The sequence below is a fragment of the Streptomyces sp. A012304 genome, from assembly GCF_026008495.1.
Taxonomy (GTDB): domain Bacteria; phylum Actinomycetota; class Actinomycetes; order Streptomycetales; family Streptomycetaceae; genus Streptomyces.
In genome coordinates, this window is the sequence record NZ_BQUN01000098.1 from 114358 (window position 1) to 223540 (window position 109183).

Consider the following 109183-nt stretch of genomic DNA (forward strand, 5'->3'; position numbering starts at 1 on the left):
GCATCCTGATCGTGCTGCTGTCGTTCAAGGGCCTCGACCCGGACGGGACCGTCCACAAGGACTGAGCGCGCGTACGGGACCGTCTCACCCGTCCGGCATACTCGACGGGTGAGCACGATTCCCGAGATCCGTACCCTGCCCGTGCCCGACGGCCTGGAGGGCGAGCGCGTCGACGCCGCCATCTCCCGCATGTTCGGCTTCTCCCGCACCAAGGCGGCCGAGCTGGCCGCGGCGGGGAAGGTCACCGTCGACGGGTCGGTGGTCGGGAAGTCCGAGCGGGTGCACGGCGGGGCCTGGCTCGAGGTGGAGATGCCTCAGGCGCCCGCTCCGGTGCAGGTGGTCGCCGAGCCGGTCGAGGGCATGGAGATCGTGCACGACGACGAGGACGTGGTCGTCATCGTGAAGCCGGTCGGGGTGGCCGCCCACCCGTCGCCCGGCTGGAGCGGGCCCACCGTCATCGGCGGGCTGGCCGCCGCCGGGTACCGGGTCTCGACCTCCGGTGCCGCCGAGCGCCAGGGCATCGTGCACCGCCTCGACGTGGGCACCTCCGGGCTGATGGTGGTCGCCAAGTCGGAGCGCGCCTACACCTCGCTCAAGCGCCAGTTCAAGGAGCGCACGGTCGACAAGCGCTACCACACGCTCGTGCAGGGCCACCCCGACCCGACCAGCGGCACCATCGACGCGCCCATCGGCCGCCACCCCCACCACGACTACAAGTGGGCCGTGACCGCGGACGGCAAGCCGTCCGTCACGCACTACGACCTGATCGAGGCCTTCCGCGCCGCCTCCCTGCTGGACGTGAAGCTGGAGACCGGCCGCACCCACCAGATCCGCGTCCACATGTCCGCCCACCGCCACCCGTGCGTGGGCGACCTGACGTACGGCGCCGACCCGACGCTCGCCAAGCGGCTGCGCCTGACCCGCCAGTGGCTGCACGCCGTCCGCCTCGGTTTCGAGCACCCCGGCGACGGGCAGTGGGTGGAGTTCTCCTGCGACTACCCCGACGACCTGCGCGGGGCCCTCGACCAGGTCCGCGAGGAGACCTACGGATGAGCACGCGCGCGTACGCGGTGCGGGTCGCCGAGGGCCCCGGCGACCGCGAGGCGTGCTTCGCGGTACGCAAGGAGGTCTTCGTCGGCGAGCAGGGCATCCCCGAGGACCTCGAATACGACGCCCAGGACGCCGACGCCGTCCATGTGCTGGCGGTCCGCGAGGACGGCGTACCGCTCGGGACCGGGCGGCTGCTGTACGGCGAGGCGGCCGCGGCGAAGACCGGCGACGCGGCCGTGGGGTCGCTGGGGCGGCTCGCCGTGACCCCCGAGGCGCGCGGCCTCGGTGTCGGGGCCGCCCTGGTGCGGGCCATCGAGGAGGCGGCATCCGCGCGGGGCCTCACGGCGGTGGACCTGCACGCGCAGACGCGGGCGCTGGGCTTCTACGAGCGGCTGGGGTACGAGCCGTACGGACCGGAGTTCCCGGACGCCGGGATCCCGCACCGGGCGATGCGGCGGGTGCTGTAGCGGCTCGTGTCGCGGCGGCAGGTGCCACAGCGGCGGGTGTGGTGGCGCCGGGACGGGCAAGACGATGACACATGACAATCGGGGCGAGCGTGGCAGGCCGCGACCCGGGATGTTCTTGATCGTCTAGACCGCCGGAGCGCCGACCGTGGATCAGCTGGCCCTGCTGTTCGTCCTGTTGCTCGGGGCCGTGGTGAGCGTCCCGCTCGGAGACCGGTGGGCGCTGCCCGCCCCGGTGCTGATGACGCTGCTCGGGATCGTGCTCGCGGTCCTCGACTTCGTGCCCAACGTGAACGTCCCGCCCGATCTGATCCTGCCGCTGCTGCTGCCGCCCCTGCTGTACGCGGCGGTCCGGCGGACCTCCTGGCGTCAGTTCACGGCGAACAAACGGCCGATCTTCCTGCTCGCCGTGGCGCTGGTCTTCGTCACGATGGTGTGCGTGGCCGCCGTCGCCCACGCGATCGTGCCCGGGCTGCCGATCGCGGCGGCACTGGCGCTGGGCGCGCTCGTCGCGCCGCCCGACCCGGTGGCCGCCACCGCCGTCGCCGGACAGCTCGGGCTGCCCCGCCGACTGGTGTCCATCCTGGAGGGCGAGGGGCTGTTCAACGACGTCACGGCCATCGTGCTGTACCACGTGGCCATCACCGCGGCCGTGAGCGGCACCTTCTCGCCGTGGCGGGCGGGGCTGGACCTGGTGCTGTCGGCCGTGGTGGCGGTGGCCGTCGGACTGGCGCTGGGGTGGGGCGCCAACAAGCTGATGGACCTGCTCGGGGACGCGACCCTGCAGATCGGGCTGACCCTGCTGGTGCCGTACGCCTCCTACGTGCTGGCGGAGGAGCTGCACGGGTCAGGGGTGCTCGCCGTGCTCACCACGGCGCTGTTCCTCGCCGAGTTCGCCACCGACCCCGACGACGTGCTGACTCGGCTCGCCGGGCACACCTTCTGGGACATCGTCGACACGCTCGTCACGGGGGTCGCCTTCGGGCTGATCGGGCTGGAGCTGCACAACGCGATCCGGACCGCGTCCGGACGGTGGGCGGAGATGCTCGGGTGGGCGGCGGCGGTCGCCGGAGTGGTGGTGCTGGTGCGGCTGCTGTGGCTGCTGCCGGCGACCTGGCTCGCCCAGCGGCTGCACGCCCGGCGGGACCACGACGAGGACATCCCGATGAGCTGGCGGGAGACCGTCGTCATGTGGTGGTCGGGGATGCGCGGAGTGGCCTCGGTGGCGCTGGCGCTGGCGATTCCGCTGACCACGGACGAGGGAGCGGCCTTCCCGGACCGGGACGAGATCGTGTTCATCGCGTTCGGGGTGATCATGGCGACGCTGGTGGTGCAGGGGCTGAGCCTGCCGTGGCTGGTACGGCGGCTGCGGGTGCGGGCGGACACGGACCGGGAGAAGGACTTCGAGAAGGAACTGGCCGTGCGGGCGGCGAAGGCGGCCAAGCGCAGGCTGCGGGAGATCGAGGCCGAGGAGGACCTGCCGGAGGAGCTGTCCGAGCAGATGGCGCGGCGGGCCTTCGACATCGGTCTGCGGATCAGTCCGGACATCGGCGAGGACGAGCGCCGGGAGGCGCATGAGCACCGGGTGCGCAGGCTGAGGCGGGTGCGGCGGATCCAGGGGGAGATGCTGAGCGCGGCGCGGCACGAGGTGGTGGCGGCGCGCAGCGAGCCGGGCGCGGATCCGGAGATCGTCGACCGCGTGCTGCGACATCTCGATGTGCGTAGTTTGCGGTGAATCGGCGGGGTCCGTAAATCGCGGTGACGGAGCGCCTCGTCGTTCCTAAGGTCGAGCGCATGGCACGCAACATAGTGATCAGTGGAGGCGGAACGGGCATCGGGCTCGCCACGGCGCGGACCTTCGCCGCCGGCGGGGACCGGGTCCTGCTGCTCGGGCGACGGCCCGAGGTGCTGGAGAAGGCCGGGGTCGACGGGGCGCTCACCTACGCCGCCGACCTGAGCCGGCCGCAGGAGGTACGAGGTGTCGCGGAGTTCGTCGGGGAGTCGTTCGGACAGGTGGACGTGCTCGTCCACGGCGCCGGAGGCAACGGGCAACTGGAGCCGCAGGCCGACCTCGACGACCCGCTGGAACGCGTCGCGCACACCTGGGACATCAACTTCCGGCTGAACACCCTCACCGCGGCTCTGCTCACCGAAGCCCTCAAGGAACGGCTCGCCGCGCCCGGCGGGCGGGTGCTCTTCATCAGCTCGATCGCCGCCTACCGGGGGTCGGGCAGCGGGGCGTACGGCGGCGCCAAGGCCGCGCTGCACCCGTACGCGCACGATCTGGCGCGGGAGCTGGGGCCGCGTGGGATCACCGTGAACGTGGTCGCGCCCGGGTACGTCGAGGACACCGGGTTCTTCGGCGCGGCGATCGCGCCGGAGCGGCGGGAGAGGCTCGTGCGGGAGACGGCGAACGGTCGGGCGGGTACGCCCGCCGACATCGCCGAGACCCTGCACTGGCTGGCCTCTCCCGCCGCCGGGCACGTCACCTCGCAGGTGGTGCAGGTCAACGGGGGCGCCGAGCGCGGGCGCTGACCGTCAGCGGTCCGCCCGCGGCGCCTCGTGGGCACGGCGTTGGCGCGGCGGCGCGCCGTCGACGGACGGTCGTCCGTTCGTACGGTTCGGCGGCGTCGTCGCGTCGGCCGTGTTGACGCGGGGCAGCGCGTAGGGGTGCTCCTCGGTCAGCCAGCGGATCATCTGCTCGCGGACCGTCACCCGCGCCGTCCAGATGTCGTCGGCGTCCTTGGCGGTCACCAGGGCCCGCACCTGCATGGTGTTCGGGGTGGTGTCCGTGACGTCGAGGCCGTAGGCGCGGCCGTCCCAGGCCGGGCACTCACGCAGGATGTCGCGCAGCTTCTCGCGCATCGCGTCCAGCGGCGCCGAGTGGTCGACGTGCCAGTAGACGATGCCGGTCATCTGCGGCGTGCCGCGCGACCAGTTCTCGAACGGCTTGGACGTGAAGTACGAGACGGGCATGGTGATCCGGCGCTCGTCCCAGGTCCGCACGGTCAGGAAGGTCAGGGTGATCTCCTCGACCGTGCCCCACTCGCCGTCCACCACGACCGTGTCCCCGATGCGCACCATGTCGCCGAAGGCGATCTGGAGCCCGGCGAACATGTTGCTCAGTGTGGACTGTGCGGCGACACCGGCGACGATGCCGAGGATGCCGGCCGAGGCCAGCAGCGAGGCGCCCGCCGCGCGGAACGTCGGGAACGTCAGCAGCATCGCCGCCACGGCCACCACGCCGACGATCGCGGAGACCACCCGCATGATCAACGTCACCTGGGTGCGCACCCGGCGCACCCGGGCCGCGTCGCGGTGCACGCGCGCGTACCGGCTGTAGGAGGTCTCCACGACGGCGGCGGCGATCCGGATCACCAGCCAGGCGGCGGCCCCGATCAGCACCAGGGTGAGGGTCCTGCCGACCGCGGTCTTGTGCTCCTGCAACACCTCCACCTGGTCGTACGACCCTCTCAGCAGCGCCGCGCACAGCACCAGCTGGTAGGGGATGCGGCCACGGCGCAGCAGGCCCCACAGCGGCGTCTCGGGATGCCGCTGGTCGGCCTTGCACAGCAGGCGGTCGGTGGCCCAGCCGATGAACAACGTCAGTACGACCGAACCGCCGACCACGATCAATGGGCGGAGCAGGTTCTCCATGCCTTCGAACGTAACCGGCCGACCGGGGTCATGAACATGTGCCTTTTGTGAAGAGGCACACGTCCCATGGTGCCGGAGTCGGCTCGTGCGGCGTTGTCGGTACCGGCTGGCACCATGGCCTCATGAACATCATGCTCTTCCATTCGACCTATGGACTGCGTCCCGCGGTGCGCGCGGCGGCGGACCGGCTGCGGGCCGCCGGGCACGAGGTGTGGACGCCGGACCTCTTCGCGGGCCGTACGTTCGACTCGGTCGAGGAGGGCATGGCCCACAAGGAGGAGATCGGCAAGGACGAGCTGCTCAAGAGAGCCGTCCTGGCCGCCGCGCCCTACTCGGACAGAGGCCTGGTGTACGCCGGTTTCTCGCTGGGAGCGTCCGTCGCCCAGACCCTCGCCCTCGGTGACGACAAGGCACGCGGCCTGCTGCTCCTGCACGGCACCTCCGACCTCGCGCCGAACGTCTCGGTGGAGGAGCTGCCGGTCCAGCTGCACGTGGCCGAGCCGGACCCGTTCGAGACCGACGACTGGCTGAGCGCCTGGTACCTCCAGATGGGCCGGGCCGGCGCCGACGTGGAGATCTACCGCTACCCCGGGGCCGGCCACGTCTACACCGACCCCGACCTGCCCGACTACGACGAGGAGGCCGCCGAGGCCACCTGGCGGGTGGCGCTCGGCTTCCTCGACAGTCTGTAGCCGACCGCTACACGGGGTCGTAGGCGCGCTCGACCTTCTGCGTACCGCTGCGGGTGCGGTAGGAGCGGGCCCAGGAGGCGGTGGCGTCCGCCTTGGTGCGGTCGGACAGGACGTAGTAGTCCATCTGCGCGCGCTCGGCGGTGATGTCCAGGACGCCGTAGCCGTGCCGGTCGGTGTCGACCCAGTGGACATGGCGGTTGGCGGCCCTGATGATCGGCGCGGCGACCGCGGAGACCGTGCCCTCGGGGACCTTGACGAGGTCGTCGAGGTTGTCGGAGGTCACCGAGGTGACGACGAACTCCGTGGCGGCCGAGGCCGACAGCGGATAGGTCCCGGCGTCCACCGGCACGTCGTTGGCCCACGCCATGTGGATGTCGCCGGTGAGGAAGACGGTGTTGCGGATGGCGTTCGAACGCAGATGGGCGAGGAGTTCGCGGCGGTCGTCGGTGTAGCCGTCCCACTGGTCGGTGTTGAGGGCCAGGCCCTCCTGCGGCAGGCCGAGCAGCTTGGCGAGCGGTTTGAGCAGGTCCGCCGAGAGCGAGCCGATGGCGAACGGCGCGATCATCACCGAGTTGCCGACCAGCCGCCAGGTGGTGTCGGAGGCCTTCAGCCCGGCCTTCAGCCAGTCGAGTTGGGCGCGGCCGGTGAGGGTGCGCTCGGGGTCGTCGACCTCGCCGTCGCCGACGGAGACCTGCTGGGAGCGGAAGGAGCGCAGGTCCAGCAGGGAGAGGTCGGCGAGCTTGCCGAAGCGCAGCCGGCGGTAGGTGGTGCCGGCGAGCGCCGGGCGGACCGGCATCCACTCGAAGTAGGCCTGCTTGGCGGCTGCCTGACGGGCCGCCCAGGTGCCCTCGGCGCCTTCGGTGTGGTTCTCGGCGCCGCCGGACCAGGCGTCGTTGGCGATCTCGTGGTCGTCCCAGATCGCGATGACGGGCGCCTTGGCGTGCAACGCCTGAAGGTCGGGGTCCGTCTTGTACGTGCCGTGCCGGGCGCGGTAGTCGGCGAGCGTGAGGATCTCGTGCGTCGGCGTGTGCGGCCGCACGACGGTTCCACGGGTGCCGTACTCGCCGGTGCCGTACTCGTAGATGTAGTCGCCCAGGTGCAGCCAGGCATCCAGGTCGCCGCGGGCGGCGAGATGGCGGTAGGCGGAGAAACGGCCGGCCTCCCAGTTGGCGCAGGAGACCGCGCCGAAGCGCAGGTTCGCGACCGACGCGTCCGCCGCCGGCGCGGTGCGGGTGCGCGCCACCGGGGAGTCGGTGCCGCCGGCCGAGAAGCGGAACCAGTAGTCGGTGGCCGGCGCGAGGCCGCGCACGTCCGCCTTGACGGTGTGGTCCGAGGCGGCGGTCGCGGTGACCGACCCCTTGGCCACGATGGCCGTCAGGGCCTTGTCCGTGGCGACGACCCACTCGACCTCGGTGTCCGGGCCGAGCCCGGAGCCGGGTATCGCCCCGGCCGTGGGCGTCACCCGGGTCCACAGCAGGACGCCGTCGGGCAGCGGGTCGCCGGAGGCGACACCGTGCAGGAAGGCCGGGGCCTCCTCGGCGGCCCGGGCGGGCAGCGCGGCGGCGAGCGGTCCCGCCAGCGCGGCGGTGGCGGCCGCGGCCTTGACGACCGTACGGCGGCGCGGGGCGGGCGAGTTGACGCCGCGGGCGGGCGCGCCGGTGCTCTGTGTTGATCTGTATCGACTGGTCACGGGCGATCAGATTACTGATCAGTACGACAAAAGAGCGGGCGAACCGGCAAAGTTCGCCCGCTCTTCACCGAGGCGCGGCTCAGCCCTTGAGCGCCGCCTCGACCGCGGTGGTGAAGTCGGCCACCGTCATGGGCGCGTTCTGCGAGCCCGGGCTGGTCAGGGCCTTGCCGTCCATCTTCAGCGTCGGGGTGCCCTTCACGCCGCTGTCGTCGAAGGTCTTGGACATCTCCAGCGCCCACTTGTCGTAGGTGCCGTCCTTCACGGCGGTCTGGAACGTGGCGTTGCCCTTCAGCTCGGGCACCGTGTCCGCCACCTTGATCAGGTAGGAGTCGTCCTTGAACTTGTCGTCGGACTCCTCCGGGTGCCACTTCGCCGAATACAGCGCGGCCTTGTAGTCGAGGAACGCCTCCGGGCCGACGTTCAGCGCGGCGCCGAGGGCGCTGAGCGCGTTGCGGGAGCCCTCACCGGTCAGGCTGCGGTCGAGGAAGGTCGCGCCGACGAACTGGACCTTGTACTTGCCGGCCTCGTAGTCCTTCTTCACCGTCTCGCCGACGGTCTGCTCGAACTGGGCGCAGACCGGGCAGCGCGGGTCCTCGTACATCACGAGGGTCTTCTTCGCGGTGGCCTTGCCCATGACGACGGTCGTGCCGTTCTCACCGGTGGTGTTGGCCGGCTTGACCAGCTTGGCGTCCGCCGCCTTGTCCCAGTAGCTGGGCTGGTTGGCCTGGACGACGGCGTAACCTATGCCGCCCGCCACCGCCAGCACGCCGACGGCCGAGCAGGCGACGATGATCTGCCGCCTGACCTTGGCCCGCTTGGCCTCGCGCTCGCGTTCGAGGCGCAGCCGCTCCCGGGCCGCCGTCTTCGCCGCCTGGCTGTTCCGCTTGCTCATGTGGGTGTTCTCCTGTGGGACGCGCACCGGGCGTGCGCGGGATACGTGTGTGTCGGGACTGTCGTGCTCGGGTGCCGTTCGCCGGAACGGGCGTTGCTCAGGCCGAAACGGCCGAGCACGGCGGTCCACGCCGTCCCAGGGAGTGCACGAGGATCCGGTCACGGGCGGCGGCCGTACGGTGCGTGGGCCTCGGCAGGCGGCGGGCCGCCGGGGCGCGGCGTACGGTCACGGCGGCCACGGCGAGCAGCAGCGGCCGGAACGTGGTCGCGGCGGCCGCCCGCAGCAGCTGGGCCAGCGCCCGCTCGCCCCGGCGCAGCCAGGCCGCGGCGACCAGGCCGACGCAGACATGGGCGCCGAGCAGCAGCCAGGCGGTGGCCGGGTCGGCGTGCGCGAGGAGCCCGCCGAGCCTGTCGGGATCGGTGCCGGTGACCTGCGCGAGCGGCGCGCCGACGGAGGCGCCGTCGCCGCACAGGACGTCCCAGCCGACCGAGGCCAGCGGGCCGGCGACCGGCCCGCCCGCGCGGCCGTAGCAGACATGCTGCCCGGTGGTGAAGACGGTGTCGGCCGCCAGCTCCAGCGGGATCAGCAGGGCGGCGATCCGCCCGAAGCCGCGCTCGCGGCCCGCGAGGGCGTACGCGAGGACGAACACGGCGGCCGCGACGACGGCCACCGTGTTCAACGGCAGCGGGGCCCGGGACAGCAGCACGTGCGACGCGGTGCTGAGCGTCACGACGAAGGCCGTGAACAGCGCCGCGCGTACGGCTCTGAGTCGGGTCCCGGATATGTCCATAGCGCAGGAAGTGTGACACGCGCTCCGGTAAGAGACCCCTAAAGGGTCCCTGTGAGCGTCCCTATCGTTATCGATCCCGTCACAGACCGGGGATCCGGCCGTTGCGGAAGAGGTCCACGAAGATCTGGTGGTCCGCACGCGCGCGTGCGCCGTAGACGTGCGCGAAGTCCACCAGCAGGGGCGCGAAGCCGTCCTCGTCGGCGGCGATCGCCGCGTCGATGGCCCGCTCCGTGGAGAACGGCACCAGCGACTCGCCGGAGGTGTCGTCCGCCGCCGCGTGCATGGTGGCGGTGGCCCGGCCCAGGTCGGCGACGACACCGGCGATCTCCTCCGGGTCGTCGATGTCGCCCCAGTCGAGGTCCACGGCGTACGGCGAGACCTCGGCGACCAGCTGGCCCGCGCCGTCCAGCTCGGTCCAGCCCAGCCACGGGTCGGCGTGCGCCTGGAGGGCGCGCTGGGAGATCACCGTGCGGTGCCCCTCGTGCTGGAAGTAGTCACGGATCGCCTGATCGGTGATGTGCCGGGAGACGGCCGGGGTCTGGGCCTGCTTGATGTAGATCACGACGTCGTTCTCCAGGGCGTCGCTGTGGCCCTCCAGCAGGATGTTGTACGACGGCAGCCCGGCCGAGCCGATGCCGATCCCGCGCCGGCCCACGACGTCCTTCACCCGGTAGGAGTCGGGGCGGGCCAGGGAGGCGTCGGGCAGCGTCTCCAGATAGCCGTCGAAGGCGGCCAGCACCTTGTAGCGGGTGGCGGCGTCCAGCTCGATGGAGCCGCCGCCCGGCGCGAAGCGGCGCTCGAAGTCGCGGATCTCCGTCATGGACTCCAGCAGCCCGAAGCGGGTCAGGGAGCGGGCGTCGCGCAGCGCGTCCAGCAGCGGGCCCTGGGTGGTGTCCAGGGTGAAGGGCGGCACCTCGTCGCGCTTGGCGCCGGTGGCCAGCGCGTGGATCCGCTCGCGGTACGCGCCCGCGTACACCTCCACCAGCTCGGTGATCTGCTCGTCGCTGAGCGCCTTCGCGTACCCGATGAGGGCGAGGGAGGCGGACAGGCGCTTGAGGTCCCAGGTGAAGGGGCCGACGTACGCCTCGTCGAAGTCGTTGACGTTGAAGATCAGCCGGCCCTGGGAGTCCATGTAGGTGCCGAAGTTCTCCGCGTGCAGGTCGCCGTGGATCCACACGCGCGAGGTGCGCTCGTCCAGGAACGGGCCGCCGTCCTGCGGCCCGAAGCCGTTGTCCGCCGTCAGGTCGTGGTAGAAGAGGCACGCCGTGCCCCGGTAGAACGCGAACGCCGAGGCCGCCATCTTCCGGAACTTCACGCGGAACGCGGCCGGGTCGGCGGCCAGGAGCTCGCCGAAGGCGGTGTCGAAGACGGCGAGGATCTCCTCGCCGCGAGGCTCGTCGTTGAGCTGCGGTGCCGACATCGCGGGGTGCCTCCTGGTGCATGACGTGTACGACAGCGTTTCTGTCGTCTTCAACGGGCGGGCGGGCGCCGAAGTGCCCGCGACCCCCGCTGTGAAGGTACGCGGGGGAGCCCGCCGAGTGTCAGTGCCGGGGCATAGACTTCGACGCTGACCCCCGGACTGTCCCCCAGCCCGTCGTCGAGTGTTTCCCTTGGAGGCCACGCCGTGTCGAAGCCGCCGTTCACGCACCTGCACGTCCACACCCAGTACTCGCTGCTGGACGGTGCCGCGCGGCTGAAGGACATGTTCAACGCGTGCAACGAGATGGGCATGACGCACATCGCCATGTCCGACCACGGCAACCTCCACGGCGCGTACGACTTCTTCCACTCCGCGCAGAAGGCCGGAATCACCCCGATCATCGGGATCGAGGCGTACGTCGCCCCCGAGTCGCGCCGCAACAAGCGCAAGATCCAGTGGGGTCAGCCGCACCAGAAGAGGGACGACGTCTCGGGTTCCGGTGGTTACACCCACAAGACGATCTGGGCGGCGAACGCGACGGGTCTGCACAACCTCTTCCGCCTCTCCTCCGACGCCTACGCCGAGGGCTGGCTGCAGAAGTGGCCCCGGATGGACAAGGAGACCATCGCCCAGTGGTCGGAGGGCCTGATCGCCTCCACCGGCTGCCCCTCCGGCGAGCTCCAGACCCGGCTGCGCCTCGGCCAGTACGACGAGGCCCTCAAGGCGGCCGCCGACTACCAGGACATCTTCGGCAAGGACCGCTACTTCCTGGAGCTGATGGACCACGGCATCGAGATCGAGCGCCGCGTCCGCGACGGCCTCCTCGACATCGGCAAGAAGCTCGGCATCCCGCCCCTGGTCACCAACGACTCGCACTACACGTACGCGCACGAGGCGGGGGCGCACGACGCGCTGCTGTGCATCCAGACCGGCAAGAACCTCTCCGACCCCGACCGCTTCAAGTTCGACGGCACCGGCTACTACCTGAAGTCCACGGACGAGATGTACGCCATCGACTCCTCGGACGCCTGGCAGGAGGGCTGCCGCAACACGCTCCTGGTGGCCGAGCAGATCGACACCACGGGCATGTTCGAGAAGCGCGACCTCATGCCCAAGTTCGACATCCCCGAGGGCTACACCGAGGTCACCTGGTTCAAGGAGGAGGTCCGCCGCGGCATGGAGCGCCGCTTCCCCGGCGGCATCCCCGAGGACCGGCAGAAGCAGGTCGAGTACGAGATGGACGTCATCATCCAGATGGGGTTCCCGGGCTACTTCCTCGTCGTCGCCGACTTCATCATGTGGGCGAAGAACAACGGCATCGCCGTCGGCCCCGGCCGAGGCTCAGCGGCCGGCTCGATCGTCGCGTACGCCATGGGCATCACCGACCTCGACCCCATCCCGCACGGCCTGATCTTCGAGCGGTTCCTCAACCCCGAGCGCGTCTCCATGCCCGATGTCGACATCGACTTCGACGAGCGCCGGCGCGTCGAGGTGATCCGGTACGTGACCGAGAAGTACGGCGCCGACAAGGTCGCCATGATCGGCACCTACGGCACCATCAAGGCCAAGAACGCCATCAAGGACTCCGCGCGCGTGCTGGGCTACCCGTACGCGATGGGCGACCGCCTGACCAAGGCCATGCCCGCCGACGTCCTCGGCAAGGGCATCCCGCTCTCCGGCATCACCGACCCGCAGCACCCCCGCTACTCGGAGGCGGGCGAGATCCGGGCGATGTACGAGAACGAGCCGGACGTGAAGAAGGTCATCGACACCGCCAAGGGCGTCGAGGGCCTGGTCCGGCAGATGGGTGTGCACGCGGCCGGCGTGATCATGTCCAGCGAGACCATCACCGACCACGTCCCGGTCTGGGTCAGGCACACCGACGGCGTGACCATCACACAGTGGGACTACCCGAGCTGTGAGTCGCTCGGCCTGCTGAAGATGGACTTCCTGGGCCTGCGCAACCTCACGATCATGGACGACGCCGTCAAGATGGTGAAGGCCAACAAGGGGATCGACATCGATCTCCTCAGCCTCCCGCTGGACGACCCCACGACCTTCGAACTGCTCCAGCGCGGCGACACCCTCGGCGTCTTCCAGTTCGACGGCGGCCCCATGCGCTCCCTGCTGCGCCTGATGAAGCCGGACAACTTCGAAGACATCTCCGCCGTGTCGGCCCTGTACCGGCCGGGCCCGATGGGCATGAACTCCCACACGAACTACGCGCTGCGCAAGAACGGGCAGCAGGAGATCACGCCGATCCACCCCGAGCTGGAGGCGCCGCTCAAGGAGGTCCTGGACGTCACCTACGGCCTGATCGTCTACCAGGAGCAGGTGCAGAAGGCCGCCCAGATCATCGCCGGCTACTCGCTCGGCGAGGCCGACATCCTGCGCCGCGTGATGGGCAAGAAGAAGCCCGACGAGCTGGCCAAGAACTTCACCATCTTCCAGGCCGGCGCCCAGAAGAACGGCTACAGCGACGAGGCGATCCAGGCCCTGTGGGACGTTCTGGTCCCCTTCGCCGGCTACGCGTTCAACAAGGCCCACTCCGCCGCCTACGGACTGGTCTCGTACTGGACCGCGTACCTGAAGGCGAACCATCCCGCCGAGTACATGGCGGCGCTGCTGACGTCCGTCAAGGACGACAAGGACAAGTCGGCGATCTACCTCAACGAGTGCCGCCGCATGGGCATCCGGGTGCTCCCGCCGAACGTCAACGAGTCGGAGGCGAACTTCGCCGCCCAGGGCGACGACGTGATCCTCTTCGGCCTCTCCGCCGTCCGCAACGTCGGCACCAACGTCGTCGAGTCGATCATCAAGTGCCGCAAGGCGAAGGGGAAGTACAGCTCCTTCCCCGACTACCTCGACAAGGTCGACGCGGTGGTCTGCAACAAGCGGACCACGGAATCGCTGATCAAGGCCGGCGCCTTCGACTCCATGGGCCACACCCGCAAGGGGCTGACGGCCCAGTACGAGCCGATGATCGACAACGTGGTCGCGGTCAAGCGCAAGGAGGCCGAGGGCCAGTTCGACCTCTTCGGCGGCATGGGCGAGGAGACGGCCGGGGAGCCCGGGTTCGGCCTGGACGTCGAATTCACCACCGACGAGTGGGAGAAGACGTACCTGCTCGCCCAGGAGCGGGAGATGCTCGGCCTGTACGTCTCCGACCACCCGCTGTTCGGTCTGGAGCACGTCCTGTCCGACAAGGCCGACGCGGGCATCGCCCAGCTCACCGGGGGTGAGCACGCGGACGGCGCGGTCGTCACCATCGGCGGCATCATCTCCGGCCTCCAGCGCAAGATGACCAAGCAGGGCAACGCCTGGGCGATCGCCACGGTGGAGGACCTCGCGGGCTCCATCGAGTGCATGTTCTTCCCGGCGACCTACCAGCTGGTGTCCACCCAACTCGTCGAGGACGCCGTGGTGTTCGTCAAGGGCCGCCTGGACAAGCGGGAGGACGTGCCGCGGCTCGTCGCGATGGAGCTGATGGTCCCCGACCTGTCCACGGCGGGCACCAACGCCCCGGTGATCCTGACCATCCCGGCGGTCAAGGTCACCCCGCCGATGGTCAGCCGCCTCGGCGAGATCCTCACCCACCACAAGGGCGACAGCGAGGTCCGGATCAGGCTCCAGGGACCGACGAAGACGACCGTGCTGCGGCTGGACCGGCACCGGGTCAAGCCCGACCCGGCGTTGTTCGGCGATCTGAAGGTGCTGCTCGGCCCGTCCTGCCTGGCGGGCTGAGTCACCCGCGGTCCCCGGGAAAAGATGTGCGAGGGGCGCATCCGGCAGCGGATGCGCCCCTCGGTGTGCCTGGGCCTCAAAGCCCTTTACACAGGTGTCAGTTGTGGCCGAACCGCTTCTGCCGGCCCTTGCGGGCGACGTCCGCGGGCGTCACCGGGGCGAGTTGCTGCTCGCCCTGCGACTCCAGGGACGACTGCTGGGCCTGCCGCTGAGCGCGCTCGGGCTGCGGCTGCTTGCGGTCCTGCTTCTTGTTCTTGGCCATGGTGATCTGCCTCCTGTGGGGGATCTAGGGGCCAGGGCCGGGATCAGATTCACATAGGCTGACTCAAGCCGCATTTCGGATAATTACCGTGTGTGACAGGGGCGGTCGTCACGCACCGTCCGGCAAACGCCACGCCGAAGATCGAGTTCGGGCCGTTAACCCCCGCGCCGTCGGGCAGACTCGAAGCAGGCCCGAAGCAAACCTCCCGGAAAGAGGGTGAGTCGTGTGGACCGCTGCATCGTCCTGGTGGACGCCGGGTATCTGCTGGGGGCCGCCGCCAGCCTCCTCGCCGGGGAGCCGTCGCGTTCCCGCATCACCGTCGACCACGCCGCCCTCGTCCAGGGCCTGCGCGAACAGGCCGAGTCCGAGACGGAACGGCCCCTGCTGCGCATCTACTGGTTCGACGGCGCCCCCGACCGCGTGCCCCAGCCCGAGCACCGCAGGCTGCGCGTGATGCCCCGGGTGACGGTCCGCCTGGGCGCCCTCACCCGCAGCGACGGCCGCTGGGCGCAGAAGGGCGTCGACGCCGCCATGCACGCCGAGCTGACCGAGCTGGCCCGCAACCGGGCCTGCTCCGACGTCGTCCTCGTCACCGGCGACGGCGATCTGCTGCCCGGCATGATGGCCGCCAAGGAGCACGGGGTCGCCGTCCATCTGTGGGCCGTGCAGGCCGCCGACGGCGACTACAACCAGTCCGAGGACCTCGTCGCCGAGGCCGACGAACGGCGCGTGCTGGACCGGACCTGGATCACCAAGGCCGTCCGCGCCAAGGAGTTCGGCGGGATCTGCGCGCCGCCGCCCGCGCCCCGGCCGGAGATCGCCGCGATCCTCTCCGCGCCGCTGCCCGACGCCACGCTCGCCCCGGCCGCCGAGCGGGCCGCCGAGGAGGGCGGGCGCGCGAGCGCCGCCGCGGCAGCCGAAAACGGCACGCGGGAACGGGTCCCCGCGCCCAAGGGGGTGCCCACCCCGAAGGACCTCGCGGCCCTGCGCGCGCCGGGCGCGCAGGCCGTGCAGCATCCCCCGACCGCCACCCTGCGCTGGTCCTCCGACAAGGGCTGGGTCGACCGGCCCGGCGTCCCCGCCGAGCCGGCCGAGGCCGCCTCGATGCCGACCCTCGCGCAGCTCACCACGGCCGAGCAGCGGTGGGCCGACCGCGAGGAGGACATCACCACCGTCGGCGGCGACCCGTACGAGGTGGGGCAGGTCTTCGCCCGGCGGTGGATGGAGCGGCTGGGCGACCACGGCCATCTGCAGAAGCTGTCCGGGATGTACCCGCGCATCCCGCACCGCATCGACGGTGAGCTGCTGCGTTACGCGGCCCGCTTCGGTCTGCTGGCGCACAAGGACGACCAGATCGACGAGCACGACCGTTACGCCATCCGGGCGGGCTTCTGGCGTGAGGTCGACACCCGCACCTCCCCGGAACACCCGCCGGCCGACGACTGAACGCACCCGGAGCCGGGCACCGACGGGGGCGGAGGACGACCCGACGGCGAGCGGGGCGCCCGGACCCCGTAGGCTCGTCCCTTGTGAGTACGCGCGCGGCACCGGTCATTCGGCACAGGGACGAGGTCGTGTGTGCCGTGCGCGGGCTGACCAAGACCTATCCGGCGGTGCGCGGCCGGCGCGGCACCCCCGCGACCCCCGAGGTGCGGGCCACCGACGACGTGGGGCTGGACGTCCGGCGCGGGGAGATCTTCGGGCTGCTCGGGCCGAACGGGGCCGGCAAGTCCACCCTCGTGCGGCAGATCACCGGTCTGATGCGGCCCGACAGGGGCAGTGTGGAGATCCTCGGGCACGACATCGTGCGCCATCCCGAGCGGGCCGCGCGCATCCTCGCCTATCTGGGGCAGGAGTCCACCGCCCTGGACGACCTCACCGTCTCCCTCGCCGCCGAGACCACCGGACGCCTGCGCGGCCTCCACGTACGCCGGGCCCGCGAGGAGCGGGACGCCGTACTCGACGAACTGGGCCTCGCCCCGATCGCCGGGCGCCCACTGCGGAAGCTGTCCGGCGGGCAGCGGCGGCTGGCCTGCTTCGCGACCGCGCTGGTGGGGGAGCGGCCCCTGCTGGTGTTGGACGAGCCGACCACCGGGATGGATCCCGTGGCCCGGCGGGCCGTGTGGACGGCCGTGGACCGGCGGCGGGCCGAGCGCGGTACGACCGTGCTGCTCGTCACCCACAACGTCATCGAGGCCGAGAGCGTCCTCGACCGGGTCGCCGTCCTCGACAAGGGCCGGGTCATCGCCTGCGACACCCCCGCCGGGCTCAAGGAGCAGGTCGCCGGCGAGGTGCGGGTGGAGCTGGTGTGGCGGGAGCGGGCGCCGCTGGACGTGCCCGAGGTCGCCGCGTTGCGCGAGCGGGCCGTGGAGTCCGGGCGCCGCTGGACGCTGCGGCTGGCGCCCGAGGAGGCCCGCGCGGTCGTCGCCACCGTCACCGGCGGGGCCGCCTTCGCCGCCCTGGACGACTTCACGCTGGCCACGCCGAGCCTGGAGGACGTCTACCTGGCGCTGGGCGGTGCCGCGCGGCAGGGACTGGTGAGGGTTTGAGCAGGGCAGCCATCGCATCCGTACCGAACAGGACGACTGACGGAGTGAACTCCGAGAGGGAGAGCAGCGCGACGTGAGTGTCGTACCCGCAGAGGTTCTGCCGGGCAGCGTCCTGGCCGCAGATGAGCAGCCGGTCCGGGAGGCGGCCGAGCTGGGGCCGCGTGCGCGGCTGTGGCCGTCGCTGGTGGCCGTGTACCGGGCGCAGCTGTCCCGCGCGCGCGTGGCGCGTATCCCGCTGCTGTTCGTCGCGACCTTCCAGTCGGTCGGCATCCTGATCATGATGCGGGGCGTCGTGGACGGCGGCAGCGAGGCGGAGGCCGTGGTGGCCGGTTCGGCGGTCCTCGTCGTGGCCTTCGTCGCGCTGAACCTGCTCGCCCAATACTTCGGGCAGCTGCGGGCCAGCGGCGGGTTGGACCACTACGCGACGCTGCCCGTGCCGCCCGCCGCCGTGGTGCTGGGCGCGGCGGGCGCGTACGCGTCGTTCACCGTGCCGGGGACGCTGGTGACGGCCGTCTTCGGATGTGTGCTGTTCGGGCTGCCGCTGACCCACCTGTGGGTGCTGGCGCTCGTGATCCCGCTGGCGGGCGCCGCGCTGTCCGGGCTCGGCGCGGCCTTCGGGCTGCTCGCGCCCCGACCGGAGCTGGCCACCGTGCTGGGGCAGCTGGGCATGTCGGCGGCGCTGCTGCTGGGCGTGCTGCCGCCCGACCGGATGCCGGAGGCCGTGCGCTTCGCCCGCGACCTGCTGCCGTCGACGTACGGTGTCGAGGCCTTCGCGCGGACCTTCCGGGCGAGCCCCGACTGGGCGCTCGTCCTCGGTGACCTCGCGGTCTGCGCCGGGGTGGGCGTCGTCTCGCTGGCGGTCGCCACCTGGGCCTACCGTCGGGCCGCCGTCCGATGACGCGTCGCCGGGGCGCGCCTGGCACGATGTCAGAGTGACCGCACCGCTGACTCCCCCTCCGCCCCCGCACGAACCGTCCGCGCACCAGGCCTGGCCGCCGTCGCCGGGCGGGTACCCGGGTGTGGCCGCCGCCCCCCATGACGCCGTACACGGACAGGACGGTCCCGGGATGAAGACCGAGCTGCGGGAAGCCGCCGTGATCACGGGGGTGGTCGCGCTCGCCGGGGTGGCGCTGGGGCTGCTGTGGGTGTGGCTCGCGCCGCGGGTGCCGCTGGTCGGGGACGTGGTGGACGGCAACTGGGTCGTCTACTTCAGCGATACCGAGGGCGAGCAGGCCGTCGGCGTGGACGGAACGTTCACTCTGCTGGCGGTCGCCTGTGGCCTCGTGAGCGCGGTGGCGGTGTTCGCCTGGCGGCGGCGCGGTGGTGTGCCGCTGGTGGTGGCGCTGACCGTGGGCGGGCTGCTCGGCTCGGTCCTCGCCTGGCGGCTCGGCATGTGGTTCGGCCCCTCCTCGGACGTCCTCGCCCAGGCGAAGGCCGCCGGCAAGGGCGTGACCTTCGCCGCCCCGCTGAGGCTCGGCGCCAAGGGCGCCCTCCTCGCCTGGCCCCTGTCGGCCCTCCTGGTCCACCTGGGCCTCACCGCCCTCTTCGGCCCCCGGGACCCCGAACCGCACGCCTTCCCCGAGCCCCCCGTCCACCAGGACCCGAACGGCCTTCAGAAGTAGACGGGATCCGTCGCGGGGCAGGGCCGACCGGTCAGAGGCGTCCGATCGGTGCCAGTACCGCCGAGGTCAGCGCGGCGAGGTCGGCGGGGGACAGCTCGACCTCCAGGCCGCGCCGGCCCGCCGAGACGCAGATGGTGGCGTGGGCGCTCGCGGAGTCGTCGAGGACCGTGGGCAGCTTCTTGCGCTGGCCCAGCGGGGAGATGCCGCCGCGGACGTAGCCCGTGGTGCGTTCCGCCAGCGTCGGGTCCGCCATGGCCGCCCGTTTGCCGCCGACCGCCGACGCCAGCGCCTTCAGGTCCAGCGAGCCCGCGACCGGGACGACCGCCACGGTCAGGGTGCCGTCGACGTCCGCGACGAGGGTCTTGAACACCCGGTCGGGGGAGACCCCCATCGCCTCGGCCGCTTCCTGGCCGTAGGAGGGGTGGCTGGGGTCGTGGTCGTAGGCGTGGACGGTGTGGTCCACGCCCGCGGCCGTCAGGGCGACGGTCGCGGGCGTGCCGCCGGACTGCTGCTTCTTCGACTTCTTCGCCATGCGCGCCTTCTGAGGGACGTCAGTTGAGACTGGTCGGCCCGCGGGTGAGGTCCGCCGCGGGCAGCGAGGGCAGGCTACGCAGGATCGCCGTCTCCGCGCGCAGCAGTTTCAGCTCGTCGCGCAGCCGGGAGGCGGTGTCCGGCGCCTGGAGCAGCCGCTGCTTGGTCGGCGTGTCCAGCATCATCGCGGCCGCCACCAGGTACGACACCACGGACGGTTCGTCCGGCAGATCCGCGCCGGTGGTCAGTGACCGCTCCCGGGCGCCCGCGAGGCGCTTCTGGTACTGGCGGAAGGCCCGCAGCACGCCCTCGGCGAGGGTGCCCGCCTCGTCGCCCGGCTCCTCCGGCAGCTCCTGGAGCTCCGCCGTCAGGAACGGGCCGGAGGAGTCCACCGACAACAGCCGCACCCGGGTCGTGCCGGTGGCGAGCACCTCGAAGGTGCCGTCGGCCCGCTCCCGGATCGTCGCCGCGTCGGCGACACAGCCGACCTTGTGGAAGGCCTGGGCGGGGTCGTCGCCGAAGCCGGCCGCCGGTCCCCGCTGGGGCAGCGCCGTCGGGTCCGGCATGCCCGGGGCGGTGGGAGCCACCTCGTGGCCGTCGCGGATGGCGACCACGGCGAACCTGCGCGGTTCGTCCTCCGGGGTCTTCAACAGGTCGCGCATCAGGGCGCGATAGCGCTCCTCGAAGACGTTGAGCGGGAGCACGAGCCCCGGGAACAGCACCGAGTTCAGGGGAAAGAGCGGCAGCCGGACGGTGGTCACGACGCAGAAGCCTAGTGGTCCGCCGGGTACGCGCGTTCCCCGTGTCCGTCCCTGGGGGGCGACGCGGGCTGCCCGGACGTCTGCGAGCACACGCTCTCGCGGACCGCGAGGAAGTGCCCGAGGGGGTCGTCCGACAGCCGGCCCCAGGGGAAGGACGTGGCGTACGGGCCGATCAGACGCAGCTGGGCGAGGGCGTCCTCGCGGCGGCCGAGGCGGACCAGGACGTACGTCAGGAGGTTGCGGATCTCGGCCGGCCAGGGGTCGGCGACCGGGAAGCGGGCGGACAGGCCGATGGCCCGGTCGGCGGCCGCGTCGAGGCGTTCGCGGGGCACGTCGGGCCCACAGCCGTCGGTGAGGTAGGCGAAGGCCGCCCGCACCGGCAGGGCCTGCACCAGGGAGCCCGCCGGGGCGTCCTGCGCGGCCCGGTCGGCGAAGTCGAAGCACTCGCGGTGCGAGCCGTGCCAGGACTCGGCCAGATAGCGCTTGGCGGCCACATGGCAGCCGTAGTGGTGCGGGGCGCGCCGCAGGGCCGCCTCCCACAGCTCCCCGAAGTACTTGTGCCCGGCGTGGGTACCGCGCGCGTGGTCCAGCGCGATCCGCCAGGGCACCGGGTCGCGGACGTCGCTCTGCGCGGCGGCCGTGATCAGCGGGCTCACCTCGCGCAGCAGCTCGGCCCGGGCCGGTGAGCGCCAGGCGCGGTCCACCGCGAGCTGGGCGGAGACCAGCAGCACGTCCGGGTCGCGCGGGGCGGCGGCGCGCCACTCCTTGAACCACTCCGGGCGGGCGTCGGCGAAGGAGGCCAGGCGCGTGGTGTACCGGTCGTGGTACTCCCACTCGGCGCGTTCGCGGGTGCCGGCCAGGAGCGCGGCGGCCGGCCGGTACGCGCCCTGACCGGCGGCGACCAGCGCGGGCCCGAGCCGGTCGTCGGGCACGTCGAGGAGCACCTCGTCGTCGGCCGGAAGCCCGCCGGCGGGGTGGGGGGCGGCGGTCCGGGCCCGCCGGGACGTCGCCGTCCGGGAGGCACGGATGAACGGGGGCAGCAGAGCCATGGTTTTGCCATTGAAAAGCCGCTGGTCGACCCTGCGCCAGAGGGTGCGGCGAACCTGCGGAAAGTTGTACGCCGCCAGGTCAAGGAAAAGTAAAAGGTGACTGTTCGACAGCTGTTCCTCAGCTTTCTGGTCGCTTCTCGGTCATCGCGTCCGGCGTCCGGCGTCAACCGCGCCGCAGCAGCCGCGTCGCCCCCGCCGCCACCGTCGTCGCCAGGATCCAGCCCAGCAGGATCATCGCAGCCTGGAGCCACTGCCAGCCGCCCTGCATCCGCCACTGGCCGGCCTGCCCCAGGTCGATCACCGGAAGCAGCAGGTCCAGCGCGAACAGCGCCGGATTCCACGGCGGGTGCCCCTCGCGGCTGACCGGCGGATGCTCGGCCTGTGCGAACGCCACGGAGCTGACCGCCCACAGCACCGCCATCCACACCGCGGCCCGGCCCGGCCGATATCCGTAGGCCACCGTCCAGTCCTGCGCGTACCCCCACAGCTTGGCGGCCGGCGGCAGCGTCTCGCGGCGGCGGCGCTGCTTGGCGAGCAGCACCTCGCGGGCGTCCTCGTCCTCCCCGCCCGCCCGCAGCACGGCCGCCAGCCGCTCGTACGGCTCCGGGTTGTACTCGGCGGTCGCGGCGGCCACCCACTGAAGCCGCTCGGTCAGCGGGAACGGCCCCTGCGGCACCAGGTTCTCGTACGTGAAGCCGCCCATGTGCAGACGGCCGGGGCCCGGCCAGGCGCTCGCCCGGTCCACCAGGTTGACCACCCGCGCCCCGGACAGCACCACCTTGCCGCGCTGCGGCTGCTCCCCGAGGAAGCGCAGTTCGGGCGTCTGCACCCGGCGCAGCGACAGTTCCTGCTCCTCCGTGAAGGCGAACCGGGCCTGGTCCAGGTCGACGGCGTCCCCGAACCGCCCGTCGTCCAGCCGCACCCCGCCCCGGCACTCGAAACGCTGGACGCGGGTCCCGCGCGCGGGCGTGGTGCCGCTCACCGCCAGGCCGCCCACCCCGGCCGGAGTCAGATACAGGGACCGCTCGACGGTCAGCTGGGGCGCGTTCAGCGCGAACCGTGTGTACGGGTTGGTCAGCCGGGCCCCGCGCAGGCTCAGCGACACGCCGATCTGCGCGCTGCGCAGCCGCAGCTCGCCGTGCGACTCCAGCAGCTCCGCCTGGAGGTCCTGGCCGACGGTCAGGCCGTCGGCGGACACCGAGCGGCCGGTGCGGTCGCGGTAGACGATCGCCTGGTTGAGCAGCAGGTCGGTGCCGATGTGCGCGTCCGTGAGGCGGACGCCGTTGTGGAAGCGGCAGCGCGGCAGGTGCAGATCACCCTCCGTCTGGAGCCGGGCCGCCTCCAGCCGGGGCACCGAGCAGTCCACCATCCGCAGGGTCGTCACCCGCGCCTCAGGCAGCAGCACGTCCCGTTCGAACCGGCACCGCTTCAGCTCCAGGTACGGCTCCACCGTGCCGCCCGCGAGGTCGAGCGTGCCGCTGATCTGCACGCCGACCAGCTTGAGCGAGGACACCCGGCCCGCGAGCGCGGGCGGACCGTCCAGCAGCAGCCAGGCCACGATCCGGGCCCGCACGGTCCGCGACTCGCCCCACGGATGCCCGCCGTGCGGATCGTCGACGACGGTGTCGCCGCTGCTCAGGTCGTAGACGGTGCCGTTGCGGAAGGCCTGCCACATGCCGGCCTCGGCGGCGGTCAGGTCGTCCGGCAGGTCCCCGGCGTCCCCGGTGATGAGGCCGGCCCCTTCGGTCACGCTGCTCGTTCCTCCTCATGACCAGGAAAGCCCAGGAGAAGCCCTGGTTTCGCACAACCGTTCATGCCCGCTGAGTGACGCCCTGAACGCTAAGGGTGAAGGAGATCTTCCGGATTCGGCCACGTTCTGTATCAGCCATTGATACGTGCCGACGCCTCACGATCCCGGTCTGCGAGAATTGAGGGCGTGATCTCCCGAATCGATCTGCGCGGCGACGCCCTCCCCGAGGGCCCCGCCCTGCGCGACCTGCTGCCCCGAGCCGACTTCGACGTCTCGGCCGCCCTGGAGAAGGTGCGTCCGATCTGCGAAGCCGTGCATCATCGGGGCGACGCGGCGCTGATCGACTTCGCCGAGAGGTTCGACGGCGTCCGGCTCGACCAGGTACGGGTGCCCGCGGCGGCCCTCGCCCGCGCCCTGGAGGAACTCGACCCCGCCGTGCGCGCGGCCCTGGAGGAGTCCATCCGCCGCGCCCGCCTCGTCCACCGCGCCCAGCGCCGTACGACCCACACGACACAGGTCGTGCCGGGCGGCTCCGTGACCGAGAAGTGGGTTCCGGTCGAGCGGGTCGGGCTCTACGCGCCCGGCGGCCGGTCGGTCTACCCGTCCTCCGTGGTCATGAACGTCGTGCCCGCGCAGGAGGCCGGCGTCGAGTCGATCGCGCTCGCCTCCCCGGCGCAGGCCGAGTTCGGCGGCCTGCCGCACCCGACGATCCTCGCCGCCTGCGCCCTGCTCGGCGTCGACGAGGTGTACGCCGCGGGCGGTGCCACCGCCGTCGCGATGTTCGCGTACGGCACCGAGTCCTGCCCGCCCGCCAACATGGTTACCGGCCCCGGCAACATCTGGGTCGCCGCGGCCAAGCGCTACTTCACCGGCAAGATCGGCATCGACGCCGAGGCCGGCCCCACCGAGATCGCGGTCCTCGCCGACTCCACGGCCGACCCGGCGCACGTCGCCTCCGACCTGATCAGCCAGGCCGAGCACGACCCGCTGGCCGCCGCCGTGCTGGTCACCGACTCCGTGGAGCTCGCGGACGCGGTGGAGAAGGAGCTGGAACCCCAGATCGCGGCCACCCGGCACATCGACGACCGGATCGTGCCGGCCCTGACCGGCAAGCAGTCCGCGATCGTCCTCGTGGACGGCGTCGAGGAGGGCCTGCGGGTGGTCGACGCGTACGGCGCCGAGCACCTGGAGATCCAGACCGCCGACGCGGCCGCCGTGGCCGACCGCGTGAAGAACGCGGGCGCGGTCTTCATCGGCCCCTGGGCACCGGTCTCCCTCGGCGACTACGCGGCCGGATCCAACCACGTCCTGCCCACCGGCGGCTGCGCCTGCCACTCCTCGGGCCTGTCCGTCCAGTCCTTCCTGCGCGGCATCCACATCGTCGACTACACGAAGGACGCGCTGGCCGAGGTCGCCCACCACGTGGTGACGCTGGCGGAGGCGGAGGACCTGCCCGCGCACGGCGCGGCGATCAAGGCAAGGTTCGGCTGGAAGGTGCCTGAGAGCAAGTGAGCTTCGGAATCGACGATCTTCCCGTACGGGACGAGCTGCGCGGCAAGACCCCTTACGGCGCGCCCCAATTGGACGTCCCCGTACGACTGAACACCAACGAGAACCCCTACCCGCTGCCCGAGCCGCTCGTCGAGCGGATCGCCGAGCGGGTGCGCGAGGCGGCCCGCGACCTCAACCGCTACCCGGACCGGGACGCCGTCGAGCTGCGCACCCGGCTCGCCGCGTACCTGACGGACACCTGCGGGTACCAGGTCGGCCTGGCCAACGTGTGGGCCGCCAACGGCTCCAACGAGGTCCTCCAGCAGCTCCTGCAGACCTTCGGCGGCCCGGGCCGCAGCGCGATCGGCTTCGAGCCGTCGTACTCGATGCACGGGCTCATCGCGCGCGGCACGGGGACGGGCTGGATCTCCGGCCCCCGCCACGAGGACTTCACCATCGACGTCGCGGCGGCCGAGAAGGCGATCGCGGAGCACCGGCCGGACGTCGTCTTCATCACCACCCCCAACAACCCCACCGGCACCGCCGTCCCCGCCGAGACGGTCCTCGCGCTGTACGAGGCGGCGCAGGCGGCCAAGCCGTCGATGGTCATCGTGGACGAGGCGTACATCGAGTTCAGCCACGGCGACTCGCTGCTGCCGCTGCTCGAAGGTCGGCCGAATCTCGTCGTCTCCCGGACGATGTCGAAGGCCTTCGGCGCGGCCGGTCTGCGCCTGGGCTACCTCGCCGCCCACCCGGCGGTCGTGGACGCCGTGCAGCTCGTCCGGCTGCCGTACCACCTCTCGGCCGTCACCCAGGCGACCGCCCTGGCCGCCCTGGAGCACACCGACACGCTGCTGAAGTACGTCGAGCAGCTGAAGGCGGAGCGCGACCGTCTGGTCGGCGAACTGCTGGCGATCGGCTACGAGGTGACGGCCTCGGACGCCAACTTCGTGCAGTTCGGGCGGTTCGACGACGCCCACGCGGTCTGGCGGAAGATCCTCGACCGGGGCGTCCTGGTCCGGGACAACGGCGTTCCGGGGTGGCTGCGGGTCACCGCCGGCACCCCCGAAGAGAACGACGCGTTCCTCGACGCGGTCCGTGAAGTGAAGAAGGAGCAGGGTTCATGACTCGCGCAGGGCGCATCGGAAGGGTCGAGCGCACCACCAAGGAGACGTCTGTCCTGGTCGAGATCGACCTCGACGGCACGGGCAGGACCGACATCGCGACCGGTGTCGGCTTCTACGACCACATGCTCGACCAGCTCGGCCGGCACGGTCTGTTCGACCTGACCGTGAAGACCGACGGCGACCTGCACATCGACTCCCACCACACCATCGAGGACACCGCCCTCGCGCTGGGCGCCGCCTTCAAGCAGGCCCTCGGCGACAAGGTGGGCATCTACCGCTTCGGCAACTGCACGGTCCCGCTGGACGAGTCCCTCGCCCAGGTGACGGTGGACCTCTCCGGCCGCCCGTACCTGGTGCACACCGAGCCCGAGAAGATGGCGCCGATGATCGGCGAGTACGACACCACGATGACCCGGCACATCCTGGAGTCCTTCGTCGCCCAGGCGCAGATAGCGCTGCACGTGCACGTGCCCTACGGGCGCAACGCGCACCACATCGTGGAGTGCCAGTTCAAGGCGCTGGCCCGCGCCCTGCGGTACGCCTCCGAGCGCGACCCGCGCGCGGCCGGGATCCTCCCCTCCACGAAGGGCGCCCTGTGAACGGCCTGTCGACCGTCCTGATCGTCGTCGGCCTCTTCCTGGTCGGCGGCATCTACTCCTTCGTCAAGCAGGAAATGCCGAGGAGCCTGATCGTGCTGCTCTCGATCGGCGCCGCGATGTGTCTCGTCGCCGGCGTCCTCAGGCTGGAGGTGTGGAATTGAGCGCCGGGACCAAGAAGGTCGTCGTCTTCGACTACGGCTTCGGCAACGTCCGCTCCGCCGAACGCGCCCTCGCGCGCACCGGGGCCGACGTCGAGATCACACGGGACTTCGACCGGGCGATGAACGCCGACGGGCTGCTGGTGCCCGGCGTCGGCGCCTTCGCCGCCTGCATGAGCGGCCTGCGCGAGGCCCGCGGTGACTGGATCATCGACCGCCGGCTGTCCGGCGGCCGCCCGGTGATGGGCATCTGCGTCGGCATGCAGATCCTGTTCGCGCGCGGCATCGAGCACGGCGTCGAGACCGAGGGCCTCGACGAGTGGCCCGGCGCGGTCGAGCCGCTCCAGGCCGACATCGTGCCCCACATGGGCTGGAACACCGTCGACGCCCCGGCCGACTCCGAGCTGTTCGCCGGCCTGGACCCGGACGCGCGTTTCTACTTCGTGCACTCCTACGCCGTCCACGACTGGTCCCTGGAGACGCACAACCCGACCCTGCGGGCCCCCAAGGTGACCTGGTCGACGCACGGCAAGCCGTTCGTGGCGGCCGTGGAGAACGACGCCCTGTGGGCCACCCAGTTCCACCCCGAGAAGTCCGGCGACGCCGGAGCCCAGCTCCTCACCAACTGGATCGGAACCCTGTGAGCAAGCTCGAACTCCTCCCCGCCGTCGACGTCCGCGACGGCCAGGCCGTCCGCCTCGTGCACGGCGAGTCCGGCACCGAGACCTCCTACGGCTCCCCGCTGGAGGCCGCCCTCGCCTGGCAGCGGGCCGGCGCCGAGTGGCTGCACCTGGTCGACCTGGACGCCGCGTTCGGCACCGGCGACAACCGGGAGCTGATCGCCGAGGTGACCCGGGCGATGGACATCAAGGTGGAGCTGTCCGGCGGCATCCGTGACGACGACACCCTCGCCGCCGCCCTCGCCACCGGCTGCACCCGCGTCAACCTCGGCACGGCCGCCCTGGAGACCCCCGAGTGGGTCGCCAAGGTCATCGCCGAGCACGGCGACAAGATCGCCGTCGGCCTCGACGTGCGCGGCACCACCCTGCGCGGCCGTGGCTGGACCCGCGACGGCGGCGACCTCTACGAGACGCTGGAGCGGCTCAACAAGGAGGGCTGCGCCCGGTACGTCGTCACCGACATCGCCAAGGACGGCACCCTCCAGGGCCCCAACCTGGAGCTGCTGAAGAACGTCTGCGCGGCGACCGACCGTCCCGTCGTGGCCTCCGGTGGTGTGTCGTCCCTCGACGACCTGCGCGCCATCGCCGAGCTGGTGCCCCTCGGTGTCGAGGGCTCCATCGTCGGGAAGGCGCTGTACGCGAAGGCGTTCACCCTGGAAGAGGCCTTGGAGGCTGTGTCGTCATGACGTCCGAAGCCGTGCGGCGCGTGCAGAGCGGAAGTCCCTGGGAAGAGAGTTTCGGATTCGCGCGCGCCGTGGCGGCGGGCGACCGCGTCCTGGTGGGGGGCACGACCGCCTTCAAGGGCAGCGTGCTGCACGGCGAGGGCGACCCGTACGAGCAGGCCAAGGTCGCGTTCACCAGCGCGATCGAGGCGATCGGCGAGTTCGGGCTCGGCGTCGGGTCCGTGATCCGCACGCGTATGTTCCTGAGCCACGCGCGGGACGTCGACGCCGTGGGCCGGGCCCATCAGGAGCTGTTCGACACCGTGCGCCCGGTCGCGACCCTGCTGGTCGTGGAGGGCTTCGTCGACCCGCGCATCCTGGTCGAAGTGGAACTGGAAGCATTCAGAGGAGCCGAGAAGTCATGACCCTGGCGGTCCGAGTCATCCCCTGCCTGGACGTGGACAACGGCCGGGTCGTCAAGGGCGTCAACTTCCAGAACCTGCGCGACGCGGGCGACCCCGTCGAGATGGCCAAGGTGTACGACGCCGAGGGCGCCGACGAGCTGACGTTCCTGGACATCACCGCCTCGTCGGGCGACCGCGAGACCACCTACGACGTGGTGCGCCGCACCGCCGAGCAGGTGTTCATCCCGCTCACCGTGGGCGGCGGGGTACGCACCCCGCAGGACGTGGACAAGCTGCTGCGGGCCGGCGCGGACAAGGTCGGCGTCAACACCGCCGCCATCGCCCGCCCCGAGCTGATCAAGGAGATCGCCGAGCGGTTCGGCAGTCAGGTGCTGGTGCTGTCCGTGGACGCGCGGCGAACGGAGTCGGGGTCCTTCGAGGTCACGACGCACGGCGGCCGCCGCGGCACCGGCATCGACGCCGTCGAGTGGGCGCACCGGGCCGCCGAGCTGGGCGCCGGCGAGATCCTGCTGAACTCGATGGACGCCGACGGCACCAAGGACGGCTACGACCTGGAGATGATCAGCGCCGTCCGCAAGCACGTGAAGGTCCCGGTGATCGCCTCCGGCGGCGCCGGCCGGCTCGCCGACTTCGCCCCGGCCGTCGAGGCGGGCGCGGACGCCGTCCTGGCCGCCTCCGTCTTCCACTTCGGTGACCTGCGGATCGGCGAGGTGAAGGAGACCCTGCGGGAGGCGGGCCACGCGGTGCGCTGACGCCCTCCGCCGTGCGACGAGCCCCGGCCACCGGGTGGCCGGGGCTTCGTCACGCCGGGACGGCCCGCCCGGCTCAGAGCCCGAGCTGCTTGCTGGAGTGCAGCTTCTCGATGGCTGCCTCGTCGCCGGCCAGGTCCACCCGGGCCGCGCTCTGCCGGCCGTACAGGAACAGCAGCAGTTCCGACGGCTCGCCCGTCACCGTCACCACCGGCGTGCCGCGGTTGGCGACCGCCGTACGGCCGTCCGGGCGGCGCAGCACCAGGCCGGTCGGGGTGCCTCGCCCCATCAGACGCGCGGTGCGCTCCAGGCGCGACCACAGGGCGTCCTGGAACACCGGGTCGAGCTCGCGCGGTGTCCAGTCGGCCCCGGCACGGCGGACGTCCTCGGTGTGGACGTAGAACTCGATGGTGTTCGACCACTCGTCGATCTGCTTCAGCTGGAAGGGCGAGAAGCGCGGCGGCCCGGTCCGGATCAGCTGGATCAGCTCGTCGTACGGCTTCGCGGCGAACTCCTCCATCGCCTTGTCCAGCCGCGGCGCGAGCTGCTTGATCAGAAGGCCCCCGGCGGCGTCGGGCCTGCGCTCGCGCACCACCACGTGCGCGGCCAGGTCGCGGGTCTGCCAGCCCTCGCACAGGGTCGGGGCCTCCGGACCCGAGGTTTCCAAGAGGTCGGCGAGCAGGAGCCGTTCACGCTTGGCGAAAGTCGACATGCGATCAGCCTACGACCGGCCGCCGGGTCCGCCCAGTGGACATGGCCCGTCACTGTCCGTCGCGCGCGGCAGAATGGCACGCATGACCAGGATGCCTCCGCCCAGCAACCTCGACCCGGAGATCGCCGCGCGCCTCAAGCGCAGCCCCGACGGGCTCGTCCCGGCCATCGCCCAGCAGTACGACACCGGTGAGGTGCTCATGCTCGGCTGGATGGACGACGAGGCCCTGCACCGCACCCTGACGACCGGCCGCTGCACCTACTGGTCGCGCAGCCGCCACGAGTACTGGGTCAAGGGCGACACCTCAGGTCACTTCCAGTGGGTGAAGTCCGTCGCCCTCGACTGCGACGCCGACACCGTGCTGGTCAAGGTCGACCAGGTCGGCGCCGCCTGCCACACCGGCGCCCGCACCTGCTTCGACGCCGACGTACTGCTGAAGGACGCCGACTACGGCGTACCGGCCCGGGATCAGTAAGGTCAGCCGCCATGGACCTCGAGACGTTCCGCAAGCTCGCCGGCGACCGCCGCGTCATCCCGGTCACCCGCAAGCTCCTCGCCGACGGCGACACGCCCGTCGCGCTCTACCGCAAGCTCGCCGCCGAGCGCCCCGGCACCTTCCTGCTGGAGTCCGCGGAGAACGGCCGGTCCTGGGCCCGCTACTCCTTCGTGGGCGTGCGCTCCGCCGCCACCCTCACCGCCCGCGACGGCCAGGCCCACTGGCTCGGCACCCCGCCCGTCGGCGTCCCCACGGACGGAGACCCCCTCGCCGCCCTGCGCGCCACCCTCGAGGCGCTGCACACCCCCCACCAGGAGGGCCTGCCGCCCTTCACCGGCGGCATGGTCGGCTACCTCGGCTACGACATCGTGCGCCGCCTGGAGAAGATCGGCCCCGGCGAGCGGGACGACCTGAAGCTGCCCGAGCTGACCATGCTCCTCACCAGCGACCTCGCGGTCATGGACCACTGGGAGGGCTCCGTCCTGCTGATCGCCAACGCGATCAACCACAACGACCTCGACACCGGCGTCGACGAGGCCTACGCGGACGCGGTGGCGCGGCTGGACGCCATGGAGGCCGACCTCACGCGCGCGGTCGCCCAGCCCCCGGCCGTCCTCCCGCCGTCCGAGCTGCCCGAGTACACCGCCCTGTGGGGCGGCCCCGACTACCAGCGGGCCGTCGAGGACATCAAGGAACGCATCCGCGCGGGCGAGGCCTTCCAGGTCGTCCCCTCCCAGCGCTTCGAGACGCCGTGCGCGGCGAGCGCGCTGGACGTCTACCGCGTCCTGCGGGCCACCAACCCCTCCCCGTACATGTACCTCTTCCGCTTCGAGGGGTTCGACGTCGTCGGGTCCTCCCCGGAAGCCCTGGTCAAGGTCGAGGACGGGCGGGCCATGGTCCACCCCATCGCCGGTACCCGGTGGCGCGGCGCCACCCCGCAGGAGGACCAGGCCCTGGCCGACGAACTCCTCGCCGACCCCAAGGAGCGCGCCGAGCACCTGATGCTCGTCGACCTCGGCCGCAACGACCTCGGGCGGGTCTGCGAGCCCGGCTCGGTGGAGGTCGTCGACTTCATGTCCATCGAGCGGTACTCGCACGTCATGCACATCGTCTCCACGGTGACGGGCCGGGTCGCGCCCGGCCGCACGGCCTTCGACGTCCTGACCGCCTGCTTCCCCGCGGGCACCCTCTCCGGAGCGCCCAAGCCCCGCGCGATGCAGATCATCGACGAACTGGAGCCGTCCCGCCGCGGCCTGTACGGCGGCTGCGTCGGCTACCTCGACTTCGCCGGCGACTCCGACACCGCCATCGCCATCCGCACCGCCCTGCTGCGCGACGGCACCGCCTACGTCCAGGCCGGCGCCGGTATCGTCGCCGACTCCGACCCGGCCGCCGAGGACCAGGAGTGCCGCAACAAGGCGGCCGCCGTCCTGCGCGCCGTCCACACGGCCAACCGCCTCGGAAAGTAGGGCGATCGTCACGTCGGCCCCGGGTGACGGTTCACCCGGGGTTCAGGCGATAGTGGAGTACGTGACTGCTGTACCGCACCCCCGTTCCGAAGCCGCCGGCCGCGCCCGGTCCGGCCGCCGAAGCCTCGCCCTCGCCCTGCTGTGCGGCGCGCTGGGCGCGGCCGTGGCCCTGCTCTCGACCCGGCAGCGGTGGTCGGAGGGCACGGCGACGGTGGCCGGCGGCGCCTTCCCCCTGACCGCCAAGGGCAGCGACGTCACCGGCGTCCCCGCGGCGCTGGCCATAGTGGGCCTCGCCGCGCTCGTCGCCGTCTTCGCGGTCCGCCGGGCGGGCCGCCTCGCGGTCTCCGCCGTCCTCGCGCTCTCCGGCGCCGGCATCGCCGTCGCCGCCCTGTCCGGCGCCTCCGACAGCGCCGCGCTCGACGAGAAGGCCGCCCGCGCCTCCGGCGACACCTCGGCGACGGTCGCCTCCCTCACCCACACCGCCTGGCCCTACGCCGCGGCCGTGGGCGGCGCCCTCATCCTCCTGGCCGGCCTGCTCGCCCTGCGCTACGGCCGCCTGTGGCCCGGCATGTCCGGCCGCTACGAACGCGGCGGCGGCCCCCGGCCCCGGCGCAGGGCCCAGCCCGTCGACCCGGACCGGCCCGAGGAGATCTGGAAGGCCCTGGACCGCGGTGAGGACCCCACCGGCACGGACCCGGCCTGACGGCGATCACCACCCCGTTCCCGATGTGGTGAATCAGACGCCCCGGGAACCGACCCCCGCACTCCGTACGCGCGCGCGTACGGGACAATGGACGCCGGGCCCGACGGCCCGGACACGTACAGCACGTACGAAACACAGACAGCAACGAGGAGCAAGTCATGGCGGGCAGCAGCCACGGACACACCCCGGCCGCCTGGACCGGTGTCACCATCGCCTTCATCGGTTTCTGCGTCGCGGGCGCGTTCATGGTGATGGCCGAGCCGCTGGGCTTCTGGGCCGGCATGGCGATCGTGCTGCTGGGCGGTGTCGTCGGCATGATCATGCGGGCGATGGGCCTGGGCCAGCCGAAGGAAGCCCACCCGGTGCACCAGGTCACGGCCACGCGCGAGCCGGCGAGCGTCGAGGGCTGAGCGCCCGTACGACTGCGTGAGGGGCGGCCGGTGACCCACCGGCCGCCCCTCACACGTACGCGGACGACCCCGCGCGGGGCACAATGCCAGGCGTGAACACCGACCGCCGGAAGACGACGCCCGCCCTGGCGGCACGGCTCGCGGTGCCCGCCGGCCTCCTCGCGGCCGTCGCCGGGGCCTTCGCCTACGTCGGGGCCGTCGACCCCAACGAACCCGGCCACTACCCGGCCTGCCCCCTGCTGACCTACACGGGCCTGTACTGCCCCGGCTGCGGCGGCCTGCGCAGCGCCCACGCCCTCGTCCACGGCGACGTCCTCACCGCCCTGAGGGACAACGCGTTCGCCGTGCTCGCCGTCGCCGGGTTCGCCGTGCTGTGGACCGTCTGGGTGGTGCGGACCGTGCGCGGACGGCCCGCCCGCCTCGACCCGGGGCCGGTCCACCTGTGGACGCTGGGGGCGTTGCTGCTGGTCTTCACCGTTGTCCGGAACCTGCCGGTCGGCGGCTGGCTGCATCCTTGATCCGGACGAATGTCCAGCCAGTGGGACTGGCATCCACCGAATGCGAGCCCTGCCCCGTCCTGCGGATACCATCGCAGTGACCGTCTGTTCCACCGGTCGCTGGAACTGTCAACCGTCTGGAAGGGGGCCGCTCGCGTGAGTGTGCTCGACGAGATCATCGACGGAGTCCGTGCCGACCTCGCCGAGCGGCAGGCGCGTGTCAGCCTCGACGAGCTCAAGGAGCGCGCGGCGAAGGCTCCGGCAGCCAAGGACGGTGCGGCCGCCCTGCGCGGCGACGGGGTCAAGGTCATCTGCGAGGTCAAGCGCTCCAGCCCGTCCAAGGGCGCGCTGGCCGCGATCGCCGACCCGGCGGGCCTGGCCGCGGACTACGAGGCGGGCGGCGCCGCCGTCATCTCCGTCCTCACCGAACAGCGCCGCTTCGGCGGCTCGCTCGCCGACCTGGAGGCCGTCCGCGCGCGCGTGGACATCCCGGTACTGCGCAAGGACTTCATCGTCACGTCGTACCAGCTGTGGGAGGCCCGCGCGTACGGCGCCGACCTCGCGCTGCTGATCGTGGCCGCGCTCGACCAGCCGGCGCTGGAGTCGCTGATCGAGCGTGCCGACTCCATCGGCCTCACCCCCCTCGTCGAGGTCCATGACGAGGACGAGGTCGAGCGCGCGGTCGACGCCGGCGCCAAGGTCATCGGCGTCAACGCGCGCAACCTCAAGACCCTCGAGGTCGACCGCTCCACCTTCGAGCGGGTCGCCCCCGAGATCCCCGACCACATCGTGAAGATCGCCGAGTCCGGCATCCGCGGTCCGCACGACCTCATCGCCTACGCCAACGCCGGTGCCGACGCGGTCCTGGTCGGCGAGTCCCTGGTGACGGGCCGTGACCCGAAGTCGGCGGTCGCCGACCTGGTGGCGGCGGGCGAACACCCCGCTCTGCGGCACGGGCGCGGCTGATCCCCGGCTAGGCTGACCCCGATGACTCTCCCGATCACCCCGACGACCCGGGACCCGTACGCCCGCCTCGCGCGCGGCTGCCGGCCCCGGGGCTGCCGGGCGCCCGCACGCCGGGTGCACGGCCGCCGCGTGCGCTATGTGATCGGTGACGAACCCGGTCAGGTCAACGGCCGGCGATGGCAGCGCCCCTTTCAGGGGCGCGGGGCAGCGCCTCCACGCGGCTCGGCCGCGTGCGCGTGACGAAGCACGGACGCGGCTCGGCCGCGCGCGTGTGACGGACCACGGACGGTCCGGCCGTCCGACGCGCCCCGCCCCCACGGCAACGGTTGTCCACAACAACTCACCGTGAGGTTTCCGCATGCCCAGCGAGTTCTTCATTCCCGACCCCGAGGGTCAGGTGCCCAGCGCCGAGGGCTACTTCGGCGCGTTCGGCGGCAAGTTCATCCCGGAGGCGCTCGTCGCCGCCGTGGACGAGGTGGCCGTCGAGTACGACAAGGCCAAGCACGACCCCGAGTTCGCCCGCGAGCTCGACGACCTGCTCGTCAACTACACCGGCCGGCCCAGCTCCCTCACCGAGGTGCCGCGGTTCGCCGAACACGCCGGTGGCGCCCGGGTGTTCCTCAAGCGCGAGGACCTCAACCACACCGGCTCCCACAAGATCAACAACGTGCTCGGCCAGGCGCTGCTCACCCAGCGCATGGGCAAGACCCGGGTGATCGCCGAGACCGGCGCCGGCCAGCACGGCGTCGCCACGGCCACCGCCTGCGCGCTGTTCGGCCTCGACTGCACCATCTACATGGGCGAGATCGACACCCAGCGCCAGGCCCTCAACGTGGCCCGGATGCGCATGCTGGGCGCCGAGGTCGTCGCCGTGAAGTCCGGCAGCCGCACGCTGAAGGACGCCATCAACGAGGCCTTCCGCGACTGGGTCGCCAACGTCGACCACACCCACTACCTGTTCGGCACCGTCGCCGGCCCGCACCCCTTCCCGGCGATGGTCCGCGACTTCCACCGGGTGATCGGCGTCGAGGCGCGCCGCCAGCTGCTGGAGCGCGCCGGACGGCTGCCGGACGCCGCCGTCGCCTGTGTCGGCGGCGGCTCCAACGCCATCGGCCTCTTCCACGCCTTCATCCCGGACACCTCCGTCCGTCTGATCGGCTGCGAGCCGGCCGGGCACGGCGTGGAGACCGGTGAGCACGCGGCGACCCTGACCGCGGGCGAGCCCGGCATCCTGCACGGCTCCCGCTCCTACGTCCTACAGGACGACGAGGGCCAGATCACCGAGCCGTACTCCATCTCGGCCGGTCTGGACTACCCGGGCATCGGCCCCGAGCACTCCTACCTCAAGGACTCCGGGCGCGGCGAGTACCGCGCGGTCACCGACGACGCGGCCATGCAGGCGCTGCGTCTGCTGTCGCGCACCGAGGGCATCATCCCGGCCATCGAGTCCGCGCACGCGCTGGCCGGCGCCCTGGAGGTCGGCAAGGAGCTGGGCAAGGACGGGCTGATCGTGGTCAACCTGTCCGGCCGCGGCGACAAGGACATGGACACGGCCGCCCGCTACTTCGGCCTGTACGACACCGACGCGTCCGTGGCCGCGGACGCCGACACGGACACCGCAGAGATCGAGGGGGACGCCAAGTGAGCGGGAACATCCAGCTGCTGTCGGACACCCTCGCCGCCGCCAGAGCCGAGGGCCGCGCCGCCGTGATCGCCTACCTGCCGGCGGGCTTCCCGACCGTGGACGGCGGCATCGAGGCGGTCAAGGCCGCCCTGGACGGCGGAGCCGACGTCGTCGAGGTGGGCCTGCCGCACAGCGACCCCGTCCTCGACGGCCCGGTCATCCAGACCGCCGACGACATCGCCCTGCGCGGCGGGGTGCGCATCGCGGACGTCATGCGCACGGTCCGCGAGGCCCACGCGGCCACCGGCAAGCCGGTGCTCGTCATGACGTACTGGAACCCCATCGACCGCTACGGCGTCGAGCGGTTCACCGCCGAGCTGGCCGAGGCGGGCGGGGCCGGGGCGATCCTGCCCGACCTGCCCGTGCAGGAGTCGGCGCTGTGGAGGGAGCACGCCGAGAAGCACGGCCTCGCGACCGTCTTCGTCGTGGCGCCCAGCAGCAAGGACGAGCGGCTCGCCACCATCACCGAGGCGGGCAGCGGTTTCGTCTACGCCGCCTCGCTGATGGGCGTCACCGGCACCCGCGAGTCGGTGGGCGCGCAGGCCCAGGACCTGGTGGAGCGCACCCGCGCCACCGGCACCGACCTGCCCGTCTGCGTCGGTCTCGGCGTCTCCAACGCCGAGCAGGCCGCCGAGGTCGCCGGCTTCGCCGACGGTGTCATCGTCGGCTCGGCCTTCGTGAAGCGGATGCTGGACGCCCCGGACCACGCGGCCGGCGTCGAGGCGGTCCGCGCGCTCGCCGGGGAGCTGGCGAAGGGCGTACGCGGGCAGGCGTAACGGACATATCCGTGCGAGTCGCATGACTCACCCGAACGGGTGGACCTGGGACCGGGGAGGCGCTGGGCGCCTCCCCGGTTCGTTTCCGGGGTGTGAGCGAGAAGAATCGTGAAGGGAAGCGCACCGCCCGGGAGCGGCTGGCGGTCGAGCGCGAGAAGCAGAAGGCCGCGGAGCGGCGGCGCCGGACGCTGATCGTCGGCGCGAGCGTCGTGTGCGTGCTGGGCCTGGCGGCCGTCATCGGCATCGTCGCGGCGAACGCCGGCAAGGACGACGGCGAGGACAGCGCCGGCCCGGTGGTGGCACCCTCCGGCGCGCGGGGCAAGGACGCCCTCGCCATCCCGGTCGGCCAGGACAGCGCCAGGTCGACGCTCACGGTCTGGGAGGACTTCCGCTGCCCGGCCTGCAAGAGCTTCGAGGACGCCTACCGTGCGACGATCCACGAGCTGACCGGCGCCGGGAAGCTGAAGGTGGAGTACCACCTGGTCACCCTCATCGACGGCAACATGGGCGGCACCGGCTCCCGCAACGCGGCGAACGCCGCGGCCTGCGCCCAGGACGTCGGCAAGTACCCCGCTTACCACGACGTGCTGTTCGAGAACCAGCCCGCCGAGACCGACGACGCGTTCGCCGAGAACGACCGGCTCCTCACACTGGCGGCCAAGGTCCAGGGACTCGACACGCCCGCCTTCCGCACCTGCGTCGAGAAGGGCACGCACAACAGCTGGGTCGCGAAGTCCCACGAGGCCTTCCAGAAGGGCGGCTTCACGGGCACACCGACCGTGCTGCTCAACGGCAAGAACATCTACCAGGACCAGACGATGACACCGGCCAAGCTGAAGCAGATGGTGGAGGAGGCGGACCAGGGGTGAGCCTTGCTCACCGGCCCGTTATGGAGCCGTAGCCGGGCCGCCCGCCGTGGGCCCGGTGCGGCAGGGTAGCGTCGACCTTGCCATGGAACTTGCCTACATTCCGAGCCCGTCACGCGGGGTGCTGTACCTCGGCCCCATTCCGCTGCGCGGCTACGCGTTCTGCATCATCATCGGCGTCTTCGTCGCGGTCTGGCTCGGCAACAGGCGCTGGGTCGCCCGGGGCGGACGGGCCGGCACGGTGGCCGACATCGCTGTCTGGGCCGTCCCCTTCGGCCTCGTCGGCGGCCGGCTCTACCACGTGATCACGGACTACGAGCTGTACTTCAGCGAGGGCCGTGACTGGGTGGACGCCTTCAAGATCTGGGAGGGTGGCCTCGGCATCTGGGGCGCGATCGCGCTCGGCGCGCTCGGCGCCTGGATCGGCTGCCGCCGCCGCGGCATCCCGATGCCCGCCTACGCCGACGCCGTCGCCCCCGGCATCGCCCTCGCGCAGGCGATCGGCCGCTGGGGCAACTGGTTCAACCAGGAGCTGTACGGGCGGGAGACCGATCTTCCATGGGCCCTGCACATCACGTCCTCCGCGGACGGCCGGGTGCCGGGCTACTACCACCCGACGTTCCTGTACGAGTCGCTGTGGTGCCTGGGCGTCGCGCTCCTCGTCATCTGGGCGGACCGCCGCTTCAAGCTGGGACACGGCCGGGCGTTCGCGCTGTACGTCGCCTCCTACTGCGCCGGCCGCTTCTGGATCGAGTACATGCGCGTCGACGACGCCCACCACATCCTGGGCCTGCGGCTGAACAACTGGACCGCGCTGATCGTCTTCCTGCTCGCGGTGACGTACCTCGTGGTGTCGGCGAAGAAGCGGCCGGGGCGGGAGCTCGTGGTGGAGCCGGGTGCCTTCGACGGCGAGGGCACGTCCGAGGACGGCGAGGCGAAGGACGAGGCGAAGGACGACGCCAAGGCCGAGGCTGAGGACGAGCCCAAGGACCTCAAGGATCCCCAGGACCCCAAGGACCTCAAGGACTCCAAGGCCAAGGTCAAGGCGGAGGACGAAGCCAAGGCGGCGGACGCGGCCAAGGCCGAAGACAAGGCCACGGACGAGGTCGACGCCAAGGCGAAGGCGAAGGCCGAGAGCGACGCCGGCGGGGACGGCGAGGCCGAGGACGCGGCGAAGGACACGGCCGAGTCGGCGGGCAAGAAGAGCTGACGTTCGGCGAGTACGACGACGAGGGCGCCCGGACTGTTCCGGGCGCCCTCGCCGTGTGTCTGTCAGGCCCGGCGGGCCAGGGACAGGGTGCGCCGGGCCGCCGCCACCACGGCCGCGTCGATGAAGCGGCCGTCCGGGAGGGCCTGGGCGCCCTGGTCGGTGGCGGCCGCCTTGACGACCGTCTCCGCCTCCTCCAGCTCCTGCTCGGTGGGCAGGTAGGCCCGCTCGATGATCGGCAGCTGGCGCGGGTGGATCGCGGAGCGGCCGAGGAAGCCGAGGCCGCGGCCGTGGGCGCAGGAGGCCGCGAGGCCTCGCAGGTCACGGGTGTCGGGGTGGACCGACTGGGGCGGCGGGGGCAGGCCCGCCGCCCGGGCGGCGACGACCACCCGGGAGCGGCACCAGTCGAGCCCCGCGTCGTCGCGGACGCCGAGGTCGGCCTTGAGGTCCGCCTCGCCCAGGGCGATGCCGTTCAGCGCCGGATGGGCGGTGGCGATGGCGTGGGCGTGCTCGATACCGAGGGCCGTCTCCAGCAGCGCGTGCAGCGGGCCCGGGAACCGCTCCGCGATCCGGGTGATCTGGAGCGGGGCGGTCACCTTCGGCAGGCGCAGTCCGGCGACGCCGGGCAGCGACGCCAGCGCGCGCAGGTCCTCGCCGGCCAGGGGGCCGTCCAGCGCGTTGATCCGGACGTGGACCGGTACCGGCTGGGGGTCGGCGAGGCGTTCCGCGGTGGCGGCGCGGGCGTACTCCTTGCGGTCGGGGGCGACCGCGTCCTCCAGGTCGATCACGACGACGTCGGCTCCGCAGCCGAGGGCCTTGGTGACCACGTGCGGGCGGTCGCCGGGGGCGTACAACCAGGTCAGGGGGAAGGTCACAGGGCGCCCTCCGCGCGCAGGGCGGCCAGGTCGGCGGTGGTCAGCCCCAGCTCGGTGAGGACCGCCTCGGTGTCCGCGCCGTGCGGGCGGCCGGCCCAGCGGATCGCGCCGGGCGTCGCGGAGAGACGGAAGAGGACGTTCTGCATGCGGATCGGGCCGAGTTCCGGGTCGTCGACGGTGGTGACCGTGTCGAGGGCCTGGTACTGGGGATCCGTCATCACGTCCCGGACGTCCTGGACGGGAGCGACGGCGGCCTCCGCCTTCTCGAAGGCCGCGAGGACGTCCGTGCGGGTGCGGGCGGCGATCCAGCGGCCGACCGCCTCGTCGAGGACGTCGGCGTGGGCGGCCCGGTCGGCGCCGGTCGCGAACCACGGCTCGTCGATCAGGTCGGGGCGGCCGACGAGGTGCATCACGCGCTCCGCGACCGACTGGGCGGAGGTCGAGACGGCGACCCAGTCGCCGTCGGCCGTGCGGTAGGTGTTGCGCGGGGCGTTGTTCTGCGACCGGTTGCCGGTGCGCGGCTGGACATGGCCGAGCTGGTCGTACCAGAGGGGCTGCGGGCCGAGGACGGTCAGGATCGGCTCGATGATCGCCATGTCCACCACCTGTCCCTCGCCGGTGCGGTCGCGCGCCGCGAGCGCCGTCATCACCGCGTACGCCGTGGCCAGACCGGCGATGGAGTCGGCGAGGCCGAACGGCGGCAGGGTCGGCGGCGCGTCCGGCTCGCCGGTGATCGCGGCGAAGCCGCTCATCGCCTCCGCGAGGGTGCCGAAGCCGGGGCGGTGGGCGTAGGGCCCGAACTGGCCGAAGGCGGTGACCCGGGTGAGGACCAGGCGCGGGTTGGCGGTGGAGAGTTCCTCCCAGCCGAGGTCCCATTTCTCCAGGGTGCCGGGGCGGAAGTTCTCGATGATCACGTCGGCGGTGGCGGCGAGCCGCAGCAGGGTGGCGCGGCCGCCGGGCTTGGAGAGGTTCAGGGTGATGGCGCGCTTGTTGCGGCCGAGGAGCTTCCACCACAGGCCGACGCCGTCCTTGGAGGGGCCGTGGCCGCGGGACGGGTCGGGCTTCGCCGGGTGCTCGACCTTGACGACCTCGGCGCCGAAGTCGCCGAGCAGGGTGGCGGCGAGAGGGCCGGCGAAGAGAGTGGCCAGGTCCAGGACGCGCAGGCCGGTCAGCGGGCCGGGCTTCGTGGCGTTCATGACGCGTACTGCTTGTCGATCTCGGAGCGGTACGGCATCGACGCCGACGCGCCGGGCCGCTGCACCGACAGGGCGGCCGCCGCGGCCGCCCAGGACAGCGCCTCCCGTACGGGACGTCCCTCGCCGAGGGCCACCGCGAGGGCGCCGACGAAGGTGTCGCCCGCGCCGGTGGAGTCCACCGCGGTGACGCGCGGGGCGGGGACGGTGAGGGGTTCGGTGCCGCGGGCCGCGTACAGGCTGCCGGCGGCGCCGAGGGTGACGACGACTTCCGGGACGCTGTCCAGGAGGGCGAGGGCGGCCTCACGGGGGTCGGTGCGGCCGGTGAGGGCGGCGGCCTCGTGCTCGTTGGGCACCAACAGGTCGGTGTGTCCGAGGAGTTCGGGCGGAAGGGGCTGGGCGGGGGCCGGGGTGAGGATGGTCCGCACGCCGTGGGCGCGGGCCGCCCTCGCGCCGGCCACGACCGCCGCGAGGGGGACCTCCAGCTGGAGCAGCAGCGCGTCGGCGGAGGCGATGAGGACGTCGTCGCCGGGGGCGAGGTGGTCGACGGTGCCGTTCGCGCCGGGGACGACGACGATCGCGTTGCCGCCCTCGTCGTCCACGACGATGTGGGCGGTGCCCGAGGGGCCCTCCACCGTGCGCAGGTGGTCGGTGTCGACCCCGGAGTGCTCCAGGGTGGAGCGCAGCCGGGTGCCGAAGGCGTCGTTGCCGACGGCGCCGATCATCGAGACGTCGGCGCCCGCGTGGGCGGCGGCGATCGCCTGGTTGGCGCCCTTGCCGCCGGGGACCGTACGGAACTCCCGTCCCGTCACGGTCTCTCCGCGCTGCGGTGGCTTCTCGACGTAGGCGACGAGGTCCATGTTCGTGCTGCCGAGCACGACGATGTCGGTCATGGGCGTGCAGCCTCCCGGTGGGTGAGGTGGGCGAGGGTGTCGAAGCCGGTGCCGTCGAAGTCGGCGACGGAGGTGGCGAGGCGGTTCTTCAGGGGGGTCGTCCAGCGGTCGGGGAGCGCGGCCGGGGCGCCGGCGAGGAGGGCGGCGACGCTGCCGGCGGTGGCGCCGTTGGAGTCGGTGTCCCAACCGCCCGACACGGCACGGCTGATCGAGCCGGAGAAGTCGCCGTCGGCATGGGTGAGGGCGGCGGCGATCAGTGCCGTGTTGGGGATCGAGTGGACCCAGTGGTAGGTGTCGGCGTGCGTGGCGTGGAGTTCGTCCACGACCGTGTCGAAGTCCTCGTGGAGGCGGGCCAGCCGGAGGGCGTGGCGGACGGCGCGGGCGAGGCGGGAGCGGGGCGGTACGACGGTGAGGCCGGTGGCGAGGCAGGCGTGGACGTCGTGCGTCCCGGTCGCGGCGGTGGCGATGGTGGCCGCCGTGAACATCGCCGCGTAGACGCCGTTGGCGGTGTGGGTGAGGGTGGCGTCGCGGTGGGCCTGCTCGGCTGCGGCGGCCGGGTCGCCGGGGTTGGTCCAGCCGTGCACATCGGCGCGGATGAGCGCGCCGATCCATTCGCGGAAGGGGTTGCGGTGGCGGGCGGTGTGCGGGGGTTCGATGCCCGAGAGGAGGTTGCGGTAGGCGAGGCGTTCGGCGGTGAAGGTGCCTCCGGCCGGGAGTTCGCGCAGCCAGGTCGTCGCCACGTCGGTGGTGGTGAAGGCCCTGCCGTGACGCTGGAGCAGCAGGAGGTTGAGCAAGGGGTAGTTGAGGTCGTCGTCCTCGGGCATGCCGTCGATGTTCTCGGCGAGGGAGGTGGTGGCCGAGCGGCGGTTCCAGGGGTGGGCCGCAAGGAGCGCCGCAGGGACGCCTTTCGCTGTGAAGTACGTGGTGAGGGGCCAGTTGCCGGCAGACCGGGCGAGGGCGCGGATGGCGTGCATGGGGAGCTTCTCGACGGGTTTGCCGAGGAGGCAGCCGGCGGCTCGGCCCAGCCAGGCGGCTTCCAGGGCGGCCGGATCGGGGGCCGGCGTCGCGGCCGGTGCCGGCCAGGCCGGACAGCCGGCCTTGATCTGCTGAAGGTCCGTCGGTTCGCTCTCCGTCAACCGGCTGGGCAGGTCCGCCAGTTCGTCCAGGAGGTCCTCGGCGAGCTGGCGCAGGTAGCGGGAGGCGCGGTCGGGGGAGGCGCCCGCCCGGGGCGGGGCCTCGTGGCCGCCCGCCGCTCTCCAGCGGGCCGCGATCGCCCAGGGCTCCCGGCCGTCCTGGGCCGCCTGGCGGAGTTCGTGGCCGAGGAGGTCCTCCGGCTGGACCCAGGTCAGGCGGAGCATCACCTGCCTCCGATCGCGGCGAACGCCTGCTCGTGGGCCCGGCGGCGGCGGACGTCGCGCGCGAAGACCTCCCGGGTCACCTCGGCGAGCGTGGTCGCCGGCGCCCACAGGTCCAGGCGGCTGGCCTCCGCGACCCGCTTCGACCACTCGTCCGGGACGGGGGAGCCCAGGGCGCCGGCCACCGCTCCCGCCATCGTCGCGATCGAGTCGCAGTCGCGGCCGTAGTTCACCGCGCCCAGGACGGCGTGCCGGTAGTCGCCGCCCGCGACCAGCACCATGCCCAGGGCCACCGGGAGTTCCTCGATCGCGTGCAGACGGGAGGGGCGGCGGGCGGCCAGCGAGGGCTGCCGGTAGTCGGGGCCGACCGTGTCGTAGGGGGCCACCGCCTCCCGCAACGGGACCAGGGCCGATTCGAAGTCCTGGTGGCGCGAGGCCACTTCGCAGACCTTCTCGATCGCCGTCCGGGTGCCGTCCTTGGCCACGGACAGGCACGCCGTCACCACCGACTCCGCGCTCGCCCCGGGGGCGCAGGCGGCCGCGACCGCCGCCGCGAGGACACCGGCCGCCTCCCGGCCGTACGACGACTGGTGCGCGCCCGCGACCTCGATCGCCTCGGCGTAGGCGGCCGCCGGGTGGGCCGCGTTGACCAGGCCGACCGGCGCCATGTACATCGCCGCACCGCAGTTGACGATGTTGCCGACGCCGGCCTCGCGCGGGTCGACATGGCCGTAGTGGAGCCGGGCCACCAGCCACTTCTCCGCCAGGAAGACACGGTGCAGGGGGAGCGCCTCGGACTCCAGTTCCGGGATCCAGCGCGGATTCGTCATCAGGTCGGGGACCAGGTGGTCGGCGATCGCGTACGCGTCGAGGTGGTCGCGGACCGTGGCGTACACCCTGACCAGGGCGTGGGTCAGCAAGGTGTCGTCGGTGACGTGCCCGTCGCCCTTGTGGTAGGGGGCGATGGGGCGGGCGGTGCGCCAGTCGTCGCCGTTCCAGGGACCGACGATGCCGGTGACGCGGCCGCCGTGGCGCTGGAGGATCTGGTCGGGGGTGTAGCCCTCGACGGGGCCGCCGAGGGCGTCGCCGACGGCCGCGCCGACGAGGGCGCCGGTGATGCGTTCCTCCAGGGTTCCGCCGATGCTTTCTGCCGTTTTGGGTGCCATGCACCGAATCATCCTCCTGGTGGGGCCGGTTGTGTGGCTTCCAGGAGTTCGGCGAGTTCCACCAGGTCGGTGTCGGTGAGGCGGGGCAGGGCGCAGCCGGAGAGGGTGCGGCAGGCGTCGCGCCAGGCGGCCGGGATCGCGGCGCCGCCGCCCAGCGCGCCGGTCAGGGCGCCCACGAGCGCGGGGGCGGAGTCCGCGACGCGCGACAGGCAGGCGGCCGCCGGTACGGCTTCCGCGATCCGGCCGTCGGAGGCCAGGGTGAGGGCCAGGGCCACCGGGACGGTCTCGGCGGCGGCGATGCCGTAGCTGTAGACGTGGTCGACGATCTGGTGTTCCAGCAGGGGGACCAGCGCGAAGGCGCTCTCGGCGGTGTGCGTGAGCTGGAGCGCGTGGCGGGTGTTGCGGCCGATCTCCGTCTCCTCGGGGAGTTCGGCGAGGGCCGCCGCCACGCATGTCCCGGTCTCGGCGCCGACGAGGGCCAGCGCGAGCGCCGCCGCCATCGCTCGGGCGCCGTGCACGCCGTCGCCGTCCTGGGTGTAGCGGGCGTCGAACTCGGCCAGTTCGGCGGCGAGTCGGGGGTCGCCCGGGTGGGCCACGGCGAGGACGCAGGCGCGGACGCAGGCGGCGTCGTCGAAGTAGTGCGGGTTGTCGTGGCCGGTGGCGGGCGGGCGCAGGCCGGCGGCGAGGTTGCCGAGGCCGGCCCGCACGGAGATACGGGCGCGCAGCGGCAGGACGGCGGACTCGACCTCGGGCGCGCGGTCCGCCGCCGCGGCGACCTCGCTCGCCAGGGCGTTCCAGGTGAGGTCGATGGCGGCGCGGGTCCGGCGTTCGCGGCTGAGGTCGCCCAGGGCGCCGTCGTCGCCGGCCCGCAGGACGGCCTCCGCGGCGAACGCCGCCCACTCGGCGTCGTCGGAGGGGCCGAGGCGCAGGGGTTCCGGGGGCTGGTTGAGGGCGATGGGGACGGGGAGGGTGGTCGTCGCGTTGTGCTCGGCGAAGGTGTCCAGCTCGCGGGTGAGGCGGCGGGTCCACTCCGGCATGCGGGCGGCGCGGTGGCGGGCGGCGGGCCAGCCGGCGGCGTCGCCCGCGGCGAGGCCGAGGAGCAGCCCCTCGACCCGGGCCGCCCGCCGACGGCCTTTTTGCTCTCCTGCTGTCCCCGCCTGGGGGGTCGGTGGGCGGCCGGGTGGTTTTCCGGTGCCGGTCTCGGTTTCGACCGGGAGGGTTCGTCGGTGGTCGGTCTGCTTTCCGGTGTCGGTCCCGACTCGGGCTGCCGGTCTGTGGTCGGTCTGCTTTCCGGTCTCCGTCTCGGCCCGGACGGTCCGTCGACGCGCGGTCGGACTTCCGGCTTCGGTGCGGGGCTCGGGCTCGCGCTCGGACGGGTCGTCCTCGGCTGTGGGGCCTTCGCCGTCGGGCGTTGTCGGGGTCTCGGGGGCGTCGCCGTCGGCCGCTGTTTCGATCAGCTGTGCGGGGGCGGCGCTCTCGTCCCAGGGGGCCGGAGGCGGCGTCATGCGGGCACCTCCCTGGGCTCCGTCTCGTCGTCCCCGGGCACCAGCAGATCCGCGACCTCCAGCACATGCTGGCCCGCCATCGACGGCAGGCAGCTGCCCCGGGCCGGGCCGATGGCCGCCGCCCACTCCGCGGGGACGGCCGACTCGCCCTGGGTCGCGCCGGCCAGAGCGCCCGCCACCGCCGCCGTGGTGTCGGCGTCGCGGCCCATGTTCACGGCCGTGAGGACCGCCTGCGCGAAGTCGCCGTCGGCCGCCGCGTACGCGCCGAAGGCGAGGGCGACCGCCTCGGGCGCCAGGTCGGTCCACGGGTAGCCGCCGATGACGACGGCCGAGCGGACGGCGCGTTCGCCGCGGTGGGCGACGGCCACGGCCCGGCGCAGCGAGCGGGCCGTCCAGGAGTCCTCGGGGACGACGGCCAGGGCGGAGGCGACCACGGCGATCGTGGGGGCGCCGGCCATCGCCGCGGCCACCCCCGCCGCGACCGCCTGGCCGCCGTAGATGCCCTCGCCCTCGTGGCTGACCGAGCCGTCGATGGCCACCAGACGGGCCGCCTCGGCGGGGCGGCCCGCGGCGAAGACGCCGAAGGGGGCCGCGCGCATGGCGAGGCCGTCGCTCCAGGCGTGCCGGTGCTGGGCGGAGATGGGGGCGGCCAGGCCCCTGCGGAGGTTCTCCAGTGTGCCGCGCTCGCTGAAGCCGGCCCCGCGGAAGGGTCCCTCGTCGCGGTCGGCGATCCACCGGTGCCAGGCCGCCTCCACATGCGCCGGGGTGAGGGCGGAGCCGTGCCGGGCGAGCAGCAGGCCGGAGAAGATCGCGTACTCCGTGTCGTCCGTGCCCGACGGCTTCTCGGCGACGTATCCCGTGATGCGGCCCCAGCGGGCGCGGATCTGGGAGGGCTTCATGTTCTCGGCGGGGGCTCCGAGGGCGTCTCCGACGGCCAGGCCGAGCAGGGCACCGCGGGCCCGGTCGCGCAGCACGGCGGCGTCCCCCGGCGCCGGGACAGAGGGGATGCAGGCGATCGATGCCATACGCGGCCTTCCTCCGGGGGGTTCCGCACGGGCGCGGAGCCCTTTGCGGATGTGTCCCACCGTCGGCGGTTGACTCGAGCCTGCGAAGCCTCAAGTCACCCGGTCGACATCTGTGCGGGCCTGCACACGGATGAGCGTGAGACGGCAAAGCCGCAGGTTAGCCCAGCCTTTCCTTGCTGGCGAGCGGGAATGCGGAGGCGTACTCTGAGGGCTGTCGAAAAGTAGAATCAGTCCAAGATTTAGTTCTGCCCAAGCTCTCTGGGGGATTTCCGATGGCCATCATCGACACCGAGGCGGCTCTGCACGAGGCGCACCGCGACAACCACACCCACCGTGACGTCAACGGCGGCTGGCTGCGCCCGGCGGTCTTCGGGGCGATGGACGGCCTGGTCTCCAATCTGGCGCTGATGACCGGTGTCGCCGGCGGCTCGGTGAGCCAGCAGACCGTCGTGCTGACCGGCCTCGCCGGCCTCGCCGCCGGAGCCTTCTCCATGGCCGCCGGCGAGTACACCTCCGTCGCCTCCCAGCGCGAGCTGGTCGAGGCCGAGCTGGACGTCGAGCGCCGGGAGCTGAGAAAGCACCCCAAGGACGAGGAGGCCGAGCTGGCCGCGCTGTACGAGTCGCGCGGCGTCGAGCCGCGGCTGGCCCGCCAGGTCGCCCGGCAGCTCTCCCGCGATCCCGAGCAGGCACTGGAGATCCACGCCCGTGAGGAACTGGGCATCGACCCCGGTGACCTGCCGTCGCCGCTGGTCGCCGCCGTGTCCAGCTTCGGCTCCTTCGCCCTGGGCGCCCTGCTGCCCGTCCTGCCGTATCTGCTGGGCGCGACCGCGCTGTGGCCGGCCGTGCTGCTCGCGCTGGCCGGGCTCTTCCTGTGCGGGGCGGTCGTGGCCAAGGTGACCGCGCGGACCTGGTGGTACAGCGGGCTGCGGCAGCTCGCCCTGGGAGGCGCCGCGGCCGGTGTGACGTACGCCCTGGGCAGTTGGTTCGGTGCGGCCGTAGGATAAGAAGGCTGCTACTTATGCGTTGGGCCGCATAAGTAGCCGTTACCCGCTGGTTTCGAATGCTTAACCACCGGGCATGAGCCGTAAGCGCTGTGGGCAATGACGCCCGCGGCGTACTCGCGGGGCGGGCGAAGACGCTTGCCCCGCCGTTTCGGGCCGACGGTCACCGATCTGATCGATGGTGTCCGGTTCGGCCCCCACATACTTCCAGTCACGGGCGCGGTACCCCCGCCGCGACAGCGTGGCGTCCGCATGTTGGAACGGCGTATCCGGTTCCCGAGAACCGCTCCATCATGTAACCTGCACGAAATTTTGCACTCACGCAGAGGGCCAACGTCGTCCCTCGGCAATATGCATATGCCACTTGACGACGACGGGAGAGCCGATGCGTACGCCGCGCCAGCCGTCCCAGCACTCCACGAATGGCCGGAACTGGTCGTTCATGGATGCTCGCCCTGCTGCGCAGGGTATGTACGACCCCCGCAACGAGCGCGACGCGTGCGGCGTGGGCTTCGTGGCCACCCTCACCGGCGAGGCGAGCCACACGCTGGTCGAGCAGGCGCTGACCGTACTGCGCAACCTCGAACACCGCGGCGCCACCGGCTCCGAGCCGGACTCCGGCGACGGCGCGGGCATCCTGACCCAGGTCCCGGACGCCTTCTTCCGTGAGGTGGCCGCCTTCGAGCTGCCCGAGGCCGGCGCGTACGCCGCCGGTATCGCCTTCCTGCCGGAGGACTCCGCCGACGCCGCCGTCTCACAGATCGAGACGATCGCCGGCGAGGAGGGCCTCACGGTCCTCGGCTGGCGCGAGGTCCCCGTCGCCCCCGAACTCCTCGGCGCGACCGCCCGCTCGACGATGCCGGCCTTCCGCCAGATCTTCGTCACCGACGGCGCCAGCAAGGACATCGCCCTCGACCGCAAGGCGTTCGTGCTGCGCAAGCGCGCCGAGCGCGAGGCCGGCGTCTACTTCCCGTCGCTGTCCGCGCGGACGATCGTCTACAAGGGCATGCTGACCACCGGTCAGCTGGAGCCGTTCTTCCCCGACCTGTCCGACCGCCGCTTCGCCTCGGCCGTCGCGCTCGTCCACTCGCGCTTCTCCACCAACACCTTCCCGAGCTGGCCGCTCGCGCACCCCTACCGCTTCGTCGCGCACAACGGTGAGATCAACACCGTCAAGGGCAACCGCAACTGGATGCGCGCCCGCGAGTCGCAGCTGGTCTCCGACCTGTTCGGCCCGCAGGAGAAGCTGGAGCGCGTCTTCCCCGTCTGCACGCCGGACGCCTCCGACTCGGCCTCCTTCGACGAGGTGCTGGAACTGCTGCACCTCGGCGGCCGTTCGCTGCCGCACTCCGTGCTGATGATGATCCCGGAGGCGTGGGAGAACCACGACTCCATGGACCCGGCCCGGCGCGCCTTCTACCAGTTCCACTCCACGATGATGGAGCCCTGGGACGGCCCCGCCTGCGTCACCTTCACCGACGGCACCCAGGTCGGCGCGGTCCTCGACCGCAACGGTCTGCGCCCCGGCCGCTACTGGGTCACCGACGACGGACTCGTCGTCCTCGGCTCCGAGGTCGGCGTCCTCGACATCGACCCCGCCAAGGTCGTCCGCAAGGGCCGTCTCCAGCCCGGCCGCATGTTCCTCGTCGACACCGCCGAGCACCGCATCATCGAGGACGACGAGATCAAGGCACAGCTCGCCGCCGAGAACCCCTACGCCGAGTGGCTGGAGGCCGGCGAGATCGAGCTGGGCGACCTGCCTGAGCGCGAGCACATCGTGCACACCCACGCATCGGTCACCCGCCGCCAGCAGACCTTCGGCTACACCGAGGAGGAGCTGCGCGTCATCCTCGCCCCGATGGCCAAGTCGGCCGCCGAGCCGATCGGTTCCATGGGCACCGACTCGCCGATCGCCGCCCTGTCCTCCCGCCCGCGGCTGCTCTTCGACTACTTCACCCAGCTGTTCGCGCAGGTCACCAACCCGCCGCTGGACGCGATCCGCGAGGAACTGGTCACCTCCCTGCGCTCCTCGCTGGGCCCCGAGGGCAACCTGCTGGACCCGACCGCCGCGTCCTGCCGCAGCGTCACCCTGCCCTTCCCGGTGATCGACAACGACGAGCTGGCCAAGCTCATCCACATCAACGCCGACGGCGACATGCCCGGCTTCAAGGCCGCGACCCTCTCCGGCCTGTACCGGGTGCACGGCGGCGGTGACGCGCTGGCCGCGCGCATCGACGAGATCTGCGCCGAGGCCGACGCCGCCATCGACAACGGCGCCCGCCTGATCGTCCTGTCGGACCGTCACTCCGACGCCGAGCACGCGCCGATCCCGTCGCTGCTGCTCACCGCGGCCGTCCACCACCACCTCATCCGTACCAAGCAGCGCACCCAGGTGGGCCTGCTGGTCGAGGCCGGCGACGTCCGCGAGGTCCACCACGTCGCCCTGCTCATCGGCTTCGGCGCCGCCGCCGTCAACCCGTACCTGGCGATGGAGTCCGTCGAGGACCTGCTGCGCGCGGGCACCTTCATCAACGGCCTCGAGCCCGAGCAGGCGATACGCAACCTCATCTACGCCCTCGGCAAGGGCGTCCTGAAGGTCATGTCCAAGATGGGCATCTCGACCGTCGCCTCCTACCGCGGCGCCCAGGTCTTCGAGGCCGTCGGTCTCGACGAGGCCTTCGTCGAGAAGTACTTCAACGGCACGGCCACCAAGATCGGCGGCGTCGGCATCGACGTCATCGCCCAGGAGGTCGCCGCCCGCCACGCCAAGGCGTACCCGGCGTCCGGCATCGCGCCGGCCCACCGCGCGCTGGAGATCGGCGGCGAGTACCAGTGGCGCCGCGAGGGCGAGCCGCACCTGTTCGACCCGGAGACGGTCTTCCGCCTCCAGCACTCCACGCGCACCGGCCGCTACGACATCTTCAAGAAGTACACCGACCGCGTGAACGAGCAGTCCGAGCGCCTGATGACGCTGCGCGGCCTGTTCGGCTTCAAGAGCGACCGCCCGTCGATCCCCGTCGACGAGGTCGAGCCGGTCTCCGAGATCGTCAAGCGCTTCTCCACCGGCGCCATGTCGTACGGCTCCATCTCCAAGGAGGCGCACGAGACCCTCGCCATCGCCATGAACCAGCTGGGCGGCAAGTCCAACACCGGTGAGGGCGGCGAGGACCCCGAGCGCCTGTACGACCCGGTGCGCCGGTCCGCCATCAAGCAGGTCGCCTCCGGCCGCTTCGGCGTGACCTCGGAGTACCTGGTCAACGCGGACGACATCCAGATCAAGATGGCCCAGGGCGCCAAGCCCGGCGAGGGCGGCCAGCTGCCCGGCCACAAGGTGTACCCGTGGGTGGCGAAGACCCGGCACTCGACGCCGGGAGTGGGGCTCATCTCCCCGCCGCCGCACCACGACATCTACTCCATCGAGGACCTGGCCCAGCTCATCCACGACCTGAAGAACGCCAACCCGCAGGCCCGCATCCACGTGAAGCTGGTCTCCGAGGTCGGCGTCGGCACGGTCGCCGCGGGTGTGTCCAAGGCCCACGCGGACGTCGTCCTCATCTCCGGCCACGACGGCGGTACCGGTGCCTCCCCGCTGACCTCGCTGAAGCACGCGGGCGGCCCCTGGGAGCTCGGCCTCGCCGAGACCCAGCAGACGCTGCTGCTCAACGGCCTGCGCGACCGTATCGTCGTGCAGACCGACGGCCAGCTGAAGACCGGCCGCGACGTGATCATCGCCGCGCTGCTCGGCGCCGAGGAGTTCGGTTTCGCGACCGCGCCGCTCGTCGTCTCCGGCTGCGTCATGATGCGCGTCTGCCACCTGGACACCTGCCCGGTCGGCATCGCCACCCAGAACCCGACGCTGCGCGACCGGTTCTCCGGCAAGGCCGAGTACGTGGTGAACTTCTTCGAGTTCATCGCGCAGGAGGTCCGCGAACTGCTGGCCGAGCTGGGCTTCCGCACGATCGAGGAGGCCGTCGGCCACGCCGAGATCCTCGACGTCGAGCGCGCCGTCGACCACTGGAAGGCACAGGGCCTGGACCTGGCCCCGCTGTTCCACGTGCCCGAGCTGCCCGAGGGAGCCGTCCGCCACCAGCTCGTCGCCCAGGACCACGGCCTGGAGAAGGCGCTCGACAACGAGCTGATCAAGCTCGCCGCCGACGCCCTGGCCGCCGACTCGGCGACCGACGCCCAGCCGGTGCGCGCCCAGGTCAAGGTGCGCAACATCAACCGCACGGTCGGCACCATGCTCGGCCACGAGGTGACGAAGAAGTTCGGCGGGGCGGGCCTGCCCGACGACACCATCGACATCACCTTCACCGGCAGCGCCGGCCAGTCCTTCGGCGCGTTCCTGCCGAGCGGTGTCACCCTGCGCCTGGAGGGCGACGCCAACGACTACGTCGGCAAGGGCCTGTCCGGCGGCCGGGTGATCGTCCGCCCGGACCGGGGCGCCGACCACCTGGCCGAGTACTCCACGATCGCCGGCAACACCATCGCCTACGGCGCGACCGGCGGCGAGCTGTTCCTGCGCGGCCGCACCGGCGAGCGGTTCTGCGTGCGCAACTCCGGTGCGCTGGTCGTCTCCGAGGGCGTGGGCGACCACGGCTGCGAGTACATGACCGGCGGTCACGCTGTGGTCCTCGGCGAGACGGGCCGCAACTTCGCGGCCGGCATGTCCGGCGGTGTCGCCTATGTGATCGACCTCGCCCGCGACAACGTCAACGTCGGCAACCTCGACGCGATCGAGGCGCTGGACGACACGGACAAGCAGTGGCTGCACGACGTCGTGCGCCGCCACGCCGAGGAGACCGGTTCGACGGTCGCGGAGAAGCTGCTCGCCGACTGGGACGCGTCCGTGCAGCGCTTCAGCAAGATCATCCCCAGCACGTACAAGGCAGTGCTCGCCGCCAAGGACGCCGCCGAGCGAGCCGGTCTCTCCGAGACCGAGATCACCGAGAAGATGATGGAGGCGGCGACCAATGGCTGATCCCAAGGGCTTTCTCAACCACGGCCGCGAGGTCGCCAAGTCCCGTCCGGTCGAGGAGCGCCTCAAGGACTGGAACGAGGTCTACGTCCCCGGCTCGCTGCTGCCGATCATCAGCAAGCAGGCCAGCCGGTGCATGGACTGCGGCATCCCGTTCTGCCACAACGGCTGCCCGCTGGGGAACCTGATCCCCGAGTGGAACGACTACGCCTACCGCGAGAACTGGGGCGCCGCCTCGGAGCGGCTGCACGCCACGAACAACTTCCCGGAGTTCACCGGGCGGCTGTGCCCGGCCCCCTGCGAGTCGGCGTGTGTGCTCGGCATCAACCAGCCGGCCGTCACCATCAAGAACGTCGAGGTCTCGATCATCGACAAGGCGTGGGAGACCGGTGACGTCGCCCCGCAGGCGCCCGAGCGGCTGTCCGGCAAGACCGTCGCGGTGATCGGCTCGGGCCCGGCGGGTCTGGCCGCCGCCCAGCAGCTCACCCGGGCGGGCCACACCGTCGCGGTCTACGAGCGCGCGGACCGTATCGGAGGCCTCCTGCGCTACGGCATCCCCGAGTTCAAGATGGAGAAGCGGCACATCAACCGCCGTATCGAGCAGATGCGCGCGGAGGGCACCCGCTTCCGCACCGGCATCGAGATCGGCCGTGACCTGAAGGCGACCGACCTGAAGAAGCGGTACGACGCGATCGTCATCGCCGCCGGCGCGACGACCGCCCGTGACCTGCCGGTGCCCGGCCGCGAACTCAAGGGCATCCACCAGGCCATGGAGTACCTGCCGCTGGCCAACAAGGTCCAGGAGGGCGACTACGTCGCCCCGCCGATCTCGGCCGAGGGCAAGCACGTCGTCGTCATCGGCGGCGGCGACACCGGCGCCGACTGCGTCGGCACGGCCCACCGCCAGGGCGCGGCCTCCGTCACGCAGCTGGAGATCATGCCCCGCCCGAACGACGAGCGGCACCCGACCAGCCAGCCCTGGCCGACCTTCCCGATGCTCTACAAGGTCACCAGCGCGCACGAGGAGGGCGGTGAGCGGGTCTACTCCGTCTCCACCACCCACTTCGAGGGCGACGAGGACGGCAACGTCCAGTGGCTGCACCTGACCGAGGTGGAGTTCATCGACGGCAAGCTGACCCAGAAGCCGGGCACCGAGCGCAAGATCCCCGCCCAGCTGGTCACCCTCGCGATGGGCTTCACCGGCACCGACCGGGAGAACGGCCTGGTCGAGCAGTTCGGCCTGGACCTCGACGAGCGCGGCAACATCGCCCGCGACGCCGACTTCCAGACCAACGTGCCGGGCGTGTTCGTCGCCGGTGACGCCGGCCGCGGCCAGTCGCTCATCGTGTGGGCCATCGCGGAGGGCCGCTCGGCCGCCCGAGGCGTGGACCGCTTCCTGACCGGCGCCAGCGACCTGCCGGCCCCGATCCGCCCGACGGACCGCGCCCTGATGGTCTGACGACACCTCACAGACGTCCCGTACAACGGCGTGCGGAACACAGACGGCGCCTGCCCCACTGTCCCCGACCGGACGACCGGGCAGGCGCCGTCGCCTTCCCCGGTGTGGGAAGGTGGGGCGCATGGTCGCGATCAGTCTCAGCAAGGTCCAGCAGACCGCCCCCGCGCTGGTCGACCTCTACAAGAGTGCCGGGGTGTCCCTCACCAAACACGGCCTGGACGGTCTACGGGCCGCCGTCTACCTGGTCGTCGACTACTCGGGGTCGATGAAGCCGTACTACCGGGACGGCAGTGTGCAGGCGCTGGCCGACCGGGTGCTGGGGCTGTCGGCGCATCTCGACGACGACGGCCGGGTGCCGGTGGTGTTCTTCTCCACCGACGTGGACGCCGTCACCGACATCGCGCTCGCCGACCACCAGGGCCGGGTGGAGCGGATCGTGGCCGGGCTCGGGCACATGGGCAAGACCAGCTACCACCTGGCGATGGACGCCGTCATCGACCACTACCTCGACAGCGGGTCCCGTGTGCCCGCCCTCGTCGTCTTCCAGACCGACGGCGGCCCGATCAACAAGCTCGCCGCCGAGCGGTACCTGTGCAAGGCGGCCGGGCTGCCGCTGTTCTGGCAGTTCATCGGGTTCGGGGACGCGCGGAGCAAGCAGTTCGACTTCCTGCGCAAGCTCGACGAACTGGCCGTGCCGGGCAAGCGGGTCGTCGACAACGCCGGTTTCTTCCACGCCGGCGCCGATCCGCGCACGGTGTCGGACGCGGAGCTGTACGACCGGCTGGTGGGCGAGTTCCCCAAGTGGCTGGTGGCGGCGCGGGCGCAGGGGATCGTGCCCGCTCATCCCTGAGCGTCGAGGACCGCGGCGCGGCAGTCGTCCGGGCTGCCCCACGCCGTGCGCAGGGCCCGGGCCTTGAGGAGCCACAGGGACAGGTCGTGCTCCGCGGTGTAGCCGATCGCGCCGTGCAGATGGAGGGCGGCGCGGGCGGTGGTGTACGCCGCCTCGCAGGCGCGCAGCTTGGCGGCGGCCACGTCCGCGGGGGCCAGGGTCAGCGCGGCGCCGAGGACCAGGGGGCGGGCGAACTCCAGGGCGATCTTCGCGTCCGCCAGCCGGTGCTTGACCGCCTGGAACGACCCGACGGGCACACCGAACTGGGTGCGCTGCCCGACGTACGCCACCGTCCGCTCCAGGAGGGTCAGGCCGACGCCGAGGGCCTGCGCGGCGGTGGCCAGGCGGGCGAGGGCGAGGGCGTGGGCGTGGCAGGCGTCGGCCGGCGGCGCGAGAAGCTCCCCGTGCGGGCGCAGGGGGGTGAGACGGCGGGCGGGATCGAGGGACCGGCGCACGGGGCCGTGCCCGGGGGCCAGCCGCAGACCCCGGGGGGTGAGGGCGAAACGGTGGGTCGCCGCGTCGCCGTCCAGGGCGCGGCCGCCCGGGAAGGCCACCGTCGCCATCGCCTCGCCGGCCGCCAGCCCGGGAAGGAACCGCTCGGCGTGCGCGGTCCCGGCGAGCAGCGCGGCCGCGGCGACCGTCTCCACGAGCGGGCCCGGCACCGCGTGGCGGCCCAGCGCGACGAAGGCGACGGCCAGGTCGACGGGCCGCACGCCCAGCCCCTCGTACTTCTCGGGGACCGCCAGCGCGAAGACCCCGGCGCCGGCGAGACGGGACCACAGCGCACGGCCCGGCGTGTGCTCGCCGCGGCTCCAGTGCCGTATCACCGAGGGTGTGTCGGCCGCCGTCAGCAGCGCGTCCAACGACGCGGTGAACGCGCGCTGTTCGGCGTCGAGGAGGAAACGCATCAGCGGCGTCCCTTCGGCAGGCCGAGCAGACGCTCGGCGACGATGTCGCGCTGGATCTCGTTCGTGCCGGCGTAGACCGGGCCGGCGAGGGCGAAGACGTACCGCTCGCACCACTCGGTGTCCGCCACCTCGCCGTCGGCGCCCAGCAGGTCGAGGGCCGTCTCGTGCAGCGCGATGTCGTACTCGGACCAGAAGACCTTGTTGAGGCTGGACTCCGCGCCGAGCGGCTCGCCCGCCAGGAAGCGGGAGGCGGCCGCGAAGGTGAACAGCTGGTAGGCGCGGGCGCCGATCACCGCGTCGGCGACCCGCTCCCGCGCCCACGCCGGGCTGCCCCGGGCCCGCCACAGCGTCCGCAGCCGCTCGGCGCCCGCCAGGAAGCGGCCGGGGGAGCGCAGCGTGAGCCCGCGCTCGTTCGCCGCCGTCGACATCGCGATCCGCCAGCCCTGGCCGGGTTCCCCGATCACGTCCTCGTCCGGCACGAACACCTCGTCCAGGAACAGCTCCGCGAAGGCGGGTCTGCCGTCGAGGCGGGCGATCGGACGGACCGTCACCCCGGGCGCGCGCAGGTCGAACATGACGTAGGTCAGGCCCTGGTGGGGCTTGGGGGTGTCCGGGTCGCTGCGGAACAGGCCGAAGGCGCGGTCCGCGAACGCCGCCCGCGACGACCAGGTCTTCTGCCCCGACAGCAGCCAGCCGCCGTCCGCGCGCACCGCCCTGGACCGCAGCGACGCCAGGTCCGAGCCGGCCTCGGGCTCCGACCAGGCCTGGGCCCAGATCACCTCGCCGCGGGCCATCGGCGGCAGGACACGGGCGCGCTGCCCGGGCGTGCCGTGCTCGAAGAGGGTCGGGGCGAGCAGTCCGACGCCGTTCTGGTTGACCCGCCCCGGGGCGCCGGCCGCGTAGTACTCCTCCTCGAACAGCAGCCAGCGGATCAGCCCGGCGTCCCGGCCGCCGTACTCGGCCGGCCAGTCGACCACCGACCAGCGGTCCGCGGCCAGTCCGGCCTCCCAGGCGCGGTGCGCGGCGAAGCCCGCCTCGGTCTCCAGGGAGGGGAGCGGCTCCGGCGGCACATGGGCGCGCAGCCAGTCCCGGGCCTCGGCGCGGAAGGCCTCGTCCTCGGGCGTGACGGCGAGATCCATCGCGGTCCTCCTTCCCTAACAAGTGTTTGGTAGGTTAGCGTGCTGTCATGACAGACGTCGAGACTCCGGCGTACGTGCCCGGACACGGGCTGCTCAGCGGGCGCACCGCCGTCGTCACCGCGGCGGCCGGCACCGGCATCGGCGGGGCGACCGCCCGGCGCCTGCTGGAGGAGGGCGCGCGTGTCCTCCTCAGCGACGCCCACCCCCGCCGGCTCAAGGAGCACGGGAGCGCGCTGGCCGGGGAGTTCGGCGACGCGGTCACCACGGCCGTCTGCGACGTCACCGACGACACCCAGGTACGCGCCCTCTTCGACACGGCCCTGGACACGCACGGCCGGCTGGACGTCGTCGTCAACAACGCGGGCCTCGGCGGCACCTCACCACTGGTCGACATGACCGACGAGCAGTGGTCACGCGTCCTCGACGTGACGCTGAACGGCACCTTCCGCTGCACCCGGGCCGCCCTGCGCGCCTTCCGCGGCCAGCGCGAGGGCGGAGTGATCGTCAACAACGCCTCCGTCGTCGGCTGGCGCGCCCAGGCCGGACAGGCCCACTACGCCGCCGCCAAGGCCGGCGTGATGGCCCTGACCCGCTGCGCGGCGGTGGAGGCCGCCCGGTACGGCGTCCGGGTCAACGCCGTCGCACCGAGCCTCGCCCTGCACCCCCACCTGGCGAAGGTCACCACCCCCGAACTGCTGCGCGACCTCACCGAACGGGAGGCGTTCGGGCGCTCCGCGGAGCCGTGGGAGGTGGCCAACGTGATCGTGTTCCTCGCCTCCGGCTACTCGTCGTACCTGACCGGCGAGGTCGTGTCGGTCAGCAGTCAGCGGGCCTGAGCCCAGGAGCGAGAATGTGCCCGTGCCGACCAAGAAGAAGCCCCAGGTGACCACCGCCCCGGCTCGCCGGGACGAGCTGCTGAACACCGCCGCCGAGGTCTTCGCCGAACAGGGCTACAACGCCACCACCGTCCGTAAGATCGCCGACCACGCCGGCATGCTCGCCGGCAGCCTCTACTACCACTTCGACTCCAAGGAGTCGATGCTGGAGGAGATCCTGCGCACCTTCCTCGACGAGCTCTGGGACGGCTACGACACCGTCCTGAACGCCGCTCTCGGCCCGCGCGAGACGCTCCAGGCCCTGGTCACCGAGTCGTTCAGGGAGATCGACCGGCACCGCGCCGCCGTCGCGATCTACCAGAAGGAGAGCAAGCAGCTCGTCGCGCAGGAACGGTTCGCGTTCCTCGCCGAGTCGCAGCGCAGGTTCGAGCAGGCGTGGCTGTCCACGCTGGAACGCGGGGTCGCCGACCGGGTCTTCCGGGCCGACCTCGACGTCCGCCTCACCTACCGGTTCGTCCGCGACACCGTCTGGGTCGCCGCGTCCTGGTACCGGCCCGGCGGACAGCACAGCCCGGAGGAGATCGCCCGGCAGTACCTGTCGATGGTGCTGGACGGGATCGCCGTACGCACCTAACTCACTGGGGAGTCGCCATGGCCGAGGCCTACATCGTCGAAGCGGTCCGCACGCCCGTGGGGCGGCGCGGGGGAGGGCTCGCCGGGGTGCATCCGGCCGACCTCGGCGCGCATGTGCTCAAGGAACTCCTCGCGCGCTGCGGCGTGGACCCGGCCGCCGTCGAGGACGTCGTCTTCGGCTGCCTGGACGCGGTGGGCCCGCAGGCCGGGGACATCGCGCGGACCTGCTGGCTGGCGGCCGGGCTGCCCGAGGAGGTGCCGGGCGTGACCGTGGACCGCCAGTGCGGGTCCTCGCAGCAGGCGGTGCACTTCGCCGCGCAGGCCGTGCTCTCCGGCACCCAGGACCTCGTCGTGGCGGGCGGCGTGCAGAACATGTCGCAGATCCCGATCGCCTTCGCCACCCGGCAGGCCGCCGAGCCGCTCGGCCTCACCCAGGGCCCCTTCGCGGGCAGCGCGGGCTGGCGGGCCCGCTACGGGGACCGGCCCGTCAACCAGTTCGCCGGCGCCGAGATGATCGCCGCCAAGTGGGGCATCGGCCGCCAGGAACAGGAGGAGTTCGCGCTGCGCTCGCACCGGCTCGCGCTCCGCGCCATCGACGAGGGCCGCTTCGAGCGGGAGACCGTGGCCCTCGGGCGCGTCGCCGTCGACGAGGGCCCCCGCCGCGACACCTCGCTGGAGAAGATGGCCGCGCTCAAGCCCGTCATCGACGGCGGCACGATCACCGCCGCCTGCTCCTCGCAGGTCTCCGACGGCGCCGCCGCCCTGCTGCTGGCCTCCGAGGACGCCGTCCGCGACCACGGCCTGCGCCCACGCGCCCGCGTCCACCACCTCTCCGTGCGCGGCGAGGACCCCCTGCGCATGCTGACCGCCCCGATCCCCGCCACCGCCCACGCCCTGAAGAAGACGGGGCTGACGATCGACGACATCGACCTCGTCGAGATCAACGAGGCGTTCGCGCCCGTCGTCCTGGCCTGGCTGAAGGAGACCGGCGCCGACCCCGCCAGGGTCAACGTCAACGGCGGCGCCATCGCCCTCGGACACCCGCTGGGCGCCACCGGCGCCAAACTGATGACGACCCTGCTGCACGAACTGGAACGCACCGGCGGCCGTTTCGGCCTCCAGACGATGTGCGAGGGCGGCGGACAGGCCAATGTGACGATCATCGAACGGCTCTGAGCCGCTCCCGGGTCTCCTCGGCCTCCTTCATGATCCGCTCCACCAGCTCCGCGCACGACGGCAGGTCGTCGATCACCCCGGCGACCTGCCCGGCCGCCATCACCCCGACGTCCGTACGGCCGTCCACCATCGCCGACTTCAACAGCATCGGCGTGTTCGCGGCGAGGAGCGTCTGGCTCCAGGTGAGGTCCTTGCCGTGCTTCAGGGCGAGACCGTCGAGGACCATCCGCCGCCAGGTCAGCCCCGACAGTCTCCGGAACCTCGCCGCCCGGCGGACCGCCCCGAGCAGGGCCCGGGTGCGGCCGGCGCGCTCCAGGGCGTCGACCAGGTCCGTGCGCAGCATGCGGTGCGGCAGCCCGTCCACCGCCCGGGTGACCGTGACGTCCCGGACCGTCGCCGCCAGGTACCTGGCCTTCACCGCGTCCGGCACCGTCGAGTCCGACGTCAGCAGGAACCGCGTGCCCATCGCGACGCCCGCCGCCCCGTACGCCAGCGCCGCCACCAGCCCCCGCCCGTCATGGAAGCCGCCCGCCGCCACCACGGGGATGTCCACCGCGTCCACCACCTGCGGCAGCAGCACCGTCGTCGCCACCTCACCGGTGTGCCCGCCGCCCTCCCCGCCCTGCACGAGCACCGCGTCCGCGCCCCACGCGGCGACCTTCTCGGCGTGCCGCCGGGCCCCCACGGACGGGATGACGACCACCCCCGCCTCCTTCAGCTCGGCGATCAGCTCCCGCGACGGGGCCAGCGCGAACGACGCCACCTGTACCCCCTCCTCGACGATGACCCGGACCCGGTCACCGGCGTCGCCCGCGTCCGCGCGGAGATTGACCCCGAACGGCGCGTCGGTGCGGGACCGCACCTCCCGTACCGCCTCACGCAGCCGGTCCACGGTCATCGTCGCCGAGGCCAGGACGCCCAGCGCGCCCGCGTTTGCCGCCGCCGACACCAGGCGCGGGCCCGCCACCCAGCCCATCCCGGTCTGCACGATCGGGTGGCGGACCCCGACCAGCCGGGTGAGCGCGGTCTCCATCACCGCGCCACCTCACGCGCGCGGGCGTCGCCGGGGTCGAGCACCTCGCGGATCAACCTCAGCTCCTCCACGGTCGGCTCCCGGGTGGCCGGCACCTCGTCCGGGACGACCGGCTCGAAGCCGGTGGCCTCCCGCACCTCCTCCACCGTGACCCCCGGATGCAGACCGGCCAGCCGCATCGAGTGGTCGGGGGTGGCGAAGTCCAGCACACCGAGGTCGGTGACGACCCGCGCGAGACGGTGGAAGGGGGCGTCGCCGGCCCGGTCGTACCCCACCCCGCACACCATGTCGACCCGCTCCACGAAGACCCGCCGGGAGTGCTTGGGCACCCAGTAACTCGTCGTGTTGTTCAAGGTGTTGACCGGCGCGCCGCGCACCCCGAGCAGTTGCCGCGCGGGCCGGGCCCAGTCGCCGACACAGGAGATGTTCTGGTTGCCGTACCGGTCGAGCTGGCCGGCGCCCATCATCACGTGCCGCCGCCCGCCGGTCACCAGCGTCAGATGCTGCCGGTAGGGCAGCCAGCCCTCGACGGTGCCGTCCGGGCCGACGATCAGCGCCTCGCCGTCGGTCAGCAGCAGCTCCGGCGCGAAGGTGAGCCGCGCGAGCCGCGCCCCGAGCGACGGGATCAGACCCATCGGGCTCGCCAGGATCTCGCCCGCCCCGCGCCAGACCTCGGCGCAGGCGATCACGCAGTACTCGGCACGGGTGACCCCCTTCACGCCCCCTCCCCGACCGCCGAGCGGTACGCCTGCTCGTCCCCGCCGAGGAACCGCGCCGCGAACTCGGGCCACGGTGTGGCCGCGTACGTCCGCTGGAAGGCCTCGTCGCGGCCGTAGTCCGGTGCGCAGGACGTGAAGTGCGCGCCGTTCGGCGCCTCGACCACCCCGGTCACCGTGTGCCGCTTGACCAGCAGCGTCTGCACGGCGGCCGCCTTCGTCAGCTCGGCCGTGTCCACGATCCGCTCGCACGACAGGTACGCCGCGTCCGCCGCCTCGCAGAACAGGTCGTCGAAGTAGGGGTCGGGGCCGAGGTACTGCCCGTTGCCCCGCCGGTCCGCGCGGTTCACGTGCACCAGTGCCGCGTCCAGCCGCAGCGCGGGCATCGCGACGAACGTCTCCCCGTCCTCGTACGGCGAGGTCACCGTGCGCAGGCCGGGGTTGACCCGCATCACGTCCGAGCCGAGCCCGGCGCGCACCGGCAGGAACGGCAGCCGGTTGGCGGCGGCGCGCAGCCCCCACAGGAACATCGCCTCGTCGATCTCCGTCAGCTCCAGGGCGCCCCGTTCGCGGGCCGCCCGGTAGTGGGGTTCGAGCGGGATCGAGTCGAGCGTGACGAACGCCGTGACCAGCCTGCGGATCCGGCCGGCCGCCGCGAGCATGCCCACGTCCGGACCGCCGTACGAGACGACCGTCAGGTCGGTGACGTCCGAGCGCAGCAGCGCGCGGACCAGCGCCATCGGCTTGCGTCGCGAGCCCCAGCCGCCGATGCCGAGGGTCATCCCGCTCTCCAGCCGGGAGACGGCCTCGTCGGCGGTCATCGTCTTGTCCCTCACCGGGGTTCCTCCGTCCCGAAACTCGCGTCCTTCCCGGGGACCGGGGCCCGCCCTGAGGCCGGGTCCGTTGTTCCGGAGGCCGGGCCCGTCCCTGAGGCCGGGCCCGTCCCTGAAGGCGGGGGCGTCCCGGAGGCCGGGCCCGCCTCGGGCACCGCGTCCGTCCCCGACGCCCCTTGCCCCCCGGAGCCCTCTTCCGCCCGGGAGGCCCCATCGGTGCCGAACGCCGCGCGGACCCGGTCGGCCACGCCGCGCACGCTCGCCTCGAAGGTGAAGCCCTGCTCGAAGCGGTAGCTGCGGCGCACGTCGACCGGGTCGATGCCGTTCAGCGCGGCCTTCGCCAGACGGAGCAGCTCCCCGTCCTTCGCGGCGATCTCCCGCGCCAACTCCAGCGCGGCCCCGCGCAGTCGGTCGCGCGGCACCACCCGCCACACCGAGCCGTGCGCGTGCAGCTCGGCCGCCGTGACCGTGCGCGAGGTGTAGTACAGGGCGCGCATCAGATGCTGGGGGACCAGCCGGGCCAGATGCGTGGCCGCGCCCAGCGCCCCCCGGTCCAGCTCGGGCAGGCCGAACACCGCCTCCTCGCTCGCCACGATCGCGTCCGCGTTGCCCGCCAGGCCGACACCCCCGCCCAGGCAGAAGCCCTGCACCGCCGCGACCACCGGCACCTCGCACTCGTACACCGCCGCGAACGCCTGCGCGCAGCCTCGGTTGGCGCCGACCAGCGCGCCGTCGCCCCGCGCCTGGATCTCCTTGATGTCCACCCCGGCGTTGAACCCCCTCCCCTCGGCGGCCAGCACCACACACCGCACCCCCGGATCCCGGCCGGCCGCGCGCACGGCGTCCGCCAGCGCGAACCACGCCCGCACCGGCAGGGCGTTCACCGGTGGGACGTCGACGGTGACGACGGAAATCCCCTTTTCCGGGGACGAGGTGGAGACACCCATGGAAGCATCAGCTACCTTTCCACCAAACGTTTGTTAGGCGGAAGGTAGCGTGAATGGAGCTGGACGGGAAGGTCGCCGTCGTCACGGGCGGCACCCGGGGGGTCGGCGCCGGCATCGCACGCGCTCTCGCCGGCGCCGGCGCCCACGTGCTGGTCTGCGCCCGCCGCCCACCCCGAGCCCCCCTGCCGGGAACCGAGTTCGCGCCGCTCGACGTACGCGACGCCGACGCCGTACGGCGCTTCTTCACCGGGCTGGACCGCCTGGACGTCCTCGTCAACAACGCGGGCGGCGCCCCCTACCGGACACTCGCCGACGCGGACGCCGAACGGCACCTGCGGGTCCTGGAACTCAACCTCCTCGCCCCGCTCACCGTGTCCCTCGCCGCCCACCGTCAGCTGCGGCGCGCCCACGGCTCGATCGTGATGATCGGCAGTGTCAGCGGCAGCCGCCCCTCGCCCGGCGCCGCCGCGTACGGGGCGGCCAAGGCGGGCCTGGAGAACCTCGCCCGCTCCATGGCCGTGGAATGGGCACCGGACATCCGCGTCAACACCCTGGTCGTCGGCATGGTCCGCACCGAACGGTCCCACCTCCACTACGGCGACGACACCGGCATCGCCGCCGTCTCCCGCACCGTCCCCCTCGGCCGCCTCGCCGAGCCCTCCGACGTCGGCGCCGCCACCGTCTTCCTCGCCTCCGAGGCCGCCGCCTACATCAGCGGCGCGAGCCTGCTGGTGCACGGCGGCGGGGAGCGGCCGGCGTTCCTCGACGCGGCGACCGTCAACCAGGAAGGGCAGTGAGATGCCAGGTATCTGCACCGGACGGGTCGTCGTCGTCACCGGCGCGGGCCGGGGCCTCGGCCGCGCCCACGCCCTCGCCTTCGCCGCCGAGGGCGCCCGGGTCGTCGTCAACGACCTCGGCGTCGGCCTCGACGGCCGCCCGGACCCCGACAGCCCGGCCGCCCGGGTCGCCGCCGAGATCCGCGCGGCGGGCGGCGAGGCCGTCCCCCACGCCGGCGACATCGCCACCCGTGAGGGCGCCGCCTCCCTCGTGGCCACCGCCCTGGACACCTACGGCCGGCTCGACACCCTCGTCAACAACGCCGGCTTCCTGCGCGACCGGATGCTGGTCAACCTCGACGAGGACGACTGGGACGCCGTCGTACGCGTCCACCTCAAGGGACACTTCCTGCCGCTGCGGCACGCCGCCGCCCACTGGCGCGCCGAGGCCAAGGCCGGCCGCACCCCGGTGGCCCGGATCGTCAACACCAGCAGCGGCGCCGGCCTGCTGGGCTCCGTCGGACAGGGCAACTACAGCGCCGCGAAGGCCGGAGTCGTCGCCCTCACCCTCGTCGCCGCCGCCGAGCTGGCCCGCTACGGCGTCCAGGTCAACGCGATCGCGCCCGCCGCCCGCACCCGGATGACCGAGCACACCTTCGCCGACGCCATGGCCGCCCCCACCGCCGGCTTCGACGCGATGGCCCCGCAGAACGTCTCCCCACTCGTCGTCTGGCTCGGCTCCGCCGCGAGCGCCGGCGTCACCGGCCGCGTCTTCGAGACGGAGGGCGGCCGGATCACCGTCATGGAGGGCTGGCGGGCCGGGCCGACCGCCGACAAGGGCGCCCGCCGCAGCGCGACGGAGGCGGGGGAGACGGCCCGCGAGTTGCTGGCGGCGGCCGAGGCACCGGGGGCGGTGTACGGGACCCGGGCGTGACACCGGGCCACCCGGCCAGACGGCTGGACCGCCCGGCCACAGCTCCTACGTGTCGCACTCCAGCACGTTCCGGCACAGCGCGCAGCGCACCCGCACCCGCCCCCGCACCGGCACCCTGATCCGCTGATGACAGGTCGGGCACGCGAACGTCACCCGCAGCGGCCCCCGCGGATCCGGGACGAACACGTACGGCGTGCCCCCCGCCGCGGAGACCGGACGACGGTCCTGGGCGTGCCGGCGGTCACGGGCGTACCGGCGCCGCCCCGCCCAGCCCGCGGCCGTCAGCGGCGGCTGCCGCTCGTCGAGCAGCGCCCGCTGCCTGCCCTCCACATACGCCGAGTACGCCTGCGCACTGGTGAACCACGTCGAGGGATCCTCACCGAACAGCAGCGCCCGCTTGGCCAGCACGTACCCGAACTCCTCCGGCGTCAGATACCCCAGCTTCTGCGACGAGGCCGCGTCCTCCCGGTAGGCGTCCAGCAGCAGCCACCCCGCCCCCAGATACGTCGTCGCCGTGTCCGTGAGGATCTCGTTGGCCCGGGTGCCCGGGAAGGACAGGTCCAGCCGGTGCAGGAAGACATGCATGATCTCGTGCGCCAGCGCCGCGCCGATGTCCCGACGATGGCCGCGGAACCGGTCGTTCAGCTCGATGAAGTACTCCGGCCCCGCCGCGAGTTCCACGTTCGCCGCCTGCTCCATCGCACGGAAACCGATGATCATCCGCGCGTCCGGCAGCCGGTAGTGCCGCACCAGCTCCCGCGCCACCCGCTGCGCCCCCAGATACAGGTCGTCGGTGTCGCAGAACGCCACATCGACGGGGGCGACACTGGTCGCGAACTGGTGGATCGTGTCGTACGACAAGCGTTTGTACAACGCGGTGACGGCGGCCCGCACCGTCTCCAGATGCGGGTAGCCGTGCTCGACCGGTCCGCCGTTCGCCACGCCCGTACCCCCAAGACGCCGTGCACCCGCTCTCCACTGTACGAGGTCCGGGGCGAGCGGAACGGGCCCGGCGACTAGGGTGAACGCCCATGAGCACCAGCAACACCGGAACCGGTGACGTCGACCCGGCCGTCCACGAGGAACTCGCACGGCTGCGCGACAGCATCGACAACATCGACGCGGCCGTCGTCCACATGCTCGCCGAGCGCTTCAAGGCCACACAGCAGGTCGGCCACCTCAAGGCCCGCCACCAGCTGCCCGCCGCCGACCCGGCCCGGGAGGCCCGGCAGATCACCCGCCTGCGCACCCTCGCCGAGAGCGCCAAGCTGGATCCGGCCTTCGCGGAGAAGTTCCTCAACTTCATCATCGCCGAGGTGATCCGCCACCACGAGCGCATCGCCGACGACGCCGTCAACGGCTCGGCCCCCACCACGGGCTGACCCCCTCCACGACAGCGGGGCGGCCCCGGCCGAGCAGGCAGGCCGGCGGGGGAGCACCGGGCGTCGGCCCGCGGACGCCCGCGCCGGCGGGGGAGCACCGGGCGTCCCTCCGCGGACACCCGGGCCGGCGGGGAAAGCAACCCTTCACCCGCCCGGTCGGCGCCCCCTCACGGCCGTCACGGCGACGGCGCGGTGACCGCCCGCGCCCCGCGGCCCCGGCGCGCGAGCCGGGACAAACAGTGCGTACCGATCCGCCCCTGTGCCCGGCCTGCGCCATCAGGCAGCATGGCCTGCATGTCCGTACTGACGCGCGACGAAGCGCAGACCCGTGCCCAGCTCCTCGACGTCCACCGCTACACCATCGAGCTCGACCTGACCACCGGAGACGAGACCTTCGAGTCCCTGACCGTCATCCGTTTCGCCGCGCGCACGGGCGCGGACACCTTCGTCGAGCTCAAACCGGCCGAGCTGCGCTCCGTCACCCTCGACGGCGAGCCCCTCGACCCCAGGACACTGGACGACAACCGGCTGCCCCTGAAGAACCTCACCGCCGGCGAACACGAACTGCGGATCGCCGCGAGCATGCGCTACTCCCGCACCGGCGAGGGCATGCACCGCTTCACCGACCCCACCGACGGCGAGACCTACCTCTACTCCCAACTGTGCATGGACGACGCCCAGCGCGTCTTCGCCGCCTTCGACCAGCCCGACCTCAAGGCCGTCTTCGACCTGTCCGTCAGGGCCCCCGAAGGATGGACCGTCCACGCCAACGGCATCACCGAGCACCTCGGCGAGGGCCGCTGGAAAGCCGCGCCCACCCCGCCGATCTCCACCTACCTCGTCGCCGTCGTCGCCGGCCCCTGGCACTCCGTACGCACCGAGCACCGCGGCCTGCCCTTCACCCTCCACTGCCGCCGCTCCCTCGCCCCCTACCTCGACACGGACGCCGACGAGATCCTCGACGTCACCCGCGCCTGCTTCGACCGCTACCACGAGAAGTTCGAGGAGCCCTACCCCTTCGACTCCTACGACCAGGCCTTCGTCCCCGAGTTCAACGCCGGCGCCATGGAGAACCCCGGCCTCGTCACCTTCCGCGACGAGTTCGTCTTCCGCTCCGCCGTCACCGACACCCAGCGCCAGACCCGCGCCATGGTCATCGCCCACGAAATGGCCCACATGTGGTTCGGCGACCTCGTCACCCTGCGCTGGTGGGACGACATCTGGCTGAACGAGTCCTTCGCCGAGTACATGGGCTACCAGACCACCGCCGAAGCCACCCGCTTCACCGACACCTGGACCGAGTTCGGCGTCGTCCGCAAAGCCTGGGGCTACGACGCCGACCAGCGGCCCTCCACCCACCCCGTCGCCCCCGACCACGTCGAGGACACCGCCGCCGCCCTCCTCAACTTCGACGGCATCTCCTACGCCAAGGGCGCCTCCGCGCTCCGCCAGCTGGTGACCTGGCTCGGCGAGAAGGACTTCCTCGCCGGCATCAACACCCACTTCGCCCGCCACAAGTTCGCCAACGCCACCCTCGCCGACTTCGTCGACTCCCTGGCCTCCAGCACCGAACGCGACGTCCACGCCTGGGCCGAGGCCTGGCTGCGCACCACCGGCGTCGACACCCTCACCCCCGCCCTCACCACCGACGCCGGCACCTGCGCCCTCACCGTCCAGCACACCGGCAGCCGCCCGCACCGCGTCCCCGTCGGCCTGTACGACCAGGACCTCTCCGACGAGGGCCGCCTCGTCCTGCGCGAACGCCTCGACCTGGACATCCCGCTCAGCGCCCCCCAGCCCATCGGCAAGCGCCCCGCCCTGGTCGTCCTCAACGACGGCGACCTCACCTACGCCAAGGTCCGCTTCGACGCCGGATCCTTCGCCACCGTCCGCTCCAGCCTCTCCGGCCTGCCCGCGCCCCTCACCCGCGCCGTCGTCTGGAACGCCCTGCGCGACGCGGTCCGCGACGGCGAACTGCCCCCCTCCGCCTACCTGGACACCGCCCGCACCCACCTCCCGCACGAGACCGACCTCGCCCTCGTCCAGGGCGTCCTCGCCTTCGCCGCCACCCAGATCGCCGACCGCTACCTCACCCCCGACGAGCGCCCCGCCGCCCTGGCCACCCTCAGCTCCCTGTGCCGCGACCTCATCCGCCGCACCGAGGACGGCGACCACCCCGACCTGCGCCTGATCGCCGTACGCCACTTCATCGACGTCGCCGCCCACCCCGACACCATCGCCGCCTGGCTCGCCGACGGCACCGTGCCCGGCGGACCCGAACTCGACCCCGACCTGCGCTGGCGCGTCCTGGCCCGGCTCGCCGCCCTCGGCGCCGTCGACGAGACCGCGATCGCCGCCGAACTGGAGGCCGACCCCTCCGCCACCGGCCAGGAAGGCGCCGCCCGCTGCCGCGCCGCCCTGCCCGACGCCGACGCCAAACGGCGCGCCTGGGAGGCGATGTTCACCACCGACGACCTGTCCAACTACCTCTTCACCGCCACCGCCCAGGGCTTCTGGCAACCCGAACAGGCCGACCTCGTACGGGAGTACGTGCCGCGCTTCTACCAGGACGCCGTCGCCCTCGCCGCCCGCCGCGGCCCCGCCATCGCCGACGCCGCCGGCCGCTGGGCCTTCCCCGCGCACGCCGTCGACACCGAGCACCTCACCCTCGGCGAGACCTGCCTGCGCGAAGCCGACCCGATCCCCGCCCTGCGCCGCAAGCTCGCCGACCAACTCGACGACCTCGCACGGGCGTTGAAGGTACGCGGCGCCTGAACCCGCCGACCGCTCCCCGCGCGACCCGCGCGGGGAGCGGCCGATCGCCACCACACAACAGAAGTTGACGGTGTGAAAGACGCGGGTCTAGCCTGAAAAGCGTACGAGCCCTTCATTGCTCCGCGACCAGCAGACGGCACAGGCCGGATGCCACTCGGACCTCGAACTGGCGGACCCGGAGATCACACGCATCTCACCGGGCCACCGAGCAAGAGACCGAGGAGCGAAGCGGTGGACGACGTAGCGCGTATCGCCCGAATCCGTTTGCCTGACCGGCCCCGAAAGCCGGCTGGAGTGATCAGTTCGAAGCGGTGCAGCCGCCTGTCGTTCTGACGACCCTCGGATTCGAGCGAAAGGCCAGGAACAGCCATCAGCGCACCTCAGCCGGTCGATCGTACCTACTACATCGACGAATCCGGCATCCCCCGAACCGGCCTCGCGCTCTACACCGCCCTGGGCGTCCCGACGGCCGACGCCGCGGACATCCTCCACGCCTGGCAGGCCCTGCGCGACCGCTGGTCCCACGACCACGGAATCCCTCCCGAGTACGAACTCCACGCGAACGGATTCCTCGCCGGACGCGGACGCCCCGGTGGCCGCAACCCGCGCAAGATCGAGCGCTACCGCATGGCCCAGGAAGCCCTCGACGTGATCGCCGCCCAGCCCGGCCTGCACATCACCACCGTCTACACCCAGGACCTCACCCACTGGGGCCTGGCCAAGCGACGCGCCTACGACCGGCTCCTGCGCCTGCTCGACCAGCGCGCCACCGAGACCGGCGAGATCCTCGCCCTGGTCGTCGACGGAGACGGCAGCGAACACCTCTACGCCGACGCCCACCTGCGCCTGCGGCCCAGCCGCATCCCGCACCCGGCCGCGGCCGTCCCGGCCCACACCTCGCCGCATCTCCAGATGGCCGACCTCGTCGCCTACTGCGCCTGCCAGACCATCGCCCGCCGGCCCAGCCGGCAGTTCATGTGGGGCTGGCACGCCCGGCACCTGCCCAAAGCGACCGCCCCCGAACGGTGCTGACCCCCACCCCACACATGACGGACCCCGGCCGATGGCCGGGGTCCGTGGAAGCAGACCTGGCGCGCATTCACCACGCGCCCTGACTGCACCCCCAAGTCTACCGGCCGGGGCTGCGCCGGGCCAGTGAACAACCGACCGACTTACCGCCCCACAGCAGCCCAAAGAAAGGAAAAGCGTGACCGCGACCACAGAATCACAGGACCACGACCCCTTCGGGCAGCATATCCAAACCCCCGATGGTGGCCCCGAAACCATCTCCTTCACCTTCCAAGGCGAGGAGTTCACCGTCTCGGGCTTCGAACGCACCCTCCCCGACCCCTCCACCCCCGGCGACCGCGCCCAGCTCGTCAAAGCCGGCCTCAACGCCGACGGCGCCGCCCTCGACGAGGACGCCTGGCACGCCGTCGCCCGCGCCATCATCTCCCCCGAAGCCGCCGCCGCCCAGCTGCGCTCCGCCAAGGGACAGGCCTCCGCCCTCATCGAGGAACACGTCGAAGGCGCCACCCTGCGCTCACTGCACACCAGGGTCTGGCTCACCGAACTCTTCCCCGGCCACCAGCCACGCACCGGCCAGGGCGCCCTCCCCGTCGAGGACCCCGAGGTCCACGGCGACGTCGACGACCACGGACGCCCCTACGCCCGGGTCGTCTACCGCTACCGCGACCGCAAACACCTGCACGACCACCTCGCCCAGACCATAGAACAGACCCGCCACGCCAACCCCAACCCCTACGACCGCTCCATCCTCGCCCGACGCATCACCCGCGCCGTCATCGCCCACCCCTGCCGACTCGAGTTCGCCGACGGCGACGAACACATGGACGTCCTCGCCGTACGCGACGGCATCACCCGCCTCACCAGCGCATGGGCCCTGCTCACCGACGCCACCGAAGGCAGCACACCCTACGCCGACGAGATCGCCGCCACCGCACTGCGCATCCTCACCGCCGAGAAGACCCAGCGACGCGGCAGCAACGAGAAGTCCCTCAGCCAGCGCATGGCCCTCGGCCGACAGGACGCCCTCACCGGACTCCTCGCCGAGTTCCAGCGCGGCGTCACCCAGGAACAGCCCGCCGACCGCTCCGTACGCATCGGCCAGACCCTCGTCGTCCCCGCCCAGATCACCGTCGGCATCCACCGCCACGGCTCCGCCGGCCTCTCCGCCGAGGAAGTCTTCGACGACGCCGTCCGCTCCATCCTCGCCTCGATCCACGTCGAGTTCCGCCACTGGGAGGCCGCCGCACAGAACGTAGAGGTCGGAAGCCGCGCCATCAGCCGCGTCCGCCTGCCCGGACTACCCCAGAACAGCCTCCTCGAGGGCATCATCGGCCTCGCCCTCGGACGCCGCAAACCCGAAGACCTCCCCGCCGTCTTCGGCCGGCCCGACATCCCCGGGACCCCCCTGTGGCGCGCCGTCTACCTCACCCACTTCCTCACCCGGCCCGAAGTCTTCGAACAGGTCAAGAAGTTCGCCAAGGACATCAAGGGCACCAGTCAGATGAAAACCTCCGGATACGCCGAACTCCTCGGCCCCGTCATCGACCTGCCCTGGCGCGGCTACAAAGCCGGATCCCTCCAGCAGGCCCGCAATGCCTGGGCCAACGGCGGCGTTCTCACCAAGCAGGTCCTCGGAGACTGGCAGCCCACCCCCACCGCCGACTTCACCGACCTCGTCGAACCCGCGCTCAAAGGCAACAAGGACGCCCGCCAGACCCTCGCCGTCGCCGGCGGCACCGCCCTCATCGCCGACAAACTCATCACCCGCAACGTCGGCTCCGCCGTGGGCAAGACCGTCCCCTTCCGCGCCAACACCGACCAGATCGTCGCCGGCCTCGCCCAGTCCGAGGAAGGACTCTGGAGCCTCGCCTTCGCCGCCCGCGCCTTCGAGGCCAAACGCGAATGCCTGAACTCCTTCACCGACGCCCAGCTCCTGGCCCGCAACACGGCCGACATGTACACCATCCCCGCCGTCGACCTCTCCGCCCCCGACAAGATCGCCCGCGACGCCGGCGGCCGAGCGGTCCGACCCCTCGACCAATGGCGCGTCGTCGCCGTCTCCAACCCCGGCAAAGCCCAACAGGCCGAACAGGAACGCCAACAGCAGGACCACGACGCCGACAACGAACCCTCCGTCGCCCAGAAACTCGCCGCCGAACGCCGCGCCCTGCGCCACGCCGTCGCCGAGGCCGGCCACGCCGTCGACCGCCTGCTGAAGATCGCGGACAGCCCCGAAGCCCGGGCCACCACGGTCCACCCCTTCGGCTCCCAGGAAGAACTCGACCGCATGATCGCCGAGGTACGCCAACTCGTCGGCCGCATCACCCTGCATCCCCAGGCCGCTGATGAGGAGGAATGGGAGAACGAGGAGAACGAGGAGAATGACGGGGACGAGGAGTACACGGACTGACCCACGGTTGGCCCCTCTCTGACTCCGGCGGACCGGTCCGGGCGGGGGGGGCGGTTGAGGCGGCGCGCCCTGTCGTCGTCCGGCCAGTGCGGCCCGGCTCGGTCCGAAGGGCTCGGCCGCCTGGCAGCCGTCGGCCGGTGGGCCCGCCGATCAGGGCCCCACGGCCGCGCAAAAGGGACCCGCCGAGTCGCTGTGCCCTGGTGGCCGCTCGGCCGCGCAAGGATCCGCCGAGCCGCTGTGCCCTGGTGGCCGCTCGGCTGCGCACGGGATCCGCCGAGCCGCCGCTCCCGCTCACAGCCCGGCTCGATGCACCCCGACCCGGGGCGGCTCAGCCCGACGGCTGCGCCCGGTGCGACCCGGCCCGACCCCTCCCGGCCCCGCCGGGACTCTTCACCCCGACCGACCCCCACCTCACGCGCCCCCCAGTACCCACTTTCGGGTCCCCTCCCCCCACTTGGCAGGCACGCCACCGCTTCCTCGGACAAGCTGGAAGCCCCCGCCGCCCTGCCCGCCCGGAGGAGCCCCATGACTCTCCCGCCCCTCGCCTCGGGCCCCCAAGGACCCGACGCCCTACGGCCGTTGCTCGACACCGTCCTCCACGCCCTGGACACCGGCAACCGCGCCCGTGGCGGACCACTGCCCCCCGGCGGACCCGACACGGTCACCGCACACGTCCATGCCGCCGTCGGCGACATCCTGCCCGACAACGGCGACCCCGACGCCCTCCACACCCTCGTCCACACCCTCGTCGCCGGTTCCGCCGACCCCGCCCACCCCCACTGCGCCGCCCACCTCCACTGCCCACCCCTCGCCGTGGCCACCGCCGCCGACCTCGCCGCCTCCGCCCTCAACCCCTCTCTCGACTCCTGGGACCAGGCCCCCGCCGCCTCCGCACTCGAAGCCCTCGTCACCCGCGCCCTCGCCCACGAAGCCGGCATGGCCGACGCCGTCGTCACCACCGGCGGCACCGACGCCAACCACCTGGCCCTCCTCCTCGCCCGCGAACGCCACGGCCCCGCCCTCCGCCTCATCCACGGGGCCAACGCCCACCACTCCCTGCCCCGCGCCGCCTGGCTCCTCGGGCTACCCGACCCCATCGCCGTCCCCGCCCCCGCCGGCACCCTCGACCCCGTCGCCCTCGACGAAGCCCTCAGCCGCGTCCCCGGCCCCCACCTCGTCGCCGCTACCGCGGGCACCACCGACGCCGGACTCATCGACCCCCTCCCCGACATCGCCGCCCGCTGCGCAGCCCACAACGCCCGCCTCCACATCGACGCCGCCTACGGAGGCGGCCTCCTCTTCAGCGACCAGCACCGCCACAAACTCACCGGCCTCCACACCGCCCACACCATCACCCTCGACCTGCACAAACTCGGCTGGCAACCCGTCGCCGCAGGTCTCCTCGCCGTCCACGACCCCCACGACCTTGACCCCCTCACCCACCGCGCCGACTACCTCAACCCCGATGACGACACCGAGGCCGGCCTGCCCGACCTCCTCGGCCGCTCCCTGCGCACCACCCGCCGACCCGACATCCTCAAAATCGCCGTCACCCTCAAAACCCTCGGCCGCACCGGCCTCGCCACCCTCGTCGACCAGGTCTGCGCCCACGCCCGGCACCTCGCCGACCTCATCGAACAACACCCCCACCTCGACCTCTACGACCGCCCCACCATCAGCACCGTCCTCTTCCGCCCCACCAATGCCACCGACGACACCGTCGCCGCCCTGCGCCGCAACCTCCTCACCGACGGCCGCGCCGTCCTCGGCCGCGCCCGCCCCGACGGCCGCCTCTGGCTCAAAACCACGCTCCTCAACCCCCACACCCGGCTCGACGACCTGGCCACCCTTCTGAAACTGGTGGAAGGAAACACCCCCGCATGAACACGCCCCCATCCTCCGACCCCGACACCCCCCGCGACCTCGTCGGCATCGGCATCGGCCCCAGCAACCTCTCCCTCGCCGCCCTCACCCACCCGCTCACCCAGCTCGACGCCGTCTTCTACGAACAACGCCCCACCTTCCACTGGCACCCCGGCCTCCTCATCGACGGCGCCCGCGTCCAGGTCCCCTTCCTCGCCGACCTCGTCACCCTCGCCGACCCCACCAGCCCCTGGACCTTCCTCAACTACCTCCGCACCCACGACCGCCTCTACCCCTTCTACATCGCGGAACGTTTCCACATCCACCGCGCCGAATACGACGCCTACGGCCGCTGGGTCGCCGACAACCTCCCCGGACTCCACTTCCGCCACCAGGTCGACGCCGTCCGCTGGAACCACGAACGCCACCTCTTCGAAGTCGACTACACCCACCTCGACCCCGACGGAGAAGCCGAGGCCCTCGGCCGCACCTACACCCGCAACATCGCCCTCGGCATCGGCACCGAACCCCACATCCCCGACCCACTACGCCCCCTCGTCGAAGCACCCGGCGTCCCCGTCATCCACGCCGGCGACTACCTCGACCACCGCACCACCCTCCTCGCGGCCGACCACGTCACCGTCGTCGGCTCCGGACAGTCCGGCGCCGAGATCTTCCTCGACCTCCTCCGTCACCGCCCCGTCGGCCACGAACGCCTCCACTGGATCGGCCGCACCGAAGCCTTCGCCCCCATGGAGTACTCCAAACTCGGCCTCGAACACTTCACCCCCGACTACACCCGCTACTTCCACGCCCTTTCCGAACCCACCCGCGACCACCTCCTCACCACCCAATGGCAACTCCACAAGGCCATCGACACCGACACCCTCGCCGCCATCCACGACGAGCTCTACCGCCGCACCCTGCACGGCGGCTGGCCCGACACCACCCTCACCCCCGGCGTCCACGTCCGCACCGCCGGCCGCATCGCCACCACCAAGATCGAACTCCACCTCGAACACCTCCAGCAGGACACCCGCACCCGCCTCACCACCGACGCCGTCGTCCTCGCCACCGGCTACCGCGAACGCCCCCTGAACCGCCTCCTCGCCGGCCTCGACCCCTACCTGCGCCGCGACAAAGCCGACCGCCCCCGCATCGACGAACACTTCCGCCTCGTCCTGGACCCCACCATCACCGCCACCGGCAGCGCCCTCTACGTCCAGAACGCCGAACGCCACACCCACGGCGTCGGCGCCCCCGACCTCGGCCTCACCGCCTGGCGCAGCGCCACCATCGTCAACACCGTCACCGGCAAGGACACCTACCCCCTCCCCACCCGAACCGCCTTCACCACCTTCGGACTCCAGCAGCCCCGACCCCACCTCCCCACCGCCCGGCAACCCCGCACCCTCATCCCCCTCGCCGAAAGCCGCTGACAACGCAAAGGGACGGCGGGAAAACCCCCCACCGTCCCTCGCGCCGAAGCCCCGGACAGAGCCACAGCCCCAGGCAGAGCCGACGCCCTCAGAAGTGCCGGAGCCGCTGGAAGCGCCGAACCCCCTAGAAGACCGGCGTACCGTTCCGCGTCAGCTTCCACCCCACCGACGCGAACTCCGCCGGATCGATGGACCCCTTCGCCTTCACCCACGCGATCATCGTGTTACGGATCTCGTCCGAGTTCGACCACAACAACCGCGCCGACGCGACATGCGGGAAGTTCCCCCCACCATTCGCCCGGTAGTTGTTCACCGCGAACACGAACCGCTGATCATCCGCCAGCGGCGCCCCCTCGAACCGCACATCCACGATCCGCGACCCCGCCGGCTTCGCGATGTCGATCTCATACGTCAGACCACTCACCGCGTCATAGTTGTAGTCCGGCGTCCCGTTCGCGTTCGTCAGCTTCGCCGGATCCACCACCGCATCCGGCGCCGTCTGCACGAAATAGTTCGCCGAATACTCCAGATACGCCTTCATCTGAGCACCCGTCATCAAACGGGCCTCCAACGTGTTCTCGAAGACATACAGACCCGCCACATCCCGGATCGTCACCTCACCCGCCGGAATCACCGCACTCCGCGAGAACGCCGCCGCCTGCGACAACACCGGCAACGACCCGTACTCCGAACCCGCCAGAGCCTGCCGCACCGTGTCGGCCTGAATGTGATTGATCAGATCGATGATCGGCACATCCTTGTACGGCGCCTCCACCGACCTCATCTCCGCGGCGTTCGTCCCGATGACCTGGTTGACGTACGCCACGACCTTCTCGTGCTCGTCGGAGAGCAGCTTCACGATCTTCTCGTCCTCCTCCACCGTGTTGGAATTGAGGACCTGCGCACCCACCTTCTCGACCGCCCAGCGCCCCTTCTCCCACACCAGCTCGAAGTCGAACAGCGTCAGACGCTGCCCCCACTTCAACGGCTCCGACAGCACAACCTGCTTGCCGGTCGCCTTGTTCGTGACGAAGTACTCCGCGATCTCCGTGTGCGCGTGACCCACCAGAATCGCATCGATCCCCGGCACCTGCTCCGCCACCAGACCCGCCGCATTCTCGATGTACGGCAACTGATCACCGTACGACGACGTCCCCGACGAACCACTGTGCGCGGACACGATCACCACATCCGCGCCCATCGCCCGCAGCTTCGGCACCCACTTCGCCGCCTGCTCCTCCAGGCCCGGGAACGTCATCTTCCCCTGCACATTCGCCTTGTCCCAGATCGCGATACCCGGATTCGTCAACCCCAGCACCGCCACCCGCACATCCCGCCCGAACGGCGTGCACAACCGGTGCATGCTGTACGGCGCGAACGCCGGCCGCAACGTCTTCGCATCCAACGCGTTCGCGCCCAGCAGCGGGAAACGACACTGCTCCTCGAACTTCCGCAGCACCGGAATGCCGTAGTTGAACTCGTGATTCCCCAGCGCCGCCGCGTCATAGCCGATCGCATTCATCGCCTGGGCCATCGGATGCACCGGCCCGCCCTTGGCGGTGATCGGATCCACCTTCGCGTAGTAATACGACAACTGCGTGCCCTGAATGGTGTCGCCCGCGTCGATGAGCAGAGTGTTCCGACGACCCTTCTCCGCGCGCACCTGATTCACCAGCGTCGAAATCTTCGCCAGACCGACGTCGTTGTGCGCCTTGTCGTCGAACTCCTTGTCCGTGAAGTAGTCCCAGTTGAAGACATTCCCGTGGAGATCCGTCGTCCCCATCACCGTGAACGCGTACCGCTTCACCGGGCCGGCCGGCCTCCCCACCTCCGCCGCCTGCGCCGCCGGAGCCGCAGCCGCGCCCGCGATCGCCACCCCCGCCCCGGTCGCAGCGGACTTCTTCAGAAACTTCCGGCGATTCAACGGCATGACTTGCTCTCCTCGGCGAACCGTCAACGACGCGCGTAGATAACGCGCGTAGATTCTGACCCGGCCGAGGCCGACCACAACAGACCCCACAGGTTTCGATCTGGTGACCTCAACCACCAACACCCGCGCCCTCAAACAGAAAACACATGACAGAGTGGGACGTATGACCGCCCCCGACCACCCCGCCCACCTTCCCTACGGCACCCCCGACGTCCCCCACATCGCCGTCCGCGGCGAAGCCCACCTCGAAGTCGACCCCGAAATCGCCCGCATCCACATCACCGTCACCGCCCGCGGCCGCGACCGCCGCACCATCCTCGACGACCTCGCCCGCCGCAACACCACCGCCCTCGACCTCATCAAGACCTACGGCGACGCCGTCGAGCACATCGAAACCAGCGCCCTCACCCTCACACCCGAACTCACCGCACGAGGCCGCGGCGAACACATCCGCACCTACCACGGCAACGTCCACATCACCGCCGAACTCACCGACTTCACCACCCTCGGCGAACTCACCACCCGCCTCGCCGACCTCGAACTCACCCACGTCACCGGCCCCTGGTGGTCTCTCCGCCCCAACTCACCCACCCACCGCACAGCACGCCAACGAGCCGTACAAGAAGCCGTCCAACGCGCCCGCGAATACGCCCAAGCACTCGGCACCACCCTCACCGCACTCACCGAACTCGCCGACATCGGCACCGAAATCACTCCGCCGGCCCGCCCCGCCGCACGCATGCGCGCCATGTCCGCCACCGCACCCACCGACGACACCACCCCCGCACCCCTCGACCTCGAACCACAACGCCAGCACGTACACGCCGCCATCAACGCCCGCTTCACCATGGCACCCCCGATTTTGTGACCCGAAAACGCTCATCGGAGCGGACCACCGCACAATTCAACACTTGACGACAATCCTTCACCCAAAGGTTCTTGAGAAGACACCCACCACCAATTCGCTACCAGGCGGTAAGCCCTAGGCTCGACCCATGCGCCGAGCGAAAATCGTCTGCACCCTGGGCCCCGCCACCCACGCCTACGACCAGATCAAAGCGCTGGTCGAAGCCGGAATGGACGTCGCACGCTTCAACCTCAGCCACGGCACCCACGCCGAGCACGAGGAGCGCTACCACCACGTGCGCAAAGCCGCCGACGAAACCGGACGCAGCATCGGCATCCTCGCCGACCTTCAAGGCCCGAAAATCCGCCTCGGCCACTTCGCCGAAGGTCCCGTTCTCCTCGAACGCGGCGACACCTTCACCATCACCGTCGAAGAAGGCACCCAAGGCGACCGCCACATCTGCGGAACCACCCACGCCGGCCTCGCCCACGACGTCACCCAGGGCGAACGCATCCTCATCGACGACGGCAAAGTCACCCTCCACGTCACCTCCGTCGACGGTCCCCGCGTTCACACCCGTGTCCTCGAAGGCGGCATCATCTCCGACCACAAGGGACTCAACCTCCCCGGAGTGGCCGTATCCGTCCCGGCACTCTCCAAGAAAGACGAAGAAGACCTCCGCTGGGCGCTGCGTACCGGCTTCGACGTCATCGCCCTGTCCTTCGTCCGCAGCGGCAAAGACATCCTCGACGTCCACCGCATCATGGACGAAGAAGGACGACACCTCCCGGTCATCGCCAAAATCGAAAAACCCCAGGCGGTCGAAGCCATCGACGACATCGTCGCCGCCTTCGACGGCATCATGATCGCCCGTGGCGACCTCGGCGTCGAAATGCCACTCGAACACGTCCCCATCGTCCAGAAACGCGCCATCAAGCTGGCCAAACGCAACGCCAAGCCGGTCATCGTCGCCACCCAGATGCTCGACTCCATGATCGACAACTCCCGCCCCACCCGCGCGGAAGCCTCCGACGTCGCCAACGCCGTCATCGACGGCACCGACGCCGTCATGCTCTCCGGCGAGACCAGCGTCGGCAAACACGCCGTACAGACGGTCCGCACCATGGCCAAAATCGTCGAGGCCGCGGAAGAAGACATCCTCGCCAAGGGCCTCCCGCCCCTCACCGAGAACAGCAAACCCCGCACCCAAGGCGGCGCCGTCGCCCGAGCGGCAGCGGAAATCGGCGACTTCCTCGGCGCCAAGTTCCTCGTCGCCTTCACCCAGTCGGGCGACACCGCCCGCCGCCTCTCCCGCTACCGCTCACCCATCCCCCTGCTCGCCTTCACCCCCGAGCCCGCCACCCGCTCCCAGTTGAGCGCCACCTGGGGCGTGGAGACCTTCCTCGGCCCCCAGGCCGACTCCACCGACGCGATGGTCGCCCAGGTGGACGAACTGCTCCTCAAGTACGGCCGCTGCGAGAAGGGCGACACCGTCGTCATCACCGCCGGCTCCCCGCCCGGCGTATCCGGCTCCACGAACATGGTCCGCGTGCACCACATCGGTGAGAACGACACGTAAGGGTCCGGGGGAAGCGGTGGGGCGCCGCGTTCTCGCAGGCCGCGCCACACGGCAAAAAGCGGATGTTCACGAGAACGAGAACATCCGCTTCTGACGACATCCTTGGAATCCAAGGAAAAGTACCCCGGGTCGGATTCGAACCGACGCTGTATGGTGTTTGAGACCATTGCCTCTACCGCTGGGCTACCGGGGCTCCCTTTGAAAGAAAGGTTGACGGCCACCCGCCGTGCCCCCACCTTACCGCAGCTAGGTAGGCTCTTGTCAGCAGCACCCCTGCCCTGAACAAGGAGCCCCCGTGACCGCCCCCGAGTCGCCCCAGCCCGCAGACGCGCCCGACGACGACAAGTCGCACGTGCCTCCGCTGACGACCCGTGTCGTCATCGCCGAGGACGAGGCCCTGATCCGGCTCGACCTCAAAGAGATGCTGGAGGAGGAGGGCTACACCGTCGTCGGTGAGGCGGGTGACGGCGAGCAGGCGATCGAGCTGGCCCGCGAGCACCAGCCGGACCTGGTGATTCTCGATGTGAAGATGCCGAAGCTGGACGGTATCTCGGCGGCGGAGAAGATCGCGGAGGAGCGGATCGCGCCGGTGCTGATGCTGACGGCGTTCTCGCAGCGTGATCTGGTGGAGCGCGCGAGGGACGCGGGGGCGATGGCGTATCTCGTGAAGCCGTTCAGCAAGAGTGACGTGGTTCCGGCGATCGAGATGGCTGTCTCGCGGTTCACGGAGCTGAAGGAGCTGGAGAGGGAGGTCGCGGACCTCACACAGCGCCTGGAGACGCGGAAGCTGGTGGACCGGGCGAAGTCGATCCTCCAGACGGAGTACGGGTTGACGGAGCCGGCGGCGTTCCGGTGGATTCAGAAGACATCGATGGATCGGCGGATGTCGATGCAGCAGGTGGCCGAGGCGGTCATTCAGGACGCTGAGGAGAAGAAGGCGTCCAAGGGCTGAGGTCGGGAGCGCTTGTCGAGCACGGCGGAGGCCCGCACCCCTTTCGGGGGTGCGGGCCTCCGCCGTGTGCGGGTGGTCCGGGTCAGTCTTCGCCGAGGTAGGCCTTGCGGACGGACTCGTCGTGGAGAAGGTGCTGGCCGGTGCCGGACAGGACGATCTTGCCGATTTCCATGACGTGGCCGTGGTCGGCGAGGGAGAGGGCCGCTTGGGCGTTCTGCTCGACGAGGAGAATCGTCGTGCCCTGGGACTTCAGTTCGGCGATGGTGGCCATGATCTTCTGCATCATGATCGGCGAGAGGCCCATGGAGGGTTCGTCGAGCATGAGCAGTTTGGGCTGGGACATGAGGGCGCGGCCCATGGCGAGCATTTGCTGTTCGCCGCCGGAGAGGGTGCCTGCGGCCTGCTTCCTGCGTTCTCCGAGGATGGGGAAGAGGTCGTAGGCGCGCTGGATGTCCTTCTCGATGCCGGGTTTGTCGTTGCGGAGGAAGGCGCCGAGGCGGAGGTTGTCCTCGATCGTCATGCGCGGGAAGATGTGCCGCCCCTCGGGGGAGTGGGCGAGGCCGAGCGAGACGATGTCGTGGGCCGGGATCTTCTTCAACGACTTGCCGTTGAATTTGATCTGGCCGCCGACGGGCTTGAGGAGGCCGGAGAGGGTGCGCAGGGTGGTGGTCTTGCCGGCGCCGTTGGTGCCGATGAGGGTGACGACCTGGCCGGCGTCGACCTTGAAGGAGATGCCTTTGACGGCTTCGATCTTGCCGTAGGCGACCCGGAGGTCTTCGACTTCGAGGAGTGCGGTCATCGGTCGTTCTCCTTGCCGGGCTTGCCGGGCGCGGCGTCCGTGGTGGTGTCGGCGTTCGCTTCGGCGGCTTCGACTTCGGCGAGTTCTTCGGCGCCGGGGGCGTTCTCGAAGGGTTCGCCGAGGTAGGCGGCGATGACGCGTTCGTCGCCCTGGACGGTGGCGCTGTCGCCTTCGATGAGTTTCTGGCCCTGGACGAGGACGGCGACGCGGTCGCAGAGGTTGAAGATGAAGCGCATGTCGTGCTCGATGACGAGAACGGCGATGCCCTTGTCGCGGATGGCGAAGACGAGTTCTTCGGTGGTCCGCGTTTCCTGCGGGTTCATGCCGGCGGTGGGCTCGTCGAGCAGGAGGAGGCCGGGTTCGCTGGCGAGTGCGCGGGCGATTTCGAGCTTGCGCTGTTCGCCGTAGGGGAGGTTGCGGGCGAGGTGGTCGGCCTTCTTTTCGAGGCCGACGAACTCGAGGAGCTCCATGGCGCGTTCGCGGGAGGTGGCTTCGGCCTTGTGGAAGCCGGGGCCGCGGAGGACGGCGGACCAGAAGCCTTCCTTGGTGCGGGTGTGGCGTCCGACGAGGACGTTCTCCAGGACCGTCATGTTGGCGAACAGGCGGATGTTCTGGAAGGTACGGGCGATGCCGGCCGCGGTGACCTTGAAGGATTTGGGCGGCAGGACCTGGCCCTTGTACCGGACTTCGCCTTCGGTGGGGATGTACAGGCCGGTGAGGCAGTTGAAGAAGGTCGTCTTGCCGGCGCCGTTGGGGCCGATGAGGCCGACGATCTCGCCGCTGTTGACGGTGAGGTTGACGTCGCTCACGGCGGTGAGGCCGCCGAAGCGCATGGTCACGCCGCGGGCGTCGAGGACGGTCTGTCCGGTCTGGGTGGTGGTGTCGGTGGTCATGGTGGTCAGGCCCCTGCCTTCGTCAGGACGGTGGGCGCTTCCGCCTCCTCGTGGAACTCCAGCTGACGGCGTCGGTTGGGGATGAGGCCCTCGGGCCGGAAGCGCATCAGCAGGATGAGGGCGACACCGAAGGCGAAGAGCTGGTAGTCGCCGAGGAACTGGAGCTTGTTGGGGATGAGGTAGAGCAGGGCGGCGCCGATGAGGGGTCCGCTGATGGTGCCCATGCCGCCGAGGACGACCGCGGCGAGGAGGAAGGCGGAGTTGGGTGGGATGGCGCCGGCGAAGAGGTACTGCTCGGGTGTCACGGTGTAGGTGACGTGGGCCTGGACGGTGCCGGCGAGTCCGGCGAGGGAGGCGCCGACGGCGAAGGCGATGAGCTTGACCCGGAAGCCGTTGATGCCCATGGCGAGGGCGGCGGTTTCGTCTTCGCGGATGGCGACCCAGGCGCGGCCGATGCGGGAGTCGCCGCTGCGTCGGAAGACGAGTACGACGATGGCCGTGATGAGCAGCATCAGGAAGAAGTAGTTGGCGAATCGGCCGATGGCGAAGCCGGCGATGTCGTGTTGCTTGCTGAAGTCGAATCCGAGGATGTCGAGGTCGGGGATGGCCGAGATGCCGTTGGAGCCGTTGGTGATGTCGGGTCCGGAAGTGCCGTCGAGGTTGTTGGCGGTGATGCGGAAGATCTCACCGAAGCCGAGGGTGACGATGGCGAGGTAGTCGCCGCGGAGGCGGAGGGTGGGGGCGCCGATGAGGACGCCGAAGACGAGTGAGGCGAGTGCGCCGACCAGGACGGCGGCCCAGAAGGGGAACTGGACGCCGAAGGGCGAGCTCTGTGATCCGGAGACGAGGGAGGCGGCGTAGGCGCCGACGCCGAGGAAGGCGACGTATCCGAGGTCGAGCAGGCCGGCGAGGCCGACGACGATGTTGAGGCCGAGGGCGACGGTGGCGAAGATCAGGATGTAGACGCCGAGGGTCGCGTACTGGTCGTCGGTCTGGGTGAAGGGGAAGAGCGCCGCCGCGACGAATGCGCCGCAGATGGTGATGTTCTGGTGGCGTGCGGTGATCTGGGATGCCTGGGCGACGAGTCCGGATTTGGTGAGTGCGGCGAAGCCGAGGCCGGCGCTGATGAGGAAGCCGATGAACAGTTCGTCGTACTCGGTACCGATGCCGTAGGTGAAGACGGTGAGGCCGAGGCCGAGGACGGCGACGATGATCAGGATTTCGGCGTAGGAGGGGAGTGCGCCGACGGGCTTGGCGGTGCCGGAGGCGAAGGCGGTTTTGACGGTTTCCCACTGGTGGCGGGCGTTGTGCTTGAAGTGTTCCCAGCTGGTGTCGTCCGGGTCGATGGGGTCCGGGGCGGGGTGCTGGAAAGGCAGGGCGAGGGCGCCGACGAGGGCCGTGAGGGTGGCGATGGCGACGATGAAGCCGCCGGGTTCCAGGTTGACGAGGCCGCCGAGGTCGACGCTGATCGCGAGGACGGTGTACCAGGCGGTGGCGAAGGTGGCGAGGGTGCCGAATTTGACGGCCGCGTCCGCTCCGGCGGGGGTGAGCCAGGTCAGGCCCTGCACGCCGTAGGAGGAGAGGCAGAACAGGGTGGTGAGGGCGCCGGTGATGAGGACGAGGACTTGGAGGCCGCCGGGGTAGCCGTAGACGGTGAGGTCGCCGGGGAATGCGCTGGTCCAGGTCCAGGCGAGGAAGGTGGAGACGACGGCGAGAATGCTGCCGCCGAGGGCGAGGGCTCGTCCGACACGCTCGGGGATGGGGACGAGGCCGGTGGCGGTGGTGCTCTTGGACAGGGTCTGCGGTGCGGTGGTCTGTGTCGTCATCGGTTTTTCACGCCCTGTCCGCGACGCGTTCGCCGAGCAGGCCCTGTGGCCTGAACAGCAGTACGAGGATGAGGAGTACGAAGGCCCAGACATCGGCCCAGGACTGGCTGCCGAACTTGTCCATGCCGGGGATGTCGGCGATGTAGGCGGTGGCGAGGGTCTCGGCGATGCCGAGGACGACGCCGCCGATCATGGCGCCGTAGATGTTGCCGATGCCGCCGAGGACGGCAGCGGTGAAGGCCTTGAGGCCGAGGATGAAGCCCATGCGGAAGTCGATCTGGCCGTACTTGAGGCCGTAGGCGACGGCTCCGACGGCGGCGAAGGCGGCGCCGAGGGCGAAGGCGAGGACGATGATGCGGTCGGTGTTGACGCCCATCAGTTTCGCGGTGTCGGGGTCCTGGGCGGTGGCCTGCATGCCGCGGCCGGTGCGGGTCTTCATGACGAAGTAGGCGAGGAACGCCATGCTGATGGGGGCGGCGCACAGGAGGAAGATGTCGCCGGTCTGGATGGTGACGTCGCCGAGCTCGAAGGGTCCGCCGGGGATTTCGGGGAAGGTGCGGGCGGACTTGGCGTCGGGGTACCAGGCCCACACCGCCTGCTGGAGGGCGAGGGAGAGGCCGATGGCGGTGATGAGGGGGGCGAGGCGTGGTGCGTTTCGCAGGGGGCGGTAGGCGAACCGTTCCGCTCCGACGGCGATGGTGACGGCGACGATGATCGCGCCGACGATCATCAGCGGCAGGGCGAGCCACATCGTGGTGCCGCCGGGGAGCCAGAGCCAGACCGTGAGTGCGCCGAAGGCGCCGGTCATGAAGATCTCGCCGTGGGCGAAGTTGATGAGCTGGACGATGCCATAGACCATTGTGTAGCCGATGGCGACCAGGCCGTACATGGATCCCAGTAGCAGGCCGTTGACCAGCTGCTGCGGCAGTTCGTTCACCGCATGTCCTCCGAGACGGTTCGGATAGTTCGACGGATGTGGCCGGATGTGAGTGCGCGCGGGGCGCCAGTGGAACAGCGCCCCGCGCGGCTCATGGGTGGGTGCGGGTGTGGGCGTCAGCCGGTGAAGGTGCCCGACTTGACGGTCTTCCAGGCACCGTTCTCGACGGCGTAGACGGTGAGCTGCTTGTTGGTGGCGTCGCCGTATTCGTCGAAGGAGACCTTGCCGGTCACACCGTCGAAGGAGACGTTCTGCATGGCGGCCATGACCTTGGCGCGGGCGTCGCTGGGAAGCTTGCCGCCGTTGTCGTCGACGACCTTCTTGACGGCCTCGATGACGGCCCAGGCGGAGTCGTAGGCGTAGCCGCCGTAGGCGGAGTATTCCTCGCTGTAGCCGGCGGCCTTGTAGTCGGCGACGAACTGCTTGGCGGAGGGCAGGTCTTCGACGGGGGCGCCGACGGAGGTGGCGAGGTCGCCGGTGCCGGTGGCGCCGGCGAGCTTGATGAAGGTGTCGTCCTTGATGCCGTCGCCGCCCACGAGCGGGACGTTGGCGCCGGCGGCCTTGATCTGCTTGCTGAGGGGGCCGGCCTGGGGGTATTCGCCGCCGTAGTAGACGACGTCGGCGCCGGACTTCTTCACCTTGGTGGCGACCGCGGCGAAGTCCTTGGTGTCGGGGTTGATGTGCTCGGTGCCGACGACGCTGCCGCCGAGCTTCTTGAACTCCGCGGTGAAGGTGGCGGCGAGGCCGGCGCCGTAGGTCTTCTTGTCGTCGATGACGAAGACCTTGGTCTTCTTGGCGGTGGTGTAGACGTACTGGGCGGCGAACGGGCCCTGGATGGCGTCCGTGGTGGCGGTGCGGAAGTACGACTTGTACTGGCGGGTCTTGCTCTTCTGCCAGTCGGGGCCCTGGGTGAGGGAGGGGCCGGTGTTGGCGGGGGAGACCTCGACGAGGGAGGCGGCTTCGAAGACCTTCTGCATGGATTCGGCGACGCTGGAGTTGAGCGGGCCGACGACGCCGAGGACGCTCTTGTCGGCGACGAACTTGGTGGCGTTCTGCTGTCCGGCGGACGGCTGGGCCTGGTCGTCGAGGGCGTCGACCTTGAAGGTGATGCCCTTGACGTATTCCTTCTTGTTGGCCGTCTTGGCGGCGAGGTCGGCGGAGTTCTTGATGCCGAGGCCCATGGCGGACAGGTCGCCGGTCAGGGGCGCGTCGACGCCGATGGTGACGGTGGTGCCGCCACTGCCCGAGTCGGAGCCCTTGTCGCCGTCGTCGCCGCGTGAGCCGCAGGCGGTGAGGGTGAGTGCTCCCGCCGCCAGCGCGGCGGTGATGGCGATGAACGAACGTTGACGCACGATCCAGTCCTTTCCCTGGCACGGCCCTCTCCCCCCTGGAAGAGGCCGAGTCGAACGCCGGTCCGAAGCTTTTTCAGGCCGCGCGGTGACTGGCCGTGACTCTAAGCGGGTGAAGGGAACGTGGAGGAGGGTCTGACGAAGGCTGTGACGCTCTTGTTATGACACGAGGTAATGCAGAGCGGTACTCAGTGGGTGGAACAGCGGAATTCGAGCCGATTCGCCCTGTCCGCATGGTGAGAATCCGCAGGAGGAGCCCGGATCGGTTCAGGCGTCTCGGGCGTTTTGGTGATTACCTGGAACTGTTGCTGCAGGCGACTTGTAGGGACTCGGACAGGTCTTGTGCGTACCGTGAACCGAGGATGAAACTGTGCTCTTCTATTGCGCGCGCATTACGTAGAGTTACGTCCAGGAAAGGCAGTCCGGCGTTCCTGGGCACCTTTCCGCATTCCGTCACCCGCATCGTGATGACGATCTTGCGGGCGGAACCCGCCCTGGTGCCGAAGGGCGGCCGAGGGGCCGTGGTCAGGGAGAGGCCGGCGTACGGCTGGGTCAGCGCGGTCACGGTGACCGAGGGCCCCGACTCCACGCCGAGCAGCACCTCGAAGGCGAAGGTCCTGGGCGGTGCGCCGGGGGGTACGGCGGTGGAACCGAGGTAGGTGACGTCCACGACCTGGGACGGGAACGGTGGCGCCGGTGGGGCCGGGGTGTGCTCGCGGGGCCGGGTGGCGTAGAGGGAGCCGCCGGCCGCGAGGAGGGCGGCGGTGGTCAGGGTCGCCAGGACGGCCCGGCGGTGGGTGTCGTAGAGGCGCAGGGGGCGGCTGCGTGGACGTGCGGGGGTGCCGGGGGTGGTGGGGGTCTCGGGGTGGCCCCACGCGCGTGTGCCCTCGCCGGGTTCGACCGGGCCGACGCCGCTCACTGCCAGGCGCCTTCGCCGGGGCCGCCGGAGCGGTACCAGTCGGCACAGCCCTGGCGGGCCTGACGGTCGATCAGTTGGTCGGCGGCGTCCGCTCCCCGGCGTTTCTTCTCGGCCCGCGCGGCGTCCACGACCGCCCGCAGGATGTCGTACTGCCCGTTGGACAGCCCCATCGACTGGTAGTCCCCGTAGGTGGTGCCGTCGAGCACCTTCCGGGACCAGTGGGTGACGATGCGGGTGCACAGGACCTCGGGCGGGGTGGCGGAGGCGGACGGGGTGGTGGAGGTCGGCGCGGTGGCGGAGGCGGGCGGGGTGGTGCCGGTGCCCGCGCGTCCGCCGCCGTGGGTGTCGGTGGTGCCGAAGCTGCCGCAGCCGGTCGTCAACGCGACCGCCAGCAGGGCGAGTCGGGCCGGCCGCCACGCCCCCGGCCGGGGTCCTGCCGTTGTCATGCTCCGACGCTAGGCCGCCCGACGGCGGCGGGCAACGGTCTCCCGAGGTGCCTCGTCACGTCGCGGGGATGTTCGCCGCGTCGCCCGGCCGCACGTCGCGCAGCAGGCACGTCAGCCGCGCCGTGCACACCCGCCGCCCTTCCTCGTCGCTGATCACGATCTCGTACGTCGCCGTGGAGCGCCCCTGGTGCACGGGGGTGGCGACGCCGGTGACCAGGCCGGAGCGGACGCCGCGGTGGTGGGTGCAGTTGAGGTCGACCCCGACGGCGATCTTGGAGCTGCCGCCGTGCAGCATCGAGCCGACGGAGCCGAGGGTCTCGGCGAGCACCGCGGAGGCGCCGCCGTGGAGCAGGCCGTAGGGCTGGGTGTTGCCCTCGACCGGCATCGTGCCGACGACCCGGTCGGCGGAGGCCTCGACGATCTGCACGCCCAGGCGGGTGCCCAGGTGGCCGGCGGAGAACAGGGCCACGAGGTCGACGCCGAGCGCCGCGTACTCGTCGATGACCTCTTGCGGGAACTTCACGTGCTGCTGCTCGCCCATGGGGCCCGACTCCGTTCGTCGTGGTCGCTGCGGCGCCGGTACGCCCGCCGCCTGCTGAGCAAACGCTCAGTCGGTCGCCGATTGTTCCAGACGGACCACGACGGACTTGCTGGCCGGGGTGTTGCTGGTGTCGGCGGTGGCGTCCAGCGGCACCAGGACGTTCGTCTCCGGGTAGTACGCCGCCGCGCAGCCCCGCGCGGTCGGGTAGACCACGACGCGGAAGCCGGGCGCCCGCCGCTCCACGCCGTCCCGCCACTCGCCGACCAGGTCGACGTACGCGCCGTCGGCGACGCCCAGCTCGCGTGCGTCCTCGGCGTTGACCAGCACCACCCGGCGGCCGTTCTTGATGCCGCGGTAGCGGTCGTCCAGGCCGTAGACGGTGGTGTTGTACTGGTCGTGCGAGCGCAGGGTCTGCAGCAGGAGGCGGCCGGCGGGCAGCTTGGGGTACTCGACCGGCGCGGCGGTGAAGTTGGCCTTGCCGGTGGCGGTGGGGAAGCGGCGCTCGTCGCGCGGGGCGTGCGGGAGGGTGAAGCCGCCGGGGCGGGCCACGCGCGCGTTGAAGTCCTCGAAGCCGGGGATCACGCGCGCGATGCGGTCCCGGATCGTCGCGTAGTCCTTCTCGAACTCCTCCCACGGCACCTTGCTGCCCTCGCCCAGGACCCGGCGCGCCAGCCGGCAGACGATGGCCGGCTCGGACAGCAGGTGCGCGCTCGCCGGGTCCAGCCGGCCCCGGGAGGCGTGCACCATGCCCATGGAGTCCTCGACGGTGACGAACTGCTCGCCGCTGTCCTGCGTGTCGCGCTCGGTGCGGCCGAGCGTGGGCAGGATCAGGGCACGCGCGCCCGTGACGACGTGCGAGCGGTTCAGCTTCGTCGACACGTGCACGGTCAGCCGGGCGCGGCGCATGGCCGCCTCGGTGACGTCGGTGTCGGGGGAGGCGGAGACGAAGTTTCCGCCCATCGCGAAGAACACCTTCGCCTCGCCGTCGCGCAGCGCGCGGATGGCCCGTACGACGTCGAAGCCGTGTGCGCGCGGGGGAGCGAAGCCGAACTCCTTCTCCAGGGCGTCCAGGAAGGCGGGCGCGGGACGTTCGAAGATGCCCATCGTGCGGTCGCCCTGCACGTTGGAATGGCCGCGCACCGGGCACACGCCCGCGCCGGGGCGGCCGATGTTGCCGCGCAGCAGCAGGAAATTGACCACTTCGCGGATGGTGGGCACCGAGTGCTTGTGCTGGGTCAGGCCCATCGCCCAGCAGACGATGGTGCGCTCGGAGGCCAGCACCATGCGCAGGGCCTCCTCGATCCGCCCGCGCGTGAGGCCGGTCGCGGCGAGCGTCTCGTCCCAGTCGGCGGCGCGCGCGGCCTTCGCGAACTCCTCGAAGCCGTGGGTGTGTTCGGCGACGAACGCCTCGTCGACCGCGCCTCGCGTCTCCAGGATCAGCTTGTTGAGGAGCCGGAAGAGGGCCTGGTCGCCGCCGATGCGGATCTGCAGGAACAGGTCGGTGAGCGCGGCGCCCGCGGTCATGCCCTTGGCGGTCTGCGGGTTCTTGAAGCGCTCCAGGCCCGCCTCGGGCAACGGGTTGACGCTGATGATCTTCGCGCCGCCCGCCTTGGCCTTCTCCAGCGCGGAGAGCATGCGCGGATGGTTGGTGCCCGGGTTCTGGCCGGCGACGATGATCAGGTCGGCCCGGTAGAGGTCCTCCAGCAGGACGCTGCCCTTGCCGATGCCGATGGTCTCCGACAGGGCCGAGCCGGACGACTCGTGGCACATGTTGGAGCAGTCCGGCAGGTTGTTCGTGCCGAGCTCGCGCGCGAAGAGCTGGTAGAGGAACGCCGCCTCGTTGCTGGTGCGGCCCGAGGTGTAGAAGACGGCCTCGTCGGGGGAGGCGAGGGCGGCCATGTCCTCGGCGATGATGTCGAAGGCCCGCTGCCAGGAGACGGGCTCGTAGTGCGTGCCGCCCTCGGGGAGGTACATGGGGTGGGTGAGGCGGCCCTGCTGGCCGAGCCAGTAGCCGCTGCGGGTCGCCAGGTCGGCCACGGCGTGCGCGGCGAAGAACTCGGGGGTGACCCGGCGCAGGGTGGCCTCCTCGGCCACAGCCTTCGCGCCGTTCTCGCAGAACTCGGCCGCGTGCCGGTGGTCCGGCTCCGGCCAGGCGCAGCCCGGGCAGTCGAAGCCGTCCTTCTGGTTGACGCGCAGCAGGGTCAGCGCGGTGCGTTTCACACCCATCTGCTGCTGGGCGATGCGCAGCGTGTGCCCGATGGCCGGCAGGCCCGCCGCCGCGTGCTTCGGCTCGGCGACCTGCGGCGCGTCCTGGACGGGGTCGGCCTTGGGCGGCTTCGTTGCCATCGCGGCGCTCTCCTTCGCTGACGCGGGTGACACATCGGTGTCTGTGCCTGCCCTCTGCCTCCGATCCTCGCACGCGCCACCGACAGCGGGGACGGACGGGCGTGCGAGGCCGTGGGTATTGGTTGCGGCGGGAGCGGGAGCGGGAGCGGGAGCGGGGGCGAGGGCAGGAGCGGGGGCGGGGATGGCTGGCCCTTGGCCGGGGGCAGTCCGGAGCGGCCCTGTCCGGGTCCTCCACGGTGGGCGGGGTCGGAGTGTCAGTGGGGCGTGGCAGGATCGGGGGCGTGGCAGAAACAGCATCGAAGAAGACCGAGAAGACCTCCGGCGGCGACCGGCCCCGCCTGATGCTCATGGACGGGCACTCGCTGGCCTACCGCGCGTTCTTCGCGCTGCCCGCGGAGAATTTCACCACCGCGACGGGCCAGCCGACGAACGCGATCTACGGCTTCGCGTCGATGCTGGCCAACACCCTGCGTGACGAGGCGCCCACGCACTTCGCGGTCGCTTTCGACGTCTCCCGCAAGACGTGGCGGTCCGAGGAGTTCACGGAGTACAAGGCGAACCGCTCCAAGACCCCGGACGAGTTCAAGGGTCAGGTGGAGCTGATCGGCGAGCTGCTCGACGCGATGCACGTGCAGCGGTTCGCGATCGACGGCTTCGAGGCCGACGACGTCATCGCCACGCTCGCCACCCGGGCCGAGGCCGAGGGCTTCGAGGTGCTGATCGTCACCGGGGACCGTGACTCCTTCCAGCTCGTCAGTGAGCACACCACCGTGCTGTACCCGACGAAGGGCGTCTCGGAGCTGACCCGTTTCACCCCGGAGAAGGTCTTCGAGAAGTACGGGTTGACGCCCGCCCAGTACCCGGACTTCGCGGCGCTGCGCGGGGACCCCTCCGACAACCTCCCTGGCATCCCCGGCGTCGGCGAGAAGACGGCCGCGAAGTGGATCAACCAGTTCGGTTCGTTCGCGGAGTTGGTCGAGCGCGTCGAGGAGGTCAAGGGCAAGGCCGGGCAGAACCTCCGCGACCACCTGGAGGCGGTGAAGCTCAACCGCCGCCTCACCGAGCTGGAGCGGAACGTCGAACTGTCCAAGGGTGTCGCCGATCTCGCGCGGGCGCCGTACGACCGCAAGGCCGTCGCGATGGTCCTGGACACCCTGGAGATCAGGAACCCCTCGCTGCGTGAGCGGCTCCTCGCCGTCGACCCGGGCGGCGAGGAGGCCGAGACGACCCCGGTGGTCGCGGCGGGCGTGGAGCTGGACGGCACAGTGCTGGGCACGGGCGAGCTGACCGGCTGGCTCACCGAGCACGGCGCCGGTCCCCTCGGTGTCGCGACCGTCGACACCTGGGCGCTGGGCAGCGGATCCGTCGCCGAGGTCGCCCTGGCCGCGGCCGGGGGAGCGGCCGCCTGGTTCGACCCGGCGGAGCTGGACGAGTCCGACGAGAACACGTGGGTGGCCTGGCTGGCCGCCGAGGACCGTCCCAAGGTTCTGCACAACGCCAAGGGCGCCATGCGTGTCTTCGCCGAGCACGGCTGGAGCGTCGCCGGTGTCTCCATGGACACCGCGCTGGCCGCCTACCTGGTCAAGCCGGGCCGCCGCTCCTTCGACCTGGACGCGCTGTCCCTGGAGTACCTCGGCCGGGAGCTGGCCCCCGCCGCCGCGGCCGACGGCCAGCTCGCCTTCGGCGCGGACGACGGCGCCGAGGCCGAGGCCCTGATGGTGCAGGCCCGCGCGATCCTCGACCTCGGGGAGGCGTTCGGTGGCCGTCTGGAGGAGGTCGGCGCCGCGGACCTCCTCCAGGACATGGAGCTGCCCACCTCCGCCCTCCTCGCCCGCATGGAGCGGCACGGCATCGCCGCCGACCGGGCCCATCTGGAGGCCATGGAGCAGATGTTCGCGGGCGCCGTCCAGCAGGCGGTGAAGGAGGCCCACGCGGCGGCCGGGCACGAGTTCAACCTGGGCTCGCCCAAGCAGCTCCAGGAAGTCCTCTTCGGGGAACTGGGCCTGCCGAAGACGAAGAAGACCAAGACCGGCTACACGACCGACGCCGACGCCCTGGCCTGGCTGGCCACCCAGACGGACAACGAACTGCCGGTCATCATGCTTCGCCACCGAGAGCAGGCGAAGCTGCGCGTCACCGTCGAGGGCCTGATCAAGACGATCGCCGCGGACGGCCGGATCCACACGACGTTCAACCAGACGGTCGCCGCGACCGGCCGCCTGTCGTCGACGGACCCGAACCTGCAGAACATCCCGGTGCGTACGGACGAGGGCCGGGCGATCCGCCGCGGTTTCGTCGTCGGTGAGGGCTTCGAGTCCCTGATGACCGCCGACTACAGCCAGATCGAACTGCGTGTGATGGCCCACCTGTCCGAGGACGAGGGCCTGATCCAGGCGTTCACCTCCGGCGAGGACCTGCATACCACCGCCGCCTCCCAGGTGTTCGGCGTCGAGCCTGCGGCGGTGGACGCCGAGATGCGCCGCAAGATCAAGGCGATGTCGTACGGCCTGGCGTACGGGTTGTCGGCGTTCGGCCTGTCGCAGCAGCTGAACATCGAGGCGGCGGAGGCCCGCGCCCTGATGGACGCCTACTTCGAGCGTTTCGGCGGCGTCCGTGACTATCTGCGCCGTGCGGTCGACGAGGCCCGGGCGACGGGCTACACGGCGACGCTCTTCGGGCGCCGCCGCTACCTCCCCGACCTCAACAGCGACAACCGTCAGCGTCGCGAGGCGGCGGAGCGGATGGCCCTGAACGCGCCGATCCAGGGCACCGCGGCCGACATCGTCAAGATCGCCATGCTGAAGGTGGACCGGGCGCTGCGCGAGGCCGGTCTCAAGTCCCGCATGCTCCTCCAGGTCCATGACGAAATCGTCCTGGAGATCGCCCCCGGCGAGCGCGCGGCCGCGGAGGACCTGGTCCGCCGCGAGATGGCCGACGCCGTGCGGCTCAGGGCGCCGCTGGACGTCTCGGTCGGCGCGGGCGCGGACTGGGAGTCGGCAGCGCACTAGCCGACGACGGGGCCGGGCGGGGTGGCGCGGGGCGCGGACGTACCGGCCGGGAGTGGGGCCCTGTCTCCGCAGAGACTGGGTCGGCTTCTTCAGCCGGTCCGCACCTCGTCCGCCCGTTCCTCCACCCGTCGGGGCGCCGGGCGCCGGAGCCGTACCGTCACGGCGTACAGCAGCAGGCCCAGCACCAGGCCGGCGCCCGCGCCGAAGCACAGGGTCGGGATGATCTCGTACGGCTTGGCGCGGGCGCCCCAGTGCTCCCACCACCGGGTCGTCCGCTGGACCGCCGCGACGAGTGCGCAGCCGCCGATCAGCAGCGCGGCCCCCCAGCGGTCCCGCGCCGACAGCAACGGCACGCCGACCGGTTCCCCGGCGGGTGCCCGGCGCAGCGCGCAGGCGAGGAACACGGCGATGACGACCGCGGCCACGGCGGAACCGCCGTACTGCATGTACCAGTACAGAGGTGAGCCCGCGATCTGCTCGCCCAGGACCGGGAACACGCGCATGCCCCACCGGTCGAGGTGGGTGAAGGCGTCCCACACGACGTGGGTCAGCGCGCCCAGCGTGGCGGAGACGTACCACCACAGCAGCATGGCCGGGCGGACCCGCGCGCGTGGTGCTCCACAGCGCGTCAGCGTGGCCGTGCGGCCCTGACGGGCGCGCGGCAGCAGCGCCACGAGCGGCTCGCGCACGAGCAGCCACAGCCCCACCAGCGCCCAGGCGACGAGCACGTCGATGGTGAACACGCCCGGGAAGGAGTGTGTGACGTCGCCGAACTCCATCGCCCCGGACAGGACACTCGCCGCGTAGTAGGTCATGTCGGGAGCGATGGAGCCCGCCACCAGCGCGGACGGCACCAGTGGCCCGCGGCCGGTGCCGTCGGTGCGTACGGCGGGCAGGACGGCCGCCGCGTGACTCAGGGTGAACGGCAACGGGGCTCCCGGGGCGGATGGTGCGGGGGCTGAGACCCCAAGATCGACGACGCGAACAAGTATGCGGGACACCACCCGTGTGCCGGCGGTTCATGACCGTGTGGTGAATACCGGGGTCTAACGGGTGCCGGTGTAAACGAAGTTGTCGTAGGGTCGCTGGAGCCGCAGTGCGAAAGCATGGCCGAACAATCGAACAGAACCGGGCAAAACACCCGCGGGCGCAACCCTCGGGGTGGGTCGTTCGTCCCAACAGGGCGAGCAGAACAGAATCACGGGCAACACAAGACGGGTACGGGCGCTCGAGTGTCCACGGGAGGGGTTCACTTCATGTCGGCGCATTTCGGCACCAGGCTGCGCAAGGGTGCGGTCAACACCACCGTGGCCGCGGTGGTGGCCGCGGCCCTGGCGGCGTCCCAGGCCCCGGACGTCACGGCCGGCAGCCACGACGGACGGACCGCCGCCGACGCCCCGTCCGCCGACCAGAGCGCCGAGGGCAGCGCCACCGGCAACTCCCCGTACTACACGGACCTGCCGCCGCTGAACAGCCCCATCCCCGGTCCGAGCGCCAGCCCGTCGGGCACGCCGACCGGCACCGGCGGCAGCGAGGCCGGCATCCCCGCGACCGTCCTGGACGCCTACAAGAAGGCCGCGGCGGCACTGGCCGGCTCCAAGCCCGGCTGCAACCTGCCCTGGGAACTCCTCGCCGCGATCGGCAAGGTCGAGTCGGGCCAGGCCCGCGGTGGCCGTGTCGACGCCGACGGCACCACCCACTCGCCGATCCTCGGCCCGGTCCTCAACGGCATCGGCTTCGCCAACATCAGCGACACCGACAACGGCGCCTACGACGGCGACACGACGTACGACCGCGCCGTCGGGCCCATGCAGTTCATCCCCTCCACCTGGGCGTGGGCGGGCCGCGACGGCAACGGTGACGGCAAGAAGGACCCCAACAACATCTACGACGCCGCGCTCGCCGCCGCGCACTACCTGTGCCGCAACAGCTGGGACATGGCCACCGATTCCGGGCTGCGCAGCGCGATCCTCAGCTACAACAACTCCACGGAGTACTACAACACCGTCAGGTCGTGGCTGGAGTACTACCGCAGGGGCACGCACGAGATCCCCGACGGCACCGGCTCACTGCCGTCCAACCGCAGCGACGACGACGGCACCACGGGCGCCTCGCCGAACCCCGGCACCACGCCGACGCCGAACACGCCCACCAAGCCGACGACGCCGTCCACGAGCCCCAAGCCCGGCCCCACGACGCCGACCACGCCCACGACGCCCACCACGCCGGCCCCGACGCCCACCGACACGGTCGACCACCTCGAGAACGCGGGCACGGCCAAGCTCACCGCCATGGCGGGCGACACCTTCACGGAGAAGATCAGCACGCGGGCCGAGACGGCGGCCGGCAAGGCCGTCGCCAAGGTCAGGATCCGCTTCACCATCCTCGGCTCCACCGACACCACCTTCGCCGGCGGTGAGAACGTCGCCACGGTCGTCACCGACAGCAAGGGCGTCGCCGTCGCCCCGGCTCTCCAGGCGGGCGAGTCCACCGGCGGCTTCACCGTCCGCGCCACCGTCGCGGGCCGTCTGACGGCCGCTCTCGACTACACCGCCACCGTCACCGACCGCGCCGCCGACGCCCTCTCCACCGGCACGACCGCGTTGACCTGCGTCGCGGGCGGCACGTTCGCCGGCCAGGTGGAGGTGAAGGCCACCTACAAGGGCGCCGTCGCCGACAAGGTCGCGGCCACCGCCACCATCGTCAAGGCGGCCGGCGACACCAGCGCCGCGGACCAGGGCCCCTACTTCAAGGACGCCGCCGGCAACCCCGTCCGCTCCCTGACGAACCTCCAGACCGACGCGAACGGCCGGCTGAGGCTGCCGAGCCTCTACGCCGGTGACACCGCGGGCACGTACCTGCTGCGCGTCACCACCACGGGCGGGGCCACGCTCACCGTGGAACTGACCGTCACGGCCGCCCCGTCCTCCTCGCCGAGCCCTTCGGAGAGCGCCGGCGAAAGCCCCTCGGAGAGCCCGTCCGAGAGCCCCTCCGAGAGCCCCTCCGAGAGCGCGTCCGAGAGCGCGTCCACGACGCCGTCGGAGTCGACCACGACCGGCTCCTGACCCACCGCGACACGACGACGGCGCCCCCTCCACCCGAGTGGGGCGCCGTCGTCGTGCAGACGTGTTCTCATCTCGCGCTCCCGTTGCTACCGTGCCGGACCTGACGCTCCATCAGTTCCCGTGGTCGCCGCACCGCACCGGGAGGCCCGTATGCGCGCCCTGATCGCCGCCGCGACCGGTCTGGCCGTCGCGCTCGCCCTGGTGCTCACACTCACCGCCCTGGGCACCCCCACCGGCCGCACCTCCCCGAAACCGCTGCTGACGACGGTGCCCGCACACCCCTGACCGCCCGGGAGGGAGGCCGAGATGCGCCGCAAGGCCAGCCTGATCCTGCTCGCCCTCGCCGTGTTCTGCACGGCACTGTCCCCACTGCTGCGCTGGTACGCCTTCCCCCGCCTGGCCAAGGTCCCGGCCGACGCCTACCAGACCATGGTCCTGGAGGCCCGCGACGCCACCCTCCTCGACTACGGCACGATGACCGCCCGCACGGTCCCGAAAGTCACCATCGTGCAGACCCTGAAAGGCAACGTGGAGGCCTCCGAGCGCATCGAGGAGACAGCAGGACGGGACGTCGTCGTCTGGGACGGCCTGTCCTACGTCCAGGGCCCCGACGGCAAGATGGTCTCCAAGGTCCCCGAGCGCTACATCTTCGACGCCCACACCCAGGAACCCGTCCACGCCACCGGCGAGATGGTCGACGGCGACCCGGTCCGCCGGGACGGCCTGGAGTTCAAATGGCCGTTCCTGACCGAGAAACGCGACTACGAGTACTTCGACGCACAGGCCCGCGTCACCGCCCCCATCCACTACAAGGGCACCCAGAACTTCCGCGGCCTGGAGGTCTACTACTTCGAACAGACCGTCCCCTGGACCAAAGTCCCCATGCCCAAAACCATGCCGGTCGCCGGCATCACCCCCGAGACCGTCGCCCGAACCGGCACCACCCGCTGGTACACCACCGTCCGCAAGTTCTGGGTCGAACCGCTCACCGGCGCCCCCGTCTACGGCGAGGAGATCCACCAGGAGGAACTGCGCGGCGGCACCCTGCTCGGCGACCGCGCCAAGGTGACGGCCTTCGCCGGGCACGTGAAGATGCGCGAGGACTACATCGACCACACCGTGGCCCTGGTCAAGTCCAACCGCGCCCTGGTGCTGCTCATGACGTCCTACCTGCCCTGGGGCCTCCTGCTCCTCGGCACCCTGCTGCTCGCCCTCTCCCTCTGGCTGGAGGCCCGAGGCCGACGCCCCGCCCGGCCGGCCCCCGCCGAACCGGCCGCACCACAGCCCGTCACCGCCTGAGCCGCGCGTTGGTGTGCCGGGTCGGCTCCGCGCCCGCCGGGTCCTCCGGCCACGGATGCTTCGGATACCGGCCCCGCAGCTCCGCCCGCACGCCCCTGTAACCGTCCCGCCAGAACGAGGCGAGATCGGCGGTGACCGCCGCGGGCCGGCCCGCGGGCGAGAGCAGGTGCACCAACAGCGGCACCCCCGCCACGCGCGGCGACTCCTGGAGCCCGAACATCTCCTGCAACTTCACCGCCAGCACGGGCCGCTCCGGATCCGCGTAGTCGATCCGGATCCTGGACCCACTCGGCACCGTGATCCGCTCGGGTGCCAGCTCCTCCAGCCGGGCCGCCTCCCCCGACGCCCACGGCAGCAGCCGGCCCAGCGCCTGCCCGGCGTCGATCCGCGCGAGATCGGCACGCCGCCGGGCCCGGCTCAGCTCCGGCTCCAGCCAGTCGTCCACGCGCGCGTACAGCCCCTCGTCGGAGACATCGGGCCAGGGCTCACCGAGCTGCCGCCGCAGGAACGCCAGCCGCTGCCGCAGCACCCCAGCCTCCGCCGACCAGCGCAACACCCCCAGCCCCTCCTGCCGCAACCCATCGAGCAGCGCGTTCCGTACGAGCGCCGAATCGGCGTCCGGCAGCGCGCGCACCGCCAGCTCCACCGCCCCCAGCCGCTCGACCCGCCGCGCCACGACATCCCCGTCGGCCCAGTGGACCTCCTCCCGCTCGTCGAGCAGCGACGCGGCCGCGAACCGGGCGGTCTCCTCGTCCACGGCCGCCGCGAGCCGCACCCGCGCGTGCCCCTTCCCGACGGGCCGGTCGGCGACGGCGACGGCGAGCCACGGCGCGCCCCGCAGGGCGGACCCTTTACCGAGCTCGGCGCGGGTCCCCGAGGCCATCAGGTACGAGCCACCGTGGGCCCTGGCCACCCGCTCGGGAAACGCCAGAGCGGCGACCAGCCCGGCCATCCGGTCGTCTCCGGCCGGACCGGCCCCGACGTCCCCCCGCACCGGGCGGGTCTCCCGGGCGGTGTCCGACTCCACGACGGCCCGCAGCCGCCGGACCTCCGCCCGCCATCGCGCCGCGTACGCGTCACCCCCACGCCGCGCCGCCCGCAGAGCCGCCGCGAGATCGTCCCCGTACTCCCGAGGAGCCTCCTCACTCAGCAGCGCCACCACCTCGGCACCCTCACCGGAGGTGTCCAGCAGCGCCCGCCCCAGCCGGGGATGCAACCCCAGCCGGGCCAACCGCACCCCCCGCTCCGTGGCCCGCCCCTCGGCGTCCACCGCCCCGATCGCCGTCAGCAGACCCCGCGCCGCCGCCATCGCCCCGCCCGGCGGCGGATCCAGCAGCGCCAGCCCCGAGGCGTCGGGATCGCCCCAGCAGGCCGCCTGAAGGGCGAACGCGGTCAGGTCGGCCACCTTGATCTCCGGCGCCGGGAACCGCGGCAGACGTGCGTCCTCCGCCTCCGACCAGCACCGGTACACCACCCCCGGCGCCTCACGCCCGGCCCGCCCGGCGCGCTGCCGCCCGGCCGCCTGCGACGCCCGGACCGTCGCCAGCGCGCTCAGCCCGCGCGCGTGGTCCACCCGCGGCTCGCGCGCCAGCCCCGAGTCCACGACCACCCGCACCCCCGGCACCGTCAGCGACGACTCGGCCACCGACGTCGCGAGCACCACCCGGCGCCGCTCGGCGGGCGCCAGCACCGCGTCCTGCACAGCCGCCGGCGCCCGCCCGTGCACCTGGAGCACGTCCACGCCGTCCAGGTCCCCGAGCCGCCCCGCGACCCGCGCGATCTCACCGACGCCCGGCAGGAAACACAGGACGTCCCCCGACCGCTCGGCCAGCGCCCGCCGCACCACCGACGCCACGTGCGCCGGCAGCGCGGGATCGACCCACATGCCGTGCGGCGGCCGTACCGGACGGGACGGCGGCGCCCACACCACCTCCACCGGGAACGACGCCCCTTCCGCGGCCACCACCGGCGCCCCGCCCAGCAGCCGCGACCACCCCTGCGTGTCGGTCGTCGCCGAGGCCGCCACCAGCCGCAGCTCGGGCCGCAGCGCCTCCCGCACGTCCCACAGGAACGCGGCCGCCGTGTCCGCGTCCAGATGCCGCTCGTGGCACTCGTCCAGCACCACCACGTCGACACCGGCCAGTTCCTGGTCGCGCTGGAGGCGCTGGAGCAGCACACCCGTCGTGACGACCTCCACGCGCGTGTGCCGCCCCACGACCCGCTCCCCGCGCACGGTGAACCCGACGCTCTGCCCGGGCCGCTCGCCCAGAAGCCACGCCATCCGCCGCGCCGCCGCCCGCGCCGCGATCCGCCGCGGCTCGGCCACGACCACCCGCCGCGCCGGCCCCTCGCCGAGCAGCCCCGCCAGCGCGAGCGGCACCATGGTCGTCTTGCCGGTGCCGGGCGGCGCGGCCAGCACGGCGGTGCCGTGCCCCTCCAGGGCGTCGTTCACAGCGGGCAGGGCGGCCCGCACGGGCAGCGCGTCCAGGGCGTCGTAACGGATCACGCCCCCAGTGTCGTACGCGGGGCTAGGAACGTTCGCAGACGAAGATCGCCGTGCCCGGGAGGAGGCTTCCGCGCAGCGGCGACCAGCCGCCCCACTCCGAGGTGTTCCAGTCCGGCCACTCCGGCTCCACCAGGTCCACCAGCCGGAAGCCCGCCGCCACGATGTCGCGCACCCGGTCACCGAGCGTGCGGTGGTGCTCGACGTACACCGCGTGGCCCCGCTCGTCCTGCTCGACGTACGGCGTGCGGTCGAAGTAGGACGACACCACCGTCAGCCCCTCCGGGCCCGGCTCGTCGGGGAACGCCCAGCGGATCGGATGCGTCACCGAGAACACGAAACGGCCGCCCGGGCGCAGCACCCGGCGCACCTCCCTGAGCACCAGCACCGGATCGGCGACGAAGGGCAGCGCCCCGTACGCCGAGCAGGCCAGGTCGAAGAAGGCGTCCGCGAAGGGCAGCGCGGCCGCGTCGGCGCACACCAGGGGGAAGGCGCCACCGATGCGCAGCGCGTGCTGGAGCTGGCGGTGGGAGACGTCCAGGGCCACCGGACGGGCCCCCTGGGCGGCCAGCCAGCGGGAGCACTGGGCCGCGCCGGCGCCGATCTCCAGCACCTCCTGGCCCTTGAGGTCCTCCGGCGGGCCGAGCAGCCCGGCCTCCACCTCGTCCAGGCCCTCGGGGCCCCACACGAAGCGGTCGTCGCCGAGGAACGTGCCGTGTTCGATCTGGTATTCGTCCGCGTTGCGGTCCCACCAGCCCCGGTTGGCCCGGGCGCTCTCCGCGACGCCGGCGTCGCGGCGGGTGGCCTCCGGCTCATAGGCCGGCTCGGACGATGCGGGCTCTTGGATGATCGGCTCCCTCGTCGTACTCTTCCGTCCAACCCGCCACGGCGGTGTCGCTTCGCCCTACCGGGGGGTCTTCGCGCGGCCTGCGCCGTCTCGGAACACAGGTTTTGTGCCGGGTATGGGGCGATCCGCCCCGGGTGTGCGGCTTCGCGCATTGACCCTGCCCGGCTGCCCCCGTATGCTACAAGTTGCGCTGCGGGCCTGCGCACCTCAGACGTAGCAGGCTGCGCTCGCATCTGTTGTATGTCCCCTCGGTTGTCGAGGCGCCGTCGCCGGTTCGCTGGTGAGGCGCTTCCTAGGCTGTCCGGCTTCTGCAGAGCGAAACGGGCTCCCGGCGTAAGCAGTACCTACGACTTCAATGTCCGTACCGGAGCCCTTTCCCACATGACGAGCAGCACCGAGACCACCGCCACCACCCCGCAGGTAGCGGTCAACGACATCGGTAACGAGGAAGCCTTCCTCGCAGCGATCGACGAGACGATCAAGTACTTCAACGACGGCGACATCGTCGACGGCGTCATCGTGAAGGTCGACCGGGACGAGGTCCTGCTCGACATCGGTTACAAGACCGAAGGTGTCATCCCGAGCCGCGAGCTCTCGATCAAGCACGACGTCGACCCCAACGAGGTCGTCGCCGTCGGTGACGAGATCGAGGCCCTGGTCCTCCAGAAGGAGGACAAGGAAGGCCGCCTGATCCTCTCGAAGAAGCGCGCCCAGTACGAGCGTGCCTGGGGCACCATCGAGAAGATCAAGGAAGAGGACGGCATCGTCACCGGTACCGTCATCGAGGTCGTCAAGGGTGGTCTCATCCTCGACATCGGCCTCCGTGGCTTCCTGCCGGCTTCCCTCGTCGAGATGCGCCGCGTCCGCGACCTCCAGCCCTACGTGGGCAAGGAGCTCGAGGCCAAGATCATCGAGCTGGACAAGAACCGCAACAACGTGGTCCTGTCCCGCCGTGCCTGGCTGGAGCAGACCCAGTCCGAGGTCCGCCAGACGTTCCTCACGACCCTCCAGAAGGGTCAGGTCCGCTCCGGTGTGGTCTCCTCGATCGTCAACTTCGGTGCCTTCGTGGACCTGGGTGGCGTCGACGGTCTGGTCCACGTCTCCGAGCTGTCCTGGAAGCACATCGACCACCCCTCCGAGGTCGTCGAGGTCGGCCAGGAGGTCACGGTCGAGGTCCTCGACGTCGACATGGACCGCGAGCGCGTCTCCCTGTCGCTGAAGGCGACCCAGGAAGACCCGTGGCAGCAGTTCGCCCGCACCCACCAGATCGGCCAGGTCGTGCCCGGCAAGGTCACGAAGCTGGTTCCGTTCGGTGCGTTCGTCCGCGTCGACGAGGGCATCGAGGGTCTGGTCCACATCTCCGAGCTGGCCGAGCGCCACGTGGAGATCCCGGAGCAGGTCGTCCAGGTCAACGACGAGATCTTCGTCAAGGTCATCGACATCGACCTCGAGCGCCGTCGCATCAGCCTCTCGCTGAAGCAGGCCAACGAGTCCTTCGGTGCCGACCCGGCCGCGGTCGAGTTCGACCCGACCCTGTACGGCATGGCCGCGTCCTACGACGACCAGGGCAACTACATCTACCCCGAGGGCTTCGACCCGGAGACCAACGACTGGCTGCCGGGCTACGAGAAGCAGCGCGAGGAGTGGGAGCGCCAGTACGCCGAGGCGCAGTCCCGCTTCGAGCAGCACCAGCAGCAGGTCATCAAGTCCCGCGAGGCCGACGCCGCTGCCGAGGCCGAGGGCGGCGAGGCTGCGGCTCCGGCCGCGACCGGCGGCTCGTACTCCTCCGAGGGCGCCGACACCTCCGGCGCGCTGGCCTCGGACGAGGCGCTCGCCGCGCTGCGCGAGAAGCTCGCGGGCGGCCAGAGCTGACGCCCCTTGAGCCGTAGCTCTTGAGCGGGAGCTCTTGAGCCGTAGCTCTTGAACCGAGGGCCCGCACCTTTCGAGGTGCGGGCTCTCGGCGTTGCCGCACATGGCCGGGAATGCCCATGCCCCCACGCGCGTTGTGCAGTACGAACACGAGGGGAGCGGTCCAAGTGCTTGATCCGCAGGGTTTGTACGCATGGGAGCCGAAGGGGCTGGCCGTCGTCGACATGGCGCTGGCCCAGGAGTCGGCCGGACTTGTCATGCTCTACCACTTCGACGGATACATCGACGCGGGTGAGACCGGCGACCAGATCGTCGACCGGCTCCTCGACTCGCTGCCCCACCAGGTCGTCGCCCGCTTCGACCACGACCGGCTGGTCGACTACCGCGCCCGGCGTCCGCTGCTCACCTTCAAGCGCGACCGGTGGACCGACTACGAAGAGCCCGCCATCGAGGTGCGGCTCGTACAGGACGCCACCGGAGCGCCGTTCCTGCTGCTGTCCGGCCCCGAGCCGGACGTCGAGTGGGAACGCTTCGCCGCCGCCGTACGGCAGATCGTGGAACGGCTCGGCGTCCGCCTGTCGGTGAACTTCCACGGCATCCCCATGGGCGTCCCGCACACCCGCCCCGTCGGCATCACCCCGCACGGCAACCGCACGGACCTCGTCCCGGTCCACCGCAGCCCCTTTGACGAGGCACAGGTCCCCGGCAGCGCCGAGGCGCTCATCGAGTACCGCCTCATGGACGCCGGCCACGACGTCCTGGGCGTCGCCGCCCACGTCCCGCACTACATCGCCCGCTCCGCCTACCCGGACGCCGCCCTGACCGTCCTGGAGGCCATCACGGCCGCGACGGGACTGGTGCTGCCCGGCGTCGCACACGCCCTGCGCACCGACGCGCACCGCACCCAGACCGAGATCGACCGCCAGATCCAGCAGGGCGACGAGGAACTCACCGCCCTCGTCCAGGGACTCGAGCACCAGTACGACGCCGCCGCGGGCGCCGAGACCCGCGGCAACATGCTCGCCGAACCGACGGACATCCCGTCGGCGGACGAGATCGGGCGGGAGTTCGAAAAGTTCCTGGCGGAGCGGGAGGGCGAGGGCTGAGCCCTTCCGGGGCGGAAGGGGGAGAGCTGAGCACTTCCGGATCCGCCCGGTGCGCCCGGTGCGCTGTCGGGGGCATGGGGGGTATGGCCGGGGGTATGGCCTAAGCTTCCGGTCATGCTGAGCGTAGGCCTGACCGGCGGCATCGGCGCCGGCAAGAGCGAGGTGTCGCGGCTGCTCGTCGCGTGCGGGGCCGTCCTGATCGACGCCGACCGCATCGCCCGTGAGGTCGTGGCGCCCGGCACGCCGGGCCTCGCGGCGGTCGTCGAAACCTTCGGCGAGACCGTGCTCACCGAGGACGGCAGCCTCGACCGCCCCCGTCTGGGCTCCATCGTCTTCGCCGACCCGGAGAAGCTCGCCCTCCTCAACGCCATCGTGCACCCGCTGGTCGGCGCCCGCTCCCGCGAGCTGGAGGCCGGCGCCCCCGCCGACGCCGTCGTCGTCCACGACGTGCCGCTCCTCACCGAGAACGGCCTCGCGCCCCTCTACGACGTGGTCGTGGTCGTCGACGCCGCCCCCGAGACCCAGCTGCACCGGCTCGTCCACCTGCGCGGCATGACCGAGGACGACGCACGCGCGCGGATGGCGGCACAGGCCACCCGCGAGCAGCGCCGGGAGATCGCGGACATCGTGATCGACAACGACGTGCCGCTGGCCGAGCTGGAGCAGCGCGTGAAGGACGTGTGGGCGGAGCTGGCGCGGCGGGCACACGAGCCCCGGGAGTCCCAGGAATCGCCGGGGGAATAGCGGCCCCCGTCGCGCGCGTTGAACGCGTCCAGCAAGGGAAGGATTTTTCCGTGCCCGAAACCAGCGGTTCGACCGGACGTACTCCTGAGACGCACGTCATCGACTTCCGTGCCGCGGAGCAACTGCTCGCCGCACGGGACCCGCGGGGCGCGGTGAAGCTGCTCGACGGCGTCATCGCCGCGCACCCCGAGAACACCGCCGCCCGCCTGCTGCGCGCGCGTGCCTTCTTCGCGGCCGCGCAACTGCGACCCGCCGAACTGGAGTTCACGATCGTCCTGGAGCGCGAGCCGGACAACGCGTTCGCACACTTCGCGCTCGCCCGGACCTATGAGCGGCAGGGGCGCGGCGACCAGGCCAAGCGCCACTTCCGCCTGGCGGCCGCGCTGGACCCGAACCCGCAGTACCTGAAGGCGGCACGGTTCGACTCGTGAGCACCGCCGGCGACCCGTTCGGCTCGTGAGCGACGGTCGGCGACTTGGTCGACTGCCGGCGGCCTGATCGACTCATGAGCGACCGCCGACGACCCGGTCGGACATGGATGACCGTCGCCGACCGCGTGCGAGCGCCGGGCCTCAGGCGCGGGGGCGCTGCGGCGGTTCGTACGGGGGGATGTCACGACCCGGCTGGTAGTGCGGGCCCTGCCGGATGTGGCGGAGGATCATGGCCAGGTCGACGGTGACGACGAGCCACAGTGCCGCGCAGGCGGCCGCCCAGCCGGGACGCCCGGCGATGGCGAACGCGGCCGTGCCGAAGACCGCCCAGATCAGTCCCCACACGGCCAGCCAGAAACGGACCCGCAGCACACTGCGCGCCGTCCTCGGCTCACTGCCGGTACGCATTCGGATCACCACTCCTTCTTGCAACGTACTCTTCGGCCGAGATCGAGTCGAGGACGGGCCGCCGGGTCAGGATTCATCGATTTTGTCCGTGCATGGGCAGAGTGAACGTCAGCGCTGTCGCTCGAACGGGTGAACTGGCCGGGGGAGGGGGACGGCCCGGAGGGGCGGTTCGTTCGACGGACATGAGGCTTGAAATGCGAGAGGGATACGAGGGCACGGGCCCCGGTGCGATCACCCCGGACGGCTGCGCGGTCGAGCTCTACAGCCGCATGCCCGTGATGGACGAGCCGGACATCATCTCGGCGGCGGTGCCCGCCGGCGCGCACATCCTGGAGCTGGGCAGCGGTGTGGGGCGGGTGACCCACGCCCTCGTGGAGCGGGGATTCACGGTCACGGCGGTGGACGAGTCCGCCGAGATGCTCGAGCGTGTCCGCGGCGCCCGCACCATATGCAGCCCGATCGAGGCCCTCGACCTGGGCGGCGAGACGTTCGACGTGGTGATGCTCGCGTCGTTCCTGGTCCACAGCGGTGATGTCGAGGTGCGGCGCGGCATGCTGCGCACCTGCGCACGGCATGTCACCGAGGGAGGATGCGTACTGATCCAGCGAGAGGGAGCCGACTACCACACGAACGTGCCGCGCGAACGAGTCGATCCGAGCGGCTTCACGGTGCGGATACTGTCGGCGGATCCGCAGGGCGACGGCGTCCACTCGGTGCACGTGGAGTACGTGTTCCCGGACGCGGTATGGACCCAGACGTTCCGCTCGCGGCCGCTGACCGACCAGCAGTTCGAGGAGGCGTTGGCGGAGGCGGGGCTGAGAGTGGACCGGTATCTGACGGAAGATCGGGTCTGGGTGAGAGTGGTGCCGGCGGGGGAGGTGCCGCAAGGGGAGTAGGAGCCGCGGGGGACCTGGACCCGGGACGGGGCGAACAGGTGTCGCGGAGGAACAGGAACCGGAGGGAGCGGATGCCGGTGACGGAGTAGGGGATAAGAAGTCGGCACGAGGACGGGAACAGTTCGGCCGGCGGCGATGAGTTGCGGGGCGTGGGGCGGTCTACCACCACGACACCACGGACCGATTCCCCGGGAGACACCCATGTCCGAGACCGCCGCTTCCGCCGCCTCTCCGCTCTCGACCGCGACCCCCATCCCCACCTCTGCCTCCACCTCCACCTCCAGCTCCGCATCCGCCTCCCGCTCCTCCTCCGGAACCGCGCGAGGCCGTCGGGCGCGTGTCGCCCTGCGGTCCGTGCAGGTGCTGCTCGCGCTGTTCTACGGGATCGCGAGCGCGCTGCCGAAGCTGATCGCGCACCCCTCGGCGTCCGAGGGCTTCGACAAGATGGGCTGGGGCAGCGCGGGGATGTACCTCATCGGCGTTCTCGAACTCGCCGGTGCTATCGCGCTGTTGGTGCCGGTGCTCCAGTCGGTGGCGGCGATGGCGCTCGGCGCGCTCATGGTGGGCGCGTTCGTCGTCCAGGTCGTCGTCTTCGACGGGCAGAACGCGGCGACCCCGCTCATCCTGCTGATCCCCCTGACGCTCATCGCCTGGGCGCGGCGGAGGTCCACCGCGGAGCTGCTGCGGCTGCTGCGGCGCGGGGCGTGACGCGGCGGTACGACGGGTCCGCGTGCAGCAAGGCAAGGCCTGGGTGTTGCGGGACATGACGTGGTGGCACAGGCCGACGCCGGTGAAACCGTGGTGCGTCGACGGACAGAGGTCGGGTAGCGTGCGGGCCATGTCGAGTCCTGAGTCAGACAAGGTGGGGGCTTTCGGTCACGCCGTCAGCCCCCACGATCACTGAGCTCGTAGCCCTGTCGTCGCGCCGCGTTCTGCGGTCGGACGAGTGTGTTCCTGGGGCTGGCCGCGGTGACGAGATGACCTTCTCGTGCTTCTCCTCGTCTCGGAGCCACTCGATGCCTCTTCCCCTGTACCTGCTTGCCTTGGCGGTCTTCGCCATGGGCACCTCGGAGTTCATGCTCGCCGGCCTCTTGCCGGACATCGCCTCGGATCTCGACGTCACAGTCGGGACGGCAGGCGTACTCACCTCGGCCTTCGCGATCGGCATGATCGTCGGCGCGCCCCTGGTGGCCGCGCTGGCCCGCAACTGGCCCAGGCGCTCGAGCCTTCTCGGGTTCGTCCTCGCTTTCGCGGCAGCTCACGCCGTGGGAGCCATCACCACGAGCTTCCCGGTCCTGTTCGCCACCCGGGTCGTAGCCGCGCTCGCGAACGCGGGGTTCCTCGCGGTCGCCCTGACGGCTGCCGCCAGGCTGGTGCCCGCCGACCAGAAAGGACGTGCGCTGGCCGTGCTGCTGTCAGGCACGACGGTGGCCACGATCGCCGGTGTCCCTGGCGGGTCGGTACTCGGCACGTTGCTCGGCTGGCGGGCCACGTTCTGGGCTGTCGCCGCTCTCTGCCTGCCCGCAGCCCTCGGCATCCTGAAGGCGATCCCGGCGGGACGTGCGAAGGAAGAGGCGGCTGGTGGGCCGACCTTGCGAGCGGAGTTCGCCCAGCTCGCAAGGCCGCGGTTGCTGCTGGTGATGCTGCTCGGCGCGCTGGTGAACTCGGCAACCTTCGCAAGCTTCACCTTCCTGGCCCCCGTCGTGACCGACACCGCCGGGCTGGGCGAGCTGTGGATCTCCGTGGCTCTGGTGCTCTTCGGTGCCGGTTCCCTCGTCGGCGTCACCGTCGCCGGACGGCTGTCCGACCAGCGCCCCGCGCTGGTTCTCACAGTCGGTGGTCCGCTGCTGCTCATCGGCTGGCCGGCCCCGGCCG

At 71.6% G+C, this 109183-nt stretch carries 97 protein-coding genes, 1 tRNA gene and 1 pseudogene (1 of these 99 cut by a window edge); 59 read left to right on the forward strand and 40 right to left on the reverse strand.

Annotation, left to right across the window (positions count from 1 at the left end; translation table 11 throughout):
- From lspA to ALMP_RS23480, 5 genes are all read left to right on the forward strand, one after another.
- Nucleotides 1-65, forward strand: partial view of a signal peptidase II gene (gene lspA / locus ALMP_RS23460; RefSeq protein ID WP_264931405.1) — the 3' end only. The gene continues 574 nt to the left of window position 1, outside the view; 65 of the gene's 639 nt are visible here — the last part of the coding sequence; the start codon falls outside the window, past its left edge; it ends in the stop codon at nt 63-65.
- 43 nt (nt 66-108) lie between these two features.
- The gene (locus tag ALMP_RS23465) at nt 109-1053 is read left to right on the forward strand and encodes an RluA family pseudouridine synthase (RefSeq protein ID WP_264931407.1); all 945 of its coding nucleotides are present in this window, start codon (nt 109-111) and stop codon (nt 1051-1053) included.
- On the forward strand, nt 1050-1517 hold the full coding sequence (locus ALMP_RS23470; protein WP_264931409.1) for a GNAT family N-acetyltransferase: 468 nt from the start codon (nt 1050-1052) through the stop codon (nt 1515-1517). The genes ALMP_RS23465 and ALMP_RS23470 overlap by 4 nt, the downstream gene beginning before the upstream one ends.
- A 145-nt stretch (nt 1518-1662) precedes the next feature.
- Nucleotides 1663-3249 (forward strand): Na+/H+ antiporter, encoded by a 1587-nt coding sequence (locus tag ALMP_RS23475; RefSeq protein ID WP_264931411.1) that lies wholly within the window; start codon nt 1663-1665, stop codon nt 3247-3249.
- A gap of 59 nt (nt 3250-3308) precedes the next feature.
- Nucleotides 3309-4049 carry an SDR family NAD(P)-dependent oxidoreductase gene (locus ALMP_RS23480; RefSeq protein WP_264931413.1) on the forward strand — a complete coding sequence of 247 codons (741 nt, stop codon included), beginning with the start codon at nt 3309-3311 and terminating at the stop codon, nt 4047-4049.
- A 3-nt stretch (nt 4050-4052) separates the two neighbouring features.
- Here ALMP_RS23480 and ALMP_RS23485 read toward each other — a convergent pair whose 3' ends face one another.
- A complete protein-coding gene (locus ALMP_RS23485) occupies nt 4053-5171 on the reverse strand; it encodes a mechanosensitive ion channel family protein (RefSeq protein WP_264931415.1) in 1119 nt (372 codons plus the stop codon).
- Nucleotides 5172-5293: 122 nt separating this feature from the next.
- Here ALMP_RS23485 and ALMP_RS23490 point away from each other — a divergent pair, with 122 nt between their 5' ends.
- Nucleotides 5294-5863: a dienelactone hydrolase family protein gene (locus tag ALMP_RS23490; protein ID WP_264931417.1), complete on the forward strand. Its 570-nt coding sequence runs from the start codon at nt 5294-5296 to the stop codon at nt 5861-5863.
- A gap of 7 nt (nt 5864-5870) precedes the next feature.
- On the opposite strand, the gene ALMP_RS23495 is transcribed toward ALMP_RS23490, so the two are convergent.
- The 4 genes from ALMP_RS23495 to ALMP_RS23510 form a co-directional block, all read right to left on the reverse strand.
- Entirely contained in the window at nt 5871-7553 is a 1683-nt protein-coding gene (locus tag ALMP_RS23495) for an alkaline phosphatase (RefSeq protein ID WP_264931420.1), read from the reverse strand.
- 79 nt (nt 7554-7632) lie between these two features.
- Complete coding sequence (locus tag ALMP_RS23500; RefSeq protein WP_264931422.1) at nt 7633-8445, reverse strand: DsbA family protein; 813 nt, start codon at nt 8443-8445, stop codon at nt 7633-7635.
- Between the two features lie 97 nt (nt 8446-8542).
- The gene (locus tag ALMP_RS23505; RefSeq protein ID WP_264931424.1) at nt 8543-9235 is read right to left on the reverse strand and encodes a hypothetical protein; all 693 of its coding nucleotides are present in this window, start codon (nt 9233-9235) and stop codon (nt 8543-8545) included.
- A 79-nt stretch (nt 9236-9314) separates the two neighbouring features.
- Nucleotides 9315-10655 carry a DUF2252 domain-containing protein gene (locus ALMP_RS23510; RefSeq protein ID WP_264931425.1) on the reverse strand — a complete coding sequence of 447 codons (1341 nt, stop codon included), beginning with the start codon at nt 10653-10655 and terminating at the stop codon, nt 9315-9317.
- A 204-nt stretch (nt 10656-10859) separates the two neighbouring features.
- On the opposite strand from ALMP_RS23510, the gene dnaE reads away from it, so the two are divergent.
- Nucleotides 10860-14399, forward strand: coding sequence for a DNA polymerase III subunit alpha (dnaE, locus tag ALMP_RS23515; protein ID WP_264931426.1), 3540 nt, complete (start codon nt 10860-10862; stop codon nt 14397-14399).
- Nucleotides 14400-14496: 97 nt separating this feature from the next.
- Here dnaE and ALMP_RS23520 read toward each other — a convergent pair whose 3' ends face one another.
- Nucleotides 14497-14661 carry a hypothetical protein gene (locus ALMP_RS23520; RefSeq protein ID WP_264931427.1) on the reverse strand — a complete coding sequence of 55 codons (165 nt, stop codon included), beginning with the start codon at nt 14659-14661 and terminating at the stop codon, nt 14497-14499.
- 225 nt (nt 14662-14886) lie between these two features.
- Between ALMP_RS23520 and ALMP_RS23525 the strand changes: the two genes are divergently transcribed.
- From ALMP_RS23525 to ALMP_RS23540, 4 genes are all read left to right on the forward strand, one after another.
- Entirely contained in the window at nt 14887-16107 is a 1221-nt protein-coding gene (locus ALMP_RS23525; protein WP_264931429.1) for an NYN domain-containing protein, read from the forward strand.
- Nucleotides 16108-16235: 128 nt separating this feature from the next.
- Nucleotides 16236-17210, forward strand: a complete 975-nt coding sequence (locus tag ALMP_RS23530; RefSeq protein ID WP_264931433.1) for an ABC transporter ATP-binding protein — start codon at nt 16236-16238, stop codon at nt 17208-17210.
- Between the two features lie 73 nt (nt 17211-17283).
- Nucleotides 17284-18108: an ABC transporter permease gene (locus ALMP_RS23535; RefSeq protein WP_264931434.1), complete on the forward strand. Its 825-nt coding sequence runs from the start codon at nt 17284-17286 to the stop codon at nt 18106-18108.
- Nucleotides 18109-18142: 34 nt separating this feature from the next.
- Nucleotides 18143-18832, forward strand: coding sequence for a DUF2567 domain-containing protein (locus ALMP_RS23540; protein ID WP_264931436.1), 690 nt, complete (start codon nt 18143-18145; stop codon nt 18830-18832).
- 31 nt (nt 18833-18863) lie between these two features.
- Here the strand turns inward: ALMP_RS23540 and ybaK are convergent, their stop codons facing one another.
- The 4 genes from ybaK to ALMP_RS23560 form a co-directional block, all read right to left on the reverse strand.
- Nucleotides 18864-19364, reverse strand: coding sequence for a Cys-tRNA(Pro) deacylase (gene ybaK / locus ALMP_RS23545; RefSeq protein ID WP_264931438.1), 501 nt, complete (start codon nt 19362-19364; stop codon nt 18864-18866).
- Nucleotides 19365-19383: 19 nt separating this feature from the next.
- Nucleotides 19384-20124: an LON peptidase substrate-binding domain-containing protein gene (locus ALMP_RS23550; protein WP_264931439.1), complete on the reverse strand. Its 741-nt coding sequence runs from the start codon at nt 20122-20124 to the stop codon at nt 19384-19386.
- A gap of 11 nt (nt 20125-20135) precedes the next feature.
- Nucleotides 20136-21173, reverse strand: a complete 1038-nt coding sequence (locus tag ALMP_RS23555) for a hypothetical protein (protein ID WP_264931441.1) — start codon at nt 21171-21173, stop codon at nt 20136-20138.
- 163 nt (nt 21174-21336) lie between these two features.
- Nucleotides 21337-22923 carry an oxidoreductase gene (locus ALMP_RS23560; RefSeq protein ID WP_264931442.1) on the reverse strand — a complete coding sequence of 529 codons (1587 nt, stop codon included), beginning with the start codon at nt 22921-22923 and terminating at the stop codon, nt 21337-21339.
- A 186-nt stretch (nt 22924-23109) separates the two neighbouring features.
- Between ALMP_RS23560 and hisD the strand changes: the two genes are divergently transcribed.
- The 8 genes from hisD to hisF are packed head-to-tail and all read left to right on the forward strand — an operon-like array spanning nt 23110 to nt 28817.
- On the forward strand, nt 23110-24435 hold the full coding sequence (gene hisD, locus ALMP_RS23565) for a histidinol dehydrogenase (protein WP_264931443.1): 1326 nt from the start codon (nt 23110-23112) through the stop codon (nt 24433-24435).
- Nucleotides 24432-25541: a histidinol-phosphate transaminase gene (locus ALMP_RS23570; RefSeq protein WP_264931444.1), complete on the forward strand. Its 1110-nt coding sequence runs from the start codon at nt 24432-24434 to the stop codon at nt 25539-25541. The genes hisD and ALMP_RS23570 overlap by 4 nt, the downstream gene beginning before the upstream one ends.
- A complete protein-coding gene (gene hisB, locus ALMP_RS23575) occupies nt 25538-26140 on the forward strand; it encodes an imidazoleglycerol-phosphate dehydratase HisB (RefSeq protein WP_264931445.1) in 603 nt (200 codons plus the stop codon). The genes ALMP_RS23570 and hisB overlap by 4 nt, the downstream gene beginning before the upstream one ends.
- Nucleotides 26137-26301, forward strand: a complete 165-nt coding sequence (locus ALMP_RS23580) for a hypothetical protein (protein ID WP_264931446.1) — start codon at nt 26137-26139, stop codon at nt 26299-26301. The genes hisB and ALMP_RS23580 overlap by 4 nt, the downstream gene beginning before the upstream one ends.
- Complete coding sequence (gene hisH / locus ALMP_RS23585) at nt 26298-26942, forward strand: imidazole glycerol phosphate synthase subunit HisH (protein ID WP_375803524.1); 645 nt, start codon at nt 26298-26300, stop codon at nt 26940-26942. Before ALMP_RS23580 ends, hisH begins: the two co-directional genes overlap by 4 nt.
- Nucleotides 26939-27664 carry a bifunctional 1-(5-phosphoribosyl)-5-((5-phosphoribosylamino)methylideneamino)imidazole-4-carboxamide isomerase/phosphoribosylanthranilate isomerase PriA gene (priA, locus tag ALMP_RS23590; protein WP_264931448.1) on the forward strand — a complete coding sequence of 242 codons (726 nt, stop codon included), beginning with the start codon at nt 26939-26941 and terminating at the stop codon, nt 27662-27664. Before hisH ends, priA begins: the two co-directional genes overlap by 4 nt.
- Nucleotides 27661-28065: a RidA family protein gene (locus tag ALMP_RS23595; RefSeq protein ID WP_264931449.1), complete on the forward strand. Its 405-nt coding sequence runs from the start codon at nt 27661-27663 to the stop codon at nt 28063-28065. Before priA ends, ALMP_RS23595 begins: the two co-directional genes overlap by 4 nt.
- On the forward strand, nt 28062-28817 hold the full coding sequence (gene hisF, locus ALMP_RS23600; RefSeq protein WP_264931450.1) for an imidazole glycerol phosphate synthase subunit HisF: 756 nt from the start codon (nt 28062-28064) through the stop codon (nt 28815-28817). Before ALMP_RS23595 ends, hisF begins: the two co-directional genes overlap by 4 nt.
- A 73-nt stretch (nt 28818-28890) precedes the next feature.
- Here hisF and ALMP_RS23605 read toward each other — a convergent pair whose 3' ends face one another.
- Nucleotides 28891-29526 carry a TIGR03085 family metal-binding protein gene (locus tag ALMP_RS23605; RefSeq protein ID WP_264931451.1) on the reverse strand — a complete coding sequence of 212 codons (636 nt, stop codon included), beginning with the start codon at nt 29524-29526 and terminating at the stop codon, nt 28891-28893.
- 82 nt (nt 29527-29608) lie between these two features.
- Between ALMP_RS23605 and hisI the strand changes: the two genes are divergently transcribed.
- The 11 genes from hisI to lgt all read left to right on the forward strand — a co-directional run bounded on the left by hisI (nt 29609) and on the right by lgt (nt 38603).
- Nucleotides 29609-30001, forward strand: coding sequence for a phosphoribosyl-AMP cyclohydrolase (hisI, locus tag ALMP_RS23610; protein WP_264931452.1), 393 nt, complete (start codon nt 29609-29611; stop codon nt 29999-30001).
- A gap of 11 nt (nt 30002-30012) precedes the next feature.
- Nucleotides 30013-31491, forward strand: coding sequence for an anthranilate synthase component I (locus tag ALMP_RS23615; RefSeq protein WP_264931453.1), 1479 nt, complete (start codon nt 30013-30015; stop codon nt 31489-31491).
- Nucleotides 31492-31543: 52 nt separating this feature from the next.
- Nucleotides 31544-32194 carry a TIGR02234 family membrane protein gene (locus ALMP_RS23620; protein ID WP_264931454.1) on the forward strand — a complete coding sequence of 217 codons (651 nt, stop codon included), beginning with the start codon at nt 31544-31546 and terminating at the stop codon, nt 32192-32194.
- 158 nt (nt 32195-32352) lie between these two features.
- Nucleotides 32353-32604 carry an HGxxPAAW family protein gene (locus ALMP_RS23625; RefSeq protein ID WP_264931455.1) on the forward strand — a complete coding sequence of 84 codons (252 nt, stop codon included), beginning with the start codon at nt 32353-32355 and terminating at the stop codon, nt 32602-32604.
- A gap of 83 nt (nt 32605-32687) precedes the next feature.
- The gene (locus ALMP_RS23630; RefSeq protein ID WP_264931456.1) at nt 32688-33122 is read left to right on the forward strand and encodes a DUF2752 domain-containing protein; all 435 of its coding nucleotides are present in this window, start codon (nt 32688-32690) and stop codon (nt 33120-33122) included.
- A 135-nt stretch (nt 33123-33257) separates the two neighbouring features.
- On the forward strand, nt 33258-34067 hold the full coding sequence (trpC, locus tag ALMP_RS23635; RefSeq protein WP_264931457.1) for an indole-3-glycerol phosphate synthase TrpC: 810 nt from the start codon (nt 33258-33260) through the stop codon (nt 34065-34067).
- Between the two features lie 21 nt (nt 34068-34088).
- Complete coding sequence (gene trpM / locus ALMP_RS23640) at nt 34089-34307, forward strand: tryptophan biosynthesis modulator TrpM (RefSeq protein WP_264931458.1); 219 nt, start codon at nt 34089-34091, stop codon at nt 34305-34307.
- A 118-nt stretch (nt 34308-34425) separates the two neighbouring features.
- Nucleotides 34426-35712, forward strand: coding sequence for a tryptophan synthase subunit beta (trpB, locus tag ALMP_RS23645; protein ID WP_264931460.1), 1287 nt, complete (start codon nt 34426-34428; stop codon nt 35710-35712).
- A complete protein-coding gene (trpA, locus tag ALMP_RS23650) occupies nt 35709-36527 on the forward strand; it encodes a tryptophan synthase subunit alpha (protein WP_264931461.1) in 819 nt (272 codons plus the stop codon). Before trpB ends, trpA begins: the two co-directional genes overlap by 4 nt.
- Before the next feature lie 92 nt (nt 36528-36619).
- Nucleotides 36620-37396: a DsbA family protein gene (locus ALMP_RS23655; protein WP_264931463.1), complete on the forward strand. Its 777-nt coding sequence runs from the start codon at nt 36620-36622 to the stop codon at nt 37394-37396.
- An 82-nt stretch (nt 37397-37478) separates the two neighbouring features.
- Nucleotides 37479-38603 carry a prolipoprotein diacylglyceryl transferase gene (lgt, locus tag ALMP_RS23660; RefSeq protein ID WP_264931464.1) on the forward strand — a complete coding sequence of 375 codons (1125 nt, stop codon included), beginning with the start codon at nt 37479-37481 and terminating at the stop codon, nt 38601-38603.
- Between the two features lie 62 nt (nt 38604-38665).
- Here lgt and ALMP_RS23665 read toward each other — a convergent pair whose 3' ends face one another.
- The 7 genes from ALMP_RS23665 to ALMP_RS23695 are packed head-to-tail and all read right to left on the reverse strand — an operon-like array spanning nt 38666 to nt 46612.
- The gene (locus ALMP_RS23665; RefSeq protein WP_264931467.1) at nt 38666-39475 is read right to left on the reverse strand and encodes a CoA ester lyase; all 810 of its coding nucleotides are present in this window, start codon (nt 39473-39475) and stop codon (nt 38666-38668) included.
- Complete coding sequence (locus ALMP_RS23670) at nt 39472-40671, reverse strand: CaiB/BaiF CoA-transferase family protein (RefSeq protein WP_264931468.1); 1200 nt, start codon at nt 40669-40671, stop codon at nt 39472-39474. Before ALMP_RS23670 ends, ALMP_RS23665 begins: the two co-directional genes overlap by 4 nt.
- Nucleotides 40668-41561 carry a ribokinase gene (rbsK, locus tag ALMP_RS23675; RefSeq protein ID WP_264931469.1) on the reverse strand — a complete coding sequence of 298 codons (894 nt, stop codon included), beginning with the start codon at nt 41559-41561 and terminating at the stop codon, nt 40668-40670. Before rbsK ends, ALMP_RS23670 begins: the two co-directional genes overlap by 4 nt.
- Complete coding sequence (locus ALMP_RS23680) at nt 41558-42919, reverse strand: ADP-ribosylglycohydrolase family protein (protein ID WP_264931470.1); 1362 nt, start codon at nt 42917-42919, stop codon at nt 41558-41560. Before ALMP_RS23680 ends, rbsK begins: the two co-directional genes overlap by 4 nt.
- Entirely contained in the window at nt 42919-44082 is a 1164-nt protein-coding gene (locus ALMP_RS23685; RefSeq protein WP_264931471.1) for an ADP-ribosylglycohydrolase family protein, read from the reverse strand. Before ALMP_RS23685 ends, ALMP_RS23680 begins: the two co-directional genes overlap by 1 nt.
- Before the next feature lie 8 nt (nt 44083-44090).
- On the reverse strand, nt 44091-45587 hold the full coding sequence (locus tag ALMP_RS23690; RefSeq protein ID WP_264931473.1) for an ADP-ribosylglycohydrolase family protein: 1497 nt from the start codon (nt 45585-45587) through the stop codon (nt 44091-44093).
- Entirely contained in the window at nt 45584-46612 is a 1029-nt protein-coding gene (locus tag ALMP_RS23695; RefSeq protein ID WP_264931475.1) for an ADP-ribosylglycohydrolase family protein, read from the reverse strand. Before ALMP_RS23695 ends, ALMP_RS23690 begins: the two co-directional genes overlap by 4 nt.
- 272 nt (nt 46613-46884) lie before the next feature.
- On the opposite strand from ALMP_RS23695, the gene ALMP_RS23700 reads away from it, so the two are divergent.
- From ALMP_RS23700 to ALMP_RS23715, 4 genes are all read left to right on the forward strand, one after another.
- Entirely contained in the window at nt 46885-47616 is a 732-nt protein-coding gene (locus ALMP_RS23700; RefSeq protein ID WP_264931477.1) for a VIT1/CCC1 transporter family protein, read from the forward strand.
- Nucleotides 47617-47998: 382 nt separating this feature from the next.
- A complete protein-coding gene (gltB, locus tag ALMP_RS23705; RefSeq protein ID WP_264931479.1) occupies nt 47999-52594 on the forward strand; it encodes a glutamate synthase large subunit in 4596 nt (1531 codons plus the stop codon).
- Entirely contained in the window at nt 52587-54050 is a 1464-nt protein-coding gene (locus ALMP_RS23710) for a glutamate synthase subunit beta (RefSeq protein ID WP_264931480.1), read from the forward strand. Before gltB ends, ALMP_RS23710 begins: the two co-directional genes overlap by 8 nt.
- A gap of 121 nt (nt 54051-54171) precedes the next feature.
- A complete protein-coding gene (locus ALMP_RS23715) occupies nt 54172-54900 on the forward strand; it encodes a VWA domain-containing protein (protein ID WP_264931482.1) in 729 nt (242 codons plus the stop codon).
- On the opposite strand, the gene ALMP_RS23720 is transcribed toward ALMP_RS23715, so the two are convergent.
- Complete coding sequence (locus tag ALMP_RS23720) at nt 54891-55847, reverse strand: acyl-CoA dehydrogenase family protein (protein WP_264931484.1); 957 nt, start codon at nt 55845-55847, stop codon at nt 54891-54893. The genes ALMP_RS23715 and ALMP_RS23720 overlap by 10 nt on opposite strands.
- Nucleotides 55847-56986, reverse strand: a complete 1140-nt coding sequence (locus ALMP_RS23725) for an acyl-CoA dehydrogenase family protein (RefSeq protein WP_264931486.1) — start codon at nt 56984-56986, stop codon at nt 55847-55849. The genes ALMP_RS23720 and ALMP_RS23725 overlap by 1 nt, the downstream gene beginning before the upstream one ends.
- A gap of 47 nt (nt 56987-57033) precedes the next feature.
- Between ALMP_RS23725 and ALMP_RS23730 the strand changes: the two genes are divergently transcribed.
- From ALMP_RS23730 to ALMP_RS23740, 3 genes are read left to right on the forward strand one after another with little or no spacing between them, the layout of a single operon-like run.
- Entirely contained in the window at nt 57034-57822 is a 789-nt protein-coding gene (locus ALMP_RS23730; protein WP_264931488.1) for an SDR family oxidoreductase, read from the forward strand.
- A 22-nt stretch (nt 57823-57844) separates the two neighbouring features.
- Nucleotides 57845-58456: a TetR/AcrR family transcriptional regulator gene (locus ALMP_RS23735; protein WP_264931490.1), complete on the forward strand. Its 612-nt coding sequence runs from the start codon at nt 57845-57847 to the stop codon at nt 58454-58456.
- Between the two features lie 17 nt (nt 58457-58473).
- A complete protein-coding gene (locus ALMP_RS23740; protein WP_264931492.1) occupies nt 58474-59631 on the forward strand; it encodes an acetyl-CoA C-acetyltransferase in 1158 nt (385 codons plus the stop codon).
- Here the strand turns inward: ALMP_RS23740 and ALMP_RS23745 are convergent.
- The 4 genes and pseudogenes from ALMP_RS23745 to ALMP_RS23760 all read right to left on the reverse strand — a co-directional run.
- Nucleotides 59615-60664, reverse strand: coding sequence for a nitronate monooxygenase family protein (locus tag ALMP_RS23745; protein WP_264931493.1), 1050 nt, complete (start codon nt 60662-60664; stop codon nt 59615-59617). The two genes, ALMP_RS23740 and ALMP_RS23745, sit on opposite strands and share 17 nt — an antisense overlap.
- The gene (locus tag ALMP_RS23750) at nt 60664-61383 is read right to left on the reverse strand and encodes a CoA-transferase subunit beta (protein WP_264931494.1); all 720 of its coding nucleotides are present in this window, start codon (nt 61381-61383) and stop codon (nt 60664-60666) included. The genes ALMP_RS23745 and ALMP_RS23750 overlap by 1 nt, the downstream gene beginning before the upstream one ends.
- Nucleotides 61380-62216, reverse strand: a complete 837-nt coding sequence (locus ALMP_RS23755) for a CoA transferase subunit A (protein WP_264931495.1) — start codon at nt 62214-62216, stop codon at nt 61380-61382. Before ALMP_RS23755 ends, ALMP_RS23750 begins: the two co-directional genes overlap by 4 nt.
- A gap of 206 nt (nt 62217-62422) precedes the next feature.
- Nucleotides 62423-63160, reverse strand: a pseudogene (locus ALMP_RS23760) (enoyl-CoA hydratase family protein); the annotation flags it as partial.
- A gap of 53 nt (nt 63161-63213) precedes the next feature.
- On the opposite strand from ALMP_RS23760, the gene ALMP_RS23765 reads away from it, so the two are divergent.
- Together ALMP_RS23765 and ALMP_RS23770 are read left to right on the forward strand one after the other, a co-directional pair.
- Nucleotides 63214-63957 carry an SDR family oxidoreductase gene (locus tag ALMP_RS23765; RefSeq protein ID WP_264931496.1) on the forward strand — a complete coding sequence of 248 codons (744 nt, stop codon included), beginning with the start codon at nt 63214-63216 and terminating at the stop codon, nt 63955-63957.
- 1 nt (nt 63958) lies between these two features.
- Entirely contained in the window at nt 63959-64870 is a 912-nt protein-coding gene (locus ALMP_RS23770; RefSeq protein WP_264931497.1) for an SDR family oxidoreductase, read from the forward strand.
- A gap of 45 nt (nt 64871-64915) precedes the next feature.
- Here the strand turns inward: ALMP_RS23770 and ALMP_RS23775 are convergent, their stop codons facing one another.
- Nucleotides 64916-65812: a hypothetical protein gene (locus ALMP_RS23775; protein ID WP_264931499.1), complete on the reverse strand. Its 897-nt coding sequence runs from the start codon at nt 65810-65812 to the stop codon at nt 64916-64918.
- An 89-nt stretch (nt 65813-65901) separates the two neighbouring features.
- Here ALMP_RS23775 and ALMP_RS23780 point away from each other — a divergent pair, with 89 nt between their 5' ends.
- The 6 genes from ALMP_RS23780 to ALMP_RS23805 all read left to right on the forward strand — a co-directional run bounded on the left by ALMP_RS23780 (nt 65902) and on the right by ALMP_RS23805 (nt 75768).
- Entirely contained in the window at nt 65902-66252 is a 351-nt protein-coding gene (locus tag ALMP_RS23780; RefSeq protein ID WP_264931501.1) for a chorismate mutase, read from the forward strand.
- 294 nt (nt 66253-66546) lie between these two features.
- Nucleotides 66547-69027 (forward strand): aminopeptidase N, encoded by a 2481-nt coding sequence (pepN, locus tag ALMP_RS23785; RefSeq protein WP_264931503.1) that lies wholly within the window; start codon nt 66547-66549, stop codon nt 69025-69027.
- Nucleotides 69028-69432: 405 nt separating this feature from the next.
- Nucleotides 69433-70059, forward strand: a complete 627-nt coding sequence (locus ALMP_RS23790) for a hypothetical protein (RefSeq protein WP_264931949.1) — start codon at nt 69433-69435, stop codon at nt 70057-70059.
- Between the two features lie 175 nt (nt 70060-70234).
- Nucleotides 70235-72466, forward strand: a complete 2232-nt coding sequence (locus tag ALMP_RS23795) for a hypothetical protein (protein WP_264931504.1) — start codon at nt 70235-70237, stop codon at nt 72464-72466.
- Nucleotides 72467-72991: 525 nt separating this feature from the next.
- Nucleotides 72992-74350 (forward strand): pyridoxal-dependent decarboxylase, encoded by a 1359-nt coding sequence (locus ALMP_RS23800; protein ID WP_264931505.1) that lies wholly within the window; start codon nt 72992-72994, stop codon nt 74348-74350.
- Nucleotides 74347-75768, forward strand: coding sequence for a lysine N(6)-hydroxylase/L-ornithine N(5)-oxygenase family protein (locus ALMP_RS23805; RefSeq protein ID WP_264931508.1), 1422 nt, complete (start codon nt 74347-74349; stop codon nt 75766-75768). Before ALMP_RS23800 ends, ALMP_RS23805 begins: the two co-directional genes overlap by 4 nt.
- Nucleotides 75769-75892: 124 nt before the next feature.
- On the opposite strand, the gene ALMP_RS23810 is transcribed toward ALMP_RS23805, so the two are convergent.
- Nucleotides 75893-77698 (reverse strand): bifunctional UDP-sugar hydrolase/5'-nucleotidase, encoded by a 1806-nt coding sequence (locus tag ALMP_RS23810; protein WP_264931509.1) that lies wholly within the window; start codon nt 77696-77698, stop codon nt 75893-75895.
- A gap of 163 nt (nt 77699-77861) precedes the next feature.
- Here ALMP_RS23810 and ALMP_RS23815 point away from each other — a divergent pair, with 163 nt between their 5' ends.
- Together ALMP_RS23815 and pyk are read left to right on the forward strand one after the other, a co-directional pair.
- Nucleotides 77862-78566 (forward strand): SIMPL domain-containing protein, encoded by a 705-nt coding sequence (locus ALMP_RS23815; protein WP_264931511.1) that lies wholly within the window; start codon nt 77862-77864, stop codon nt 78564-78566.
- A 127-nt stretch (nt 78567-78693) separates the two neighbouring features.
- A complete protein-coding gene (pyk, locus tag ALMP_RS23820) occupies nt 78694-80124 on the forward strand; it encodes a pyruvate kinase (RefSeq protein WP_264931513.1) in 1431 nt (476 codons plus the stop codon).
- Nucleotides 80125-80244: 120 nt separating this feature from the next.
- On the opposite strand, the gene ALMP_RS23825 is transcribed toward pyk, so the two are convergent.
- Nucleotides 80245-80317, reverse strand: a tRNA-Leu gene (locus ALMP_RS23825).
- Nucleotides 80318-80419: 102 nt separating this feature from the next.
- Between ALMP_RS23825 and ALMP_RS23830 the strand changes: the two genes are divergently transcribed.
- Entirely contained in the window at nt 80420-81076 is a 657-nt protein-coding gene (locus ALMP_RS23830; RefSeq protein ID WP_264931515.1) for an ANTAR domain-containing response regulator, read from the forward strand.
- 82 nt (nt 81077-81158) lie between these two features.
- Here the strand turns inward: ALMP_RS23830 and ALMP_RS23835 are convergent, their stop codons facing one another.
- The 9 genes from ALMP_RS23835 to ALMP_RS23875 all read right to left on the reverse strand — a co-directional run bounded on the left by ALMP_RS23835 (nt 81159) and on the right by ALMP_RS23875 (nt 91132).
- Nucleotides 81159-81875, reverse strand: a complete 717-nt coding sequence (locus ALMP_RS23835) for an ABC transporter ATP-binding protein (RefSeq protein WP_264931517.1) — start codon at nt 81873-81875, stop codon at nt 81159-81161.
- Nucleotides 81872-82768 carry an ABC transporter ATP-binding protein gene (locus ALMP_RS23840; RefSeq protein WP_264931519.1) on the reverse strand — a complete coding sequence of 299 codons (897 nt, stop codon included), beginning with the start codon at nt 82766-82768 and terminating at the stop codon, nt 81872-81874. The genes ALMP_RS23835 and ALMP_RS23840 overlap by 4 nt, the downstream gene beginning before the upstream one ends.
- A 5-nt stretch (nt 82769-82773) precedes the next feature.
- Entirely contained in the window at nt 82774-84594 is a 1821-nt protein-coding gene (locus ALMP_RS23845; RefSeq protein WP_264931520.1) for a branched-chain amino acid ABC transporter permease, read from the reverse strand.
- Nucleotides 84595-84601: 7 nt separating this feature from the next.
- Complete coding sequence (locus ALMP_RS23850) at nt 84602-85531, reverse strand: branched-chain amino acid ABC transporter permease (protein WP_264931521.1); 930 nt, start codon at nt 85529-85531, stop codon at nt 84602-84604.
- 116 nt (nt 85532-85647) lie between these two features.
- A complete protein-coding gene (locus tag ALMP_RS23855) occupies nt 85648-86883 on the reverse strand; it encodes a branched-chain amino acid ABC transporter substrate-binding protein (protein WP_264931522.1) in 1236 nt (411 codons plus the stop codon).
- Nucleotides 86884-87172: 289 nt separating this feature from the next.
- Entirely contained in the window at nt 87173-87799 is a 627-nt protein-coding gene (locus tag ALMP_RS23860) for a Tat pathway signal sequence domain protein (RefSeq protein WP_264931523.1), read from the reverse strand.
- On the reverse strand, nt 87796-88245 hold the full coding sequence (locus ALMP_RS23865) for a hypothetical protein (protein ID WP_264931524.1): 450 nt from the start codon (nt 88243-88245) through the stop codon (nt 87796-87798). The genes ALMP_RS23860 and ALMP_RS23865 overlap by 4 nt, the downstream gene beginning before the upstream one ends.
- Nucleotides 88246-88300: 55 nt before the next feature.
- The gene (locus ALMP_RS23870; RefSeq protein WP_264931525.1) at nt 88301-88786 is read right to left on the reverse strand and encodes a hotdog fold thioesterase; all 486 of its coding nucleotides are present in this window, start codon (nt 88784-88786) and stop codon (nt 88301-88303) included.
- Between the two features lie 66 nt (nt 88787-88852).
- The gene (locus ALMP_RS23875; protein ID WP_264931527.1) at nt 88853-91132 is read right to left on the reverse strand and encodes an FdhF/YdeP family oxidoreductase; all 2280 of its coding nucleotides are present in this window, start codon (nt 91130-91132) and stop codon (nt 88853-88855) included.
- A gap of 281 nt (nt 91133-91413) precedes the next feature.
- On the opposite strand from ALMP_RS23875, the gene polA reads away from it, so the two are divergent.
- A complete protein-coding gene (gene polA, locus ALMP_RS23880) occupies nt 91414-94140 on the forward strand; it encodes a DNA polymerase I (protein WP_264931529.1) in 2727 nt (908 codons plus the stop codon).
- 89 nt (nt 94141-94229) lie between these two features.
- Here the strand turns inward: polA and ALMP_RS23885 are convergent, their stop codons facing one another.
- Nucleotides 94230-95069 carry a DUF4184 family protein gene (locus ALMP_RS23885; RefSeq protein ID WP_264931530.1) on the reverse strand — a complete coding sequence of 280 codons (840 nt, stop codon included), beginning with the start codon at nt 95067-95069 and terminating at the stop codon, nt 94230-94232.
- A gap of 327 nt (nt 95070-95396) precedes the next feature.
- On the opposite strand from ALMP_RS23885, the gene ALMP_RS23890 reads away from it, so the two are divergent.
- The 3 genes from ALMP_RS23890 to ALMP_RS23900 all read left to right on the forward strand — a co-directional run bounded on the left by ALMP_RS23890 (nt 95397) and on the right by ALMP_RS23900 (nt 98504).
- Nucleotides 95397-97205 (forward strand): lytic transglycosylase domain-containing protein, encoded by a 1809-nt coding sequence (locus ALMP_RS23890; protein WP_264931531.1) that lies wholly within the window; start codon nt 95397-95399, stop codon nt 97203-97205.
- A gap of 150 nt (nt 97206-97355) precedes the next feature.
- Entirely contained in the window at nt 97356-97490 is a 135-nt protein-coding gene (locus tag ALMP_RS23895; RefSeq protein ID WP_264931533.1) for an SPW_0924 family protein, read from the forward strand.
- A gap of 21 nt (nt 97491-97511) precedes the next feature.
- Complete coding sequence (locus tag ALMP_RS23900) at nt 97512-98504, forward strand: DUF3068 domain-containing protein (RefSeq protein ID WP_264931535.1); 993 nt, start codon at nt 97512-97514, stop codon at nt 98502-98504.
- Here the strand turns inward: ALMP_RS23900 and hrpB are convergent.
- Together hrpB and ALMP_RS23910 are read right to left on the reverse strand one after the other, a co-directional pair.
- Nucleotides 98494-101010, reverse strand: a complete 2517-nt coding sequence (gene hrpB, locus ALMP_RS23905; protein ID WP_264931537.1) for an ATP-dependent helicase HrpB — start codon at nt 101008-101010, stop codon at nt 98494-98496. The two genes, ALMP_RS23900 and hrpB, sit on opposite strands and share 11 nt — an antisense overlap.
- Before the next feature lie 22 nt (nt 101011-101032).
- Nucleotides 101033-101857: a class I SAM-dependent methyltransferase gene (locus tag ALMP_RS23910; RefSeq protein WP_375803528.1), complete on the reverse strand. Its 825-nt coding sequence runs from the start codon at nt 101855-101857 to the stop codon at nt 101033-101035.
- 378 nt (nt 101858-102235) lie between these two features.
- On the opposite strand from ALMP_RS23910, the gene rpsA reads away from it, so the two are divergent.
- The 4 genes from rpsA (at nt 102236) to ALMP_RS23930 (ending at nt 106004) form a co-directional block, all read left to right on the forward strand.
- Entirely contained in the window at nt 102236-103726 is a 1491-nt protein-coding gene (rpsA, locus tag ALMP_RS23915; protein ID WP_264931539.1) for a 30S ribosomal protein S1, read from the forward strand.
- Nucleotides 103727-103890: 164 nt separating this feature from the next.
- The gene (locus tag ALMP_RS23920; protein ID WP_264931541.1) at nt 103891-104829 is read left to right on the forward strand and encodes a PAC2 family protein; all 939 of its coding nucleotides are present in this window, start codon (nt 103891-103893) and stop codon (nt 104827-104829) included.
- Between the two features lie 114 nt (nt 104830-104943).
- Entirely contained in the window at nt 104944-105573 is a 630-nt protein-coding gene (coaE, locus tag ALMP_RS23925; RefSeq protein ID WP_264931543.1) for a dephospho-CoA kinase, read from the forward strand.
- Between the two features lie 50 nt (nt 105574-105623).
- Nucleotides 105624-106004: a M48 family metallopeptidase gene (locus tag ALMP_RS23930; RefSeq protein WP_264931545.1), complete on the forward strand. Its 381-nt coding sequence runs from the start codon at nt 105624-105626 to the stop codon at nt 106002-106004.
- A gap of 141 nt (nt 106005-106145) precedes the next feature.
- Here the strand turns inward: ALMP_RS23930 and ALMP_RS23935 are convergent, their stop codons facing one another.
- On the reverse strand, nt 106146-106412 hold the full coding sequence (locus ALMP_RS23935) for a DUF6343 family protein (RefSeq protein ID WP_264931547.1): 267 nt from the start codon (nt 106410-106412) through the stop codon (nt 106146-106148).
- 194 nt (nt 106413-106606) lie between these two features.
- Between ALMP_RS23935 and ALMP_RS23940 the strand changes: the two genes are divergently transcribed.
- The 3 genes from ALMP_RS23940 to ALMP_RS23950 form a co-directional block, all read left to right on the forward strand.
- The gene (locus tag ALMP_RS23940; protein ID WP_264931549.1) at nt 106607-107308 is read left to right on the forward strand and encodes a bifunctional 2-polyprenyl-6-hydroxyphenol methylase/3-demethylubiquinol 3-O-methyltransferase UbiG; all 702 of its coding nucleotides are present in this window, start codon (nt 106607-106609) and stop codon (nt 107306-107308) included.
- Between the two features lie 201 nt (nt 107309-107509).
- Nucleotides 107510-108016 carry a DoxX family protein gene (locus ALMP_RS23945; RefSeq protein ID WP_264931551.1) on the forward strand — a complete coding sequence of 169 codons (507 nt, stop codon included), beginning with the start codon at nt 107510-107512 and terminating at the stop codon, nt 108014-108016.
- 308 nt (nt 108017-108324) lie between these two features.
- A partial coding sequence (locus tag ALMP_RS23950) for a Cmx/CmrA family chloramphenicol efflux MFS transporter (protein ID WP_264931553.1) occupies nt 108325-109183 on the forward strand: 859 nt, incomplete at its 3' end.

Bases quoted from the DNA above. Each gene is read 5' to 3' on its own strand.
- ALMP_RS23520 (WP_264931427.1), bottom strand. From the start codon at position 14,661: ATGGCCAAGAACAAGAAGCAGGACCGCAAGCAGCCGCAGCCCGAGCGC.
- ALMP_RS23780 (WP_264931501.1), top strand. From the start codon at position 65,902: ATGAGCACCAGCAACACCGGAACCGGTGACGTCGACCCGGCCGTCCAC.
- hisB (WP_264931445.1), top strand. From the start codon at position 25,538: ATGACTCGCGCAGGGCGCATCGGAAGGGTCGAGCGCACCACCAAGGAG.
- ybaK (WP_264931438.1), bottom strand. From the start codon at position 19,364: ATGGCGAAGAAGTCGAAGAAGCAGCAGTCCGGCGGCACGCCCGCGACC.
- ALMP_RS23670 (WP_264931468.1), bottom strand. From the start codon at position 40,671: ATGAACGCCACGAAGCCCGGCCCGCTGACCGGCCTGCGCGTCCTGGAC.
- pyk (WP_264931513.1), top strand. From the start codon at position 78,694: ATGCGCCGAGCGAAAATCGTCTGCACCCTGGGCCCCGCCACCCACGCC.
- ALMP_RS23835 (WP_264931517.1), bottom strand. From the start codon at position 81,875: ATGACCGCACTCCTCGAAGTCGAAGACCTCCGGGTCGCCTACGGCAAG.
- trpM (WP_264931458.1), top strand. From the start codon at position 34,089: ATGACTCTCCCGATCACCCCGACGACCCGGGACCCGTACGCCCGCCTC.
- ALMP_RS23680 (WP_264931470.1), bottom strand. From the start codon at position 42,919: ATGCTCCGCCTGACCTGGGTCCAGCCGGAGGACCTCCTCGGCCACGAA.
- ALMP_RS23845 (WP_264931520.1), bottom strand. From the start codon at position 84,594: ATGACGACACAGACCACCGCACCGCAGACCCTGTCCAAGAGCACCACC.
- rbsK (WP_264931469.1), bottom strand. From the start codon at position 41,561: ATGACCGACATCGTCGTGCTCGGCAGCACGAACATGGACCTCGTCGCC.
- ALMP_RS23700 (WP_264931477.1), top strand. From the start codon at position 46,885: ATGGCCATCATCGACACCGAGGCGGCTCTGCACGAGGCGCACCGCGAC.
- ALMP_RS23480 (WP_264931413.1), top strand. From the start codon at position 3,309: ATGGCACGCAACATAGTGATCAGTGGAGGCGGAACGGGCATCGGGCTC.
- ALMP_RS23815 (WP_264931511.1), top strand. From the start codon at position 77,862: ATGACCGCCCCCGACCACCCCGCCCACCTTCCCTACGGCACCCCCGAC.
- ALMP_RS23740 (WP_264931492.1), top strand. From the start codon at position 58,474: ATGGCCGAGGCCTACATCGTCGAAGCGGTCCGCACGCCCGTGGGGCGG.
- ALMP_RS23490 (WP_264931417.1), top strand. From the start codon at position 5,294: ATGAACATCATGCTCTTCCATTCGACCTATGGACTGCGTCCCGCGGTG.
- ALMP_RS23470 (WP_264931409.1), top strand. From the start codon at position 1,050: ATGAGCACGCGCGCGTACGCGGTGCGGGTCGCCGAGGGCCCCGGCGAC.
- ALMP_RS23800 (WP_264931505.1), top strand. From the start codon at position 72,992: ATGACTCTCCCGCCCCTCGCCTCGGGCCCCCAAGGACCCGACGCCCTA.
- ALMP_RS23890 (WP_264931531.1), top strand. From the start codon at position 95,397: ATGTCGGCGCATTTCGGCACCAGGCTGCGCAAGGGTGCGGTCAACACC.
- ALMP_RS23770 (WP_264931497.1), top strand. From the start codon at position 63,959: ATGCCAGGTATCTGCACCGGACGGGTCGTCGTCGTCACCGGCGCGGGC.
- ALMP_RS23840 (WP_264931519.1), bottom strand. From the start codon at position 82,768: ATGACCACCGACACCACCACCCAGACCGGACAGACCGTCCTCGACGCC.
- hisF (WP_264931450.1), top strand. From the start codon at position 28,062: ATGACCCTGGCGGTCCGAGTCATCCCCTGCCTGGACGTGGACAACGGC.
- ALMP_RS23865 (WP_264931524.1), bottom strand. From the start codon at position 88,245: ATGACAACGGCAGGACCCCGGCCGGGGGCGTGGCGGCCGGCCCGACTC.
- ALMP_RS23605 (WP_264931451.1), bottom strand. From the start codon at position 29,526: ATGTCGACTTTCGCCAAGCGTGAACGGCTCCTGCTCGCCGACCTCTTG.
- ALMP_RS23730 (WP_264931488.1), top strand. From the start codon at position 57,034: ATGACAGACGTCGAGACTCCGGCGTACGTGCCCGGACACGGGCTGCTC.
- ALMP_RS23895 (WP_264931533.1), top strand. From the start codon at position 97,356: ATGCGCGCCCTGATCGCCGCCGCGACCGGTCTGGCCGTCGCGCTCGCC.
- ALMP_RS23940 (WP_264931549.1), top strand. From the start codon at position 106,607: ATGCGAGAGGGATACGAGGGCACGGGCCCCGGTGCGATCACCCCGGAC.
- rpsA (WP_264931539.1), top strand. From the start codon at position 102,236: ATGACGAGCAGCACCGAGACCACCGCCACCACCCCGCAGGTAGCGGTC.
- gltB (WP_264931479.1), top strand. From the start codon at position 47,999: ATGCGTACGCCGCGCCAGCCGTCCCAGCACTCCACGAATGGCCGGAAC.
- ALMP_RS23685 (WP_264931471.1), bottom strand. From the start codon at position 44,082: ATGGCACCCAAAACGGCAGAAAGCATCGGCGGAACCCTGGAGGAACGC.
- ALMP_RS23615 (WP_264931453.1), top strand. From the start codon at position 30,013: ATGGACCTCGAGACGTTCCGCAAGCTCGCCGGCGACCGCCGCGTCATC.
- lgt (WP_264931464.1), top strand. From the start codon at position 37,479: ATGGAACTTGCCTACATTCCGAGCCCGTCACGCGGGGTGCTGTACCTC.
- ALMP_RS23805 (WP_264931508.1), top strand. From the start codon at position 74,347: ATGAACACGCCCCCATCCTCCGACCCCGACACCCCCCGCGACCTCGTC.
- ALMP_RS23945 (WP_264931551.1), top strand. From the start codon at position 107,510: ATGTCCGAGACCGCCGCTTCCGCCGCCTCTCCGCTCTCGACCGCGACC.
- ALMP_RS23505 (WP_264931424.1), bottom strand. From the start codon at position 9,235: ATGGACATATCCGGGACCCGACTCAGAGCCGTACGCGCGGCGCTGTTC.
- ALMP_RS23720 (WP_264931484.1), bottom strand. From the start codon at position 55,847: ATGCGTTTCCTCCTCGACGCCGAACAGCGCGCGTTCACCGCGTCGTTG.
- ALMP_RS23690 (WP_264931473.1), bottom strand. From the start codon at position 45,587: ATGACGCCGCCTCCGGCCCCCTGGGACGAGAGCGCCGCCCCCGCACAG.
- ALMP_RS23485 (WP_264931415.1), bottom strand. From the start codon at position 5,171: ATGGAGAACCTGCTCCGCCCATTGATCGTGGTCGGCGGTTCGGTCGTA.
- ALMP_RS23710 (WP_264931480.1), top strand. From the start codon at position 52,587: ATGGCTGATCCCAAGGGCTTTCTCAACCACGGCCGCGAGGTCGCCAAG.
- ALMP_RS23715 (WP_264931482.1), top strand. From the start codon at position 54,172: ATGGTCGCGATCAGTCTCAGCAAGGTCCAGCAGACCGCCCCCGCGCTG.
- hisI (WP_264931452.1), top strand. From the start codon at position 29,609: ATGACCAGGATGCCTCCGCCCAGCAACCTCGACCCGGAGATCGCCGCG.
- ALMP_RS23555 (WP_264931441.1), bottom strand. From the start codon at position 21,173: ATGGCTCTGCTGCCCCCGTTCATCCGTGCCTCCCGGACGGCGACGTCC.
- ALMP_RS23810 (WP_264931509.1), bottom strand. From the start codon at position 77,698: ATGCCGTTGAATCGCCGGAAGTTTCTGAAGAAGTCCGCTGCGACCGGG.
- ALMP_RS23695 (WP_264931475.1), bottom strand. From the start codon at position 46,612: ATGGCATCGATCGCCTGCATCCCCTCTGTCCCGGCGCCGGGGGACGCC.
- ALMP_RS23630 (WP_264931456.1), top strand. From the start codon at position 32,688: ATGCCAGGCGTGAACACCGACCGCCGGAAGACGACGCCCGCCCTGGCG.
- trpB (WP_264931460.1), top strand. From the start codon at position 34,426: ATGCCCAGCGAGTTCTTCATTCCCGACCCCGAGGGTCAGGTGCCCAGC.
- ALMP_RS23595 (WP_264931449.1), top strand. From the start codon at position 27,661: ATGACGTCCGAAGCCGTGCGGCGCGTGCAGAGCGGAAGTCCCTGGGAA.
- ALMP_RS23500 (WP_264931422.1), bottom strand. From the start codon at position 8,445: ATGAGCAAGCGGAACAGCCAGGCGGCGAAGACGGCGGCCCGGGAGCGG.
- pepN (WP_264931503.1), top strand. From the start codon at position 66,547: ATGTCCGTACTGACGCGCGACGAAGCGCAGACCCGTGCCCAGCTCCTC.
- ALMP_RS23935 (WP_264931547.1), bottom strand. From the start codon at position 106,412: ATGCGTACCGGCAGTGAGCCGAGGACGGCGCGCAGTGTGCTGCGGGTC.
- ALMP_RS23870 (WP_264931525.1), bottom strand. From the start codon at position 88,786: ATGGGCGAGCAGCAGCACGTGAAGTTCCCGCAAGAGGTCATCGACGAG.
- ALMP_RS23900 (WP_264931535.1), top strand. From the start codon at position 97,512: ATGCGCCGCAAGGCCAGCCTGATCCTGCTCGCCCTCGCCGTGTTCTGC.
- ALMP_RS23625 (WP_264931455.1), top strand. From the start codon at position 32,353: ATGGCGGGCAGCAGCCACGGACACACCCCGGCCGCCTGGACCGGTGTC.
- coaE (WP_264931543.1), top strand. From the start codon at position 104,944: ATGCTGAGCGTAGGCCTGACCGGCGGCATCGGCGCCGGCAAGAGCGAG.
- ALMP_RS23745 (WP_264931493.1), bottom strand. From the start codon at position 60,664: ATGGAGACCGCGCTCACCCGGCTGGTCGGGGTCCGCCACCCGATCGTG.
- ALMP_RS23765 (WP_264931496.1), top strand. From the start codon at position 63,214: ATGGAGCTGGACGGGAAGGTCGCCGTCGTCACGGGCGGCACCCGGGGG.
- ALMP_RS23875 (WP_264931527.1), bottom strand. From the start codon at position 91,132: ATGGCAACGAAGCCGCCCAAGGCCGACCCCGTCCAGGACGCGCCGCAG.
- ALMP_RS23510 (WP_264931425.1), bottom strand. From the start codon at position 10,655: ATGTCGGCACCGCAGCTCAACGACGAGCCTCGCGGCGAGGAGATCCTC.
- ALMP_RS23725 (WP_264931486.1), bottom strand. From the start codon at position 56,986: ATGGATCTCGCCGTCACGCCCGAGGACGAGGCCTTCCGCGCCGAGGCC.